We start from the raw sequence: 104,680 nt of genomic DNA on the forward strand, positions 1-104,680 counted from the left end.
GACTTCCACGTGCCTTTCGGCGGGCGCAAGGGATCGAGCTACGGCCCGCGCGAGCAGGGCCGCTATGCCGCAGAGTTCTACACCACGGTGAAGACCGCTTACACGTTTGCCGGCTAAGAAAAGGCGGCAGACCAGCCAGGCAGCGAGCAAGTCGATGGCATCTGAGAATACGGACCTGACCTGGCTCAATCCGCCGCCGCACCACGCCTTCGGCAACAATACGGTGCATGTACGGACCGGTGAGGAGACCGACTTCTGGCGCGAGACGTTCTACGGCTTCTGGCGCGACAATGGCCATTTCCTCTATCGTGAGGTCGAGGGCGATTTCAGCGCCGAAGTCACGGTCAAGGGGCACTATGAGGTGCTTTACGATCAGGCCGGGCTTATGGTCCGCCTGAGCGAGACGCACTGGATCAAGGCCGGCATCGAATACACCGACGGGCTGATGTATTTTTCCGTCGTCGTCACCAACGATGCCTCCGACTGGTCGCTGGCCAGCATTCCGGCCGATCCGGACGGGGTCAGGATCCGCATGACCCGCCATGCCGAGACGATCCGCGTCCAGTATCGCGACGCATCTGACAAGCACTGGAAACCGGTGCGGCTTGCCTATTTCCCGCCGTCGAAAACGGTCGATGTCGGCATGATGTGCTGTTCGCCGCAGCGCGAGGGCTTCGAAGTGACATTCAGCGATTTTTCGATCGGCCCGCCGATCTCGCGGGAGCTTCACGACTGAGGCGCCGCGATCCGGTCGGGCGGTTTGCGTCCGGCCCCGCCTCAGTAGGTCGCCCGGCCGCCGGAGACGTCGAAGACGGCCGCCGTCGTGAACGAGCATTCCTCGGACGCGATCCAGCAAATCAGCGCCGCCACCTCCTCGACCTCGCCGAACCGCGCCATCGGTATTTTGGACAGCATGAAGTCGATGTGTTGCTGGCTCATCTGCTGGAAGATCGCGGTGCGCACGGCCGCCGGCGTGACGCAGTTCACCGTTACTTTGGTCTTGGCCAGTTCCTTGCCGAGCGATTTGGTCATGCCGATCACCGCCGCCTTGGAGGTGCTGTAGGCCGAGGCGTTCGGGTTACCTTCCTTGCCGGCAATCGAGGCGATGTTGATGATCCTGCCGTAATTGCGTTCGAGCATATGCGGGACCAGCGCCTTGTTGCAGAAGAAGACGCCGTTGATGTTGATGTCGGTGACCCGGCGCCAATCCTCCACCGAATACTCCCAGGTCGTCATGTTCGGCCCGGTGATGGCAGCACTGGTGACAAGGACATCGACCGCGCCAAGCGCTTCGATCGTCTCTCCGGCGGCGGCTTCGACCGCTATGGGGTCGGCGACGTCTAAGGTGACGCTGTGCAGGCCTGGAACAATGGCCTTGGCCTGCTCGATCTGGGCGGCATCGCGATCCCAGACCGAAACACGCCCGCCTTCGTCAGTGATCCTTTGCGCGACGGCCAGGCCGATGCCTGAGGCGCCGCCGGTGATAACAGCAGATCGTCCGGCAAATCGTCCCGCGAAACTCATCGGCATGTGGTCTTCCTCCCAATGGGCGGCGAATGTGAAGTCAACGGCGGACAAGTTCAAGCGCGGACTTGCAACCTCAGAACAGCTTATGATGGGCCAGCACCGGTCAATTGTACGGCACTGCCTTCTGGCCAAATCGTCTCGCCCGGTATGGAGAGAACGGCTGGAACGACGCGCCCGGTTGGCATCCGGGTGACAGGCGGCGCCGGATGGGTTATATTGCACTGCACAATGCGAGCGCCTGCAGGCGAGGCTCCCATCGATCCGACGAATCGGCCCACGAGCGGCCCATGAAATCGGCATTGAGCTGCAAGGACGGAAAACCGCTATCGAGATGAAGATTCCAAAATCTCTGTTGATCGATCCGGACAAGAACACGGTCTATGGCAGCTTTGCCGTTGCCGTCTCGATCTGGGCGTTCTCCTACTCGACCATTTTCGGCCAGGCCATGATCCTGGCTTATTATGCGGTCTGGCTACCGCTCATCCTGGTCGACTACCGCAAGATATTAAGGCACGCTTCCAGCGCCTGGCTTCCGCTGGCCTTTGCAACCTATGTCTGCTTCTCGGTGTTCTGGTCGGCGGCTCCCGGCACCACGGCAAGAACGGCCGTCCAATATTGCTCCCATATCGCCTGCGCCTACATTGCCGCGCGCACCGTCAGCGTCCGGACCTTGACCATAGGCGCCCTGATCGGGATTTTCGTCGTTCTGCTCTACTCGCTCAAGGTCGCAAGTTATTCCTACGACGTTCTCGACGGGACATACAATTTCGTCGGCGCTTTCAGCTCCAAGAACCAGATCGGCTTTGTCGCATCGCTCGGCATTTATTTCTGCGTTGTCTACCTCGCCTTTCTCAGGCGCGGACGCATAAGCTTTTTGTTGATTGTACCGATCGTCCTTCTGTCGGGCTATCTGCTGGTCGTGTCGCATTCGGCCACTTCGATGGCGTCGACCCCGGCGGTTCTCGCTCTGGTCGCCCTGCTTTCCATCGGCAAGCTGCTTTCGCTCCGCCATCGCCGGGTGATTTTCATAATCGGTGCGGGCGGGCTGGTCGCCTGCACCGTGATTGCGCTGAATCTCGGGCTGATGGACTTTGTCCTTGGCCTTTTCGGCAAGGATTCGACGCTCACCGGACGAACCTACCTCTGGCAACAGGGCTGGAATGCCGCGCAGCAATCGCCCATCCTCGGCGTCGGCTACGCGGCTTATTGGGTGCAGGGCTTCTCCGAGGCCGAGCGGCTGTGGAACGAATTCTATATCGCCGCGCGAAGCGGCTTCCACTTCCACAACACCTACATCGAGACCTTGGTGGAACTCGGCTTCGTCGGCGCGACACTGCTTTCGCTGATCATCCTGCGCACGCTCTGGGGTCACGTCTCGGCGCTGATATTCAGGACATGGCAAGCCGACTCCGTGATTCTTGCCGGCGTCATGGTGCTTCTGTTCATCCGATCCTTCGTCGAGGTCGAGACCCTCAATCCCTACATCATGGGATCGTTCCTGCTGTACTACAGCTACTTCAAGCTGGTGAGGGTGCCGGCCGTCGCTCCTTCCCGGTGGAGCGCCGTGAACCATCTCGAGGAACCGGACGCCGTGCGAGGCTAGAGCGGGCGGCAGGCGGTTCGTTGCCCGAAGGCCGCCTTGTTTTCTGACCCATAAGATCCCAAACGCAAAAACCCCCCGCAGACCGCTGCCTGCGGGGTTGGTGCTTTGCTCCGGTGGAAAGAAGCTACTGGATGGCCATGGGCGCCGGTTTGACCTTGATCACGTCCCCTGGCAGCACCGGCGTGTCTTCATCGGCGGTGATTTCGCTGGTCTTGCCGTCGACCACCCGCACCAGGGAAAATGACAAGGCCGCTGGTTCGTTGTTGCCGTAGAATTGCGGCATGGGGCTGCCCGACAAGGCTTCGGACATCAAGGCCTTTTCCATATTCAGCTTCAGCGTCACCTCGTTGAGATCGGCTTCCGTCTGTTGCCGGTCGGTCGCGAGGCTGGAGTTCTGGGTGTTCTCGAGATCGATGGCGTCCTGGGTGGCCTTGCTGATCGACTGCTTGGCCGTGAGAATCGCCGTTTCGTAATCCAGGATCTGGCCCTCGAGGTCGGCGATGGTTTGCTGCGAGTTCAAAACCCGCGTGTTGACGACCAGCCCCTTTTGCGCCAGCGAGCCGATGCCGTTGAGCTGCTCCTTCGCCAGATCAACCTGCTTCTGCTGGTTGACGATCTTTTTCTGCAGCGAATCGATCTCGCTTTGCAGCAGTGCCTTCAAATCGTCGAGCGCCTGCAAGCGCAGCTTGAGTTTCTTCTGGTCGGCCGCCAGGATCGCCGTCTCATCGGCAACGATGCTGGGCAGCTTCGGATCGTCGGCCACCTCTTTCGGCACCGCGAATGTCGGCTTGTCCGCTAGTTCCGCTTCGATGCGGGCGCGCTTGACGGTCAGCCTGACCAATTGGTCTTGTAGTACGTCGAAATTGCCCTTGGCATTGATCAGGTCGCGGTCGTAGCGCTGTCCGCTCTCCGGGTTCCGCCGGGCTCCGCCGGCAATGCTCATCGCTTTCAGCACGGACAACCCAGGCACACAAGGATACTGGCCGGGCGATTGCACCTCGCCAGAGATGTAGAATGGCCGGTACTGCGCCATTTCGACGGAAGCCTCCGGCTTGTCGGCCAGAGCGAGCTTGCGCTGCAGCGCCTCACCGAGCGATGCCGCGATCTCCGAAGTCGTCTTGCCGGATGCGGGCATCTCGCCGACGAAGGGAACCGACAAGGTTCCAGCGGGGCCGACCGTGTATTCTCCATTGATGGCCGACCAGTCACGGAACGTGCCTTCGACGGTCTGCCATTCCGCCACGCGGATGGTCAGCTTGTCCTGTGCTCCTAGGCGATAGTCGTCGGCGAAGGCAAACTGTGGCAGGGCTAGCGACAGCGTCAGGCCGGTCGCCATTGTAAGGCAAGTCGTCAAAAGCCGTACTCGCCGCATGCGTCTGGAGAGAATGCCGGTGCAAAAGATATCGATTATATCTGCTTTCAACTGAGCGTTTCCGATCTGGTTTGCCCCGCCCGATGAGCTGCCGATGCCTGAGTTAGGGGCCTGAGTTCTGGGCCCGAATTCTGGACAGTCGCTCCTCGATGCACGGCCAGCAAGCGGCCGTCAGTAGCAGCCTCGCGACATCCAGACCGCAGGTACGGTCTTGATGATGATGCGAATGTCTTCGAACATCGACCAGTTCTCGACATAGTGCCTGTCGAATGCGACGCGGCTGTCATACGAAACATCGTTGCGTCCGCTGACCTGCCAAAGCCCGGTGAGGCCGGGGCGCGATTTCAGGTAATAGACGGCCGAATTGCCATATATCTCCAGCTCATCGCGCACCACGGGACGAGGCCCGACCAGGCTCATATCCCCCTGCAGGATGTTGATGATCTGCGGCAACTCATCGAGGCTGAGCTTCCTCAGCACCGCTCCGACGCGCGTGATCCGCGGGTCGTTCTTCAACTTGCGGGTCGCTATCCATTCGGCGTTGGCCTCCGGATTCGCGGCGAGATAGGCAGCAAGCACCCGCTCGCCGTCTGGAACCATGGTGCGGAACTTGAGGCACGGAAAAATCCGTCCTCCGCGGCCGATTCGGCTGTGACCATAGAAAATCGGCCCGCCATCGGAAAACCTGACAAGCAGCGCTATCATTACGAACAGCGGGCTGAGAGCGACCAGGCCGATCAGCGAACCGACAATATCGAAGCTGCGTTTGAGCAGGCCGCCAATCGGTGGCGGAAAATCGACGCCGGCCTGCGAAAAATCCGCATCGGCCGGCTTGGCTACGTCCCTCATGCGTAAACTCCATACGTTGAACGGATGGTTTACCGCACGATACCAAAAAAATGTTGCAGCGCAACACACAATTTCTCAGACGGCTGTAATAGTCGCGTCATGAACTGACTAAATAATAAACTCGTCCTGCACAAAATTTCCCATTTATGTCGCAAAAGAGACAGATTATGGGCAATTTTGGAAAAGCTAGTCCAATTTTTGGGCTGATTTTAGGCGAATCGCTCTTTATACCCTCCTGTGGAGCTTTGCCGTCATTTAGAATTTCAAGATAATGACTGATGTTATGATAAAATACTATTCAATATTATGAATCATACTGGAGCGAGTCGATATCCGGCAATCAGTGGTGATGCCGACGTGTGCGTTGCACCATGGCAGAGTCGATCCCGAGGATTCGTTTAAAATTTATTCCGCAGCTGCCCTTGCCGCCTATTGCGCGGCTCAATAGAGTTGTAAATTGTTTCTGTCGGACTATGGACAGATTGGGCTAGGCCGGAAGCAACCGGCCAGACGCGGGCAACCTAAATAAGCTCGCAGAGTTTAAGGGAGGTGCTCGGGGTGGGCTTGTCGACATTTTTTCCCGAGCCGGTTGATGGGCTATCGGGTATGTCACTGCCAAAGTTCATTATCGGAATGTGTTTTGCGCTGGCGATCGTGATCGTCTGGTCCTATTTGGGCGGCGCCTCGCTCGGTACGACGCTGTTTCGCGTCATCGGCTGTGCCATAGTCATCCAACTGGGTTATTTTCTGCTGGTCTTTGCCATGGTCGCCAGAAATGCCCCGACCCCGGCCGACAAAATTCGCGACGCTGAACGAAAGCTGAGTTCGAACGAAGCGGCCGAAGGCGAGAAACTCAGCGCCAGGAGAGGCCTTCACTGATTTCGGGCCTGGCCGCGGTCTGCGATGTCCATATGACCTGTGGTTAAGCTCGCCGGTCCTCTGACGAATTGCTCGCCTCAACAACACCGGCAGTCGGCATTCCTGTTCTTTCAATTCCTTGACACTGCGGGCCTCGACGCGCTCGCTCCGCCCCGCCGCCGTCCGGTCGGCGAGGATCAGCAACTGGTTTCTGCCAGTCGAGCGCTCTATAGAGCGTGTAGGAACGGCTCTGCCAAAGCGGCGCATTTCTGGAGCCATCCCGATTGAGGCTCGCCGCCTGCCCAACCGGGCCATGACACCCAGCAAAATGAAAAACTGGACGGCGCCGATGATTTTGGCGATGCTTGCTTCGCACTTGCAGCATAGGCGTTTGGGCCGATGCATTTCAGAATGGGCGGTGGGGCATTGAGCGGACGGGGCGAGGAAATCCGCAACGACTTCTGCAATCGAGAGGCATGTCCATGACATCATTCCAGGTCTGCGTGATCATCGCCGCCCGCAATGCGGCGCGGACAATCCCGGCTGCCATTGCATCGGCATTACGCGAGCCTGAGGTTGCGGAAGTTGTCGTCGTCGACGACGCGTCCACCGACGATACCGCGAAAGTCGCCCACGCGGCCGGCGACGGCACGGGCCGCCTTTCCGTCATCCGCTTCGACGTCAATCGCGGCCCATCCTTTGCACGCAACGCCGCGATAGCCGGTTCCAGGTCGCCGTTCATCAGCATTCTGGACGCTGATGATTTCTTTTTCGAAGGCAGGTTTCACAGACTGTTCGCCAGCACCGATTGGGATTTCGCCGCAGACAATATCATGCTTGTCAGGGATGACGCGGCAACCGACGTTTCGAAAATCGTTGCTCCACCGTTCTCGCCCGAGCCGGAATTCCTCGATTTCGAGGGTTTCATCGACGCCAACATCTCCAGGCGCCGTGTGCAACGCGGGGAACTGGGCTTCCTCAAGCCAGTGATCAGCCGCGCCTTTCTCGATCGGCATGGGCTGCGCTACGACGAGAAGCTGCGCCTGGGTGAAGACTATGAACTCTATGCGCGCGCGGTTGCCCATGGCGCGCGCTTCAAGGTCATCAAATCCTGTGGCTACGGCGCGATCGTGCGCGCCGATTCGCTGAGCGGACGGCACAAGACCCAGGACCTGAAGCATCTGGCCGATGCCGACCTGGCACTGCTTGCGATCGACAGTTTGCCGGAGGCATCGAAGGCTGCGCTGAGAAGGCACGAGCGGCACATCCGCGACAAATACCGGTTGCGGAAGTTTTTAGACGTGAAGGCTGAGCGCGGGCTGGCGCCGGCCGCGGCCTACGCCTTGGCCGGCTCGTCCAACCTCACAGCCGTCGTCCGCGGCGTCGCCTCCGATAAGCTGGATGCGCTGTTTCGCCGCGCCGGCCTCGCCGCGAAGCGTCAGCATGTGCCGCCGCTGCGCTTCCTCATGGCCGGAACCAGCACGGCCAGCGAAAGCTAGGCCCGTCAACGTGCGACGGCGGTAGCTACTCCCTTACCCTTCGGTCGGCTCGGACGGTTTCAACGAGATTCATGAGTTTACGATCTAGGTGGTTGCCTATCCGCGCAGGGAATGGCAATCTATGTTGCGGTGCAGCAATTTTGGACGGCCAACCGAACTGGCCCAAGATATCCCCCTGTCAGAGGAGCTGGACGATGCAAGAAATGTCTTTTGAACGCGGACGGGCGCCAAGGCCGGTCACCAGCTCGACGATGATGGGGCGCTGACTGCATGGCCTCGATCTTTCGCTTCCGATCGAGAGATCCGGCGCGCGACACGCAGACCGACACCTCGCGCCTCGATCGCTTGGCAAAGCTGCTGGACCAGATCTCGGCCGAGGTCGAGGCAGAGAAGAACGGGCTTGAGAACCGCTACAGGACAACGGCTACCAATGCCGCCTTCCTGGTCGAGGCCATGGAGAACGGAGCGGTCTCCTCCCGCAAGTCCTCCGAAGTCGGCGAACTGACCAGGTCGATCCTGAATTGCGAGCGACGCATCGCGGCGCTCTCGCGCCAGAAGCAGATGATGAAGGATCTCCGTCATTCGCTGGATGAAATCTTCGATGAGAATCGGCAGAACGGCCCCGACATAAGGACCGATTTTGTGAAGCCCGCCGATTCCGGCACAGGCTGAGCGAACACCCCGAGTCGGCGCAATGGTTTTAGGCACAACACGGAGCTTGGGAGCGACAGAGGTCAAGATCAGGTTGTTTCGTCACGGTTCGAACGATCGCTTTGGGGGCGCACAGCACAAGGTGAGTTTGATATGAACGCAGATCCTAAAAGCACGCCCGCCCCGGCAACCCGAGGCACCCCGTTCACGCGCCCGATCCCAGGCAAGCTGCGGCGGCTCCGTTCAGACGGCGCGTTTCTGCTGGTCGTTCTCGGCAGCATGGTTGCGGGCCTGGTCCCCGTGCGCGCCCAGGATCTCCCAACCGCGCCGTCCTTTGTCGATGATTTCACCAGCCTCAGTCGCGCGCGCTGGTACATTTCCGACGGCTGGACGAACGGCAAGCATCAGAACTGCACCTGGTCCAAAAGCCTGATCGGGCTTTCCGACGGCATGCTGACGCTCGGTTTCGAGAAGCGCAAGCTGAAGGATCGCGAATTCGCCTGCGCCGAGATCCAGACCAAGCAGCGCTTCGGCTACGGCACTTACGAGGCGCGGATGAAGACCGACACGGGCTCCGGCGTCAACGCGGCATTCTTCAGCTTCGTCGGCGATGCCGACAAGCAGCCGCATGATGAAATCGACTTCGAGGTGCTGACCAAGGACACGTCCAAGGTTCAGGTCAACGCCTACATAGCCGGCAAAGGCAAGAACGAGAAACTGGTCGACGTCGCTGGCGGCACCGACAAGGCCTTCAACGACTACGCCTTCGTCTGGGAAAAGGACCGGCTGCGCTGGTACGTCAACGGCAAGCTTGTCCACGAGATCACCGATCCGGCGAAGCTGCCCACCCATTCGCAAAGGATCTATTTCAGCCTTTGGGGCAGCGATACAATGAAGGGCTGGATGGGGCCGTTCTCCGATCCCGGCCGCAAGCTCACCATGCAGGTGGATCGCGTTGCATTCACCGCACTTGGCCAGCCCTGCCAATTCCCCGAATCGCTGGCATGCAACACAAACTAGAAGCGCATCTGAACCGGCCGGGCCGAAGGTGGTCGGAAAACCGAAGCTCGAACAGGCCCGAAACACTGAACAGGAATGAAACCGAATGAATTTGACTGTCTTTGGAATCGGCTATGTCGGTCTTGTACAGGCGGCGGTGCTTGCCGAAGTCGGCCATCAGGTGGTCTGCGTCGACATCGATGCAAAAAAGGTCGAGCGGCTCAACCAGGGTCATGTCCCGATCTTCGAGCCTGGGCTCGAAAGCATGGTCAAGGAGAACCATGCCGCCGGCCGCATCAAGTTCACCACCGACGCCGCCGCGGCGATCAAGCATGGCCAGATCCAGATGATCGCCGTCGGCACGCCGCCGGGCGAGGATGGTTCGGCCGACCTCAAATATGTGCTGGCCGTCGCCGAGGCCATCGGTCGTGAGATGGACGAGCCCAAGATCGTCGTCGGCAAGTCGACCGTGCCCGTCGGCACCTGCGAAAGGATAAAGGCCAGGATCGCCGCAACGCTGAAGGCGCGCGGGCGCGAGGATCTGGCTTTCGACGTCGCCTCCAATCCGGAATTCCTCAAGGAAGGGTCCGCTGTGAGCGACTGCATGAAGCCCGACCGGATCATCGTCGGCACCAGCAACGAGGACACCGAGGCGGTGATGCGCGAGCTCTACGCGCCGTTCAACCGCAACCACGAAAAGATGATCGTGATGGATGTGCGCAGTGCCGAGTTCACCAAATACGCGGCCAATTGCATGCTGGCGACCAAGATCAGCTTCATGAATGAAATGGCCAACCTGGCCGAGCAACTGGGCGCCGACATCGAGGAGGTCCGCAAGGGCATCGGCAGCGACCCGCGGATCGGCTACCACTTCATCTATCCGGGCCTCGGCTATGGCGGCTCGTGCTTCCCGAAGGATGTGCGTGCCCTGATCAAGACTGCCGAGGCCGTCAAGTTCGACGCCAAGCTGCTGCGTGCCGTCGAGGAGCGCAACAACCAGCAGAAGTCGGTCCTGTTCGAGAAGGTGGACCGCTATTTCAAGGGCAATCTCAAAGGCAAGACATTTGCGCTGTGGGGCTTGGCCTTCAAACCCAATACCGACGACATGCGCGAGGCCCCGGCCCGCACGCTGATGGAAGCGCTCTGGGCCGCTGGTGCCAATGTGCAGGCCTATGATCCGGAGGCGATGCAGGAATGCCAGGCGATCTACGGGCTGCGCGACGACCTGCAACTGTGCGGCACCAAGGAGGCCGCGCTGCGAGGCGCCGATGCGCTCTTGATCGTGACCGAGTGGAAAAGCTTCAGCGCGCCGTCTTTCGATGCGCTGAAGAACGCGCTGACCACGCCCGTCATCTTCGACGGACGCAATCTCTACGACCCCAAGGTCATCGCCCGCCACGGCATCGAATACCACAGCATCGGCAGAATGGCGGCGTGACGCTAGGGCGGTCCAGCAAGGAGCCAGGTCCATGAAAGTTCTGTTTGCGGGCGGCAACGGCTACACGCCGCAGTTCAGCGGTGGCGTTCAGTCGAGCACGCATCATCTGGTCGAGCAGCTGCGCGAGCACGGTCATGACGCCTCGGTTCTGGCGGCGCTGTTCGGTGACGGCATGTTCGGCTTCAAGGCGCGCGCCAAGATGAAGCTGCTTCGCCAGCGAGCGGTCATCGACAGCTATCCCGGCTATCCGGTCGTGCGGGCATGGTTTCCCTGGGAGGCGGCGCGCTTCGCGGTCGAACGGCTCGATCCCGATGTCGCCGTCGTGCAGTGCCACAAATCGGTGCCGATCGGAAAGGCGCTGCAGGCGCTCGGCGTGCCGCTGGTGGTCTATCTGCGGAACGTCGAATTCCACGAACTGGCCGGCGACCTGCGCGAATTGCATTCGGCGCTTTATATCGCCAACTCCGAATTCACTGCGCGCACCTATAAGGAAAGGTTCGGCATCGATTCGACCGTGATCCCGCCGACCATCAATCCCGGGCTCTACAGCACGCCGACCACCGGTGAATTCGTCACGCTGATCAATCCTTACAATGAAAAAGGGTTCGAACTCGCCGTGCGCATCGCCGGCCAATGCCCCGAAATTCCGTTCCTGTTCGTCGAAAGCTGGAAGCTCGACGACGACCACCGGGCGCAGATCGAACGGATCATCGCGCCGCTGCGCAACGTCAGGCTGGAAAGCCGCACCAGCGACATGAAGACCGTCTATGGCCGCACCAAGATCCTGCTGGCGCCCAGCAAATGGGAAGAAGCTTGGGGGCGGGTGGCATCCGAGGCCCATTGCAGCGGCATTCCAGTCGTCGGGTCCCGTCGCGGCGGCCTGCCGGAAGCGATTGGCGCCGGCGGCGTGGTGCTCGACTATGACGCACCGCTCGACGACTGGGTCGCCGCGGTCAGGCGACTATGGAGCGACAAGGCCGAGTACGATCGGCTGTCGGCGGCGGCGCAGCTGTTTTCGGAGCGGCCGCAAATGAACCCCGACAGCCAGTTCGCGACCTTCCTCCGCGTTCTCGACAACGCCAGGCAAGGCGCGCTGGAGCGTGCCGCCTGATGCATTTCGTCCAAAACCATGCACGTTGCCCAAAAGCCGGCTCTCGCGCCTGACCGGGGTGGGAGCTGCCTTGGGACAACGACACGCACAACACCAGACGCTTGAGGCGCCTCGCACGGTAGCGACGGGCGTCAGCCCTCATCCGCGCGAGCAGATCGCCGACCGGCCTCGAAAGATCGTCCATCCGATGAAGATTTGCTTCGTAGTTGATAAGTTCCCCTCTTTGTCGGAGACCTTCGTCCTCGACCAGATAGAAGGGTGCCTCGAGCGCGGCATGCAAGTCGGCGTCGTCTGCAACGAGACGTCCTTCGGCAAGGACCGCAACATCGACGATCGCCGCTGGCAGGCTCTCCCTGGCAAGGTCGTCTGCTGGTGGGGCGGGCTGGGGCGCTTTCGCCCGACGCTCAGGAGATGGTCGGGCAGGTTCTGGGATAAGCTCTCGACCGCTATCGACATCGCTTTTGCGCGCAAATTGCAGGACGCCGATGTGATCGTCGCGCATTTCGGCAATAACGGCATGCGCGTCGCCCGCGCCATGAAACGAGGCCGGATTTCCGCTCCGCTGGTGACCATATTCCACGGCCGCGATGTTGGCGAACCGCTGCATGACAACACGCTCACGCGCTACAAGGTTGTCTTCGACAAGGGCGTTCTCCAGCTCCCGGTGAACGCGTTTTTCCGCGACGCCCTGATCGGCGTCGGCGCACCCCCCGCGCAAGTCATGGTTCACCATATGGGCGTGCGGCCCGGTGAGATCGGCTACCATTGGCGTTCCTGGGACCGGGACACGCTGTCCTTCATCTCGGTCTGCCGGCTGACCGAAAAGAAGGGCATCGAATTCGCCCTTCGGGCGCTCGCCAGCCTGCCGCGGCGCGACTGGGTCTATTCGGTGATTGGCGGCGGCGAATTGCTGGAAGAGTTGAAGAAGCTCGCCGCAAATCTCGGCATTGCCGACCGGGTGACTTTCCTCGGGCCGCGTCCGCACGCCGAGGTCAAGCAGCGCCTGCGCAATGCCCACGTATTCCTGCTGCCTAGCGTTGCCGCGCGAGACGGCGATCTCGAGGGTATTCCGGTGGCGCTGATGGAGGCTATGGCCGCCGGGCTGATCGTCGTCAGCACCTATCACTCGGGCATCCCCGAACTGATCGAGGATCAGGAGACAGGCTTCCTCGCACCGGAGCGAGACGTTGCGGCGTTGGCCCGCAAGCTTGTCTGGGTGGCCGAGAACCCGGACAAATGCGAGCGCATCGCACGTGCGGCGCGCCGCAAGATCGAGCAGGATTTCAACGCGGACGTACTCAACGAACGTTTTGCGCAGATCGTTGCTCAACTGGCCGAAGCCAGGCAGCCGGCATGAACGCCAACCCGCCCCCCCAGTTCGGTCGCGTCGCCCTGCGCGGCGGCGTGGTGACGATCGGCGCGCAAGGCTTTAAGATGGCGATCCAGTTTCTCTCCGTCATCGTGCTTGCGCGTCTGCTCGTGCCCGAGGATTTCGGCCTGGTGGCTTCCGTCGGGCCGATCGTGGCCTTTGTCGGGCTGCTTCAAAATCTTGGCCTGCAACAGGCCGTGGTCCAGCGCAAGGATATCAGCACCGAGCAGCTCAACCAGGTATTCTGGATCAGTGCGCTGGTGGGGATAGGCAGTGCCGTGGTGGTTGCATGCCTGGCGCCCGCCATCGCTGCCTTCTATGGCGATCAACGCATGGTGGGGATCACCATCGGCTCTGCCTTGCCGCTGCTGCTTGGCAGCCTCGCCGCGGTGCCGCTGGCGCTGATGAACCGTCACTTGCGCTTTGGCCAGCTCGCGCTGAACGACGTGATAACCGCTGCTGCCGGACTTGCGACTACCGCAATCGCCGCCTATGCGGGGCTGGGCTACTGGTCGCTGGTCATCGGCCCTGCGGTATCGGCCGTTGTCGCGCTGGCCGCGGCATGGCAGGTGGCGCGCTGGACGCCGTCGCGGCCGGACCTGAAGGTCGATACCGACATATTGTCTTTCGGCGCCAATCTGACCGGCTTCAATCTGGCCAACTTCTTCTCGCGCAATCTCGACAACATCCTGATCGGAAAATATTCGGGCGCGATCGAGCTCGGCTATTATGACCGCGCCTACAAGCTCCTGCTGTTTCCGCTGCAGAACATCAACCAGCCGCTGACACGCGTGATGGTGCCGCTGCTGAGCCGCATCCATGAGGACAAGGCGCGGTTTCGCGACATCTATGTGCGAACCAATTGGATGCTGGCGGCCATCACTATGCCCGGCATCGCGGCGCTGACGCTGACGTCGGACCAGGTCGTCGGGCTTCTCTTCGGCGAGCGCTGGACGGCGGTGGCGCCGATCTTCGCCTGGCTGGGCATCGCCAGCCTGATCCAGTCCGTCTCGAGCACCACCGGCTGGATCTTCATCTGCCAGGGCAAGACCAAGACCATGTTCCACTGGGGCATCTACTCGTCGCTGACGACGGTCGCCGCCTTCATCATCGGCCTGCACTGGGGCGCCGTCGGTGTCGCGGCGGCCTATGCGATCAGCGGCTATGTGCTGCGCGTCCCGGTGCTTGCCGTTCTTGTCCACCGGGTCGGCCCGGTGACCGCAGCCGACTTCCTGGTCATGCAGGGGCTTTTCATCGCGTCATCGCTGCTTGCCTGGTCCGTGTACCGGGAGTTGCCGGCATCGCTGACCAGCCAGTCAGACCTGCTCGCGGTGGTCCTGGCGGTTGCCCTCAATTATTCGATCGGCCTGGTCCTCATGCTTGCCCTTCGCCAGTCGCGCAGCGCCCTGTTCACCACGCTTTCCAGCGCCATGCGCAACGCCCGCTAGGCCGGCAATCACCGGCCTCAAAAGCTCACCTGCCGACATCGCCGACGCATGCTCCTCAAGCACTGCCTGAAGGCTCGTCCTGCGATAGAGGTCGAGATTGGCGGTAAGTCTGCCGAGCTTCTCGCTCGCTTCCTCGGGCGTCACCGTGTCGATGTCGAGCAGCAGGTCGGCGACGCCGATCCGCTTGGCGAGTTCCTTGGTCTTGAATTCATAGGCGATCGGCAGCACCGGCGTGCCGACGCAGAGCGACATGATCATCATGTGCATGCGCGTTGCGACAACGAAGTCGAAGCCTTTCACCAGTGCCATCAGTTGCTCCGGCGTGTGGAACGAAGCGTCCACGCTGACATGCTTGGCGATCTCCGGATCGAGTTCGGCAACGATAGCCCGCGCCGTCTTGGAATCATCATGGGCGTATTCCGGCACGCCCTGGCAGGTGGAGACGAAGGTGACCTCCTTGGCGTGGTCCCTGACCAGGATGGTCGCGATCGCGCGGATCGAGTCGATGTAGCGGCGCATGCCGCCCTCGCCGTCGCTGACATAGTTCCAGTGACGGACGGAAATGGCGACGCGGCCGGTGACGGTCGCCGACTGGCCGGAGGCCAGAATTTTTCCGATCCTGTCGGTGTCGGCCAGGGCAAAGACGGCGTCGGCCACGACGTGGCATTTGCCGGGGTCTTTCACCATGTCCACAATGTGGCCTCGCGAACGTTCGTCGCGCAGCAGGATGAGCGGGCTCCGATCGAAGATTGGGCTCAACTCCTGGCGATTGTAACTTTTGTTGAACGGGCCGAGCGATTGCGTGAAGAAGACGGGGTCCTTGCCCAGAATCGCGTCGATCCGGAATTGATTGAGTCGCCGTTCCAGATTGTAAGTCTCGACAAGATAGGTTCCGCCTGTCGTGACCACGAGGTCGGCGCCTTTGTAGATCTCGAGACCACGGCGATTGCTTGAGCTGAACAAACGCCCGAGAACGCCGCGGATGCCGAACCGCCGCAGGGCATTGAGGACGAGCCGATTGTAGATCGGCTTGAACAGGTTCTTCAGCCCGCTGCCGTATTTGTAGCGGAACAGCGATTCCGACAGCAGCTTGTGGAATTCGAGATCAGGATACTCTTTCTTCGTGTAGAGCCTCGCCGCCACCTCCGGCTGGCTGTCGAAGACGCAGAACTGGATATCGTCTTGCACGATCGTCTTGAAAACATGGCGGATCGCCAGGAGAATCGCTGCATCCCCGGTATTCAGGCAGACGGTGTTTTCAACCGCGATCTTCATGGAATGACCTCATTTCGTGAGTAGTCCCGTGCTTCCATCGACGGGTGCGAAGGGGCGGATTGCAGGCGGGTTGGCCGAAAATGCTGCACGCCAAGGATGGTCCTCGCGTCGTGATTATTGGCGCGCAGCCCGATGGCAGGCCAACGCGCGGTCCATGTGGCCCAAGCAGAGCGAGATTAACCCATCGATTTTGCAGTGCAACAAAAAACGGGGATCTTTGCTACGCTGCAACCAAAAATGTTGCGATGCAGCAAGAGCTGTACTAGCATTGTCGCGGGCGGGCCAACAGCGGTCGAGTTTTCATGCTGCATGTCTTGTACTTGGTACACGACGTCTCCGACCCGGCAGTGCGCCGGCGGATCATAATGCTCAAGGCAGGCGGCGCCCAGGTTACGCTGGCGGGCTTTCGTCGTACGGCAAGCGCAGTTGCTGATGTCGAGGGCTTGCAGCCGATCGATCTCGGCCCGACTCGTGNCGACTCGTGATGGCCGATTCGCCCAACGTCTGGCCGCGATCATGAAGGCAGTCGTCTCGACCGGCTCGAAGCTGGGCTCAATGCCACGGCCCGACCTCATTATCGCGCGCAATCTGGAAATGCTGGCGCTTGCCCGCCGCGCCAGGTCGGCTTTCCAGGCAACGGTGCCGATCGTCTACGAGTGCCTGGATATCCATCGCCTGCTGCTTCGCGACGATCCGCTGGGCTGGGCGATGCGCGGCGCAGAACGCTTCCTGGCCAGGGATGTGAAGCTTCTGGTGACCAGCTCTCCGGCCTTCATCGCCAACTATTTCAAGCCGTTCGGACAGATTGCCGCCCCGGTCGAACTGCTCGAAAACAAGTATTTCGAGCCAGCCGCGGCCTCGCTGGATGACCGCGCGGCGCCGGAGAACCCCGTAGCGCCGCCTTGGCGGATCGGCTGGTTCGGGGCGCTCCGCTGCCGCCGTTCCCTGGAGCTTCTGGCCGAATTTTCGCGCCGCCTCGACGGCCGCTTTGAAATCGTCCTCAGGGGCCGCCCGGCGCTGTCCGAATTTCCCGATTTCCACGGTTTTGTCGAATCGGAACCCTGGCTCTCGTTTGGCGGGCCCTACCGCAATCCCGAGGACATGGCGGCGATCTACCGCGAGGTTCACTTTTCCTGGGCCATCGACTTTTTTGAGCAGGGCCTGAACTCCGAATGGCTGCTGCCCAACCGGCTCTATGAGGGCTGCCGCTTCGGAGCCGTGCCGATTTCGATGGGAGCCACCGAAACCGGCCGGTTCCTCGACCGGCAAGGCATAGGGGTTCTTTTGCCAGAAGCCACGCCCGAGGCGCTCGAAGCCGCCGTCGGCACGATGGAGCAGCATCGGTTCGAGACATTGAGGGCGCGTGTTCTCGCCCGCAATCCGCGCACCTGGAGCTACGACCGCGCCGATTGCCGGGCGCTCGTCGAAAAGCTCCGCGGGCTGACTGCGGCTCCCGGTCCATATGCTGCCGAAGCATTGGCATAGAAGGACTGCCGATGACGCAAACCGAAATTCCATCCTGCATGATCGTGGTTCCGTGCCTGAACGAAGCGGCCCATATCGGCGCGTTGCTTCGAGAGCTCCGCCCTGCGGCCGAGAGGCTGGACGCCGTGATCATCGTTGCCGATGGCGGCAGCACGGACGGCACCAGGACGATCGTCGCGGACATCGCCGCAAAAGATCAGCGGGTGATCCTGCTGCACAATGAAAAGCGCTTGCAGAGCGCGGCAATCAATCTCGCCGTCGCCAGGTTCGGGGAAGGCGTCGACTATCTCATTCGCATCGACGCGCATGGCGGCTATCCTGCGGATTATTGCGACCGGCTGGTCGAAGAAGCGCAGGCCACCGGTGCGGATTCGGTCGTCGTCTCGATGCTGACCAGTGGCAGCGGCATGGTTCAGAAAGCAGCGGCAGCGGCGCAGAACTCCAGGCTCGGCACCGGCGGCTCCAAGCACCGGCATCTTTCGGCGGGAGAATGGGTCGATCATGGCCACCACGCACTGATACGGATATCGGCCTTCACCGCGGTCGGCGGCTATGACGAAACCTTCAGCCACAATGAGGATGCCGAACTCGACTATCGGCTCCGCCAGGCCGGCTACCGTATCTGGATGACCGGCAAGACGCAAATGGTCTACTACCCGCGCTCCTCGCTGAAGGGCCTCTATTTTCAATATCTCGGCTATGGCCGTGGCCGGGCGAAGAACGTTCTCAAGCACCGCATGATCCCGAAGATCCGGCAGATGGTGCCGCTTCTGGTGTTCCCCGTGGTTCTTCTCGCCGCCTTTTCCTTCGTCCACTGGCTGGCGGCCGTGCCGCTTTTGCTATGGGCGTCGGTCTGCCTCGGCTACGGCTTTTGGACCGCCGTCAGCCAGCGCAAAGCCGACATTGCGCTTGCCGGGGTCTCGGCAATGATCATGCATTTCGGCTGGTCGGTCGGTTTCTGGCTGCAACTGCTCGCACCGCGACCGCAGCGCGGGGTAGCGTGATGGACCCGGTCAGGAAAAATCGAAGCATCGATATCTGCGTCTGCACATTCCGCCGGCCGGAGCTTGCCGACACGCTTCGCTCCATAGCGGCCATGGACATGCCTGCGGGGTTCGACGTCGGTATCGTCATCGCCGACAACGACGATACGCCGACGGCCGAAACGCTGGTCGCCAAGCTGGCGGGGGAGTTGAAGCTGCCGGTGACCTACCGGCACGCCCCGGCCCGCAACATCTCGATCGCGCGCAACGCTTGCCTCGATACCAGTGCGGCGGATTTCGTCGCCTTTATCGACGACGACGAGACGGCCACCGCTGGCTGGCTTGCCGAACTGGTGGCGACGGCAGAAGCAACAGGTGCTGCGACGGTGCTTGGGCCGGTGCAAGCCCGTTACCTGCCGGATGCGCCCGCCTGGATGCGCAAAGGCGATTTCCACTCGACCTTGCCGGTCTGGGTGAGCGGCGAAATCCGCACCGGCTACACCTGCAACGTCCTGCTCAGGATTGGCGCTGAGAGCCTGCGCGGCCGGCGCTTCAGCCTGGCACGTGGCCAGACCGGCGGCGAAGATACGGAATTCTTCGACCAGATGGTCAAGGCCGGCGGCCGCATCGCCTTTTCGCCGGAGGCTTGGGTCGACGAAGCGGTGCCACCTGCCAGGGCGGCATTCGACTGGCTCGGCCGCCGCCGGTTCCGCGTTGGGCAGACGCATGGTCATCTTCTGGGGCGCAACGCACACGGCCTTGCCCGGCTCAAGCAGGTCGGCATTGCCGCGGCAAAGGCCGCCTACAGTTTCCTGTCGGCAATTCCGGTCGCCATCGACCCCGTACGCCGGAACCGCAGCGTGCTTCGCGGCATTATGCATGTCGGCGTCGTCAGCGGCCTCGTCGGGGTTCGTGAAATCCGCCAATACGGCCTGTCTTCGCCGCAGCAAGGGGGCAAGCGTGCAGCCTGACGTGAGCTTCGTGATTGCCGCCTACAATGCCGAGGCGACCATCGATCGGGCGATTGCCAGCGCCGTCGCCCAGCGCAATATCAGCGTCGAGGTCATCGTCGTCGACGACAAGTCGCGCGACCGGACGCTCGACCTGGCGAGATCCTACCCCGAAGACATCGTACGCGTTGTCGCGCTTGAGCAAAACCGTGGCCCCGGCGGCGCCAGGAATGCCGGCCTTGAGCTTGCACGCGGCAGGTGGGTCGCGGTCCTCGATTCCGACGACGCGGTCTATCCCGGGCGACTCTGCACCATGATCGAACGCGCGGAGAAAGCGGGCGCCGAAATCGCGGTCGATAATCTGCAGGTCGTTCGCGAGGATGGCGTTGCCGAAGAGACGATGTTCCCGGCCGACTATCTGGAAGGCCTCGGTGAAATCTCGCTGGCGGATTTCATCGGCGGCAACGTCCTCTTCGAATCGAGGTTCAATCTCGGCTACCTCAAGCCGATCTTCCAGCGCCGGTTCCTGAACGAGAACGGGCTGCGTTACGATGAAAGCCTGATCATTGGCGAAGACTATATCCTCCTGGCCAGTGCTCTGGCCAAGGGGGGCAAATGCGTGGTCGAGCCGACGACGGGCTATATCTACCACATTCGCACCGGCTCCATCTCCCGGGTGCTCGAACTTCATCACGTCGAGGCGATGCGCAGGGCCGATGCCACCTTCGCCGCGACCCATTCCATGGATGCTGCGGCCGAGGCGGCGTTCGCCAGGCGCGCTCGCAGCCTGCGCCGGGCGGCATCATTCCTGTCGCTGGTCCAGCACATCAAGGCGCGGTCCCCGCTCAAGGCGATATGGACGGCGCTCAGCGATCCGGCGGCGGTTCGGCATATGAGCATGCCGATCGCCGTCCGGCTGCGAAGGGTAGCGGCACAGTTTGCCGTGGTGGCGGGGAGGTGAAGGGCTGCAGGTGAATGAAGACAGTTTCGCCGCCTGCGACAGGGTTGAAATCGATCTCCTCAGAAGGAACATGCAATGAAAAAAGTCAGGAAGGCAGTCATACCGGTGGCGGGGCTCGGAACGCGGTTCCTGCCGGCGACCAAGTCCATGCCGAAGGAAATGCTGCCGGTGGTCGACAGGCCTGTCGTGCAATATGCGGTTGACGAGGCGTTCGAGGCCGGCATCGAGCACATCGTCTTCGTCACCGGCCGCAACAAGGCGGTGATCGAGGACTATTTCGACCTGCATCCTGAACTGATCGGAACCCTGGAGCAGAGCGGCAAGAAGGCGCAACTCGAATCCCTTGAAAGCCTGCTTCCCGTCGCCGGCGCGACGAGCTTCATCCGCCAGCAGTCGCCGCAAGGCCTCGGCCATGCCGTCTGGTGCGCGCGCGAAGTCATCGGTGACGAGCCCTTCGCATTGCTTTTGCCGGACATGGTGTCCTTCGGCGGGCGCGGGTGTCTCGCCGAGGTCGCCGATCTTTATGCGCAGACTGGCGCAAACGTTATCGCCGTCGAGCGTTGCGATCCGACCGAGACCAGCAAATACGGCATTGTCGGGCGCGGCGCTGATGTCGGCACGGGCTTCGAGGTGACGGCCATGGTCGAAAAGCCGGCTCCTGCCAACGCGCCATCGAACTTCTACATCAACGGCCGCTACATCCTGCAGCCCGAGATATTCTCGTTGCTGGCCAGCCAGCAGCGCGGCGCCGGCAACGAGATACAACTGACCGACGCAATGGTGCGTCTCGCACAGACCCAGGCCTTCTTCGCCCAGCCTTTCGACGGCCGCATGTTCGACTGCGGTTCGAAGGAGGGTTTCATCCAGGCCAATGTCGCTTTCGCGCTGGCGCGGGAGGACATGAAGGGCCCGATCTTCGAGATGCTGCAGGAATTCGTCCGGTCGCATCAGCGTCGGGAAGAAGCCGCATAATGTCCATTTTTTCGAGGCATTGTGGGTGCGGCTGATGACGCAGGACAGGCCGTTGCGCCGCGCGTAACGCGCACTGTCCGGCGCAAGGTTTGCACCCTATGTCCCGACCTTCGAGGCGGTAGCGCCTGCAAACTAGAATTGGACCGAAGATGAACTATGCCAATTTTCCTGTCGACAAGAGGACGCCATTGCCGGCTTCAAATGCGGCAAACGCCGAAGACTTCATCGACATCGAGCGCCTGCTTGGCATGGCCGCGCGGCAGGCGAAAGTGGTTGCCGCCTGCGCCGTCATCGGTCTCTTTCTCGGCGTGCTCTACTTGCAGACAACGCCTCCTACCTATGTGGCGACGAGCAGCGTGCTGATCGACGAAGGATTGAACAAGGTCGTCGACGACATTTCGGCGGCGTCGGTCAGCATGCAGACCGACTCCGCCGTTCTGAGCCAGATCGAAATACTACAGTCGGCCAGGCTGGCTGGGGTGGTCGTCGACAAGCTGAAGCTCGATCAGAACGACGCTTTCATGAACCCTCCGACATCGGCCCTGTCGAAGGTTGCTGGCTTTGTTCGCGGTATCATCCAGTCTGTCCGCCCCAAGCGCGCCGCGAGCACAACCGATGTCGCTCAGCTTGATGCTGCGACGCGTGACGCGATCACCGCATCGTCGTCGCCCCGCGACTATGCAATCTTCAAACTGCAGACCCAACTCGATGCCGAGCGGATCGGCCGAAGCTTTGTCATCAGCATCTCCTTCCAGGCGACGGATCCGGCGCTTGCGACCGCCATCACCAAGGCCTATGCCGACGCCTATCTCGCCGATCAGCTCGATGCCAGCTTCGACGCGACCGAGCGGGCGGCGGTCTGGCTGCAAGGCCGGCTGACCGAGCTTCGTGAGAGCTCCCAGGCGGCTGCACTAGCGGTCGAAAAGTTCAGGGCCGAACACGGATTGGCCGTCAATGACGGCCAGCTGATCAGCGACAAGCAATTGTCCGATCTCAACACCCAGCTGATCGTCGCGCAGGCCGATACCGCACGTGCCGGCGCCCGCTATCAGCAGTACAAGTCGATCGTCGAAAGCGGCTCGGACAATGCATTCAAGGACGCCGCGATATCGAACGACCAGCCGAGCAGCTCCGTCATCACGACGCTGAAGAACCGCTATCTCACCGTCGCCAAGCGGCAGCAGGACGTCGAAGCCAATTTCGGCCCGCAACATCCGCAGGCCGTCGCGCTCGCCAAGGAGAAGGCCGACATATCGGCGCAGATTTTCGGCGAGCTGAAGCAACTGACCGAAAGCTACCGCAACGAATACGAGGTCGCTCTGGCGCGCGAAACCGCGCTCCGCGCAAATGTCGCCTTGGCGGCTGGCAAGAGCTCCATCGACAACCAGTCGCAGGTCAAGCTGCGTGAGCTGGACCAAAAGGCGACGGCGCTGTCGACGCTCTACCAGACGTTCCTGAACCGCTATGAGGAGGCCGCCCAGCAGCAATCCTTCCCGGTCGGCAAGATCCGGGTCATCTCGGACGCGACGATGCCGCAGTCGGCCGCAACCCCGCGCACGGCCATCGTGCTGGGGCTTTCGCTGGCGCTTGGCATAATGATGGGGGCAGGGGTTGGTGGCCTGAATGAATTCAGAGAACGCTTCTTCAGGACCGGCGAGGATGTGCGCGACCGGGTCGGCCTCAAATTCCTCGGCTATCTGCCGGTCATCGGCAAGGCTGGCAAGGATGACCAGCGCAATGGCGGTCAGCCTGACGTCAAGGTCGTTGAATCCAAGACCGCCAAGTCCTCTAAATCCCAGCCCTCCAAAACATTGTCGGCAGCCGAAAAACGTGCGCGGATGCGGGTAACCGTCGATGCACCGGCATCGATGTTCTCCGAGACGCTGCGCAACGCAAAGATCGCCTTCGACGTCGTCATGGAGGGCCAGGGCAGCCGGGTCATCGGCGTGGTCTCGGTGCTTCCCGGCGAAGGCAAGTCGACGGTGGCGGCCAATCTTGCCGGGTTGCTTGCCGTCAACGGATCGAAAACGCTGCTGATCGACGGCGACCTGCGCAATCCCGGCCTCAGCCGCAGCCTCGGTATGGAGGCCGAGCAGGGCCTGATGGAAGCTGTGGTGAGCGGGCAGACATGGCAGTCGGTCGGCAAGATCGACCGGCAGACCAAGCTGGCTATCATCCCGGCTGTCCTGCGTGGCCAGTTTTCGCATACCAGCGAGCTTCTGTCTTCAGCCGGCATGCGGCGTTTCATCGATAACGCCAAGGAAACCTTCGAATACATCATCGTCGATCTGCCGCCGCTCGGGCCTGTCGTCGACGCCAAGGCCTTCGCTCCGCTTGTCGACGGCTTCGTGCTGGTCACCGAGTGGGGACGCACGCCGCGTGCGATGGTGCAATCCATGCTCAGCTCGGAGCCCTACATCGCCAAGAAAATCATTGGCGCGGTGCTGAACAAGGTCGAACTGAAGAAGCTGGCCAAATATGGCGCGATCGGCGGCTCGGAAAAATTCTTCGACAAATATTCGAGCTACTATCTGGAAAAATCGGAAGCGCGCACCAAGGCAGCCGCCTGAGCGACGACATCGCGCTCAGGAAAATATCAACCTGGCGCGGTTGTCGATGATCCTGAGGGCGGTCAGCTGGCCGGTTTGGAAGGCGCCGGTGTCTATGCCAAGCCGGCGTCCCTCGAGCTTCGGAGTGTCGACCGGCGTATGTCCGTGCACGACATAGCGGTCGAGAAGATGCGCAGCGTCGAAAAAGTCCGAACGGATATTCAGCAGGTCGTCCTCGTCCTGCGCGGCGAGGTCGATGCCGGGCCTGATGCCGGCATGGACGAACACGAATTTCGCCGAACAGACCATGACCGGCAGCGCGCGCATGAAGCTAATGTGGTCGGCTGGAATGACGTCCCGAATGCGCTTGTCGACCTCCTCGCTTGACCCATAGAGATCGGCCATGCGCGACGGGTCGACGCCGTAGGAAAACAGCGTTTGCAGGCCGCCTATCGCCAGCCACGACTCTCTCGAAATGATCCCGTCGACGTAGTTCAGCATCACAACTTCGTGGTTGCCGGCAAGGCAGATGCGCTGGAAATCATGGAGCGGTGGCGCCAGCAGATGATCGAGCACACGCGCCGACTGGGGTCCACGATCGACGTAGTCGCCAAGCATGATGATGAGCTTGCGCCCTTCGAAGGGCGCCGAATCGAGCAGGATCTTCTGCTCCAGGGCGCGGAGTTCCTTGTAGCAGCCATGCACGTCGCCGATCGCATAGACGACTGCGCCCCGCATATCGATCTCCAGCCGCTGGCGTGCCGCGGCCTGGGGCTTTCTCGATCGCTGGAACAGGGTCACGTATGGCATCTCGCATGGCTGTGGGTGCGTCTCGATTCCGAAACAACATGACGACACCGCGCGTGGATACCACGTCCGGCGCCGGTCGTTCCATACCGGAGCTTCGGACGCAACTCGGCTTCGGCGCCCCTTACAGGCCGATGCCGCGGCGGTTCAGCGCGGCGGTGATCTCGTCGAGGATGGCCGGGTCGTCGATCGTTGCCGGCATGGCCCATTCCTCCTTGTCGGCGATCTTCTGCATGGTGCCGCGCAGGATCTTGCCGGAGCGCGTCTTCGGCAGGCGCTTGATCGTCACCACCGTCTTGAAGGCAGCGACCGGGCCGATCCGTTCGCGCACCAGGGTGACAACCTCGTTTTCGATGATGCCGGCGTCGCGGTCGACGCCGGCATTCAGCACGACGAAGCCGAGTGGAACCTGGCCTTTCATAGCATCGGCAATACCGACGACGGCGCATTCGGCGACGTCGGGATGCGCGGCCAGAACCTCCTCCATGGCGCCGGTCGATAGCCGGTGGCCGGCGACATTGATGATGTCGTCGGTGCGAGCCATGACATAGAGATAGCCGTCCTCGTCCATCATGCCGGCATCCGCGGTTTTGTAGAAGCCGGGGAACTCGTCGAGATAGGCTTGGCGAAACCGCTCGTCGGCATTCCACAGCGTCGGCAGGCAGCCGGGGGGCAACGGCAATCTCACCACGACATTTCCAAGCGTACCACGCTTGACCTCATGCCCGGCATCGTCGAGCACGCGGATGTCATAACCGGGCATCGGCACGCCGGGCGAGCCGTATTTGACCGGCAGCAGGCCCAGTCCGGCGGGGTTGATGGTCATCGGCGAGCCGGTCTCGGTCTGCCACCAATGGTCGATCACCGGCACGGTCAATTTCTGCTCCGCCCATTTGATGGTTTCCGGATCGGCGCGCTCGCCGGCGAGGAACAGCGTCCGGAATTTGGACAGGTCGTATTTCGGGACGAATTCGCCCTTCGGGTCCTGTCCTTTGATGGCGCGAAAGGCGGTTGGCGCGGTGAACAGCGCGACGACGCCATGCTCGGCGATCACACGCCAATAGGTGCCGGCATCGGGCGTGCCGACCGGCTTGCCCTCGAACAGGATCGTTGTGCAGCCATGCAGCAGCGGGCCGTAGACGATATAGGAATGGCCGACCACCCAGCCGACATCGGAAGCCGCCCAGAACACTTCGCCCGGCTTGACGCCGAACTCGTTTTCCATCGACCATTTCAGCGCGACCATATGGCCGCCATTGTCGCGCACGATTCCCTTCGGCTGGCCGGTCGTGCCCGACGTGTAGATGATGTAGAGCGGATCGGTGGCAAGCACCGGAACACAGTCGACATTGGCACCCGCGGCCCGCTCCCGCGCCACGGCGTCGGCATAGTCGATATCGTGGTTTTCCCTGAGTTCGCAGCGCAGTTGGTCGCGCTGCAGGATAAGGCAGCTTTCCGGCTTGTGCCGCGACATCTCGATCGCCTTGTCGAGCAGCGGCTTATAGGCAACGACGCGCCCTGGCTCCAGGCCGCAGGAAGCGGAGATGATCAGCTTCGGCTTGGCGTCGTCGATGCGGGTGGCGAGCTCATGCGAGGCAAAGCCGCCGAAGACCACCGAATGCACGGCGCCGATCCGCGCACAGGCAAGCATTGCGAAGGCTGCTTCCGGTACCATCGGCATGTAGATGATGACGCGATCGCCTTTTTGGATGCCACGATTCTTGAGCACCGAGGTCAGCGCGACCACCTCGCGCTTCAACTCGGCATACGTGAATTTCCTGATTGTGCCCGAAATCGCGCTGTCATGGATCAACGCGATCTGGTCGGCACGGCCGCCCGCCACATGACGATCGACGGCATTGAAGCAGGTGTTGCACGAGGCGCCAACGAACCACCTGCCATAGACGCCGGCATTGGCGTCGAACACCGTCTCGAAGGGCGAGAACCAGTCGATTGCGCCGGCGGCATCGGCCCAGAATTTTTCCGGGTCGCGTTTCCAGCCGTCATAGACCTCGTGGTAGCGTGACGCCATCCAGCTTCCTCCCCAGGAATGTTTGCTGTCCTTGAAATAGCGTATGCTGGTTTGTGTAACCATGTATTTGTGCGTTTCGTTTGCTGTCGTTCTAACTTGGCCGCAAGTGCGGGTCATGGTGGTCTGGGGGCCGGTATCGTTCGAATTTTCGGCATTAGGGGCAGGGCGCGATGAAATTGCGATATGAGCTTGGGTTTGCCGCGGTTGCGACGCTGGCGGTGGTGCTCGCTTCAGCTGCTCAGGCAGGCGACGCGGCGGCCCGGCGCGTCATCGGCTTTTCGCCAGACGGCAACTACTTCGCCTTCGAACAGTACGGCACGCTCGATGCCGGTGCTTCGGATTCGGGCTGGTCGGAGATCGAGATCATCGACACGCGGACCGATGAGTTCGTCGGCGGCAAGCCGATCGTCATCGCCGACGAGACGGAGGATTCGACATTGACGCTTGCGCAGGCGAGGGCACAGGCCGCCGAACTGGCGGCGCCCTTGCTGGCCAAATATGCCATCGCGCCGCGCGGCGAGCGGACTGCCTTGGACAGGTTCACCTTTCCCGACGACATGGTCGCCTACAATGACATTGCGCGCCTCGAGCAGGTTTCGCAAAAATGGCTTTCGCCGGCCTATGACGAGCTTGGCACCATCCAGCTCGAGCAGATCCGTGCCGACAGCACGGCGGATTGTTCAGCGAGTTTCGACGCGACGCAGCAAGGCGAAACGACCGGCAAGGCGCTCGGCTTTCGCCTGACGCTGCAGGGTCAGGACGGCAAGCCGATCAAGCTGCTGCATGAGGACAAGGCGGTGCCCGGTTCGAGGAATTGCCCGACTTCCTACAGCCTGTCGGAATCTTACGCATTCACCCCGGATGGAAAACCGGGCGTGCTTGCGGTGCTCGTGCAGCGCTTCAGCCAGGGATTTGAAGGGCGCGACCGCCGTTTCATCGCCGTGACTGGCCAGGCGCACTGAGGCAACGCGCTGAGACGTAGTCCGCTACCCGAGTTTGTTGTCCCTAAAGCGGGAGGGCAGCGAGCATAAGTCCGACCCCGCCGACGATCAGCAAGGCGGCTGCCAGCACCTTTCCATGGCGCTCGAAACCCGTCGGCGCCCGATCCCAATTGTAACGCATGCTCGAACTCCCCAAACCCGCAGATTCTTTATCTTACGCAGGGTGAGGAGGGCAACTGTCTGGCGATGCGCGGCGTTGCCGATACCGGTCTTGTCACCGACTATTTCTGGGGCATTCTCCGCCGCTACATGCCCCAGCGCAGCGCGGCCGTATGTACCGGTGCATCCCACCAAACAGCCGCCTCGTCGTCGAGCATGCTCAGCGTGATCGAACAGCCGGCCATGTCGAGCGAGGTCACATAGGACCCGACCAGCGACCGGGTCACCGTCACGCCGTGCTTCTCGAAGATTTTGCGGGCGCTGTTGTACATCAGATAAAGCTCCATCAACGGTGTGCCGCCAAAGCCGTTGACGAAGAGTAGCGCCTGGCCTCTGGCACCGTCGCCCAGGTCACCCAGGATTGCGGTACAGATCTCCTCGGCGATAGCATCGGCGCTTTTCAATGTGTCGCGCCGCCTCCCAGGCTCGCCGTGGATGCCGACCCCGAACTCCATCTCGCCATCGCCGATATTGAAGGTCGGCTTGCCCGCCGCCGGCACGGTGCAACTGGTCAGCGCCACGCCCATCGAGCGCGTCGCGCCGTTGACGCGCTCGCCGAGCGCCTTCAACGGCTCCAGTGCCATGCCTTGTTCGGCCGCCGCGCCGACGATTTTCTCGACCACCAGCGTGCCGGCGACGCCGCGCCGGCCGGTGGTGTAGGACGAGTTTTCGACCGCAACGTCGTCATTGGTCACGATTTGCATCACGCCTTCCGACATTTCAGCGGCCATGTCGAAATTCATCACGTCGCCCTCGTAGTTCTTGACGATGAACAGGCAGCCGGCGCCCGTATTGACGACTTCGGCCGCCGCCATCATCTGGTCAGGCGTTGGCGAGGTGAATACCTGGCCGGGGCAGGCCGCATCCAGCATGCCGTGCCCGACGAACCCGCCATGTAGCGGCTCGTGACCCGAGCCGCCGCCGGAGATCAGCGCCACCTTGCCCGGTGTGAGCAGCTTGCGGCGGACAAATTTGTGTTCCTCGCCAAGCGCCAGGATATCGGCATGCGCGGCAACGAAGCCGTCGAGGCTCTCGGTCAGCACCGTATCGACCGAATTCAAAAATTTCTTCATGGCCGTCCTCCCGAAATAGCCCAGCGTCAGCTGCCCTTGCCGGCGATGCTGGTGATCTTCTGGATGAAATCGTTGACCGCCCGGTCGAGCGCCGCGTTCTGCTTGTCGTCGCCGAAATCGGGAACGATCAGCGAGACATGGCGTGTCTTGCGCAAGCCTGCGGCCAGCGACATCTTTCCCGGATGCGCCCGATGGTAGGCCTCAAGGAAATGATCGCGTTCGGCCGGGCTGAAATGGCAGACGGAGAAGATAGCCGGCAAATGCTTCGACGGGATCGGCGTCGAATAGGCCGGGCTGGAAATCTGCGTGACGAAGCTGCGATGCTTGCCCAGCGCATCAGCGAGGCGCTGGCGCATGCCGGACGGGCGCTGGTCGATCACCTGCGACAGGATCGTCTTGTAGGCGCGGATCGCCTCTTCGGGGCCGGATTGCGACGCCTTGTCTGCCATACCGGGGCCTAGATCGAAACGTCCGCGATGGCCGCCTTGGCCATCGCGAGTTGGGCGGGAGCGACGGAGAGGTCACGCAGGCCGGTTTCGAGCAGCGCCGGGATCGAGGCGGGGTCGCCGCCGGCATCGCCACACAGGCTGACCGGGATATTATGCTCGCGGCCGAAGGCGGCAACCGAGGCGATCAGCCGGAGCACGGCTGGGTGCCTGACGGAATTCAGATGTGCGACCGACGCATTGTCGCGCGCGGCGGCCATCACGTATTGGGTCAAATCATTCGAGCCGATCGAGAAGAAGGCGGCCTTGGCGAATGCCTCCGGTGCGATGGCCACCGACGGCACCTCGACCATGATGCCAAGCGGCGGCATTTTGTGCGCGATGCCGCGCGCCAAAAGGTCAGCCTGCTCCTCAGCGAACAGCGCGGTGGCGTGTTCATACTCTTCCGGAACGGCGATCATCGGGAACATCACCTTCAGATTGCCGTGCATGGCAGCACGTAGCAAAGCGCGGATCTGCACACGAAAGACCGCCGGACGCATCAGTGACAGCCTGATCCCGCGCAGGCCAAGGAATGGATTACCTTCCTCGACGGTCAGGCCCGGCACAGGTTTATCGCCGCCCGCATCGACAGTACGGATCGTCACCGGCCTGTCGCCTGCCCATTCCAGCACTCTACGGTAGGCGCGATATTGCGTCTCCTCGTCCGGCAGCGTCTTGCCGAACAGGAATTCGGTCCGCATCAGCCCGACACCGTCGCACGCCGCAGCATCGATGCGGTCGACATCGGACGGATCGGCAATATTCACCTGCACGTGGACCGCTATGCCGGTCTTCGTTGCTGCCGGCCTTGTCAAATAGGCTACCGCATTGTCGCGATGCGCCGCGAAAGACGACGACGATCGCCGGAATGCCTCGATCTCCGCTTTCGAAGGCGCCAACACGATGCCGCCATGTTCGGCATCGAGCAGTGCGATTCCGACAAGCTGAGCCGGCGAAGCACCGGGCCCGGCTACCCCACGCGCTACGAGCCCCAACCCCACCACCATTGGCACGCCGCGTGAGCGTGCCAGCATTGCGACATGACTTGCGGCACTTCCGGCCGTAAGTGCTATGCCGCCGCCGGCACTCCAGTCGGTTTCGAGGAAGCGCGTCGGTGCGATATCCTCGCCGTAGAAGATCGCACCTGCCGGCGCGGCAATGTCGCCGCCCCCGGCAAGCGCGCGTAGCACCTGGTCGCGTATGTCGCGCATGTCGGCCGCGCGCGCCCGGAAATAGTCCTGCTCGGATGTTTCATAGCCGGCTATCTCGGCGTCGAGCGCTTTTCGCCAAGCCACATCAGCAGCCATGCCCTCGGCAATTCGCGCAAAGGCCGGGCCGGTCAGCGCGTCGTCCTCCAGCATGGCGAGCTGGAATTCGAGGATCCCGGCCGCCTCGCTGTCGCTGGTTTCGATCAATGTCGCGAGCCGGCCTGCGGCAATGGAGATGGCGGCCTCAAGCGCCGCCTTCTCGTCCGCGGCAGTCGCCTTGCGGACATAACGCACAGCAGCCTGGCCCAGATCGAACAGCGGCCCCTCGGCATAGCCGGCCGATGCCGAAATGCCCTGCAGCCTAAGCGGTTCGGGCATGGTCCTTGCCTTCGTCGAAATCGCGCCGCACCAGCTCGACCAGTGCGCCGACCGCCTCGCCGGCGCCGTCCCCTTTGGCTCTGATATGCAGGACAGTGCCTTTCGGCGCTTTCGCCGCCATCACCTTGACGATGCTCTTGGCGTCGAACCATGGCCCGTTGGCGGCGAGCGCAATCTCGACGTCGGCCGAAAACGTCTTGGCAAGCTTGGTGAACTTCACCGAAGGACGCGCATGCAGTCCCACCTCATGGGTGATCAGGACGCTGGCTTCGGCTGCTGCGGACATGCTTGTCAAAATTCCCGTTCGTTCACGACGGCGACAATTCGTGCGCCGTCGCCACCACTTCCCTGAGCGAGGCGCCGCCGGAAGCCTCGGTCGCCGCCATCACCGCGCCTTCGACGATCGGCGCATTGCAGACGATGATCTTCTGGGCGCGTGGTTCGCCGATCATCTCGACCGCCATCTCGCTANCATCTCGCTATTGGTCTCGGCACCGCCGAGATCGACGAGGATCGCGACCCCCGCCTCCGACCAGGCCTTGTCGATGGCGCCCATGATCGCCTCGACATTGGTTCCCAGCCCGCCATGGCCGTTTCCGCCGCACCATGCAAGCGGCACTTCGTTGCCGACCATCTGCCGCACCATGTCGGCGGTGCCTTCGGCGACCAGCGGCGAATGCGATACGATGACGATGCCGACATTGCTCATGCGCGCCTCTCGATTGCCTCGGCTACGGCTCGCACCAGAAGCGCAGTCGAGCGTGCGCCGGCATCCATATGACCGATCGAACGGTCGCCAAGGAATGAGGCGCGCCCACGCAGCGCCTTCATCGGCACGGTCGCGTCGGCCGCGTTGTCGGCGATCTCGACGATGTCCGCTGCCGTCTTTCCCTGCAGCAGGGCCTCATGCACCGGCTGCAGCACGTCGAGCATGGTTTTTTGCCCGGCCTGCGACTTGCCTCTGGCGGCAACCGCTTCGATCGCCTTGCCGAAGGCCGCCGCCAGGTCGGCGCGACCCGGCGCGGCGGAAATCTCCTTGCCGAGCGCCATGAACAGCGTGCCGAACAAGGGACCGGAAGCTCCGCCGACGGTCATCACCAGTTTGGTGCCGATCGCCTTCAGCGCCTCGGGCAACGGCTTTGCCGCAAACGCGCCGGCCTCGGCCCGCACTGCCTCGAAGCCGCGTTTCATGTTGAGCCCATGGTCGCCGTCGCCGATGGCCTGGTCGAGACTGGTCAGCTCTTCGGCATGTGCGGCGATCGTGTTTGCCGCCGCCTCGATCAGCCTGGAAATATCCGCTGCCGCCATATCACCCATGCTCCTGGCCCCTGCGCTGCCGGCAGTACGAGAAAATTGCATATCCGGCAATTGAAGCATTCTTTTCCCCAGTCAAGCGGGTTCGAGCAACGCAGCGAGGGCAGTGAAGACCTCGGCGACGGCAAAGGCGCCGGGGTCGACCACGCCGTCGAGCTGGCTGCCAATATAGGCGGACCGCCCGGCCTTGGCCCTGCGCATGGCAGCGGTGGCCTCGGCTCCGCGTTGCGCCGCGACCGCCGCATCTTCCAGACTCCCCCTATCCAGCGCCCTCAAGGCGGGTTCCAGGGCATCGATCATCGTGCGATCGCCGACCCTCGCTCCACCATAGAAGGACATCCGATCGAGGCCGGCGAGAAGCGCCTTGGGAAGCGTTTCGCCAGACTCCAGCGCCAGCGCGGCGGCGGTGAAGAAGATCGACAACAGCACGCCGCTAGAGCCGCCCATGCTGGCGCTCAGGATATCGCCGACGGCGGCGAGCGTTGCGGCAGGGTCAGCGAGCGGCAGTGTCGCAATGCGGCCAAGCACGCTGCGCGCACCGGCCGCCACAGTCGATCCGGTGTCACCGTCTCCCGCCTTGGCATCCAGTCCGTTCAACGCGCCTTCAAGCGAGATCAGCCGGTCGCAGACCGCGACAACCAACCGGTCGGTGCGTGCGTCCTGGCTGGCTTTCGACGCGTTGTTCGGGCCGGCGGCTTTGGCCATCGGCACGACGCTGGCTTGGCGAACGGCTCTTGCCGGCAGCCAGGCGTGAGGGCCTACCGGCGCCCGCAACGCCGCTTCGCGCGATGCATCGAGCCGGATCAGCGACAGGGAAAAGCCGTTCATGTTGAGCGCGGTCATAAGCTGCCCGGGCCCGATTGTCAGCGTCACCTTTTGTGCCAGCGGTGAAGCCAGTACCGCATTGGCGACAAGCAACATTTCCAGCGGTGGCACCGAACCGAGATTATTGATCAGCAAGGCGTAGTCGCTGACCGGATCGAGCCGCGCGGCAAGGCGCTCCGACATGATCGCAACCAGCCTTTCGGCACTTTGCACCGCAATCCGCTCAACGCCCGGTTCGCCATGGATGCCGAGGCCGAGTTCGGCATCGTCCGCCCCGAATCTTTCTTCATGGCTCTGACCGGGGATCGAGCAGGATGACAGCGATATGCCGAGCGAAACGATATCCGCCGCCGCTGCCCGCGCCGCCGCGGCAACCGCCGCCAGGTCAATGCCGGCTTCCGACAGGTGGCCGGCGATCTTGTGCACGAACAAGGTGCCGGCCACGCCACGCGGCTGGGCAATATCAGGCAGGGCAATGTCGTCCGCGACGATCACCATCTCGACGCGGAAGCCTTCGGCGCGCGCCTTCTCGACGGCCAAGCCGAAGTTGAGGCGATCGCCGGTATAGTTCTTGACGATCAGCAGGCACCCGGCGGGACCGGTCACCGCACGGATGGCGGCCAATACCGCTTCCACGCTCGGCGAAGCAAAGATCTCGCCCGAAACCGCCGCCGTCAGCATGCCAATGCCGACAAAGCCGGCATGGGCAGGTTCGTGCCCGGCCCCGCCGCCGGAAATGACCGCGACCTTGGTCTTATCCCAGTTCGCGCGGAGAATGACCTTGATCTCGGGATAGCCGTCGAGGCGAGCGAGATCGCCGGCGCCGGTCGTACCGAGGAAGCCGTCCAGGGCCTCAGTTACGATCGTATCCCTGCGATTGAAAAAATGCTTCATCGAATTGGTCCAGTCCGGTGCCCGAAATTGCCGGTTGAAAGGTGCCAGGAAAACACTCGCGCAGCGCTCACATCAGCCGTCGCCCATCGGGGCCGAAATACAGCGGCGAGCGATAGCGGATCATGATCTTGTCGCCCTGCGCCAGGTCGGTGTCGGGGTCGGTTAGCGTCACCAGCTTCCTGGTCCCCACCGTCACATGCAGATGGTTCTGGTCGCCGAGATGCTCGACCCAATCGACGACGCCGTCGGCATGGCCGTTCGCCGCCTTCTCGATCGAAAGATGTTCGGTACGAGCACCGATCGTCTTTGTTCCCGCCGGCGCGCCGCCATCCGGCAGCAGTCCGACCGGCAACAAATTGATTGCCGGTTGGCCGAGCCTTGCGGCGACGTGAAGGTTTGCCGGCTCAGAATAGATCGTGCGCGGGGAACCGATCTGCACCAGCACGCCGTCGGCGAGAATGCCGATGCGGTCGGCCATGGTCATCGCTTCGATCTGGTCGTGCGTGACGTAGAGCATTGTGGCGCCGAGTTCCGCCTGGATGCGCTTCAGCTCGAGCCTGAGATCGGCGCGCAGCTTGGCGTCGAGCGACGACAGCGGCTCGTCCATCAGGTAGATCGACGGCTTGCGCACCAAAGCGCGGCCGATGGCGACGCGCTGCATCTCGCCGCCAGAGAGTTTGGTCGAGCGATTATTCAGCTTGTGGTGGATGCGCACCATCTTGGCCACGTCCTCGACGCGGCGGCGGATCTGATCCTCCGGCATTTTCCGTGCTGGCGAGCGCAGCGGAAAGGCGAGGTTGTCGTAAACCGACAGATGCGGATAGAGCGAATATTGCTGGAACACGAAAGCGGTGTCGCGCTCGGCCGGCGACAGCGTCGTCGTGTCGTGGCCGGCAATATGGATCGAGCCCGCTTCCGGACGCTCCAGCCCGGCGATCAGCCTGAGCGTCGTCGTCTTGCCGGCGCCGGTCGGCCCGAGCAGCACGACGAATTCCCCGTCGGCGATATGCAGGTCGAGATTGTCGACGGCGACATGCTCGCCAAAAGCCTTGGTCACGCTTTTGATGTGAACGTCAGCCATGATGTGCTCTCCCCTGGGAGGCCGAGTCATGGATTTCGGTGCGCACCGCACGGCCGGATCCTTTTGCGAACAGCGACAGCCGCGCGCTGCTCAGCGCCAGGCCCACATGATCGCCCGGATTGAGCCGGATTTCGGCCGGCACCCTGGCCTTGATGATGCCGTCTGCTGTCTCCACCGCCACGATCTGAGTGGTGCCGAGATATTCCGTGCCGTAAATAGCACCGCGCAGCTTCGAAGCGTCGTCGAAGCGGATGTGCTCCGGTCGGATGCCAAGCGCCATCTCGGCCGGCGCGACGTCCTCGCGGATCTCCGGCACGGCCACCTTCGCGCCTTGCACAACAATTTCCCTGGCGCCCTTTGAAAGCCCGCCGCCGAAGCCGAGGAAATTCATCGGCGGCGAGCCGATGAAGTCGGCGACGAACATCGTCGCCGGCCGGTCGTAGATCTCGCGCGGCGTGCCGAACTGCTCGATGACGCCGTGGTTCATCACCGCGATCTTGTCGGCCATCGACATCGCTTCCATCTGGTCATGCGTGACATAGACGGTGGTGGCGTGGATGCGGTTGTGCAGTTCTCGCAATTCATGGACCATCAGGTCGCGGAATTCGGTGTCGAGCGTGCCGAGCGGCTCATCCATCAGGAAACATTTTGGCCGCCGTACGATGGCGCGGCCGAGCGCCACGCGCTGGCGATCGCCGCCGGCAAGCCCGGAGACCGATTTGTTGAGCAGATGGTCGATCCGCAAAAGCTTCGCCGTCTCCTCCACTCGGCTCCGGATTTCAGCGCCTGGCATGCCTTGCGCCAGCAGTGGAAAGCCGATGTTCTTCCGCACATTCATGTGCGGATAGAGCGCGAACAGCTGGAAGACGAAGGCGATGTCGCGCTCGCGGGCACGCCGCATGGTGACGTCCTCGCCGCCAAGCAGGATCTTGCCGCCGGTCGGCAGTTCGAGCCCGGCGATCATGCGCAACGTCGTCGTCTTGCCGCAGCCGGACGGCCCCAGCATGACGAAGAATTCGCCGTCCTCGACGACGAAGTTGGAATCCTGCACGGCGACGAAATCGCCGAATGCCTTTCTCAGATGTTCGACCCTGATCTCGGCCATCGTCTACTCCGGAAATTTCGAGACGATGATGAACATCGCCGTGCCCGCAAGCATGGTGATGAAGGAATAGGTGTAGAGCACCAGTGCGAAGGGCTGGAACAGCATCAGGAAGCCGATAGCGATGATCGCGGTGGCGACGTTTTCCATCAGCCCGCGCCTGGCCCAGACGGGCCAGCGCGATTTGCGTTTTGCGGTCATGCTCATTTACGCACCGCGCCAAAGGTGATGCCGCGCAGCAATTGCTTGCGAAGCAGGATGGTGAAGACCAGGATCGGCACCAGGAAGATCGTCGTGCCGGCCGCGACCGCCGGCCAGTCCTGACCGCCTTCGCCGATGATGGTCGGGATGAAGGGCGGCGCGGTCTGCGCCGTGCCCGAGGTCAGTAGCGCAGCGAAGGCATATTCGTTCCAGGCAAAGATCAGGCAGAAGATGGCGGTTGCGGCAATACCGGTGGTCGCCTGCGGCAGTACCGTGCGCCAGAACGCCTGCAGCCTGGTGTAGCCGTCGATCATCGCCGCTTCTTCATATTCGCGCGGGATCTCGTCGATGAAGCCTTTCAGCAGCCACACCGCCAAGGACACGTTGACCGCCGTATAAAGCAGGATCATGCCGAGAGCCGTGTCCGACAGGCCAAGCTCCCGGTACATCAGGTAGATCGGGATGGCGACGGCGATCGGTGGCATCATCCGCGTCGACAGGATGAAGAACAGAAGGTCGTCGGCGAGCGGCACCTTGAAGCGCGAAAAACCATAGGCCGACAGCGTGCCGAGGAACACCGCGCAAAACGTCGAGCCGAACGCGATGATCAGCGAATTGACGAAGCGCGGCATGAAGTTGGACGGGCCGGCGATCACCATGTTGCGCTTGCGCACCGTCTCGTCGCACAGGCCCGTCGCCGGTCCCAGCGAGTTGATGTATTCCGGTGTTTGCCGAGTCCGGGTCGAGAACAGGTTGCAGTAGCCCTCGAGGCTGGGCTGGAACAGGATCTTCGGCGGATAGGCGATCGAATCCGGCGGCGTCTTGAAGCTGGTGGCGAAGATCCACAGCAGCGGCACGATCGAGATCAGCGCGTAGGCGACGATGATGGTGCCGGCGACGCGCTTCGACGTGGCCGACGGCGCGACAACGGAATGGGCTGACGTCAGGCTCATCTCTGCTTCACCTTGTTGAGCGCCTTGACGTAGATGTTTGCGAGGCCAAACACTGCGACGAACAGGATGATGGCGAAGGCCGAGGAATAGCCCGTCCGCCAGCTTTCGAAGGCCTGCCGCTTCAGTGTGATCGAGGCCACTTCGGTGGTCGATCCCGGCCCGCCGCCGGTGAGCAAATTGACCATGTCGAACATCTTGAAGTTCTCGATGCCGCGAAACAGCACCGCCAGCATGATGAAGGGCAGCGCCATCGGCAGCGTGATCGACCAGAACTGCCGCCAGTTGGAGGCGCGGTCGACCTCGGCCGCTTCGTAGATGTATTCGGGGATCGAGCGCAGGCCGGCGAGGCAGATCAGCATCACGTAAGGCGTCCACATCCAGGTGTCGACGATGATGATCGACCATGGCGCCAGTGACACGTTGGAGAGCATGCTGATTTCGGTTGCCGGAATGCCGGTGACGAACGAAACGGCGTAGGCGAACAGCCCGATCTGCGGCTCGTAGAGGAAGCGCCAGAAATTACCGACGACCGCCGGCGACAGCATCATCGGCACCAGGATGATTGTCGTCCAGAAGGCGTGGCCGCGAAACTTGCGGTCGATCAGCCAAGCCAGCGTGAAGCCGATCAGCGTCTGCAGCAGGATGGTCCAGAACACGAAATGCGCCGTCGTCTGCATGGCGATCCAGATGTCCTGGTCGGCGAGGATGCGCTTGTAGTTTGCCAGCCCAAGGTTCTTCACAACCTCGTTGGGCCGATTGGCGCGAAAATTGGTGAAGGACAGATAGATTGCCCAGAACAGCGGAAAGATGTTGATAGCTAAAAGCAACAGGATCGTCGGCGAGATGAACAGCCAGGCGAGGCCCTTGTCGCTGATGCCCCGGACCTTGCGGGCCAACGGCTCGGGCGTAGCCCGGGCAACGCTGTCCGCCGTCCGATTGAGCATGGTCAGTCCTGCTTCGGTCACTTGGCTCGTCTCGACAATGGAATTTATCTGAACTGTGTCCCGTGCCAAGTGGCACGGGACGGTTCGGTCACGGGCTCGGGAGGAGCCGGTTACATCTTGCCCCGGCTACATCTTTCCATCGTCCTGGAAGACCTCGGTCCAGTCCTTGACGAGGCCGTCGAGCGCATCCTTGGCCGAGCCTTGCCCGGCAACGACGTAGTCGTGGAAGCGCTTCTGCGATGCCTGCAACAGCGGGGCATAGCTCGGCTCGGCCCAGAAGTCCTTCACGATGGCCATCGAGTCGAGGAAGGTCTGCGCGTAGGGCTGGCTGGCCGGGAAGGCCGGGTCCTTGACGACCGCGTTGAGGCAGGAATAGCCGCCGAGCGACCACCATTTGGACTGAACGTCCTTGTTGGCGAACCATTTGATGTATTTGAGCGCGGCTTCCTGCTTGTCGGAATAGGAGACCACCGAGATGCCCTGGCCGCCGAGCTGGGCGAACTGGTCCCCGTCCGAACCTTTGGGATTGACGAAATAGCCGATCTTGTCGCCGCCGACATTCTCGTCCTTCTGCAGGCCTGGCCAGGTGAAGGCGAAGTTCATGTGCATCGCCACCTGGCCGGATTTGAAGGCATCGACGCCTTCGCCCATGTAGCTGTTCGAGGCGCCGGGAGGGGTGCAGCAATCGTAAAGGGCTTTGTAGAACTCCAGGCCCTTCACCGATTTATCGGAGTTGACGAAGCCTTCCATCTCGTAGGGCTTTTTCGGGTTTTCGTACTGGAAGCCGAAGCTGTAGAGCACGTCCATGGCGCCCATGGTGATGCCTTCCGAGCCGCGCTCGGTGTAGATCGACGCGCCATAGACGGTCTTGCCGTCGATGTCGCGCTTCTGGAAGAATTCGGCGATCTGCTTCAATTGGTCGAAGGTCGTCGGCGGGCCGAGATCCCAGCCGTACTTTTCCTTGAATTCCTTCTGCAGCTCCGGCTTGGAGAACCAGTCCTTGCGGTAAGTCCAACCGACGACGTCACCCATGGCCGGCAGCGCCCAGTAATTCGGCGAGTTCTTCGGCCATTCCGAATAGCCGACGACGGTCGCCGGCACGAAATCGTCCATGCTGATCTTCTCCTTGTCGAAGAAGTCGTTCAGCTTGACGTAATGGCCGTTCTCGGCGGCACCGCCGATCCACTGGCTGTCGCCGATGATGAGGTCGCACAGCTTGCCGTGCGAATTCAGCTCGTTGAGAAAGCGATCGGCATAGTTGGTCCACGGCACGAATTCGAATTTCATGCCGATGCCGGTTTCCTTGGTGAAGTCCTTGGACAATTCCACAAGCGCGTTGGCCGGGTCCCAGGCTGCCCAGCAAAGCGTCAGATCTTCTGCCTGCGCGACATTCGAAACGGCTGTCGACGCAAAGAGTGTCGATGCCAGTCCCAACGCCAATTTCAAGGTCGATTTCATGCCTTCCTCCCATTTGCGAAACGCGTCCGGATGACGGTTTCAAGAGCCCGCTAAACCCCTCCTCGGGGGCCCAAACACAACGACGCGGCGGCGCACCGGATGTTTAGTAATTTGTTTAGTGATGCAATTTTTACTAAACAAGGCAAGCGAATTCGTTGCTGCATCGCAGCATGCTGGATACGAAAGCAACGTGAGAAGTTGCGGCGACCTGCCTAGGTCACCGTCTTGTTGCTGACGGCCACCGGACGGATCACTGGGGCCGGCGGCAGCAGCGCGCGGATATCGGCGAAGGGGAAGACTGGCTCGAAGCGGAAGGCCTCGGCGAACGATCCGGCTGGGCCGTTGCACTGGCCGGCGCGAAAGGCGTTCTGGGTGCGCGCCGCGTCGACGAAACGCTCGGGATCCTGCGACTGGTGCGCCCGGATCGCCTCCGCCTTGAGATCGAAATGCCTGGAGGTATCGACGTAGTGCGTTGGCGAAAACCCGGTGCCGCCGAACGTGTCGGCATGTAGCACCGGCACCGAGAATGACGCTGCGATGCGCACGCCATCCGACAGCGCGCGGTGGTCGCCATGATAGTCGTTCGGCGCATGCGTTATCACCAGATCCGGCCCTATCTCGCCGATCAGTGCTTTGAGCGCCCCGATCAGCGCGGCATCCGCGACCAGCCCGCCATCGGGAAAGTCGAGGAAGCGCGGCGTCAAGCCAAGCAGGCCGGCCGCCGCCGTCGCCTCCTTGCGGCGCCTGCGGGCCAGCGCTGACGGATCGCCGTAGCCGCCCCTGGTGCCATCCGTGGCTATGGCAAAAAAGAGTTCTGCGCCTTGCGCGGCATAGGCCGCCATCGTACCGAACATGAAGATCTCGATGTCGTCCGAATGCGCGCCAAGCGCCAATATCTTCACTCTCATCTCTCCCGGAAATGGAAAAACGTGCCCAACGGAATTCTGCTCGCGCTCATCGCCTATGCAAGCTATTCGTGCAGCGACGCGGTTGTCAAAAGCCTGGGCGGGCAGTTCAACGTCTTCGAGATCGGCTTCTTCTCGACATTGTTTGCCGGCTGCTTTCTGCTCTTTGCCAGGCCGGCAGGCGAGCGCTGGCTCGATTTCTGGCGCACCAACCGGCCCTGGGCGGTACAGGCCCGGGCCTGGGCCGGCATCGCCTCGGGCGTGCTCAGCGTCTATGCCTTCACCACCATCCCGCTGGCGGAAGTCTATGCGCTCATCTTTCTGGCGCCGCTGTTCGTCACTATCCTGGCCACGCTGGTCCTCAAGGAAAAGGTCGGCCCATGGCGATGGCTGGCGGTCGCCGCCGGCTTTGCCGGGGTCATGCTGGTCGTCAGGCCTGGTTTTCGCGAGTTGCAGCTCGGCCATCTGGCGGCGTTCATCATCGCCTTCCTGGCCGCCACCAATGTCATCCTGATGCGTTCACTCGCCGCGCAGGAAAAGCGCACGACGATGCTCGGCGTGCTGATCGGCTACGGCCTGCTCTTCAACGGCGTCGGTGCGGCGGCTACCTCGTTCTCGCTGCCGGATGGCAGGCAATGGGCCTGGCTGGTGCTGGCCGGCGCCTTTACCGCCGGCGGCCAGCTGCTGCATCTGCTGGCGGTCAAATACGCGCCGGCCAACCGCATCGCGCCGACGCATTACTCGCAGATCGTCTGGGCGGTGGTTCTAGGTGCGCTGTTCTTCAGGGAATATCCGGATTTTCTGTCGCTGGTCGGCTTGGCCGTGGTCGGCGGTTCCGGCCTGCTGACGATGGTGCGCGAGGAGGTGCGGCTCGGCACGGTGCGCTGGAACCCGTTTTCGCGGACCAGGCTTTGAGTCGGCGCCGAGGTTGCGTCGCGACCGCCACCGCTGATATGCGGTCGCTGCCAACTGGCTGCACAGCATAGCACAATGACGACAAAACCCTTGCCGGACCTGCCGGTCTCCGTTGTCTTGCCGGCGCTCAATGAAACGCTGAGCCATGGTAACAGCGCCGTGCTGGTGGCGCCGCCCGGTGCCGGCAAGACGACGCTGGTTCCACTGGCGCTGCTCGACGCTGAATGGCTCGGCGCCGGAAAGATCATCCTGCTCGAGCCGCGCCGCCTCGCCGCCCGCGCTGCCGCCCGCCGCATGGCCGAATTGCTCGGCCAAGAGCCCGGCGAAACCGTCGGCTATGCCATGCGCATGGAAAACCGCAGTTCCGCAAAGACCAGGATTCTCGTCGTCACCGAAGGCGTGCTGTCCCGCATGATCCTCGACGACCCGGAACTGCCTGGTGTCGCGGCGGTGCTATTCGACGAGTTCCACGAACGCTCGCTCGACGGCGATTTCGGGTTGGCGCTGGCGCTCGACGTGCAGGGTGCGCTGAGGCCCGAACTCAGATTGCTGGTGATGTCGGCAACGCTCGACGGCGCGCGTGTCGCAAAATTGCTGTCCGGCGCGCCAGTGATCGAGAGCGCAGGCCGCGCCTTCCCGGTTGACATCCGCTATGACGAGCGGCCGGCCGGCGTCACCATCGAGGACGCCATGGCCAAGGCGATCCGCTCGGCGCTTGCCGGGGAGGAGGGCAGCGTGCTCGCTTTCCTGCCCGGCCAGCGCGAGATCGAGCGCACCGCCGAGCGGCTGGCGGGCAAGGTCGGCGCCGATACCGACATCGTGCCGCTCTATGGTATGCTCGACAACAAGGCGCAGGACGCGGCGATTAAGCCGGCGCCGCTCGGCCGCCGCAAGGTCGTGCTGGCGACGTCGATCGCCGAAACCTCCATCACCATCGACGGTGTGCGCGTCGTCATCGATTCCGGCCTGTCGCGGCTGCCGCGCTATGAGCCGGCGAGCGGCCTGACGCGGCTGGAGACGGTACGTGCTTCCCGCGCTTCCGCCGACCAGCGCGCCGGCCGTGCCGGGCGCACGCAGCCGGGCGTCGCCATCCGGTTGTGGCGGGCCGAGCAGACAGCGGCCCTGCCGGCCTTCACGCCGCCGGAAATCCTCGAGGCCGATCTTTCCGGCCTGTTGCTCGATAGCGCGGCGTTCGGCGTCGCCGATCCGACCAGCCTGTCCTTCCTCGACCCCCCGCCGGCTCCGGCGCTCACCGAGGCGAGGGTACTGCTACGTGCGCTCGATGCTGTCGATGCGGCAGGACGCCTGACGGATGCCGGTGCCGCGATGCGCAGGCTGGCGCTACCGGTGCGGCTCGCCCACATGGTCGCCGAGGCGGCAAGAACCGGAGAGGCGCTCGAGGCGGCGATGCTCGCCGTATTGTTGACCGAGCGTGGCCTTGGCGGCGATGGTGCCGATCTCGAACGGCGGCTGCTGCGCTTTCGCGCCGAAAGATCGCCGCGCGCCACCGCCGCCCGGCAGCTGGCTGAGAGGCTGGCAAAGCAGGCTTCACCCTCCCCCTCGAGGGGAGGGTCGGCGAGCGAGCCGAGCGCAGCGAGACGAGGGAGACGGGGCGGGGTCGTCGATGGCGTGCCCGAACCGACCCCACCCCGATCCGCTACGCGGATCGACGCGCCGGGGCGAGCCACGGGGCTCGCTCGTCCTTCCGACCCCCTCAAGAGGGAGGGCAGCACAGCCGGCGCTCTCCTCATCCATGCCTGGCCGGATCGGGTCGCCAAAGCGCGCGGCGAGCGTGGCCGCTTCGTGCTTGCCAACGGCTCGGGCGCCATGCTCGACGCCTCCGATCCGCTGGCCGGCGAGACCTGGCTCGTCGTCGCCGACCTGCAGGGCAAGGCGCAGAACGCCCGCATCACCGCAGCAGCAGCCATCGATGAGGCCGACATCCGCACTGCGCTGGCGGAAAAGACCGAGACCCGCCGCGAGGTGAGCTTCGACCGCGACAGGCGCGCGGTGCGGGTGCGCGAAACGGTTCGCCTCGGCGCCATCACGCTGTCCGAACGCATGCTGCCGGCGCCGACCGGTGCCGACGCGGATCGCGCCATCCTCGACGCCTTGCGCGAACACGGCCTGTCCCTGTTGCCGTGGAACAGGGAGGCGGAGACGTTGCGGCAGCGGCTCGGCTGGCTGCATCGCGGCCTCGGCGCGCCATGGCCCGATGTCTCCGATGCCGCGCTCGTCGAGCGCCTCGACGACTGGCTGCTGCCGTTCCTTTCCGGCGCGGCATCCTTTGCGGCAATCGATCCCAGCGTGCTTTCGCAAGGCCTGATGACGCTGGTGCCGCACGAATTGCAGCGCAAGATCGACACATTGGCGCCGACCCATTTCGACGCGCCGTCGGGCAGCCGGCTGCCGATCCGCTATGGCGGCGAATGGCCGGTGCTGGCGATCCGCGTGCAGGAACTGTTCGGCTTCGACCGGCATCCGGCGATCGCCAACGGCACTGTGCCGCTGACGCTCGAATTGCTGTCGCCGGCTCACCGGCCGATCCAGACGACGCGCGACCTACCCGGCTTCTGGCGCGGCTCCTGGGCCGATGTGCGGGCAGAGATGCGCGGCCGCTATCCCAGGCATGTCTGGCCGGAGAACCCGCTTCTCGCCGCCGCCACCAGCCGCGCCAAGCCGCGCGGTACCTGATGCTTCCAGATTGTCATCCCGAACCGAGGGCCGGCTTCGGCGGTTTTTCGGAAAAGACCTCCGGCTGTTTCCCCTCTATAATCACTGGCCATGATAAACATCCTGCACGCACCCGACTTCCAGCAAAGTCAGCGGCTGCGCCTCAACACGCTGATCAGGTTGCGCTGGCTTGCCATCGTCGGCCAGAGCCTGACCGTGCTTGTCGTCGCTTACGGGCTGAAATTTCCGCTGCCGGTCAGCATGTGTTTTGCGCTGATCGCCTGTTCGGCCTGGATGAACCTTTTGCTGACCTTCCGCTATCCGGCGGCGCATCGGCTTACCCCGTTCTCGGCCTTCGCCATCCTGACCTTCGACAGCCTGCAGCTTGCCGGCCTGCTCTACATGACCGGCGGACTCACCAATCCGTTTTCGCTGTTGATGACCGTGCCCGTCGTCGTCTCGGCGACGTCGCTGCCGCTGCGGCTGACCGCCATGCTCGGCGCGCTGGTGATCGTGGCGGCGACGCTGCTGGTCTTTTACCACCTGCCGCTGCCATGGCATGAGGGCGCGCCATTGGCGATGCCGGTCATCTATGTCGCAGGCATGTGGATGGCGGTGTTCTGCTCCATCGCCTTTACCGCGATCTATGCCTTCCGGGTGGCCGAGGAGGCGCGGCTGCTTGCCAACGCGCTTGCCGCCACGGAATTGGTGTTGCAGCGAGAGCAGCATCTCTCTGCCCTCGACGGCCTCGCCGCGGCCGCCGCGCACGAGCTCGGCACACCGCTCGCCACCATCACGCTTGTCGCCAAGGAAATGGAGAAGGCGCTTGGCGAAGATCCGAAATACGGCGAGGACGTGAGGCTGCTGCGTTCGCAGAGCGAGCGCTGCCGCGAAATCCTGAAGCGCCTGACCAGCCTGTCCTCCGAGAGCGAGGTGCACCTCTCGCGCCTGCCGCTGACCTCGCTGGTCGAGGAGGTGACGGCGCCGCACCGCGATTTCGGCATTTCGATCAAGCTTCGGCCGGGCGAGCGCATCGGCCCGGAACCGGTGGGCCGGCGCAATCCCGGCGTCATTTACGGCCTCGGCAATCTGGTCGAGAACGCGGTCGACTTCGCCCGCAACAGCGTGACAGTGCGCTGGAACTGGAATGAAGCCGCCGTCAGCTTCTCGATCATCGACGACGGGCCGGGCTTTCCACCGGAGATCATCGACCGTATCGGCGAACCCTATATGTCGACACGACAAGGCACCGAAGCCGGCGGCGGCCTCGGCCTCGGCCTATTCATCGCCAAGACCTTGCTCGAACGCTCCGGCGCGACGCTCGATTTCCGCAATTCAAGCGAGCCCGGCGAGGGCGCTATCGTGCAGATATCGTGGCCGCGCAGCGTCTTCCTCAATCCCGAGCAGGCTTCGGCCACCATGTTCGACACGGCCTAAATTGGACAATAGCGTTGCGAAACTATATTTGCGTAAAAATCAGGCAGCAGGATTTTCAGCACGATGAGTACTGACGAAACGATTGGCGCAATGGTCGAAGGCGAGGATACCTCGCTGCTGATCGTAGACGACGACAAGCCGTTCCTGACGCGGCTTGCCCGCGCCATGGAAACCAGGGGTTTCGTGGTCGAGACGGCGGAGAGCGTCGAGGAGGCGGTTGCCAAAGCGCGCGCCAATCCGCCGGCCTATGCGGTGGTCGACATGCGGCTGGCCGACGGCAACGGCCTCGACGTCGTCGCCGCGATTCGCGAGAAGCGCGACGATGCCCGCGCCATCATCCTCACCGGCTACGGCAACATCGCCACTGCGGTGACGGCGGTAAAGCTCGGCGCCATCGACTATCTGTCGAAGCCGGCCGATGCCGACGATATTTTTGCCGCCCTGACCCGCACCGCGGGCGAACGCGCAGCGCCGCCAGAAAATCCGATGTCGGCCGATCGCGTGCGCTGGGAACACATCCAGCGCGTCTACGAAATGTGCGACCGCAACGTCTCGGAAACCGCACGCCGCCTGAACATGCATCGCCGCACGCTGCAACGCATCCTCGCCAAGCGCGCGCCGCGCTAAAGGGCTCTCATTACAGGCTTGCCCGGCCAGCGCTGTTTGCGCATCATCGCTTGGCGGTGTCGGACCTTGCTACTGATACGACGGAGGCGACATGCAGGACGAAAAGCGGCTGGTCTCCATGCTGCGCGAATTCCTCGACAGCGAGGCGGCCGGCGGCCTCGTCCTGATGGCTGCGGCGGCCTTGGCCCTGATCGTCGCCAATTCGCCGCTGGGCGAGGCTTATTTCTCCGCCCTCCATGCCTATCTCGGACCGCTCAGCGTCTCGCACTGGATCAATGACGGCCTGATGGCGGTGTTCTTCCTGCTGGTCGGCCTCGAGATCAAGCGCGAAATGCTTGACGGCCAGCTGTCGACCTGGCCGCGCCGCGTGCTGCCCGGCATCGCCGCCGCCGGCGGCATGGCAGCGCCGGCACTGGTCTACGTCGCCATCAACCACAACAATCCAGCCGCTCTGTCTGGCTGGGCGATCCCGACCGCCACCGATATCGCCTTTGCGCTCGGCGTGCTGTCGCTGCTCGGCAGGCGCGTCCCGGGCTCGCTGAAGATATTCCTCACCGCGCTCGCCATCATCGACGATCTCGGCGCGGTGCTCATCATCGCGGTGTTCTATACCAGCGGCCTCTCGCTCGCCTATCTCGGCGCCGCCTTCGCCGTGATCGCGCTGCTGGTGGTGCTCAACCGCATGCGGGTGCTGACGCTGCTGCCGTACATCTTGCTCGGCATCGTTCTGTGGGTTTTGGTGCTCAAATCGGGCGTCCATGCGACGCTCGCCGGGGTCGCGCTGGCTCTCACCATACCGCTGAAGATCTCACCGGGCAGCGGCCATGATCTCGACCATTCGCCGCTGCACCGGCTCGAACACGGCCTGCACAAGATCGTCGCCTTTTTCGTCATCCCGATTTTCGGCTTTGCCAACGCCGGCGTCTCGCTCGGCGGTCTCAGCGCTGCCGCCTTGATCGAGCCGCTGACGCTCGGCGTCGCCGCAGGCCTCGTCGCCGGCAAGCTGGTCGGCGTGTTCGGGTCTTCCGCGCTTGCCATCCGGCTTGGCTTCGCCGATCTGCCGGTCAATGCCGGCTGGCTGCACATGGTCGGCATTTCGCTGCTCTGTGGCATCGGTTTTACCATGAGCCTGTTCATCGGCCTGCTCGCCTTCGCCAGCGACGCCGCCCTGCAGGACGCGGTCAAGGTCGGCATCCTCGCTGGCTCCTTTATCGCCGCGCTCCTAGGCGCCGCTGTGCTGCTGGTGGCGCCGGCCGGAGGCGAGGCGGAGGAGGCGGAAGAATAGGCGTCTCCTCGCGGGCGCTACCCGTGAGCGACCATGACGTGGCGGACGGCCGTATAGTCCTCCAGCGCGTAGAGCGACATGTCCTTGCCGTAGCCGGATTGTTTCAACCCGCCATGCGGCATCTCGTTGGTCAGCATGAAATGGGTATTGATCCAGGTGCAGCCATATTGCAGCCGGGCCGCCGTCGCCATGGCGCGCGAAACATCCTTGGTCCACACCGACGACGCCAGGCCATAGTCAGAGTCATTGGCCCAGTCCACCGCTTCGTCGACTTCGGAAAAGCGGGTGACCGAGACCACCGGACCGAACACTTCGCGGCGCACGATCTCGTCCTCCTGCAGCGCGCCGGCGACGACGGTCGGCTGGTAGAAGAAGCCGGAGCCCTCGCCCGGCTTGCCGCCCGTGGTGATCTCGATGTGCTTGAGCTCAGAGGCGCGCTCGACGAAGCTCGAGACGCGGTCGCGCTGGCGACGCGAGATCAGCGGGCCGATCTCGTTTTCGGTATCGTCAGGACGATCATACTTGATGGTCGAGACGGCAGCGGAGAGGTCGGCGACGAGCTTGTCGTAGATCTTCTTGCCAGCGTAGATGCGGCAGGCGGCGGTGCAATCCTGGCCGGCATTGTAATAGCCGAAGGCGCGCAGGCCGTTGACCACCGCGCCGAGATCGGCGTCGTCGAAGACGATGACCGGCGCCTTGCCGCCGAGCTCGAGATGCGTGCGCTTGACCGATTTGGCGGCAGCCTGCAGCACCTTCTTGCCGGTGGCGACGTCGCCGGTGATCGAGATCATGTTGACCTTCGGGTGGTTGATCAGCGTGTTGCCGACGCTGTCGCCGCGACCGAGCACGACGTTGACGACGCCTTCCGGCAGGATCTCGGCAAGGATTTTCGCCAGCTTCAGCGCGGTCAGCGGCGTCTGTTCCGACGGCTTGAAGACGACGGTGTTGCCGCCGGCAATCGCCGGCGCCAGCTTCCAGGCCATCATCATCAGCGGATAGTTCCACGGCGCGATCGACGCGACAACGCCGATGGCGTCGCGGCGGACCATCGAGGTGTGGCCGGGAATGTATTCGCCTGCGACCTGGCCGGGCATCGAGCGGACCGCGCCGGCAAAGAAGCGGTAGCAGTCGACGATCGCCGGGATCTCGTCATTGAGCACGGCATTGATCGGCTTGCCACAGTTCAGCGCCTCGAGCGCCGCGAAATCCTGTGCAGCAGCCTCGATGCGATCGGCGATCTTCAGGAGATAGCCGGCGCGCTGCGCCGGTGTTGTGCGGGACCAGGTGACGAAGGCTTTTTCGGCAGCAAGCACGGCCGCCTCGATCTGCGCTGGGCTGGCCTCGGACAGATTGAGGATGGTCGCCCCGGTCTTCGGGTTGAGGATCGGTTCCTCGGTCTCGGTGCCTTTTTCGAATTTCGAGCCGATCAGCATCTGCGTGTCCATGGAAGTCTCTCCCTTATGAACGAGATCATTTGCCCGAACCGGCGATCTGGTCGCCGTCGCGGGTCAGGTAATAGGCAGCGAGGATGGGGAGCAGCGTCACCAGCACTACCACCATCGCCACGACATTGGTGACCGGACGCTGGCGCGGACGGATCAATTCTTCGAGCATCCAGATCGGCACCGTCTGCTGCTGGCCGGCGGTGAAGGTGGTGACGATGACCTCGTCGAAGGACAGCGCAAAGGCAAGCATGCCGCCGGCCAGCAGCGCGGTTGCGATGTTGGGCAGCACGACATGCCGAAAGGTCTGGAAACCATCGGCGCCGAGATCCATCGACGCCTCGATCATCGAGCCGGACGTGCGGCGGAAACGGGCGACCGCATTGTTGTAGACGACGACCACGCAGAAAGTGGCGTGGCCGAGCACGATCGTCCAGAACGAGAACGGGATTTCGGCCAGCGCGAAGGCCGAGCGCAGCGCGATGCCGGTGATGATGCCGGGCAGCGCGATCGGCAGGATGACCAGCAGCGAGATGGTTTCGCGGCCGAAGAATTTTGTGCGGGACACGGCGGCTGCGCATAGCGTGCCGAGGATCAGAGCGATGGCAGTCGAGATCGCCGCGACCCGCACAGACAATGACAGCGCCTGCCAGACGTCGGGGCGGTTCCAGGTGACGGCGAACCATTGCGTGGTCAAGCCCGGCGGCGGCCAGACGAAGCTCTTCTCCTCGGTGGTGAAGGCATAGACGAAGATCAGCAGGATCGGCAGGTGCAGAAAGAGCAGGCCGCCGGTGGCAGCGAGCTTCAGGCCGATCGGCGCGGATGGGCCACGGTCAGAGCGCATCGAAAGCCCCCATGCGCTTGGCGCCCCAGAGATAGAAGCCCATGATAACGATGGGCACCACGGTAAAGGCGGCGGCGAGCGGGATGTTGCCGGCGGTGCCTTGCTGCGAATAGACGGCCTGGCCGATGAACAGCCGCGAGGTGCCGATGATCTGAGGAATGATGTAGTCGCCGAGCGTCAGCGAGAAGGTGAAGATCGAGCCGGCAACGATGCCGGGCAGCGCCAGTGGGAACAGCACGTTGCCGAAGGTCTGGCCGGGCGAGGCGCCGAGATCGGACGAAGCCTCGACCAAATTGCCCGGCACGCGCTCGAGTGCGGCCTGCACCGGCAGGATCATGAATGGCAGCCAGACATAGACGAAGACGATGAAGGTGCCGGTTGAGGAGACCGACAATGAGTTGCCGCCGACGATCGGCAGCGATAGCCAGGCATCAAGCAGCCAGAGAAGATGCAATTTGGCCAGCAGCCATGTCAGGATGCCTTCCTTGGCCAGGATCAGCTTCCAGGCATAGATCTTGACCAGGTAGCTCGACCACAGCGGCAGCATGACGCCGAGATAAAACAGCGCCTTCCAACGGCCGCGCGCATAGCGCGCCGCGTAATAGGCGATGGGAAAGGCGATGATCGCCGCAGCCAGCGTCACCAGCGCCGCCATCGTCACCGTGCGCAGGATGATGTCGAGATTGGCGGCCTGCAGCAGGTCGCCATAAGTCTTCAGCGTGAACTCGCGGTTAATGAGGCCGGAGAACTCATCGATCGAAAAGAAGCTCTGCAAAAGCAGCGCAAACAGCGAGCCGATATAGACGATGCCGAGCCAAAGAACCGGGGGTAGCAGCATCAGGAGCAGCAAGAATTGCGGCCGGCGCCAGAAGAGATCGGAGAGCCCGCCGCGTACGCCGCCACTACCCGGCAGGATGGCGGGGGCCGTGGCCCGCGGCATGGCAGCGTCCAGGCTCATCCTAGCTCGTCCATCAGATGCAAATGCTCGCGGTTGAAGGTGAGCACCACCGCCTCGCCTTCCCGGGGCAAGGCAGCACCCGCCGGCACGATGGCATGCAGCCGCAAGCCCTCTGCATCGAGCGCCAGTCTTGTCGTGGCGCCGAGATAGTTGGTCGAGACCAGGCGGGCGGCAACCCCTTGGCCGTTGGCCCGGCCAATACGGATGGATTCGGGCCGCAGGCTGCCCCAGCGATGCTGGCCGGCATAGCGCTGGACGAAATCCGGCGGCAGCACGTTGGACGAGCCGACGAAATCGGCGACGAAGCGGGTCTTGGGACGCTGGTAGATGTCTTCCGGCGTGCCGATCTGCATAATCTTGCCGTCATTGAAGACGGCCACGCGGTCGGCCATCGACAGCGCTTCGCCCTGGTCGTGGGTGACGAACACGAAGGTGATGCCGAGCGCCTTCTGCAGCGATTTCAACTCCTCCTGCATGTTTTCGCGAAGCTTGAGGTCGAGGGCGCCGAGCGGCTCGTCGAGCAACAGCACCTTGGGCTGGTTGACCAGCGCACGGGCGAGCGCGACGCGCTGGCGCTGGCCGCCGGAAAGCTGGCCAGGGCGACGGGCGCCGTAGCCGGGAAGCCGCACCAGCGCCAGCGCTTCTTCCGCCGCCTTTTGCCGCTCCGGTCTGCCGACGCCCTTGACCATCAGCCCATAGGCGACGTTGTCGAGCACGTTGAGATGCGGGAACAGCGCATAATCCTGGAACACGGTGTTGACGTTGCGGCGATAGGGCGGCACGCCCTCGGCGCGTTCGCCGAAGATCGCGATCGAGCCCGCCGTCGGCTGCTCGAAACCGGCGATGAGGCGCAGGCACGTCGTCTTGCCCGAGCCGGAAGGCCCGAGCATAGCGAAGAACTCGCCCGGCACGATGTCGAGATCGACCGCGTCGACGGCACGCACGCTGCCGAAATGGCGAGAGACGTTTTGGAAGGAAACGGCGGAGGTCATGGGGCTGTCCTGATCTGTCAGGCTCATCAAATTTCAGGCGGTAGCGCTGCCTCTCATCCGCCTGCCGGCACCTTCTCCTCGTATAGTGGACGGGGAGAAGGGAGGCGCTCCAACGCTGGCGACCCCCGTTCTTCACGGGGAGAGGGTAAGGGTGAGGGGCAGCGCCGAGCTTCGTAGGTGAGGCGAACTCACCGCCCGCCGATGACGCCGATATAGTCCGACACCCAGCGGTAATAGGGCACGCACTGGTCGTTCTGGGTGGCGCATTTCGAGACCGGCGTCTTCCAGAACTTGATCTTGTCGAAATTGTCGTACCCGTTGGTCTTGCAGCCTTCTTCGCCGAGCAGTTCGTTGCCCTTGCAGGCGGCGGGCACCACCGGCAGCGAGCCGAACCAGGCGGAGACGTCGCCCTGCACTTTTGGCGACAGCGAATGCTCCATCCACATGTAGGCGCAGTTCGGGTGGGCAGCATCGGCCTCCATCATCGTGGTATCGGCCCAGCCGGTGACGCCCTCCTCGGGGATAGTCGAGGCGACCGGCTTCTTGGCCGCGATCAGCGTGTTGACCTGGTAGGGCCAAGAACCGGAGGCGACGACGCCTTCGTTCTGGAAATCGTCGACCTGGATGGCGGCGTCGTGCCAATAGCGTCCGACCAGCGTACGCTGGACCCGCAACAGGTCGAGCGCCGCCTTGTACTGATCCTCGGTCAGTTCGTACGGATCCTTGATGCCGAGCTCCGGCTTGTGAGCCATCAGGTAATTGGCGGCGTCGGCGATGTGGATCGGCCCGTCATAGGCCTGGACGCGGCCCTTGTTCGACTTGCCGTCGGGAAGCTTCAATTCCTCGAAGACCACGTTCCAGCTCTTCGGCGCCTCCTTGAACACTTCGGTGTTGTACATCAGCACGTTCGGCCCCCACTGATAGGGGACGCCGTAATGGACTCCGCCGACGGTGAACCAGGGCGCATCCTTCAGCCGGTCGTCGACCGTCTTCCAGCTCGGGATGAGGTCGGTGTTGATCGGCTGGACGCGCTTGCCGGCGACCAGACGCAGCGAGGCATCGCCCGAGGCGGTGACCAGGTCGAAACCGCCCTCGTTCATCAGCGAGACCATCTCGTCGGAGGTGTTGGCGGTCTTGACGTTGACCTTGCAGCCGGTTTCCTTCTCGAAGGACGTGACCCAATCATAGCCCTTGTCGGTTTCGCCGCGCTCGATATAGCCCGGCCAGGCGACGATAGTGACCTCGCCTTCGCCTTTGCCGAGCTCCTTGACCTGGGCGATGGCCTGGCCGGAGAAGCTCAGCGCGACCGTCAAGGCAGTGCATGATTTCAGCAATGAATTCATCGTCGATCTCCCATTTTTGCATGACCTCGAAACCGGTTTCGGGTTTCGGAAGAAGATCATGCGCCCGTTCCAAAACGTTGGATGCGCGGCTCTGAAGGGCCGTGCTCCTCGCATCGGCCCGAAAATCGGAATCGATTTTCGGAAAGTCCGATGCGAAAACTAAAAGTCTTAGAGCGTACTATGTGCGTCCAATTGGACGCACGTCGCTCTAACGGCAGCTTTGTTCCCTGACCGAAAAGTGCTGCGAAATTTCCGGTTTCGCAAATTCATTTATCAGAAAGCCGATATCGGTTTTTCCGATATATCAGCGGCCGATCTTCTCAGGCCGTTGGCGCACCATGCGCTGCGACTGGGCAAGTCCGATGAAGTCACGAGCCGCCTGCGGCAGGCCGGAGCCGCGCCGCCAGACCATGCCGACCTGGACGACTGGTAACGACCCCGAAATATCGCGAGATTCGATGCGGTCGCCTTCCAGCGACCATGGCCGGTAGACGAGGTCGGGCAGCAGCGCCACGCCGGCGCCGGTAGCGACGAGGCTGCGCACCGCTTCGACCGAGCGGGTGCGGAAGGCGACATGCGGCTTGGCGCCGATTGCCGTCAGCAGCTTTCCGGTATTCTCCTCGATCTCGTCGACGGTCAGCATGATCAGCGGTTCCGAGGCGATGTCGCCGATGCCGATGATGTCGGCACCGGCCAAGGGATGGCCGAGCGGCAGCCATAGCCGGTAGGCCGAGACTTCGAGGATTTCGGACTGCAGTGCCGTGCGGTCGCGCAGGTTCGAGGTGACCATGACGGCAATGTCGAGCTTGCCGCCAATTAACAGGTGCTCGAGATAGTCGCCATTGTCCTCGATCGCCGAGACCTCGACACCCGGATAGGCGCGGCGGTAGCGGGCAAGAAGATCGGAAAGCACATAGCCGGCGACCAGCGAGGTGACGCCAAGTTGCAGCCGCCCGCTTGCCGCGGCCTGTTCGCCGAAGAAGGCGCGGCGCGCATCGGAAACGTCGGCCAGGATCTTTCTCGCATGGCGCAGGAACTGGTGGCCTTTGTGGGTGATGTTCAAGCCGCGCGGGTGGCGCTCGAACAGCTCGACGCCGAGATCGTGCTCCAGCTCCTTGATCGCCTCGGTGACCGAGGATTGCGAGATCGACAGGTTCTGGGCGGCGCCCGACACTGTGCCCTGCTCGGCGACGGCGATGAAGAACTGCAATTGGCGGATGGTGAAAGCCATGGCCGGACTAAACACGGCAGAGGCGGCGCTGGGAAGTGGGTGCTGGCGCAGATCTCCCGATAGAGCTCACGATAGAGCTCAGCCCTCGCTTCCGCCATCGGCAATGCTGAGCCGTACGCCGGCCTGGGCAAGGGCGGCGGCGATGTCGTGCGGCGGCGGACGGTCGGTCGCGAGTTCGGAAAAGCCGCCGAAGCCGCAGACCTGAACAAGGCCCTGGCGGCCGAATTTGCTATGGTCGGTGACGACAAGCGAACGCTGGCCGCGCGACAGCACCATGCGGGCGAATTCGGCCTCTTCCAGATCATAGTCCATGACGCCGGTGACGGCATCGACCGCACCGGTCGATATCACTGCATGGCTGACGGAAAAGCGGCTGACGAATTCGATGGCCGAGACGCCAAAGGCAGCACCGGAATCGCTGCGCAGCTCGCCGCCGGCCATGTAGACCTTATTGCCGTTGACGGTGGCCAATGTGCGGGCGATGTCGGAGGAGTTGGTGACGACCGTCAGCCGCCGGTGGCCGAGCAGTTCCCGGGCCAGGAAAGACGTGGTGGTGCCGGTGTCGAGCATGATCGATTCGCCGTCGCGGATGGTGGCGGCGACCATGCGCGCTATTGCCCGCTTGGCATCGGCGTTCTCGCGCATGCGCCGCTCGAACGGCGCTTCGCCGGCAATCGACGGCAGGCCGACGGCGCCGTGCATCTTGAGGATGGAACCGTCGCTGGTCAGTGGCTTGACGTCGCGGCGTACTGTCTCCAGCGAGACGCCCAGCCGGTCGGCCAGGCTCGCAATGGTCACGGTGCCTTCCTCCTTGAGGAGGCGCAGGATTTCGCCATGCCGCTTCGAGTGGACCATCGGTTCCATCCGGTCGGATTGTTGCACCGCTGACCGCTTCTACGGCATAAATGCCACTAACTCCAAGGAATTTAGCAAAATTCGGGCAAAAAACCAGAAAATACCACAATTTCGCGTTGACAACGCCTCCAGCGTGGCGCGACATTATCGCTGTGACAGGCTCGGAACGGAGGACGACGGCTGAGCCGCACGAAAAATCGCTTGCCCGAACGCCCGGGAGATCGTCGGGTGCAAGGGTACCGAAATTCAGGATCCGCGGGGGCGGATGCCGGCGTCGAAGAACCCGGCACAAAGGGGCTCGTCGGTGCGGTGCGGGATACCGATCCCGAGATCTGCACCGACGAGATCTTCGCGTTGCCTCCATTCCTCCGTCCGATTGTCATCGCTGGCCAGCCGTGACATGCNGTGCGGGATACCGATCCCGAATCTGCACCGACGAGATCTTCGCGTTGCCTCCATTCCTCCGTCCGATTGTCATCGCTGGCCAGCCGTGACATGCGTGGAAAATTGACCCAATGTTGGACGAGATCGTGACTGTCGAAGACCGCATCCGTGCGCTGCCTTGCTGGACCGGCAGCATCGACATCGCGCCGCTGCCGGGCGGGCTGAGCAATGCCAATTATCTGGTCAAGGACGCGGCCGGGCGGCACGTCGTGCGGCTCGGCCAGGACTATCCGTTCCACCATGTCTTTCGCGAGCGCGAGATGATGACGGCACGGGCAGCGCACGCGGCAGGCTTCGCTCCGGCCGTCCACTACACTGGACCCGGCGTCATGGTGACGGAGTATCTCGGCGCCAAGGCCTATGTCGCGCAGGACGTGCGCGCCGATCTCGGCCGCGTTGCCGCGTTGCTGCGCGGTTTCCACCGGGAGATGCCCGGTCATGTCTCCGGCGCCGGCTTCATGTTCTGGGTATTCCATGTCATTCGCGACTATGCGCGCACGCTGGAGGAAGGCCGTAGCCGCAAGCTGGGCGAACTGCCGCGCCTGCTGACGCTGGCGGACGAGCTCGAGCGCGCGCAAAAGCTGCTGCCGATCGTCTTCGGCCATAATGACCTCTTGCCGGCTAACATAATCGACGACGGTCACAGGCTGTGGCTCATCGATTTCGAATATGCAGGCTTCAACACCGCGATGTTCGACCTTGCCGGCGCGGCGTCGAATGCAGGCATGAGCGACGAGGAGTCCTTCGCCTTCCTGACCGCCTATTTCATGAAGGAGCCGGACCCGGCGATACGGCGCTCGCACGCCGCCATGCAATGCGCGTCGCTGCTGCGTGAGGCGATGTGGGGCATGGTTTCCGAGCTTTACCTCGACGCGCCTGGTGTCGACTACGCCGCCTACGCCGACGAAAACCTGGCGCGGCTCGAAGCCGCCCTGGAAAACTACAGGACAAAATACGGGACGCGGACATGACCTTGCCCGCCCAGGCCGGGATCGTCGTCATCGGCGGTGGCATCATCGGCTGTTCGACGGCCTATCATCTGGCGCGCGACCACAAGGCCGAAATCGTGCTGCTCGAACAGGGCAAACTGACCTCGGGTTCGACCTGGCATGCTGCCGGGCTGGTCGGCCAGCTACGCTCGTCGGCGTCGATCACGCGCGTGCTCAAATATTCGGTCGATCTCTACAAGGGGCTGGAAGCCGAAACCGGCCTCGCCACCGGCTGGAAGATGACTGGCTGCCTGCGCCTCGCCACCAATGCCGACCGCTGGACCGAGTATAAGCGGCTGGCAACGACGGCTAAGAGCTTCGGCATGGACATGCATCTGCTGTCGCCGGCCGAGGTCAAGGAAATGTGGCCGCTGCTGGAAACCGGCGACCTCGTCGGCGCGTCCTGGCTGCCGACCGACGGTCAGGCAAGCCCTTCCGACATCACCCAGTCGCTGGCCAAGGGCGCGCGCATGCATGGCGCAAAATTGTTCGAGGAGGTGCGGGTCACCGGCTTTGAAATGACCAACGGCCGGATCGTCAAGGTTAGGACGAACAGGGGCGATATCGCCTGCGACAAGGTGGTGAACTGCGCCGGGCAATGGGCGCGGCAGGTGGGTGCGCTCGCCGGCATAAACGTGCCGCTGCAGCCGGTGAAGCACCAGTACATCATCACCGAAAAGATCGATGGCCTGCCGACCGACGCGCCGACAATTCGCGACCCCGATCGCCGCACCTATTTCAAGGAGGAGGTCGGCGGGTTGGTGATGGGCGGCTACGAGCCGAACCCGCAGGCGTGGACGACCGGTCTGCCGGGCGGCGATGTGCCGGACGATTGGGAGTTCCGGCTGTTCGACGATGATTACGATCATTTCGAGCAGCATATGAGCCAGGCGATCGAGCGTGTCCCGGCGCTCGCCAATGCCGGCGTCAAGCAGATGATCAACGGGCCGGAGAGCTTTACGCCGGATGGCAATTTCATCCTCGGTGTGGCGCCGGAATGCGCCAATATGTTCGTCGGCGTCGGCTTCAATGCCTTCGGCATCGCGTCCGGCGGCGGCGCCGGCTGGGTGCTGGCGCAATGGGTCGTCGACGGCGAGGCGCCGCTCGATCTGTGGGTGGTCGACATCCGCCGCTTCTCCGATCTCCACCGCGACCGGCAATGGGTCCGCGACCGCACGCTGGAAGCCTATGGCAAGCACTACACGATCGGCTTCCCGCATGAGGAATATGTCAGCGGCCGGCCGCGCATCGTCTCGCCTTTGTACGAGCGGCTGCAAAAACATCGCGCCGTGTTCGGCTCGAAACTTGGCTGGGAGCGGCCGAACTGGTTCGCGCCGGAAGGCATCGAGCCGAAGGACGTCTATTCGATGGGCCGGCAGAACTGGTTCCCGGCGGTTGGCGACGAGCACCGCCACGTGCGCGAAAAGATCGGTATTTTCGACCAGTCGTCTTTCGCCAAATACGAAATGACCGGAGCCGACGCGCTGAAGGCGCTGGACTGGATCTGCGCCAACGACGTCGCCAAGCCGGTCGGCCGGCTGACCTACACGCAGCTCCTCAATACGCGCGGCGGCATCGAGGCCGATTTGACCGTGGCGAGGCTCGGTGAGGAAAAATTCTACGTGGTCACCGGCACCGGTTTCCGCACGCATGATTTCTCCTGGATTGCCGATCATATCGGCAGGGAGTTCGACGTGATGCTGACCGACGTCACGGAGGATTTCGGCACATTGTCGCTGATGGGGCCGCGCGCCCGTGACGTGCTGTCAGCGGTGACCGATGCCGACGTCTCGAATGCCGCCTTTCCATTCGGCCATGTTCGCGAGATCGCCATTGCCGGCCACGCCATCCGGGCACTGCGCGTCACCTATGTCGGCGAACTCGGCTGGGAACTGCATGTGCCGATCGCGGCGACCGGCGAGGTCTTCGATGCGCTGATGGCGGCGGGCGAAATATTCGACATTCGGCCGGTCGGCTACCGGGCGCTGGAATCGCTGCGGCTGGAAAAAGGCTACCGCGCCTGGGGCGCCGACATCACGCCCAACGACACGCCGCAGGAGGCCGGCCTCGGCTGGGCGGTGAAGCTCAGGAAGAACACCGATTTCCTCGGCCGGCGGGCTCTGGAAAAGCTCAACGGCGCGGCGCTCGGGAAACGCTTTGCCGGCTTCACTGTCGATGATCCGGACGTCGTGCTGCTCGGGCGCGAGACCATCCTGCGCAACGGCGAGGCGGTCGGTTATCTCACCAGCGGCGGCTATGGCTACACCATCGGCAAGAACATCGGCTACGGCTATGTGCGCAATGCCGATGGCGTCAACGATGATTTCCTCACTTCCGGCAACTACGAGCTGGTGGTGGCAATGGAACGGACGCCGGCTAAGATACACCTCGAGCCGCTTTACGATCCGGCAGGAGCAAAGGTGAAGGCGTAGAGCCTTCCGGTTTCAGCCTCAGTTCACGATGAGCACCAGCCCCCGGCTCGGCACGGTATCGGCCTCGCCTGGCATCGAAACATAGGGCGGCGTCTCTTCGGCGCGCGTGACGGTGCCTTGCGCCTCGAGCTCGGCGATCCGCGCGGCAAACCCGGCATCCCACAGCGTGTTCTTCACTGTCAGCACGATCACCCCGCCCGGCCGGCAGATGCGGATCAGCTCGTCCAGACCCTCGGCCCCGACATGGCCGGACGTGAAGACGCCGGCTGAGATGATCCCGGCATAGGCGTCGTCCACGAAGGGCAGCGGTCCGCCAAGCGCCAGGCAGTGAAGCGCCGAATAGACGCCCTTGCGCGCGGCTTGCGCCAGCATGCCTTCCGAGATGTCGAGCGCCTCGACCTGCGGATAACCGGTAATGGCAAGCCATTCGCCGATGAGCCCGGTGCCCGCGCCGGCATCGAGCAGAGGAGCGGCGCCGCGCGGCAGATGGCGGGCCAGCAAGGCAAGGCAGATGGTGGGATGGCGATAGCCAGCCGCCGACATGTCGGCGTCATAGGTGCCTGCCCAACTGTCGTAGAGCGCCGCGACGTCTTCCGGCCGCTTCGCCGCATAGGCTGCGGCGAGTGCGCTCTGCTGATTGCTGTCCGTCATCGCTTTCCGTCGCCTGGTATCGATCCGCAACGCGATCATAGCCAAACGGCGAAAACTGTGGAACCGTCGTCGTCCCAATAACACGGGGAAAGGAGCGAAATCCATGGCGGACGACCGGGCGCGCGCCGCACTTGCGGCCATTCCGATGCTGGCCGGCTATGACGGCCCTCTGGAACGGCTCGGCGGTCTCACCAACCTCGTCTTCAGGGGTAAGGATTTCTGCCTGCGTATCCCCGGCAAGGGCACCGAGGAATACATCAACCGCGCCAACGAGGCAGTGGCGGCGCGGGAAGCGGCGAAGGCCGGCGTCAGTCCCGAAGTGCTGCATGTCGATGCCGAGACCGGCGTGTTGGTGACCCGCTTCGTTGCCGGTGCCGAGACGATGTCACCGGAAAAGTTCAAGACTCGGCCGGGCAGCCCGGCACGCGCCGGCAAGGCCTTTCGCAAACTGCACACATCCGGCGCGGTGTTCCCCTTCCGCTTCGAGCTGTTTGCGATGATCGACGATTATCTGAAAGTGCTGTCAACCAAGGACGTCGCCCTGCCTGCCGGCTACCACGATGTGGTCCGCGAGGCGGAGGCAGTGCGCTCAGCACTTGCGGCTCAACCTCTGCCGATCGTCGCCTGCCACTGCGACCCGCTCTGCGAAAACTTTCTCGATACGGGCGACAGGATGTGGATCGTCGACTGGGAATATTCCGGCATGAACGATCCGCTCTGGGATCTCGGCGACCTCAGCGTCGAAGGGCAATTCGACGCCGCGCAGGACGAGGAGATGACGCTGGCCTATTTCGGCGGCGAGCCGAGACCGGCGGAGCGCGCCCGCATCGTCATCTACAAGGCGATGTGCGACCTGCTGTGGACGCTGTGGGGACTGATCCAGCTTGCCAACAAAAATCCGGCCGACGACTTTCGCGCCTATGCCGACGGCCGGTTTGCGCGCTGCAAGGCACTGATGGAGACGCCGGAATTTTCGCGGCATCTTGCGGCGATGCGAACGGGTTAGAGCAATTCCACATCAGAGCGGTGCCAGAGTTCCAGCGATCCAGCAAAAAGCTTGAATGCTCTAAAAGCGCTTTGCGATTGAGCGGGTCAGGCGACATGACTTGGAGCAAAGCGCTGGACGTCGGCCTCTATTTGAAAACCCTCTCTAATTCACTCATTGTCACTGTATCGTCAGACCTTTTGCAATACCAGACGATCAGCGCGATGGTGCCGATGGGAAATAATCCCGCAAGGAGCTGATGCCAACCGCTTCTGTTGATGTCATGCAGCCGGCGAGTGGTCATGGCAAGTGTCGGCAGAAGGACGGCAAGATTCCAAAGGGACGAGATAATTTCATTATTTAAAACAGCATCAGCTATTATCGCAACGACAGAGATAATGAAAATGAAGAGATAGGAATACCAGAACTCGGAGCGGCCGGCTCTGCCCGAAAAAGTCACATAATTTCCGAAAAAGCTTGAAATAGCTTCAGTAAAATTCATCTGATGCGGTATGTCCCCAAAACGATTGCTACCAGCTGGCGGTGCTCTTAAAACGAGCACCAATGGCAAGCCGATAAGGACCAAAACTATCAGCCAATGCCATATAGAAAAACTCCCCATCTTTCCCCCCTCTACCGCAGTTTCGCGGAAATATTGATCTTGCTTACCCTACCAAGAATCAATTTCGGATTACGCCCGACAGGCAACTTACACCTCAAAATATCGATGTAAACATCGGATTTTTTGACCGAACTCTCCTGCTATTCAGAGCGATAATCAGGCGCCGCTAAAACGCGCCGCTTCGAAACGGCACCATGTGACGCGTTCTATGCTTTGTTTTGATGCAGTCGTGGACGGAAAGCCTTTTCACACCGTCCTGGAATTGCTTTAGTTCACGCCCTTTGGCACGTTTTCGGGCGGTACCGTGTCGACCACCTTCTGGCGGTGGAAGATGAACAGGCCGGCCAGCACGACGATGGCCGAGCCGACCAGGATGCGCGGCCCAGGCACATCGCCGAAGAAGGCCAGGCCGAAGACCACTGCCCACAATAGCAGGCTGTAATGCAGCGGCGCCAAGGTCGAGGCAGGGGCAAGCTTCAACGCCCGGGTGATCATCAGGTGCGCGCCGCAGGAGACGACGCCGAGAAGCAGCATGGCGCCGAAATCGAGCGATGACGGCGTCTTCCAACTGCCTATGGTCAACGCAGCGCCGACCAGCAGCGTGCCGATGGTCTGCCAGGTGACCAGCGAAGTGTCGCTGGTGCCGCGCAGCCGCCGATTGAGGATGATGGCGAAGGCAAAGGAAATGCTGCCGGCGAGCGCGAACATCGACGACAGGGAGAACGCGGCCGACGACGGCTTCAGCATGATCAGCACGCCGCAGAAACCGACCAGGATAGCCGCCCAGCGGCGCCAGCCGACCCTTTCGCCGAGCAGGAAGTGCGACAGCGCCGCGACATAGATCGGCCCGGCCATGTAAAAACTCATCACATCGGCGAGCGGCAGATAGACGACCGCCGCGTAGAACAGCGCCGTGTCGAGCGTCGTCATCACCACGCGCAGCAGCTGCAGCTCCGGCCGCTCCATGCGAAACAGCTTGGCCGCACCCTGATGTGCAATCATCGGCCCGAGTATGAAAAACGCGCCGATCGAGCGGATCAGCACGACCTGGCCGACGGAAAAACTGGCGACCAGCCACTTGCCCATCGCGTCGTTCAGCGCAAACAGGAAGTCGCCGGCGAGCATCAGCAGGATGCCGGCCAGCAGCACGTTCATGATCGTTGAGTACTGGGCTGCGGGCCGCGCCATTCCGTTACCGGTTCCTCGCCGTGGGGTACGGTGACCCGCGTCGTAGTCGCAAGCTGCGGCCATGACGAGGCGAAAATCGAGAATTCGGTAAGACCAGCGCCGGAAATCGGCTGGACTGATGCATGTCGCGCAAAAGTGTGCAGCGGTTTTGCGATAACGACACGCTTAAAAACAAGACCTTAAAGCGCGTCGCGTGGGTCCGTTCAAACGCGACGCGCTTTAAGCGTGGCGCCGGTTCACCGTGCCCGGCCTTCCGGCGATCGAAAGCCGCGTGTCCTGCCGGCTGCGCTCGGCCACCACCTTGCCCCTGGCGATGACGCAGAGACGCTCTGGGCGCAGCCGCAGCGCCTCGACTGGGTTGCCGGCATCGAGAACGACCAGGCTGGCGCGCTTGCCGACCGCCAGGCCAAGGTGGTCGAGGCCCATGATGGCGGCATTGACGTTGGTGACCATGTCGAAGCAGCGCGCCATCTCGGCCGGGCTCGACATCTGCGCGACATGCAGGCCCATGAAGGCGACGTCGAGCATGTCTGCGGTGCCCAGCGAATACCAGGGGTCGAGCACGCAATCCTGGCCCCAGCCGACGCGGATGCCTTGCGCCAGCATCTCCTTGACCCGCGTCAGTCCGCGGCGCTTGGGAAAGGTGTCGTGGCGGCCCTGCAGCATGATGTTGATCAGCGGATTGGGGATCGCCGAAACGCCGGCCTCGGCAATCAGCGGCAATAGCTTCGAAACGTAGTAATTATCCATCGAATGCATCGATGTCAGGTGCGAGCCGGCCACTCTGCCCTGCAACCCGAGCCGCTGCGTCTCATAGGCAAGCTGCTCGATGTGGCGCGACAGCGGATCGTCGGTCTCGTCGCAATGCAAGTCGACCATCAGGCCGCGCTTCGCCGCGATTTCGCAGAGCTCGGTGACGGAGCGGGTGCCGTCGGCCATTGTGCGCTCGAAATGCGGAATGCCGCCGACGACATCGACGCCTGTGTCGAGCGCCCGGATGGTGTTGTCGCGCGCCGTCGGCGAGCGGTAAAACCCGTCCTGCGGGAAGGCGACCAGCTGCAGGTCGATATAGGGGCCAACCGTCTTCTTCACGTCGAGCAGCGCCTCGACCGCCAGCAGGCGGTCGTCGCAAACATCGACATGGGTGCGGATGGCGAGCAGGCCCATCGACACCGCCCAGTCGCAATAGGCGAGCGCACGGTCGCGCACCGCTTCGTGGGTCAGAAGCGGCTTCAACTCGCCCCAAAGCGAGATGCCTTCGAGCAGCGTGCCCGAGACATTGTTGCGCGGAATGCCGAGCGAAAGCGTGGCGTCCATATGGAAATGCGGATCGACGAAGGGCGGCGAGACCAGATTGCCATGGGCATCGATCGCCGTGCCGGCGCTGACGTTCAGCTCGGGCTCTATCGCTGCGATCGTTTCGCCGACGATGCCGATATCCGCGATCCTGCCGTCGGGCAGCGTCCCGCCGCGCACCACAAGGTCAAAATCCATCTAGCGCCACCTCGTTCAAAAAAGCCGTTTCTTTCCATGCAGCGTGCTGCCGCAAGGCGGAACCTTCAGGCGCGCCCCTTCCCTTCTCCCTTGTGGGAGAAGGTAGCCGCGAAGCGGCCGGATGAGGGGTGTTCCAGCTTGGCGCCGACGACACTCCGTCCAGCACCCCTCAACCGTCCTGGCGCTGCGCCAATCCACCTTCTCCCACAAGGGGAGAAGGAAAAGCCTCTATTCCGGCACGTACCGCACCGCCCCCTTGGCGGCACTTGTCGCCATCGCCGCATAGGCGCGCAAGGCCGTCGTCACCTTGCGCTTGCGCTTTTCTTCGGGCTTCCAGGCAGCCGTTCCCCTGGCCTCCATCGCGGCGCGACGGGCGATGAGTTCGGCGTCGTCGACAGCAAGCCTGATGGTGCGGTTGGGGATATCGATCTCGATCGTGTCGCCTTCCCTGACCAGCCCGATCAGACCGCCTTCCGCGGCTTCCGGCGAGACATGGCCGATCGACATGCCGGAGGTGCCGCCGGAAAAACGACCGTCGGTGATCAGTGCGCAGGCTTTGCCGAGGCCTTTCGATTTCAAATAGCTGGTCGGGTAGAGCATTTCCTGCATGCCGGGTCCGCCGCGTGGCCCTTCATAGCGGATGACGACGACATCGCCGGCCTTGATCTCGTTCGACAGGATCGCCTTGACGCTGGCGTCCTGGCTTTCGAACACTCTTGCCGGACCGGTGAATTTCAGGATCGATTCATCGACGCCCGCCGTCTTCACGATGCAGCCATCGAGTGCCAGATTGCCTTTCAGCACGGCAAGGCCGCCATCCCTGGAGAAAGGATGTTCGGCCGAGCGGATGACGCCCTTCTCGCGGTCGAGATCGAGATCGTCCCAGCGGCGGTCCTGGCTGAACGCGACTTGCGTCGGCACGCCGCCGGGTGCCGCCAGGAAGAAATCGCGGACATTCTGGCTGGTGGTGCGCGAAATATCCCAATAATCGAGCGCTTCGCCGAGGCTTGCGGTGTGCACCGTCGGCAGGTCGCGGTTGATCAGCCCGGCGCTATCCAACTGGCCGAGGATGGCCATGATGCCGCCGGCGCGGTGGACATCCTCCATATGGACGTCTGCCTTGGCCGGGGCCACCTTGCACAGCACTGGCACCCGCCGCGACAGCCGGTCGATGTCCTCCATGGTGAAGTCGACCTCGCCCTCATGTGCCGCGGCAAGGATGTGCAGCACGGTGTTGGTCGAACCGCCCATGGCGATGTCGAGTGTCATGGAGTTCTCGAAGGCGCCCTTCGAGGCGATGCTGCGCGGCAGCGCGGTGTCGTCGTCCTGCTCGTAATAGCGCTGGGCAAGATCGACGATCAGGTGGCCGGCCTCGACGAACAGGCGCTTGCGGTCGGCATGCGTCGCCAGCGTCGAACCATTGCCGGGCAAGGACAGGCCGAGCGCCTCGGTCAGGCAGTTCATCGAATTGGCGGTGAACATGCCGGAGCAGGAACCGCAGGTCGGACAGGCCGAGCGTTCGATGGTCCTGACGTCCTCGTCGGACACCTTGTCGTCGGCGGCCGCGACCATAGCGTCGACCAGATCAAGCGCCTGGCTCTTGTCGGCGAGCACCACCTTGCCGGCCTCCATCGGCCCGCCGGAGACGAAGACGGTCGGGATGTTGAGGCGCAGCGACGCCATCAGCATGCCGGGCGTGATCTTGTCGCAATTCGAGATGCAGACCATCGCGTCGGCGCAGTGCGCGTTGACCATGTATTCGACCGAGTCGGCGATCAATTCGCGCGACGGCAGCGAATAGAGCATGCCGTCATGGCCCATGGCGATGCCGTCATCGACGGCAATGGTGTTGAACTCCTTGGCGACGCCGCCGGCTTTTTCGATCTCGCGGGCAACCAGCTGGCCGAGATCCTTCAAATGGACATGGCCCGGCACGAATTGGGTGAAGGAATTGACCACGGCAATGATCGGCTTGCCGAAATCCGAATCCTTCATGCCGGTAGCGCGCCACAGGCCGCGGGCGCCGGCCATGTTGCGGCCATGGGTGGTGGTGCGGGAACGGTAGGCGGGCATTGAACTGTCCTTGCTGTCTGCGTCGCGCCCAAAGGTGCGGAAAACCGGAATTGAGCCGCAGGCCTTATAGACGGCACACTCTGGTCTGGCCACAATTTTGCGCTGCGCCAGGGTGCGGAACGAGCGGCCAGCCAAAGACGCAGCCGGCCCAGGCCGTAAAAAAGTCAGAAGTGCTGTCGGATCGTGTTTTGCTCGAGCGTCCTTGAGCAGACGGCGGGACCGGGCATCAATTGCCAGCCGGCCGTTTTGCGAGTGAAACAAGCCAAAACCAGCCCGAGGAGCAAGAGAATGCAAAAGATCACCCCCTGCCTGTGGTTCGACGACCAGGCCGAGGAGGCCATGAACCATTACATCTCCATCTTCAAGAATTCGAAGGTGCTGAGCGTGATGCGCTGGCCCAAGGGCAGCGGCGATAATGAGGGCAAGGTGCTGATGGTCTCATTCGAGCTCGACGGCGTTCAGTTCCAGGCACTCAACGGCGGCCCGCAATTCAAGTTCACCCAGGCAGTCTCGCTCTCCATCGACTGCAAGACGCAGGAAGAGGTCGACTATTTCTGGGACAGGCTCATCGCGGGCGGTGGCCAGCCCAGCCAGTGCAGCTGGCTGAAGGACAAATTCGGCCTCTCCTGGCAGGTCGTTCCCGAGCAGCTGCCCAGGCTGCTGCTGGACCCCGATACGGAAAAGGCCGGCCGCGTGATGCAGGCGATGATGCAGATGAGCAAGATCGACATCGCCAAGATCGAAGAGGCAGCGAAAGGGTGAACGAACGCGATCTTCCCTTCTCCCCCTGTGGGAGAAGGTGGATCGGCGCGAAGCGCCGAGACGGTTGAGGGGTGCTGGACGGAATGAGACGTTGGTGTTTCCTGGAACACCCCTCATCCGTCGCCTTCGGCGACACCTTCTCCCACAAAGGGAGAAGGGAAGGGGCGCGTCAAGCCGCTCTGTCGCGGACCTGATAATCCTTGACCGCCGTGAAGCGGATCGCCTTCCAGCGCTCGGCCTCGTAGTTGAGCGAGAAGGCGTGCTGGGCGAGGAACACCGGATCGTTGTCGAGATCGCGCGCGATGTCGCCGCGATGCGCCTCGATGAAGCGCTGGAGTTCGGCCCTGTCGTCGGCCGATATCCAGCGGCAGACGGAAAAGCGCGACATCTCGAAATCGACCGGCAGTGTGTATTCGAAGTTTAGCCGCTCCTTCAAGACGTCGAGCTGCAGGGCGCCGACGACGCCGACGATGGCTGGCGAGCCGTCCTCCGGCGAGAACAATTGCACGACGCCTTCCTCGGCCATCTGGTGCAGCGCTTCCTTGAGCTTCTTGGCTTTCATGGCATCGCCGAGGCGAACGCGGCGCAGGATTTCAGGCGCGAAATTCGGCACGCCGCGAAACAGGATCTCCTCGCCTTCGGTCAGCGTGTCGCCGATGCGCAGCGTGCCGTGGTTGGGGATGCCGACGACATCGCCGGCGAACGCCTCGTCGGCCGTGACGCGGGTGCGGGCGAAGAAGAATTGCGGTGCCGACAGGCTCATCGGTTTTCCCGTGCGCACCAGCTTGGCCTTCATGCCGCGCTCGAGCTTGCCGGAGCAGACGCGGACGAAAGCGATGCGGTCGCGATGGTTGGGGTCCATATTGGCCTGGATCTTGAAGACGAAGGAGGTCATCTTGTCCTCGGTCGCCTCGACCTTGCGGCTGTCGGCCTCCTGCGCGCGCGGCGGCGGCCCGTAGGCGCCGAGCGCCTCGATCAGGTCGCGCACGCCGTAATTGCGCAGCGCCGAACCGAAATAGACCGGCGTCAAATGGCCCTCGCGGAAGGCATCGAGGTCGAGCGGGCGACAGGCCGCGCGCGCCAGCTCCAGCTCCTCGATGAAGGCCTCCCGCTCGTTCTCCGGCAACAGGCCGGCAACGCGGTTGGAATCGGGTCCATTGACCGGCGTGCGCTCCTTTTCGGCGTCGCCCTTGCGCACCGCGTTCAGCGCCAGATGGTAGGTCCCGGAAAAGGTCTTGCCGCGGCCGATCGGCCAGGTGATCGGCGCTGTATCCAGTGCCAGCTTCTGCTCGATCTCGTCGAGGATGTCGAATGGGTCTCGGCTTTCGCGGTCCATTTTGTTGACGAAGGTGATGATCGGGATGTCGCGCAGCCGGCAGACCTCGAACAGTTTCAGCGTGCGCGGCTCGATGCCCTTGGCGGCGTCGATCACCATGACCGCGCTGTCGACCGCCGACAGCGTGCGATAGGTGTCGTCGGCGAAATCCTCGTGGCCGGGCGTGTCGAGCAGGTTGAAGACGGTGTCCTCGTATTCAAAGGTCATCACCGAGGTGACCACCGAAATGCCGCGCTCGCGTTCGATCTTCATCCAGTCCGAGCGGGTCTGGATGCGGTCCTTCTTGGCCTTGACCTCGCCGGCAAGCTGGATGGCGCCGCCGAACAAAAGCAGTTTTTCGGTGAGCGTCGTCTTGCCGGCGTCGGGGTGGGCAATGATCGCGAAAGTGCGGCGGCGCGATACCGCTTGTTCGATGTCTTCAGCCAATTTCATGGAATCCTGTCTGTGGCGCGGGCTTCTAGCAGCGCTTTTCCGGCCTGTCGAACGGAAACACCGCTGATACCCCGGCAGCAGGTTCAGTCTCTGACGATAGCCGCCTGCGTGACCGAGCCAGCGTCATCCAGGCGTATAACCAGCCATTCAGAGTCGATCGAAAAAAATCCTCTTTCCGAACCAAGAATATAAACCAGACTCCAGTCTTCGAAATAGTCCGTCTTCGGCGGCTCGCCGAGCATGGCAACAACTTCTGCCCGCGATTTCCCAACCAACGCCCCGGTCAGCACCAAACCGTCAGCAATGCGATGGCGCTTATGCAAAGGATCCAGCCAGTTGTCGTCCTGCCACCAAGATCGAACGATCGGCAGCGGGCCGAAGAAGACGGCATAGACAATGGCGGCTCCGGCTGCAGCAAAAACCAGCCCTTTTATCCAGCGGCGCAAATGACCCTCATGTGATTGAGCTGAACGTTTCCAGTGAGGCGATCGTCATCGACCCGCTTCGAGAGCGGTCCCGGCAACGCTCTTGGCAAGTCTGTAGCATGGTGGCAATGAGGGCAAAAAGTCCTGGGCGTTTGAAGGTACACGGCCGCGAGCAAGAACATCATCGTCATTGGATACGGCATCATTGGCGCCTCCATCGCTTGGCACCGGCAGAGCTAAGCTGTCGACCTCTCCGGCTGCCGCAGCCGCCGGTTCACGTCCCGACGTCAGGCCGATTCGGTCGCTCGGCTCTCGAAGGCCACCTCCGGAATCCACTCGGCAATTGCGGCGCCGATCCTGTCGGCATGGTCCTCCTGCAGATAATGCGAGCCGGGTCCGAGATCGATCAACCGGCAGTTCTTCAGGCCGGCCGCGAATTCCCGTGCCGCCTGCGGCGAGACGAGGGCGCCCGGGTCACCGCAGAAAAGCAGCTTCGGGTAGGAGGAAGCCCGGAGCGCCCGATGGTCGTGCTCGCTGATGGCAGCGACATCGGCGGGCTGGCCTTCAATCGGCAGGTCGCGCGGCAGCCGCAGGATCGGCTTGCGCGATTGCGGCGTCGGGAATGGTGCCCGGTAGGAGGCCATTTCCTCATCGCTCATCGTGCGCAGCACCGCAGCCGGCAGTACCTTTTCGACGAAGACGTTGTCTTCCAGGACAAGCTTCTCACCGACGCCAGGCGTGCGCATTGCCTTGAACAATTCGCGCGCCTGCGGACGCTGGTGAAAATCGTCCCAACTCTCGAAGGGGCGGATGAATTCCATGAAGGCGAGGCCGAGGATCCGCTGCGGCCGCCGTGCGGCGAGATGGAAGGCGAGTGCGGTGCCCCAGTCCTGCGCGACGACCACCACGTCGGTGATGCCAAGCGTCTCGATGAAGGCGTCGAGATAGCGGACGTGGTCGAAGAAGCGATAGTCGATGTCCGGCTTGCCGGATTGGCCATAGCCGATCAGGTCGGGCGCAATGCAGCGGCCGAACGGCGCCACATGCGGGATGATGTCGCGCCAGATGTAGGACGACGTCGGGTTGCCGTGCAGGAAGAGTACCGTCGGGCCAGCCGTGCCTGCCTCGACATAGGAGATGGTGGAATCGAGCACCGCGACTTGCGAGCGTGGCAACATTGTGCGGGATTGCTGCTTTTCGAGTTTCGGGTTCATCGGATCAGCTCCTTTTTGCGAAGACTGTTTTGAAGACGATATTCTTGAAACGCTCGAGCGGTTCGGGACTGCGCTCCACCTTCATGCGCAGCATCGCGCCTTGCCAGGAACTCAACAGGAAATCGGCGAGGTCCTCGGCATCGAACGCGTCGGTGATGTCGCCAGCCGCCTGGCCCTCGGCGATGCATTCGGCAAAGGGCTTACGCCAGCGTTCGAAAATGGCGACGAGTTGCAGCCTCAGCGCCTCGCTGTGAGCCGCCGTCTCGAGGCTGAGATTGCCGATCATGCAGCCCCGTGCCCAATCATGCGCCTCCAGCTTCGACGTGATGATTTCGAGATAGCGGCGCAAGCGCCCGACCGGCGTGCCGTCCCGAGCAAGGGCCTGCTCCGCCAAACCGCTCACATAGGCGAAATAGCGGTCCAGCACCTCGCCGGTGAACGCCTCCTTGGATGCAAAATGATTGGTGAAGGACCCCGGACGGGCATCGGCCGCGGCGACGATGTCGCGTACGCCAGCGGCCGAATAGCCGGAACTCCAGATGGTTTTGAAACCGGCGTCGAGAAGTTTTTCGCGAAGTGAATGTCTAGGCATGCCGGTACAATACGTACGTACGTATTAAAGTCAAGAGGCACATTTGATACGGCGCGCTCTTGGCAGAACCCACGGGCAATGGCATCGCAGTGGTGGCGTTGGAACGAGGAGTGAAGCATGACAGCGGCGAAACAAGTCATCGTCATCGGCGCCGGCATCATCGGCGCCTCCATCGCCTGGCACCTGACCAGGGCCGGAGCAAAGGTGACGGTCATTGCCGGCTGCGGCGTCGGCGGCGTCGCGACACCGAATTCCTTTGCCTGGATCAATGCCAGCTGGGGTAATCCGCAGCCTTACTTCCGACTACGGACTCGATCGATGGCCGAATGGACGCGATTGGCGAACGAGGTGCCCGGCATCCCGTTGCAATGGTGCGGTGGCTTATGCTGGGACCTGCCACGTCCCGAACTTGAGGCCTATGCGGCCGAGCACTCCGCATGGGGCTACGGCATCGAGCGTGTCGACCGTGCCGGAGCGGCGCGCATCGAGCCAAATCTGACCGAGCTTCCCGATTTCGCCCTTTATGTCGCCGAGGAAGGCGTTGCCGAGCCGGTCGCCGCCACGCAAGCACTGCTGGCCGACGCCGAACGGCGCGGCGCGCGAATTGTAGCCGGGACGACCGTCACCGCTCTGGTGCAAGCCAACGGCAGGATTGCCGGCGTCGATACATCCGGCGGGCGGATTGCTGCCGACGAGGTGGTGATCGTGGCCGGAGCCGGCTCTCCGGCACTAGCGGCAACAGCCGGGATAGAACTGCCGATCGAGACGCCGCCCGGCCTGATCGTGCATTCGCGCCCCTACGAAAAGCTGCTCAACGGCCTGGTGATCGGCGACCGACTGCATATGCGCCAGACGGCGGAAGGCCGCGTCGTCGCCGGCTCGGATTTCGGCGGCGCCGATCCCGGCGTGGATGCCGCGGCCACCGCCCGCGACCTGTTTGCGGCGATGAAGGCGATGCTGCGCGGCGCGGATGGGCTGGAACTCGATTTCCACACCATTGGCTACCGGCCGACCCCGGTCGATGGCTTTCCGATCATAGGCCGCGCCGAAGGCACGAGCGACGTCTACGTCGCGGTCATGCATTCCGGCATCACGCTGGCGCCGGCCGTCGGCCTGTTCGCCGCCCGCGAAATCCTCGACGGCGAGCGCGATCCGCTGCTTGATCCCTACGGGCTGGCGCGGTTTACTCAATAACCGGGCGGGCGGCGAAAGCCGCCGGCCAGCGGGTCGATTGCCCTGGCGATCCCGAGCAGGCGCGACTCCGACCAGCGTTTGCCAACAAGCTGTAGTCCGATGGGCAGGCCATTGCTGTCCTGTCCGCAGGGCAGCGACAGTGCCGGATGGCCGCTGTAGTTGAACACCGCGCCATAGGCCGGCAGCATCCAGTAGCTTTGCTTCTCGCCGTCGACCTCGATCGGCGTTCCCGGCTCGCAATGCGGGAAGGCGGTGACCATGGCGACCGGGCACAGCAAGGCGTCGCAGCCGTCGAAGAACCGTTCCCATGCCAGGATGGAGCGGTCGCGGCGGGCGAGCACCTCGAACCAGCGCGAGACCGGCGTCGGCTTCTCCGGTGGTTCGGGCTGCGCCGCCTCCAGCATCATGCCGATCAGCGCACCGCCTTGCTCCAGGTCGTCGTGCAGGTCGAGCTTCGGCAATTCGGCCTCGACGATGGCGCCCGCAGCCTGAAGCTCTTTTGCCAGACTTTCGACCGCCGCGCTGATCTCGCCGGCCACCGGAAAGCCCGGAAAGGACGGCGCGACGGCAATCCGCAAATTTCTGAGATCCAGCTCCGGCATGGTTTCGACCGGTACCGGCGCAAGGTCGGTATCGCTTCCATCCGGCCCGGCAATGAGGCCGTAGATCAGTGCCAGGTCCTCGACGCTGCGCGCCATCGGTCCGAGGCAGGAGATCAGCCTCACGCTGCGCGGCGCCCCGCCTGGATCGGGGAAGGCGCCGGCGAGCGAGACGCGGTGCTCGGTCGGCTTGAGGCCGTAGACGCCGCAAAAGAATGCGGGCAGCCGGATCGAATCCTGCATGTCGGTGCCGACCTCGAACGGCGTCATTCCGGTGCCGAGCGCCGCCGCCGCACCGCCACTGGAGCCGCCGGCGGTGCGCTGGAGATTCCAGGGATTGCCGGTGCGGCCAAACAGCGGATTGCTCGACTGCCAGTCACCGAGCATTGTCGCCACGTTCGTCTTGCCCACCAGTATGCCGCCTGCCGCCTTCAGCCAGGCAACGACCGGACTGTCTGCCCTCGGGGCATAGTCGGCGAAAGCCGGGAAGCCGACAGTGGTTCTCATGCCCGCGGTTTCATGCGTGTCCTTCAATGTGAACGGCACGCCGTGTAGCGGCCCAAGGGCCTCGCCGCGCGCCTGGGCTTCGTCGGCCTTGCCAGCGCGTTGCCGCGCACCGTCCCGATCGAGGGTTACGACTGCGTTGACCGCCTCATTGTGCCTGTCAATTTGCGTCAGATGCGCGTCCAGCGCTTCCACAGCGGAAATCTTGCGGTCGCGAATGGCGGCAGCCAGTTCTGTCGTCGGGGAAAAGACGATATCCATCGTGGATGCTCCGGGCTATCGCGCCGCGCTCCTCAAAATGGCGGATTGCGGCGCGGCTTCAAGCCTGGCTCGACATTTCGACGATGGCGGCGCTTGATCGGGATTGCGCTGCCGGGATCCGTTGAGCGTTGGCGCCGTCCAGCGGCCTCGCCGCGCTCGGTACCTCTACGGCCTACCGTCCTCTGTTATGCGTCCGCTCATAGAGCTCACGGATGATGCCGCTTGCCGTGGTCTCGAACAGAAACGGCAAGAAAGCATGAATGAGCGCGGCAAAGGCCGCCATGAACAATCTCGACGAGAACCATGCGGCGAAAGCCATATGGCCGAAATAGCTCTCGCCGACCGTGGCCGGATGAGAGGTGAAAAGTCTTGCGAGCCGTGCCGTCATGTCGATCCCTCCTGCCGGCATGAAGAGCCGGCGATGAGTATACTGGCATGGGTGTTCGGTTCATCGGTCTCAAATTGTCCTTGTGAAAGGCTGAATTTTGGGACAAACATCCCACATGGCGCCGGAAATCGACGAAATAGACCGGAGATTGCTGGCCGAGCTGCAACGCGACGGCACGCTGTCCGTCGACCAGCTCTCGGCAAGAATATCGCTGTCGCGCAATGCTTGCTGGCGCCGGGTCAAGCGGCTGGAGGAAGACGGCGTCATCACCGGCCGGGTGGCGCTGGTCGACGCCGACAAGCTTGGGCTCGGCCTTTCGGTGTTCATCCTGATCCGCACCTCCAACCACGATCCGGACTGGCTGCAAAGATTCCGAGCGGCGGTGACCGGCTTTGCCGAGATCACCGGCGCTTACCGCATGTCCGGCGATCTCGACTATGTCCTGCGCGCCCGCGTCGCCGATGTGAAGGCCTATGACCGGCTCTATCAACGGCTGATCGCCAAGGTGGCACTATCGGACGTTTCGGCCTCCTTCGTCATGGAGGAGATCAAGGAGACCACGGTCGTTCCGATGGAACTGCGCTGAAGCGGAACTGTGCTGAAAGAAAGCCGTTGATAGCATTGCCGCCGAGTTGACTGAACCGGCGTTCGCGACGATAGGATCAGCCTCATGCGCGCAGCACTTTATCCCACCTCCGTCATCGGTCCGGCTGTCGGCTTCGTCAGGCTGCCGCATGGCGAGGGATTGCCGCTTCCTGCCTATGAGAGCTCGGGCGCCGCCGGCATGGACCTGCGCGCCGCCGTCCCGGACGACAGGCCGCTCTTGATTCTGCCGGGAAAGCGCGCGCTGGTGCCGACCGGGCTGATCCTGGAAATTCCGGAGGGCGTCGAGGGCCAGGTCCGGCCGCGTTCCGGCCTCGCCTTCAAGCACGGGCTCACCTGCCTCAACACGCCGGGCACCATCGACAGCGACTATCGCGGCGAGGTCAAGGTGCTGCTGATCAATCTCGGCGACGAGGATTTCGCGGTGACGCGCGGCATGCGGATCGCCCAGATCGTCTTCGCCCCGGTGACGCAGGCGACCGTCGAGGAGCGCACATTGGCTGGCGGCACAACGCGCGGCTCGGGCGGCTTCGGATCGACCGGCACGGCCTGATGAAAATACCCAAGCTCGTCATCTTCGATTGCGACGGGGTTCTGGTCGACACCGAGAACTTGGCCAATCGGCGCCTCGCCGAGTGGCTGACCGCGGCCGGCTTTCCGGCCAGCTTCGAATATTGCCGCAAGAATTTCTCCGGCCGCAGCATGGTCTCGGTGCAGAAGGAAGTCGAGGCGACCGGCGTCAGCCTCGGCGCCGATTTCGTCGAGCGTTGGAACGCCGGCCTGCCGGACCTGTTCGCGCATGGCGTCGAGGCCATCCCCTACGTTCGCGAGTTCATCGAAACCGTGCACGCCGCCGGCATCGCCACCTGTGTCGCCTCGTCGGCACGGGTGTCCAAAATGCACATCACGCTCGGCCAGACCGGACTGCTGCCGCTGTTCGAGCATGCGCTGTTCAGCTCGACCATGGTCGCGCACGGCAAGCCGTTCCCCGACCTCTTCCTGCATGCGGCAGCGACGATGGGCTTCGCGCCCGCCGACTGCATCGTCATTGAGGACAGCGTCGCCGGCACGGCAGCCGGCATCGCCGCTGGCATGCGCGTCTATTCCTACCACGGCGACCCGCTTTCCGACCGCGACGGGCTGATCGAAGCCGGCGGCATCCTGTTCGACGACATGCGTAAACTGGCCGGGCTGGTGCCAATCCACTGATCGCCTTTGCGCAAGCTGCATGCGCGCCCGATCTCAGACCGGGCGCGGCGCCCCAAGTAGTCGGTCGACCGTGTCGCGTATCAGACTGCGCAGATTGGCCGGCCTGTCGAGATGACTGACGACAAGCAGGCCGTCGGCCGCCACTGTTAGCGCGTCTGCGGTGCGGTCCGGATCGGGATTTGCGTCAGCGATCAGCAGATCCCTGAGGATGCCCCACTTCCAGTGACGATGCTTATCGATTGCCTGGCGAACCGGGCTCCTCGCGTCGGGGTATTCGGCAGCGGCGTTCTGGAACGGGCAGCCGCGGTAGCCCGGCTGATCCGCCGCGTCGGCAATGAGATCGAATATGGCAAGGATCATCTGGCGAGGTGGCCGCCGGCCAAGGCTCGCTATTGCCGCCCGTCTTTCCTTGCTGAGCTCCTCGATGTAGGCGCGGACGAGATCGTCCTTGGCCGCGAAGTGATGATAGAACGTCGCCTTGGCAACGCCGGCCTCGGCGATGATGCGGTCGATGCCGACTGTGCGCACCCCCTCCAGAGAAAACAGCGCGGTCGCCGTATCGAGGATGCGGCGGCGCGCAAGACTTTCGGGACGATCGTTGATTCGGGCTGCGGACATGCCTTGACCGTATAGCAGACAGGTCTGTATACATCCACATGTAGACAGACAGGTCTACCTGTTAACGAAGGGAAGGCGAAACATGGCTTCGATAGTCAGGGAAATCATCGTAGATGCTTCACCGGAAAGCGTATAGGCGACGGTGGGCGACTTCGCCGGCGGCGCCCAACGGATAGCCCCAGGCGTTTTCGTCGACTGCCGGGTGGATGAGGGCGACGTACGGGTCCTTACTTTCGCCGACGGCAAGATCGTGCGAGAGCGGCTCATCGCCCGCGACGAGCAGGGCCGGCGGATCGTGTGGGGATGGCTCGGCGACGAGGTCACTCACGATAACACCTCCATGCAGGTCTTTGCCGAGGGCGAGGGCCGGAGCCGCCTGGTCTGGATTCACGATACTCTGCCCGACGAACTCGGCACGTGGCTCGCAGCCGCCATGGATCAGCTGGTGGCGGTTTTCCAGCAGACCCTGGCGAGCCAAGCCAAACCAACATAGTGAGGCAACGCCAGGTGTTTCCTCTTGGCCGCAAAATGCTATAGCTTGCGCGCGCCCGACATAACGAGCGCGCGCGCATGACCTTCTCCCTGCTTCGTTTCATCGTTGCTTGCCTGCTGCTGCCCTGTCTTTGGACGACGGCCGGCGCGGAGGCCGTCAGCTTCCCGGAGCTCGGCAGCGCCGTCCCCGGCCACGGCGATGTCACCTATCTCGATCTCGCCAGGATGGTCATTCCCGATCTGGCCGCGGACAAGGATGGCTTTTTCCGGGGTTCGATTCCGATCGAGATGCGCCACATCGCTGGACCGGACTACGACGGCTCGCCGCCGGCGACCTCGGGTCTTTCCAGCGGCGACGTGCTCGACATCAAGGCCGGCGGCAAGGACCGGCTGGCGATGCTGCTCGACCTCGGCGACTCGCCTGACAGCGCCGAGGGTTATGCCGTGCTGGCACTCTACGACATCACCGGCAAGCCGGCCTTGCTCGACGCGGTCAACGTTGCCGTCGACCGCAGCACCTACTTTCGCGATCCGGGCAAGCTGTCGATCGGGCCCGGCGATGACGTCATCATCACCACGAGCACGCATTTCAATTCGAGCCAGGGCTATGTGATCGCGCCGCTGGTCATGGTCCGCAACGACAGGTTCGAGCTGATCGACATGATCTATGCGTTCGACGAAAACCTCTGCACCAACCGAAGGACGCAGAATGCGGCCTTCCAGGCGATTGCCGACGGCCAGCCCTATGCAGCCATCAAGGTTACGGTGACCGACGCGACAGTGCCGGGCGATGAAAGCTGCGACGGCCAGCCGCCGCCAGAGGCGTCTTCGCGCGACATTTCCGTCACCTATCATTGGGACAAAAACGCTTCGCGTTACGTCAAGGATTCCGATGCGCTGGACCGATTGGCAGGAGAGAACGCCAAACGCTTCTGAGCCAACCGCATTTGTTTGCCCGGCGCGTTCCGCCGGGCTAGAATTTCCTTCATAGTCCGCACCGGAGGGGAGCATCCATGGATAAGGGCAAGATTTTTCGCGACCTGCATACATCGATCTTCGTCATGGCCAATTCATGGGACGTCGGCACGACCAAGCTCTTGGCCTCATTCGGCTTCAAGGCGCTGGCCACGACCAGCGCCGGCTTTGCCTTTTCGCGCGGCCTGCCCGACGGCGCGGTGACGTTCGAGGCGATGATCCATCATTGCCGTGAAGTGTCAGCGGCGACCGGGCTGCCGGTTTCGGCCGATCTCGAAAAGGGCAAGGGCGACAGCGCGACAAGTGCCGGCGAGACCATCTTCGCCGCCGAGGCGGCTGGCCTCGCCGGCTGCTCGATCGAGGACCATACCGGCGAGCCCGCCAAGCCGATCTATGATTTTTCGCATGCCGTCGATCGCGTCGCGGCGGCGGCGGAAGCGGCACGGGCACTGAAACGCGATTTCGTCTTCACCGCGCGGGCCGAGAATTTCCTGTGGGGCAAGCCCGACCTCGACGACACGATCAAGCGGCTGCAGGCCTTCGAGAAAGCCGGTGCCGACGTGCTCTATGCACCGGGCCTGGGCGACATCGAGATGGTGCGAACCGTCTGCTCGGCGCTGACCAAGCCCGTGAACGTCATGGCCAGGCCCGGCTTCACCATCGCCGATCTTGCCATGGCGGGGGTGAAGCGCATCTCGCTCGGCCCATGGCTGACCAATTTCGCCTTCGGCATGCTGGAGACCGCGGCGCGCGAGATCCAGCAGGATGGCACCTTCGGCTTCACCCGCGCCGCCATGCCGTTCGGCAAGCTGCAGGCGCTGTTTGCCAAATCTTCCGCCTAGACGGGGCCCGGCGAATGACGCTCACCGTCGTCGACATGCACACCGGCGGCGAGCCGCTGCGGATCGTCACCGGCGGCTACCCCGACATTCCCAAGGGCACGATCCTCGAAAAGCGTGCCTATGTGCGCGACCATCTCGATCATCTCAGAAAGATCCTGATGTTCGAGCCGCGCGGACATTACGACATGTATGGCGCGCTGCTGGTGGAGCCCGACCTGCCGGGCGCCGACCTCGCGGTGCTGTTCATGCACAATGAGGGCTATTCGACGATGTGCGGCCACGCCATCGTCGCGCTCGGCCGCTACTCCGTCGACGAGCGGCTGGTGGCGCCACGCGAGCCGATGACGACCGTCAGTATCGAGGCGCCATGCGGGCTGATTTCGGCTGCGGTCGAGGTAAAGGATGGCAAGGCCGGCGCGGTGTCCTTCGAAAGCGTGCCGGCGTTTCTGTTCGCCGGCGACCAGCGGATCGAGCTGCCGGGCTATGGTCCGGTCGGCTTCGACATCGCCTATGGCGGGGCCTTCTATGCACTGGCCGACTGCCGCCAGTTCGGGCTGGAATTCGGCAGGAACCGCGTCCGCGATTTCGTCGATGCAGCGACCGCGCTGACTGATAAGCTGAAGGCCGAATTGCCGCTGTCGCATCCCGACCATGCCGATCTCGCCTTTCTCTACGGCACCATCCTGACCGACGGACAGGATGCGTTCTCCGATACGCCGACCAAAAACATCTGCGTTTTCGCCGAGGCCGAGGTCGACCGTTCGCCGACCGGCTCCGGCGTCACCGCGCGGCTGGCGGCCATGCACGCCAAGGGCCAGATCGAGATTGGCCGAACGCGGCTGTTCGAGAGCATCGCCGGCTCGCGCTTTTCCGGCGCCGTCGTACGCACGGCCACAGCCGGGCCGCATGACGCCATCATCGCCCGCGTCGGCGGCCGCGCCTATTACTCAGGGCGGGCCGAATTCATCGTCGAGGACGATGATGAACTGGGGCGCGGCTTTCTGCTGCGCTAGCTCCCTTCCCGTGCCGAGATCGCCTTGTGCAGATGCACCATCATGGCGGCGGCGAACAGCGGCGTCAGAAGGTTGAGCAGCGGCACGGCGAGGAAAGCGGCGACCACCAGCCCGGCCAGGAACACGGTGATGGAGTGCTTTCTGCGCAGCGCCTTGGCCTCGGCCTCCGGGCGAAAGCGCATGGCGGCGAACTCGAAGAACTCGCGCCCGAGCAGATAGCCGTTGACGACGAAGAAAGCGGCAATGTTGATGCCCGGCACCAAGAGCAGCAGCAGGGCGACGATGTTGCCGAGGATGACGACGCCGAAAAACCGGATCGCCAGCACCAGGGAGCGCAACGCCGGCACGGCGCGGCCGGGCGGGTCGTTTGGATAATCCGTGCGCTCGACCACTTCGGCGACGTCGTCGAGGAACAGGCCGGCGATGATCGCCGTCACCGGCGCGATGAGCAGCGCCAAGCCCAGCGCAAGGCCGATGCCGGCGACGACGGCGCCCAGCCATCCGACCCAGGAGGGTAGGGCGGGCAGCCATGCATCGATCCACGGCCAGGCCAGCCATTCGAACAGGCTCTTGATCCCGAACCAAAGCGCCGCCAGCGCCAGCAAGGTCAGCGCAAACGTCTTCAGGAACACGGAACGGAATTCGGGCGAGAACAGCCGGCTCAAGGCGGCACGGGCGGCGTCGAGGATCACGGCGTTTCCAATTCCATGTCAAACGAGGCCCATCGGCGATATTTCGGGATAGGCGGAGACAGGTCGCGAGACAAGCGCAAACCGCGCGATACGAAGCATCTGCGTTCTGCCCGGATTTATAACTCGCGGCCTAGGCAAAGCCGCATCAAACCGCTAGACCCGCCCGCGCCCGGCGTGGCAGAAAGCCGGTGGGTTTTTGGCGGAGACATGAATTGATGCCGGACTATGACGTGCTTTGTATCGGAAATGCCATCGTCGACATCATCGCCCAGTGCGACGAGGCGTTCCTGGAGACCAACGGCATCATCAAGGGCGCGATGAATTTGATCGACACGAGGCGCGCCGAACTGCTCTACAGCCGCATGGGCCCGGCCATCGAAGCCTCCGGCGGCAGTGCCGGCAACACGGCGGCGGGCGTCGCCTCCTTCGGCGGCCGCGCCGCCTTCTTCGGCAAGGTCTCCAACGACGCACTCGGCGAAATCTATGCGCATGACATCCATGCCCAGGGCGTCGCCTTCGACACAAAGCCGCTCAACGGCGAACCACCGACGGCGCGCTCGATGATCTTCGTCACACCGGACGGCGAGCGCTCGATGAACACCTATCTCGGCGCCTGCGTCGAGCTCGGCCCGGAGGACGTCGAGGCCGACAAGGCCTCGGGCGCGGCGGTCACCTATTTCGAGGGCTATCTGTGGGACCCGCCGCGCGCCAAGGAGGCGATCCGGCAGACGGCGAAGCTCGCCCATGCCGCCGGGCGCGAAGTGTCGATGACATTGTCGGACTCGTTCTGCGTCGACCGCTACCGCGACGAGTTCCTCGACCTGATGCGCTTCGGCACCGTCGACATCGTCTTTGCCAACAGCCACGAGATCAAATCGCTCTACCAGACCGCGTCCTTCGACGAGGCGCTGGCCCAGATCCGCAAGGATTGCAAGATCGCCGCCGTCACCCGCTCGGAAAAGGGCTCGGTCATCGTGCGCGGCGACGAGACCGTCATCATCGAGGCGACCAGGATCCGCGAGCTGGTCGACACCACTGGCGCCGGCGACCTCTACGCCGCCGGCTTCCTCTACGGCTACACGCAAGGCCGCAGCCTGAAGCAGTGCGGCGATCTCGGCTCGCTGGCAGCCGGGCTGGTCATCCAGCAAATCGGCCCAAGGCCACGCCAGAATTTGCGCAGAGAGGCCGAGCAGGCCGGGCTGCTGTAGAGCGGCGCCTCTTTCCTTCTCCCCCTGTGGGAGAAGGTGGATCGGCGCGCAGCGCCGAGACGGTTGAGGGGTGCTGGACGGAGTGCTGCCGGTGCCAAGCTGGAACACCCCTCATCCGACCGAGCTTCGCTCGGCCACCTTCTCCCACAGGGGGAGAAGGGGAGAGGCGCTGCTGCTGCCCCCGCTCCTCAAGCCCCAGCGCTATAAGCCGCAATCGCCGCCATATTGACGATGTCCGAGTCCTTCGCATTCAGCGAGACGATCTGAACCGGCTTGTTGAGGCCGACCAGCAGCGGGCCGATGACGGTCGAGCCGCCGAGCTCCTGCAGCATCTTGGTCGAGATCGAGGCCGAGTGGAAGGCCGGCATGACCAGCACATTGGCCGGGCCGGTCAGCCTGATGAACGGGTACTGCGCCATGGCGCGGGCGTTGAGCGCCACGTCGGCGGCCATCTCGCCGTCATACTCGAAATCGACGCGGCGCTTGTCGAGGATGCGCACCGCTTCCTGGACGCGCTCGGAGCGCTCGCCCTGCGGATGGCCGAAGGTTGAATAGGCGAGCATGGCGAGCCTCGGCTCGTAGCCCATGCGGCGGGCGAAGCCGGCGGCCTCCTCGGCGATGTCGGCGATCTCGACGGCATCCGGCATGTCGTGCACCGCGGTGTCGGCAACGAGGACGGTGCGACCGCGCGCCAGCACGATCGACACGCCGATGACGCAATGGCCGGGCCTTGCGTCGATGACGCGGCGGATATCGTCGAGCGCCGTCGAATAGTTACGGGTAACGCCGGTGACGATGCCGTCGGCATCGCCCAGCGCCACCATGCAGGCGGCGAAATGGTTGCGGTCGTTGTTGATCAGCCGCTGGCAGTCGCGGAACAGAAAGCCTTTGCGCTGCATGCGCTCGTAGAGATAATCGGTGTAGACCGAGTTGCGCCGCGACAGCCGCGCATTGATGATCTCGATGCCTTGCTTGCCGAGATCGATGCCGGCATTCCTGGCGTTTTCCTTGATGATGTCGTCGCGGCCGAGCAGGATGGCGGTGCCGAGCCGCTGGTTCACATAGGAGACGGCGGCGCGCATCACCTGCTCCTCCTCGCCCTCGGCAAAGACGATGCGCTTGGGCTGGCGGCGCACCCGGTCGTAGATGCGCTGCAGCGTCGAGGCGATCGGGTCGCGGCGGGCGGAAAGCTCCTGCGCGTAGCGGTCGAGATCGAGGATCGGCTTGCGCGCGACGCCGGAGTCCATCGCCGCTTTGGCCACCGCAATCGGAATGGCCGAGATCAGGCGCGGGTCGAACGGCACCGGGATGATGTAGTTGGGGCCGAATTTCGGCCGCATGCCCTGATAGGCGGCGGCGACGTCGTCGGGCACGTCCTGGCGCGCCAGTTCGGCGAGCGCTTTGGCCGCGGCGATCTTCATGTCGTCGTTGATGGTGGTCGCCCGCACATCCAGCGCGCCGCGGAAGATGTAGGGGAAGCCAAGCACGTTGTTGACCTGGTTGGGATAGTCGGACCGTCCCGTCGCCATGATGGCGTCGGTGCGGATCTCGGCGACTTCCTCCGGCGTGATCTCGGGGTCGGGATTGGCCATGGCGAAGATGATCGGGTTCTTGGCCATCGACTGCACCATTTTGGTGGTCAGCGTGCCTTTGGCCGAGAGGCCGAGGAACACGTCGGCGCCGTCCAGCGCCTCGGCCAGCGAGCGCGCGCCGGTTTTCACGGCGTGCGCCGATTTCCACTGGTTCATGCCTTCGGTGCGACCCTGGAAGACGACGCCCTTGGTGTCGCAAAGGATGATATTCTCAGGCGCAAAGCCCATCGCCTTCATCAATTCGATGCAGGCGATGCCGGCAGCACCGGCGCCGTTGCAGACCATTTTCGTGGTCTTCATGTCGCGGCCGGTGATTTCCAGCGCGTTGATCAGGCCGGCGGCCGAGATGATGGCGGTGCCGTGCTGGTCGTCATGGAAGACCGGGATGTCCATCAGCTCGCGCAGCCGCTGCTCGATGATGAAGCACTCCGGCGCCTTGATGTCCTCGAGGTTGATGCCGCCGAAGGAGGGGCCGAGAAAGCGCACGCAGTTGATGAATTCGTCGGCATCCTCGGTATCGACCTCGAGGTCGATGGAATCGACATCGGCGAAGCGCTTGAACAGCACCGCCTTGCCTTCCATCACCGGCTTGGAGGCCAGCGCGCCGAGATTGCCGAGGCCGAGGATAGCGGTGCCGTTGGAGATGACGGCGACCATGTTGCCGCGAACCGTGTAGTCGAAGGCGCGGCTCGGGTCCTCGGCGATGGCGAGAACCGGCACGGCGACGCCCGGCGAATAGGCGAGGCTGAGATCGCGCTGCGTCGCCATCGGTTTTGTGGCGACGATCTCCAGCTTGCCCGGACGGCCCATGGCGTGGAATTCCAATGCCTCCTGGGCGCTGACGGAGGGCCCGTTGCTTTCGGTTTTCTTGGCCATGGTACTTTTGGTTTCCTCGCCCGTACGGCACCGCTTGAGATGGGTGCGCATGCTTTCTTTTGTGGAAGGTTCGGGATTAAGGCTACACTTCGCCGCTGTAAACCGCCAAGCATGGCTTGGAAAATTTTGGAAGCAGCTTCTTGAACGACGAGACGCCCATTCGAAGCGACAACGCCACGCCAGCCTTCGCGCCGGCGACGCCGATGATGGAGCAGTATATCGAGATCAAGGCGGCGAACCCGGATTCGCTGCTGTTCTACCGCATGGGCGATTTCTACGAGCTGTTCTTCGACGATGCCGAGAAGGCGAGCCGGGCACTCGGCATCGTGCTGACCAAGCGCGGCAAGCACCAGGGGCTCGACATCCCGATGTGCGGCGTACCGGTGCATGCCGCCGACGATTATCTGCAGAAGCTGATCGGCCAGGGGTTCCGCGTCGCTGTCTGCGAGCAGATCGAGGATCCGGCGGAGGCCAGGAAGCGCGGCGGCAAATCGGTGGTGCGCCGCGACGTGGTGCGGCTTGTAACGCCCGGCACCATCACCGAAGACAAATTGCTGGCGCCGTCGGAATCGAGTTTTCTGATGGCGCTGGGACGGGTCAAGGGCGGCAGCAGCGATACAAGAGGCGGGGAGCGCGGCAGCGCGACAGGGAACCAAGGAAGTTTCGCCCTAGCCTGGATCGAGATCTCGACCGGTGTCTTCCGCGTCGCCGAGACAACCGCCGACCGGCTGCTCGCCGATGTCTTCCGCGTCGATCCGCGCGAGCTGATCGTCGCCGAACCGGTGTTTTACGACCGGGAGCTGAAACCGGTCTTCGACGTGCTCGGCCGCGTCGCCAGCCCGCAGCCGCCGTCGCTGTTCGATTCGGCTTCGGCCGCCGGCCGCATCGCCCGCTTCTTCGACGTGGCAACGCCGGATAGTTTCGGCGCGTTTTCGCGCGCCGAACTGTCGGCGATCTCAGGCGTCATCGCCTATGTCGAGAAGACGCAGAAGGCCGAACGGCCACCGCTGTCGCGGCCGGAACGCGAGGAGCAGGGTTCGACGCTGTTCATCGACCCGGCGACGCGCGCCAATCTGGAGCTGCTGCGCACGCTGTCCGGGAGCCGCGACGGGTCGCTGTTCAAGGCGATCGACCGCACGGTGACCGGTGGCGGCGCAAGGCTGCTCGCCGACCGCTTGATGGCGCCGCTGACCGACCCGGCGGCAATCGCTGCAAGGCTGGACTCGGTGTCGTTCTTCCGCTCCGAGACGCGCCTTTGCCAGGCGGTGCGGGCAAGCCTGAAGAGCGTCGCCGACATGCCGCGGGCGCTGTCCAGGCTGGCGCTCAACCGCGGCGGCCCGCGCGACCTCGGCGCGCTGCGCGCCGGTTTCGAAGCGGCCGGCGCCATCGCCGAACTGTTCGGCCAAACCGCCTTGCCGGGCGAACTGACCACGGCGTTGGGAGCTATCAAGGCACTGCCTAATGAACTGGCGACCCATCTGGCACAGGCGCTCAGCGACGAGCTGCCGTTGCTCAAGCGCGACGGCGGCTTCGTCCGCGGCGGCTACCACGCCGAACTCGACGGGATGCGGGCACTGCGCGACGAGTCGCGAAAGGTGATCGCCGGGCTGGAGCGTTCGCTGATCGACGAGACCGGCATCCGCTCGCTGAAGATCAGGCACAACAATGTGCTGGGCTATTATATCGAAGTCACCGCTAACCACCATGCGCTGATGACCGGCAGCGACGGCGCCAAGGCGCGCTTCATCCATCGCCAGACCATGGCCAACGCCATGCGCTTCACCACCACGGAACTCGCCGAACTGGAAACCAAGATCGCCAACGCCGCCGACCGGGCTCTGGCGATCGAGCTTGCCGCTTTCGAGGCGCTGACGGCGGAAGTGGTCGGCCAGGCCGACACGATCCGTGCCGGCGCCGAAGCGCTCGCCGCGCTCGACGTTTCGGCCGCACTTGCCTTGCTTTCCGAGAGCGAGGCCTGGTGCCGGCCGCTGGTCGATGCGAGCCTTGCCTTCGAGATTTCGGGTGGACGTCATCCGGTGGTCGAACAGGCGCTGCGGCGTTCCGGCGAAGGCCCGTTCGTCGCCAATGATTGCGATCTGTCGCCGCAAGGCGATGCCAAGGCCGGCGCGATCTGGCTGCTGACCGGCCCCAATATGGGCGGCAAATCGACCTTCCTCAGGCAAAACGCGCTGATCGCCATCCTCGCCCAGACCGGCTCCTTCGTGCCGGCGGCATCAGCCCATATCGGCGTCGTCGACCGGCTGTTTTCGCGGGTCGGCGCCTCCGACGATCTGGCGCGCGGCCGCTCCACCTTCATGGTCGAGATGGTCGAGACGGCGGCGATCCTCAACCAGGCAGGCGAACGCGCACTGGTCATCCTCGACGAGATCGGCCGCGGCACCGCCACCTTCGACGGCCTGTCGATCGCCTGGGCGGCGGTCGAATATTTGCACGAGAAAAACCGCTGCCGGGCGATCTTCGCCACGCATTTCCACGAAATGACGGCGCTGGCCGGAAAACTGCCGCGGCTCTCCAACGTCACCATGCGGGTCAAGGAATGGGAGGGCGACGTGGTCTTCCTGCACGAGGTCGGCAAGGGTGCGGCCGACCGTTCCTACGGCGTCCAGGTAGCGCGGCTGGCCGGCCTGCCGGAAGCGGTGGTCGGCCGGGCCAAGGAAGTGCTGCACCAACTCGAGGCCGGCGAGGTCTCGGGCAAGGCCAACCGTCTGGTCGACGACCTGCCGCTGTTTTCCGTGGCGGCGCAGCGGGAAGCGTCGAAGCCGGCGAAGAGTGATGGGCTGGGTTTGGCGCTAGCGGAGATCAATCCCGACGAGATGACGCCAAGGGAGGCGCTGGAGGCGCTGTACCGGCTGAAGGGGATGGTGGGGAAGTAGTGCTCGTCCGATAGCGCTCTACGGCACCCCCCTCTGTCCTGCCGGACATCTCCCCCTCAAGGGGGGAGATTGGCAGTTTCGCTGACAGCGCTTTTCCTTCGACGTTCGAAGTTGGCGAAAGCCGATGCGAAATCCAATCTCCCCCCTTTGAGGGGGAGATGTCCGGCAGGACAGAGGGGGGTGTGACGGAACGCTGCTTTGGCTTGCCTTCCGCCCCACCCCTCAAATCATCGCCAGGCCCGACTTCCGCCTCGGCGGCGGAAAAGCGCGATCAATTTCGGCGAAATCTTCGCTCGTGAGCGCGATCTCCAACGCCGCGACATTCTGCCGGACATGGTCCGGGCGACTGGCCTTCGGAATGGCAATCACCCCGTCCTGCGCCATCACCCAGGCAAGCGCGATCTGCGCCGGCGTCGCACCGTGGCGGGCGGCGATGGCATCTAACCTGGCGTTGCGCGCCAATACCCCCTGATCGACCGGCGAATAGGCCATCAGCGGCATGCCGCGTTGCCGGCTCCACGGGGCGAGGTCGAACTCGACGCCGCGCTGCGACAGATTGTAGAGCACCTGGTTGGTTCGGACGTTGCCGCCGGCCGGCAACCGGACCAGCTCCTCCATCTCGCCGGTATCGAAATTGCTGACGCCCCAGTGGCGGATCTTGCCGGCCGCCTTCAACGCTTCGAACGCCTCTACCGTTTCCATCAAAGGAACGCTGCCCGGCCAATGCAAGAGATAGAGATCGATGCGGTCGGTGGCGAGATGCCTCAGGCTGTTCTCGCATGCCCGTTTCACGCCGGCGCGCGAGGCATTGGACGGCAGTACTTTGGAGACCAGGAAAACCTCGTCGCGGCGACCGGCGATGGCCTCCGCCACCACCTCCTCGGCGCCGCCGCTGGCATACATTTCGGCGGTGTCGATCAGCGTCATGCCGAGATCCAGCCCGAGCTTCAGGGCATTGGCCTCGTCGCCACGGCGGCGGCCGTCTTCGCCCATCTTCCAGGTGCCCTGGCCGAGCACCGGCACGGCTTCGCCGCAGGGCAGGGTGGTCGTTCTTATCGTCGATGGCATGGCATGCTCCAGTCCGAGGCCCGGATAGCACCATAGTCGCCAAGGCAAATCCAGGTGAAGCAGAAATCCAGGTGAGGCCTCTCGCCCGGATTCCCCGGCAGCGTGACGCCTACTTCACCGGATGGGCGGCGAGCCAGTCCTGCATCTGCTTGATCTCGGCTTGCTGCGCGGCGATCACTGCTTCCGCCAGCTTGCGGATTTCCGGGTCCTTGCCATTGGCGAGCTCGACCTTGGCCATGTCGATGGCAGCCTGGTGATGCGGGATCATGCCGCGGGCGAAATCGACATCGGCATTGCCGGAATATTCGATTGCCATCATGTCGGTATGCATCTTGTCCATCGCCGCCTTGTAGCCCTCGGTCGAGGGACTCTGCGCACCCATTGCGCCCATGTCGTGCTTCATCTCCTCGGCCTGCGCCGGAACGCTTTCGAGGAAAACGGCAAGCAGCATTCCCGCCGCCATCATCAGCAGCACGATCTTCTTGGCCAACGTCATTCGTCGTCTCCTTTTTTGAACAGGGTCTATCTGGAAGTTTTACTCAGAGTTTCAACGTCCTGAGCCGCAATGCGTTGGCGATCACCGAAACCGAAGACAGGCTCATCGCCGCCGCCGCAATCATCGGCGACAGCAGCGTGCCGGTGAGCGGATAAAGCACGCCGGCAGCAACCGGCACACCAAGCACATTGTAGAGGAAAGCGAAAAACAGGTTCTGGCGGATGTTGCGGATCGTCGCGCGGGCCAGCGTCCTCGCCCTGACGATGCCGTTGAGATCGCCCTTGACCAGCGTAATTCCCGCACTTTCGACCGCAACATCGGCGCCTGTGCCCATGGCGATGCCGACATCGGCGGCGGCCAGCGCTGGCGCATCGTTGACGCCGTCGCCGGCCATGGCGACGCCGGCGCCGTTTGCACGCAATTCCTCGACCAGCGCACCCTTCTGCTCGGGCAAAAGCCCGGCACGCACCTCGTCGATGCCGAGCTTGGCTGCGATGGCCTTGGCGGTGCGCTCATTGTCGCCCGTCGCCATGACGATCTTCAGCCCGCTGTCATGCAGCGCCTTGATCGCCTCGGCGGTGGTCGCCTTGATCGGGTCGGCAACGGCGACGAGACCGGCGAGCTTGCCTGCGACAGCGACGAACATCACGGTCTTGCCATCGGCCTGCAGCGCCTCGGCGCTGGCCAGGACCGAAGCCGTCTCGATGCCGAGATCGACCATCATCGCGGCATTGCCGAGCGCTACCTTCTGCCCCGAGACCGTGCCGGAAACGCCCTTGCCGGTGACGGCCTCGAAACCGCCGGCGTCGGGGACCTTCACGCCGCGTTCGCGGGCGCCTTCGACGATCGCCTCGGCCAGCGGATGCTCCGAGCCTTTTTCGAGACCGGCGGCGAGCGCCAGCAGCTCGTCCTGTGCCATGCCTTCGACCGCGATGACGTCGGTCAGTTTGGGCCGGCCTTCGGTCAGCGTTCCCGTCTTGTCGACGATCAGCGTATCGACCGAGGCAAAGCGCTCGAGCGCCGCCGCTTCCTTGATCAGCACGCCGGCATGCGCGCCGCGCCCGGTGGCGGTCATGATCGACATGGGCGTGGCAAGGCCGAGCGCGCACGGGCAGGCGATGATCAGCACCGAGACCGCCGAGACGATGGCAAACACCAGGCTGGGTTCCGGTCCGACGATCGCCCAGGCGACAAACGCAATGATCGCGACCAGCACGACGGCCGGGACGAAGTAGAACGAGACGCGGTCGGCCAGCCCCTGGATCGGCGCGCGTGAACGCTGCGCCTTGGCGACCAGCTCGACGATGCGCGCCAGCGTCGTCTCGGCGCCGATCTTTTCGGCGCGCATGATCAGCGAACCGTTCTTGTTCAGCGTGCCGCCGGTGAGGTTGTCGCCTTCGGTCTTCTCGACCGGCAGCGGCTCGCCTGTGATCATCGATTCATCGATGGAAGAGCGTCCTTCGAGCACAATGCCGTCGACCGGCACGGCGTCACCGGGGCGGATGCGCAGGCGGTCGCCGGCCTTGACCGTATCGAGCGGCACGTCGTTTTCGGAACCGTCCGCGCCGATCAGCCGCGCCGTCTTCGGCGCCAGGTCGAGCAGCGCACGGATCGCCGAGCCGGTTTTCTCGCGGGCGCGCAATTCCAGCACCTGGCCGAGGAACACCAGCGCAACGATCACCGCCGCCGCCTCGAAATAGACCGGCACGGTGCCGTCATGGCCGCGGAACTGGTGCGGAAAGAGGCCTGGAAACAGCGTGGCGACGACGCTGTAGAGATAGGCGGCACCGACGCCGAGCGAAATCAGCGTCCACATATTGGGGCTGCGGTTGAGGACCGAGTTCCAGCCGCGATGGAAGAACGGGAATGCCGCCCACAGCACCACCGGGCTGGCCAGCGCCAGCTCCAGCCAGACCTTCGCGCGGTCGTCGATGAAGGCCTGAAACGTCAGGCCGAGCATCGGCGCCATGGCGATGAGCAGCAACGGCACGGACAGCACCGCGCTCACCCAAAAGCGCCTGGTGAAGTCGACCAGTTCGGGGTTAGGTCCCTCGTCGCCGGTCGGCACGCCCATCGGTTCGAGCGCCATGCCGCAGATCGGGCAGGAGCCGGGCTTGTCGCGGATGATTTCCGGATGCATCGGGCAGGTGTATTGCGTGCCCTTGGGCATCGGCTGCGGCGCCGGCCTGTCGCCGAGATATTTTGCCGGCCCGGCTTCGAACTTCGCCTTGCAGCCGGCCGAGCAGAAATAGAAGCCCCGGCCCTCGTGCCGCAAAAAGTGCTTGGCCGTGGCGCGATCGACGCTCATGCCGCAGACGGGATCGGTTGCGGTCAGGTATTTTTCCGGCTCGGCGACGAATTTCGCGCGGCAGCTCTCGCTGCAGAAATGATAGCGATGGCCGTCATGCTCGGCCGTTGGCTTGCCGGCAGCCGGATCGACGGTCATGCCGCAGACCGGATCGCGGACGACGGCGTCCGCAGCAGAGGAGACGCCTTTTGGCGAGCAGCAGCTGCCATGGGCGTGATGATGGTGATCGGAATGCGTCATGCCGAAAGCCCCTGTATTTCGATGTTGCGGCGGAGGTAGTGCTTCCAGTAACTGGAAGGTCAAGGGCTGATTTCGATTTTTCGTGGCCAGGCCCCAAACTGCACCGGCCGCGGGCATGAGTCGTCCCGTTCCACGGCTGCGGAGAACGCGTCCGTCCGCCCCATACCCAGCGCCGCGAAAACGCGCTATAGACGCCGCCGAAACGGCGAGGCCGAACGGCATCTATGGCAAGAATATCCCTGAAGCTCGAGGAACTGATCGACAGCGAAGCCTTGCGCCGCGAGATGATCGAACTGACCGCGGCCACGGCAGGCGACGGCTCGGGCAAGGCCGCGCGCAGCGGCGTTCTCAAGCTTCTCAAAAGCCGGCTCGCCGACGGCCGCACGGTCGCCGAACGCATGCTGATGGACGATGGCAGCGGTACCGCCTGTGCCGCCCGGCTGTCGCATCTGATGGATGAGATCATCCGCGCGCTCTACGACTTCGCCGCCACCCATGTCTATCGCGTCAAAAACCCGTCATCGGCCGAGCGCATGGCGGTCGTGGCCGTCGGCGGCTATGGCCGTGGTACGCTGGCGCCCGGGTCCGACATCGACCTGCTGTTCCTGCTGCCCTACAAGCAGACGCCATGGGGCGAGCAGATCGTCGAATACATGCTCTACATGCTGTGGGACCTCGGGCTGAAGGTCGGCCACGCCACCCGCAACATCGACGAATGCCTCAGGCTGTCGCGCACCGACATCACCATCCGCACCTCGATCCTGGAGGCGCGCTTCCTGTGGGGCGAGCAAAAGCTCTATGACGAGCTTTTGCAGCGCTTCGACCACGAGGTGGTGCGCACCACCGGCCCCGAATATGTCCAGGCCAAGCTCGCCGAACGCGACGAGCGCCACGCCAAGGCCGGCGAGAGCCGTTACCTGGTCGAACCCAACGTCAAGGACGGCAAGGGCGGCCTGCGCGACCTGCAGACGCTGTTCTGGATCGCCAAATATTTCTACCGCGTGCGCACCGGCGAGGAACTGGTCGACAAGGGCGTCTTTACCGACGCCGAATACAGGGAATTCCAGAAGGCCGAGGATTTCCTATGGGCGGTGCGCTGCCACATGCATTTCCTCACCGGCAAGGCCGAGGAGCGGCTGCATTTCGACATCCAGCGCGACATTGCCGAGCGGCTGGGCTACACCACCCATCCCGGCCTGTCGGCGGTCGAACGCTTCATGAAGCACTACTTCCTCGTCGCCAAGGATGTCGGCGACCTGACCCGCATTTTCTGCGCCGCGCTGGAAGAAGAGCAGGCCAAGCATGTGCCGGGCTTCAACCGCATCTTCCTCACCTTTTCGCGCCGCAAGCGCAAGCTCGCCGGCACGGCCGATTTCATCGTCGACAACCACCGCATCAACATTGCCGACGACGAGGTGTTCGAGCGCGATCCGGTTAACCTGCTCAGGCTGTTCTGGTTTGCCGACAAGCATGGCCTGGAATTTCACCCCGATGCGCTGAAGCTGTTGACCCGTTCGCTCGGCCTCGTCGGCAAGGCACTGCGGCGCGACGAGGAAGCCAACCGGCTGTTCCTCGATATCTTGACCTCGGACCGCAATGCCGAGCTAAACCTGCGGCGCATGAACGAGGCCGGACTGCTTGCCAAGCTGATCCCGGACTTCGGCAAGATCGTCGCCATGATGCAGTTCTCGATGTATCACCACTATACGGTGGACGAGCATTTGATCCGCTGCATCGGCGTGCTGGCCGAGATCGAGCGCGGCGACGGGGAAAAGATCCATCCACTCGCCCACTCGCTGATGCCGGGGCTGAAGAAGAGCCGCGAGGCGCTCTATGTCGCCGTGCTGCTGCACGACATCGCCAAGGGCAGGCCGGAGGACCATTCGCAAGCCGGCGCCAGGATCGCCCGGCGCATCTGCCCGCATATGGGGCTCTCGCCGGCCGACACCGAAACGGTCGCCTGGCTGGTCGAGAACCACCTCGTCATGTCGATGACGGCGCAGACCCGCGATCTCAACGACCGCAAGACGATCGAGGATTTTGCCGCCATCGTGCAGTCGGTCGAACGGCTGAAGATGCTGCTTGTGCTTACCGTCTGCGATATCCGCGGCGTCGGGCCTGGGGTCTGGAACGGCTGGAAGGGCCAGTTGCTGCGTACGCTCTATTACGAGACCGAGCTTTTGTTGACCGGCGGGTTTTCGGAGGTGTCGCGCGCCAAGCGGACGGCGGCGGCGCGCGAGCAACTGGCCGAGGCGCTTGCCGACTGGCCGGAAAAGGCACGCAAGCGTTATGTCGGCCAGCACTACGAGAACTATCTGCTGGCGGTCGATCTGCCCGACCAGCTCCGCCATGCCGAATTCATCCGCGAGGCCGATCACGCCGGCAAGAAGCTCGCCACCATGGTGAAAACCCACCAGTTCGAGGCGGTAACCGAGATCACCGTGCTGGCGCAGGACCATCCGCGCCTGCTCTCGGTGATTGCCGGCGCCTGTGCCGCGGCCGGCGGCAACATCGTCGACGCGCAGATCTTCACCACCTCGGATGGTCGGGCGCTCGACACCATCCTGATCTCGAGGGAGTTCGACCTCGACGAGGACGAGCGCCGCCGCGCCGAGCGCGTCGGCCGGCTGATCGAGGACGTGCTATCGGGCAAGAGCTGGCTGCCCGAAATGATCGAGAAGCGCACCAAGCCGCGGCGCGGCGCCAAGGTTTTCCGCATCCCGCCGCGCGCCGAGATCCGCAACACGCTGTCGAACCGGTTCTCGGTGATCGAGGTCGAGGGGCTGGACAGGCCGGGCCTTCTGTCGGAGATCACCGGCATGTTGTCGGACCTGTCGCTCNGATCGAGGTCGAGGGGCTGGACAGGCCGGGCCTTCTGTCGGAGATCACCGGCATGTTGTCGGACCTGTCGCTCGACATCGCCTCGGCCCACATCACCACCTTCGGCGAAAAAGTCATCGACACGTTCTACGTCACCGATCTCACTGGCCAGAAGATCGACAGCCCGTCGCGCACCGCGACTATCCGCAACAGGCTGATCGCGGTGCTCGAGGGCACGGCGTCCGAGCGCGGCAAGACCAAAACGGCCGCCGAGTGACGGTTACCTTCCATTTGCCCCAATCGCACAGGCAGTCTTCAAGCGCATGAGCCTTGTCAAGAAATTCGCCACGGTCGCTTCCGGCACGCTGATGAGCCGCGCCCTCGGTTTCGGCCGCGAGATGCTGATGGCTGCCGCACTCGGCACCGGGCCGATCGCCGACGCCTTCAACGCCGCCTTCCAGTTTCCCAACACCTTTCGCCGGCTGTTCGCCGAAGGCGCCTTCAATGCCGCCTTCGTGCCGCTGTTCGCCAAGGAGATCGAGACACACGGCACCGACGGCGCCAAGCGCTTTTCCGAAGAGGTGTTCGGCGTCTTGTTCACGGCGCTTCTGGCGCTGACCATCGCCATGGAACTGGCGATGCCGCTGATCGTGCGCTACCTGGTGGCGCCGGGCTTTGCCGACACGCCGGGAAAATTCGAGATGACGGTGGCGCTGGCGACCGTCATGTTCCCCTACCTGATCTGCATGTCGCTCGGCGCCATGATGGCCGGCATGCTGAATTCGCTGCGCCGCTATTTCGCCGCTGCGGTGGCGCCGGTGTTCCTCAACGTCATCCTCATCGCCGTGCTCGCCTATGCCTGGTACAAGGGTTCGGACGCCCGCACCGTTGGTTTCGGCCTGGCCTGGGGCGTGCTGGCGGCCGGCCTGGTGCAACTGGCGATCGTCTGGGCGGCGGTGCGCCATGCCGGCATTTCGATCGGCTTCCGGCGGCCGAAGATGACGCCGAACGTCAAGCGGCTGCTGATCCTGGCACTGCCGGCGGCGATCACCGGCGGCATCACCCAGATCAACCAGCTGATCGGCACGGCGATCGCGTCGGCGCAGGACAGCGCGGTGTCGTCGCTGGCCTATGCCGACCGCGTCTACCAGCTGCCGCTGGGCGTCGTCGGCGTCGCCGTCGCCATCGTGCTTTTGCCGGAACTGTCGCGGGCGCTGAAATCAGGCAATCTGGTCGAGGCCGCCAATCTGCAGAACCGCTCGGTCGAGTTTACCCTTTTCATGACCTTGCCGGCGGCGGCCGCGCTGCTGGTCATGTCCGAGCCGATCGTGCGGCTGGTCTATGAGCGCGGCGCCTTTGCCGCCAACAATTCGACGCCGACGGTCGCGGCAATCCTGGCGATCTTCGGCCTCGGCCTGCCGGCCTTCGTGCTGATCAAGGCGTTCACCCCAGGCTATTTCGCCCGCGAGGACACACGCACGCCAATGATTTTTGCCGCCATCTCGGTGGCGGTTAACATTACGACGGCGCTGACGCTGTTTCCGACCATGGGCGCGCCCGGCATTGCCGTTGCCTCCGCTGTCGCAGGCTGGGTCAATGCGGCGATGCTGCTCGCCGTGCTGATCCGGCGCGGCCATTGGGGCCGCGACGTGCCGCTCATGAAACGCATCCCGCGGCTGGTGCTGTCGGCGGCGGTGATGGCCGCGGCGCTCTATTTTGCCGAACACTGGTTCGCCGCAAGTCTCGGCTCCGGCTCGCCGCTGGTGATCAAGGCGGTAACCCTGCTTGCGCTCGTCGCCGGCGGGGCGCTGCTTTACTTCGTCACCGCCTTCGCCACCGGCGGCGCCGATTTCGGCATGATCCGCCGCAATATCGGGCGCAAGGGCTCCCAGCCGGTCAAGCAACAGTCTCCAGATCCGTGAAGCGGAATTCGTCCGCCGTCGAAAGCATCGGAACGGCGTAGTAGCGCGCACAGGCGTAGTGGAAACAGTCGGCCATGTTGAGGCGGCCAGCGTTGTTGCGAAACCGCGACGCAGCCTCGACTGACAGAGATGCTGCGTCAGAGGGAGGCGGAAGCTCCCGCAAGGTGATTCCACGCTCTTCGAGAAAGCGGCTGACTATCTTGAAGCTTGTGGCGATCGGTACGGCCAGCTTTTCCGATCGCGAAAGCGCCATCGCGGCTTCCCAAACCGCGATAGCCGACGTGAACGGAGCCGACGCTTTCATGACCGCCTGCGCGCAGCGCTGGGCTTCGGCCTCCTGGCTCAGCATCGCGACGATAGCGGCTGCATCGATGAACATCAGTCTTCGCCGGACAATTCGTCGTAGACCGAGCGCGGCAGCGGCTTGCGCGCCTGCTCGCTCAGCTCAATCCCGAACTCGGCCCGGAGCCGTGCCGCCGTCTCCAGCGGCGTCTCGCGATTGCGTCGGCGCTCCAGAGCTTCGCGCATGGCGATCACGATTGCCTCGGTGATCCCGACACCTTCAAGCCTGGCAAAAGCCCGCGTCAGGCTGTCCGCTTCCTTGTTGTTGATGTTGATCGTCATTGTTTTGCTTCCGCTGTGTAGCAAATACTATGTAGCTATCTACATCAGTCCGTCAATGTGGCCCTAAGCCAAATCGAAGCGACTGCCGAGGCGAGCTATTTTGTTCTTGCTTTGTGCCGGCAGCTATGCTACTAATTTCTGTATGGTGCTCATTGGCGCCGAGGAACGCGCCGCAAGGCGGGTTTTTGTTTCTGGTCGGCGTCATCCCCTTCAATCAGCCTCCTGCGGCGTCTTGCTCGGCCGACGCCAAAGCCTGCGCGCCCAGTCAATACCCCTCTTGATCGCCTCCTCGCTCTCGTCCATAAGCGCGCCGTCGCAAGACTTTCGCCGCGCGCGAAACGGCCCTCCACAAGCCAGGGAAACACTATGACCGACCTCAACCAGCCCGCCTTCAAGCCGCTCGTCTTTTCCGGCGTCCAGCCAACCGGCAATCTGCATCTCGGCAATTATCTCGGCGCCATCAAGAAATTCGTCGCCCTGCAGGACACTTCCGACTGCATCTATTGCGTCGTCGACCTGCATTCGCTGACCGCGCAGCTCGTCTATGAGGACCTTCAGGACCAGACGCGTTCGATCACCGCGGCGTTTCTCGCCTCCGGCATCGACCCGACCAAGCACATCGTCTTCAACCAGTCGCGGGTGATGCAGCACGCCGAGCTTGCCTGGATCTTCAACTGCGTGGCGCGCATCGGCTGGATGAACCGCATGACGCAGTTCAAGGACAAGGCCGGCAAGGACCGCGAGAACGCCTCGCTCGGCCTGCTCGCCTATCCCTCCCTGATGGCCGCCGACATCCTCGTCTACCGCGCCACCCACGTGCCGGTCGGCGACGACCAGAAGCAGCATCTGGAGCTGACCCGCGACATCGCGCAGAAATTCAACAACGACTTTTCGGACCGCATCGCAGCGCTTGGCGTCGGCGTCGAGATGCAGGTCGGCGAAGAGACAGTGAACGGCTATTTCCCGCTGACCGAGCCGGTCATCGGCGGCCCGGCAGCGCGCATCATGTCGCTGCGCGACGGTTCGAAGAAGATGTCGAAATCCGATCCGTCGGACCTGTCGCGCATCAACCTGACCGACGATGCCGACGCCATCTCGAAGAAGATCCGCAAGGCCAAGACCGACCCGGAGGCTTTGCCCGGCGAACTGGACGGCCTTGCCGGCCGGCCGGAAGCGGAAAACCTCGTCGGCATCTATGCCGGCCTCGCCGAAATCTCGAAAGAGGCCGTGCTGAAAGAGTTCGGCGGCCAGCAGTTTTCGGTGTTCAAGCCGGCGCTGGCCGATCTTGCCGTGGAAAAGCTGGCGCCGATCGCCGGCGAGATGCGCCGCATCTCCGCTGACCGCGCCTATGTCGACGCGGTGCTGCGGGATGGCGGCGAGCGTGCCGGCACATTGGCCGAAGCGACCATGAAGACCGTGCGCGACATTATCGGCCTGCTGCAAGGCTAATGCATGTCGCGCAAAAGTGTGCAGCGGTTTTGCGATAACGACATGCATAAAACAAGAACCTGAAGCGCGTCGCTGGTCGAACGCGACGCGCTTTAAGCTGCACCAGCATTGCCACAGCCGCCGGTCGCTTGCGGGCGGGCTGTGGCGGTGGCAGATTGCGGCCGAAACCATCGAACAGGGTGAATATGGTCTCCAAACGCCTCAGCCGCGAAGTCGGTCATCGCCGCAAGTTCCTGGCGATCATCGACGACACGCCCGAATGCGAGCGCGCCGTCGCCTACGCCTCGAAGCGGGCGCAGAGCACGGGCGGCGTACTGGTGCTGCTCTATGTCATCGAGCCGGATGATTTCCAGCACTGGCTGGGCGTCGAGAAGATCATGCGCGAGGAGGCGACCGCCACGGCGCGTGCCGCACTCGACAGCTACGCCAACAAGGTGCGTCAGAAGCTCGGCATCGAGCCGGAACTGGTGGTGCGCGAGGGCAAGCCGACCGAAGAGATCCACAAGCTGATCGAGGAAGACCAGGACATCGCCATCCTGGTGCTGGCGGCAGGCGCCGGCAAGGAAGGGCCTGGGCCGCTGGTCGGCGCGGTCGCCGGCAAGGGCGCCGCCTTTCCGATTCCCGTCACGGTGGTGCCGCAGAACCTGTCGGACGAAGAGATCGACAGCCTCGCCTGAGCGCGCCTCGCTCAAGGCAGGGTAAAACATTCCGCCTGCCGCTACCGCCGACGATGCCTTTCGCTTGAATGTCGGGCGGATAAAGCCTAATTAGAATTATTCCAAACTAGCTGCCCGAAACGGGCACGGAGACGGCCATGTTCATCCAGACCGAGTCGACGCCAAACCCGGCGACGCTGAAATTCCTGCCCGGCAAGGAAGTGCTGCAAGAAGGCACCGCCGATTTCCGCGATGCCGACAGCGCCGCGACGGCTTCGCCGCTCGCCGGCCGGCTGTTCGAAATCCCCGGTGTCACCGGCGTCTTCTTCGGCTATGATTTCATCACCGTGACCAAGGACGGCCCCGACTGGCAGCATCTGAAGCCGGCTATCCTCGGCGCCATCATGGAGCATTTCATGTCCGGCGCCCCGGTGATGGCCAAGGCCGGCCCCGCCGCCGAGACCAGCCAGACCGGCGAATTCTACGACAAGGCCGACGAGGAGCTGGTCGTCACCATCAAGGAGCTGCTCGACACCCGGGTGCGCCCGGCGGTGGCCCAGGACGGCGGCGACATCACCTTCCGCGGCTTCGAGAACGGCACCGTGTTCCTGCACATGAAGGGCGCCTGCGCCGGCTGCCCGTCGTCGACGGCGACGCTGAAGCACGGCATCCAGAACCTGCTCCGGCACTTTGTGCCGGAAGTGCAGCATGTCGAACAGGTCTCCTGACGCGACGTTCCATCGTCAACATCGATAGACAACAAAAAACCGGGCCAAAGTGCCCGGTTTTCTGTTTGCGACGTCTGTGTTGTTGCCTAGACGGTCCGCGTATAAGGGTTTTATATCACAATGACCTTGGCGCCGACCGAGGTGCGGTCGTAGAGGTCGATAATGTCCTGGTTCATCAGCCGGATGCAGCCCGACGACATCGCCTTGCCGATCGAATTCCATTCCGGGCTGCCATGCAGGCGATAACCCATGTCGCCACCCTTGTTGAACAGGTACATAGCGCGCGCGCCGAGCGGGTTCTTCAACCCCGGCTCCATGCCACCGGCAAACTTGGCCAGCTCCGGCTGCCGCTTGATCATCTGCGAAGGCGGCGTCCAGGTCGGCCATTCGCGCTTCAGCGCGATATGGGCGGTGCCGTGCCATTCGAAACCCTCACGGCCGACGCCGATGCCGTAGCGCATCGCCTCGCCGTCGCCCATGACGAAGTAGAGGAACTTGTTCTGCGTATCGACGATAATGGTGCCCGGCTTTTCCTTGGTGTCGTAGTCGACGATCTGCCGGCGGTATTTGAACGGCACCTTTTCGATCGGAACGCGCGGCAGGTGATAGCCGGCGTCGGTCACCGCGCCGTAGTTGTTGGTGAAGATCTGCGACCCGATGGTGCTGCAACCAGCGACAGCCGTCGACAGCGCCAGGGCAGCGACGATTGCAAGTGACTTCATGCGCATGAAAAGGTCCGATGCCTGCCCAAACAACAGCGGCTCGAGTCGGCCGCTTTTTTCATCTTCATTCATGCTGGCATTTGCTTTGCTTGCCAAGCGGGCGATGCCTATATCCTTGGACTTGCGTGCTGGTAAACCTGCGACTATGGCATTTCGGCAACAGCCCCCGCAGGATTATGTTGCAAAATCAATGGGCCAAGAACAAGAACCAGGAGACGAAGAAATCACCCGTGAATGTCGGTTACGCTGCCCGGCGCTCTGGCCTGCGGCCAAGACCATCCGTTGCTGCGAGGAGATCGGACTGAGACGCGGCCGCTGCAGGAGAAAGTCCAGACGGGCCGGGTTTAATAAAGGACGCCGCGAAGCACGGTCCAAGCCAGAAGCCCGAACGTGCCGATCACCACCAATGCACCCAGGACCGTGCCGATCGTTTCAGGCAGTCCATCGGGGCGACCAGGACCGTCGGCCATTCAACTATCGATCATGACGTAGGCCGCACCAAACACGGCAACGATAATTGCCCCAAGCACCGCCCATCCTCTGATGGCCGGGCGGATTTCCTCCGGCGTCGCTGATTTCCGGTCGTCATCTTCCGTCATCTAATGCTCCTCGTAAAACACCGTAGCCGACATTGAAAGCGCAAGCTGCCGGCGCTGCCAAGAGCCGCAGTGGACTCTTTTGCGCCAAAGTTTAGGAACGTGCGCAGTTCGCGAGCAAGCGTTACCAGCCTTCGACACTCCGCAAAGCGCGGGCGGCGGTCACGATCCCGGTGGGCGATACCGGATCGACTTGGCTTTCCCAAGAGCGTCCATCGTCTCTTCGACACTTAACAGCACGGTGGTCTGGTACGAGCTGAGCGCGCCTCCCGCACCGATGGCGAGCATGACGGATGCCATCGACACGTTGTCCGGCGCCTCCCATAGGTTCCAGCCGTCGTACTCTCCGAAGGCATACCAGAACCCGTGCAGCTTTCCGCCGACCGACTCGATATAGGAACGGGCAGCCTCGCGTCTATCCTCGGGATTATCCATCAAGCGCGCCCAGGTTTCGGGCCTGTAGCTGAATCGCGTGAGATACATCGGCATGGTTCGTCTCCTCCCAGAGCTGCCCCCACCAAGACAGTTAAGCGCCCCAATCCGGGAGAACGCGAGTCGTTTCCGAGGCGTAGTACCGCTGGCTTAGTTGCGGGGCCGCTAATAGACCTGTTTCAATGTTTTTTTCAGGGAGTAAGGTCAATGGCCGCATATCTCATTGCTGATGTCGACATAACCGACGCCGCCGTTTTCGAGGAATACCGCCGGGACGTGCCGGCAACCGAAGCCCGCTATGGGGGGAGGTATATCGCTCGCGGCGGAGCCACCAAAGTTCTGGAGGGCGATTGGGAACCTCATCGCCTCGTCATTGTCGAATTCCCGGACATGGCGTCCCTCCTGGCATGGTACGACTCTCCAGAATACGGCCGCCTCAAAACCATCCGCGAACGCTGCGCAAAGACGAGAATTATTGCTCTGGAAGGGATGATGCCGGTTAGCTGAAGGTCGGGTCGATGACAATGGCAAGTCTGAGTTGCCATATCAGGTGCGGCCCGGCGACGGGACAGGAGCATTCTGATATGAATCAGCAAGCTTTAAACTTGCGGGCGGGAAACGGCCAATGATGGGAGGATGACGCCGGAAACACTCATTGAACGGGACCTACAAATCAATATGACCCAACACCAGATCGGCAGGCGGTGTTGCAGCGTGACCTAGGGTTGTGTCATGGCATTGAAAATGCCGGCGCCAACTATCGCACATAAGGCTGCGGCCCCAAGCCCTCCCACAATGATGCACCACCAGGCGCGGCCATTTCCCCGAAGCACGGGATTCATTTTTATCATCCGTCGCGCCAGAAGCCCCTGGTAGAGTGCATAAGAAGACCCGAAACCGGCGAGCCAAATGACGGAAAATACGACGCCCCGCGTGAGCATCCTATTGAGCCTAGTCTGCTCGACCGTCAAACTTGCATTCTCAGTAACCATGCTTCGCCACCTTTTTGATTATGCTGCGACCACTATCGGGCCTGCAGCGGTGAATATTAGATCAACCGCGACGCCTCGCGAAAACATAGCTCCCCTCACCAGTAGGAAACGCATTCATAACGCGAGCGGCCCGCCTTGTGGAAGGGCGGGCCTTGTAGCGCCCGCTCCACAGTATTTTGCAGATTAGGTTTGTCAGCCAGATAATCGCCGCGACCGGGTTCAAACCGTGAACAAAATCTGGCATGGTGCGGTAATGCCGATCATCTCACCTCTACCCCTCAATCCGCTCATCGACGGCCGCCAGTCGGAGCGCGCCATGCTGGTCAGGCGCGGCGTGCAGCGGCTGCTCAGGCAGATGGGCGCGCATGTCTTGCCCGAACTGTCGCTGGCCACCGGCCGGCGGGCCGACCTGGTTGCGCTGACCCGCCAGGGCGACATCTGGATCATCGAGATCAAATCCTCGATCGAGGATTTCAGGGTCGACCGCAAATGGCCGGACTACCGGCTGCATTCCGACCGGTTCTTCTTCGCCACCCATCCCGGCGTACCCCAGGAAATTTTTCCGCAGGAGTGCGGCTTCATTCTCTCCGACGGTTACGGCGCCGAGATTTTGCGCGATGCGCCCGAGCACCGCATGGCGGCGGCAACGCGCAAGGCGCTGATGCTGAGGATCGCACGCGCCGGTGCGTCGCGGCTGCTGGCGGCGGAGCTTGCCGGCGTGTCGGTGCCCGCGCTGGACGGCGAGAGCGAATAGAGGTTTGCGCTCTCCGTAATTATAGACGTCGCGCTGCCCCTCATCCGGCTGCCGCCACCTTCTCCCCGTAAGTGACGGGGAGAAGGGAGTAAGCCGGACTGCTATTCCACGATGCGGTAGATGTTCCACAGGCTGGTGCCCGACACGACATAGGGCTCCATCTCCTTGCCCCATTTGGCGTGCGCGTCGATCTTGCCGATCCTGGCGAAGAACGCCTCCAATTGGGCGAGGCTTTCGACCTGGTGATGTGACCCGACCGTCGCTTCCCGCGCGCCGTTCGATTCGGTCATGATCTGGAACTTGAGGTCGTCGAGGCCGACCTGCGAGCCGATCTCGCGTTCTCATTCTTTAATAGTTCGAGCACGGTCTGCTTGTGGCCGAACTTGGCGTCGATCTGCCACCTGGCACTGAACATCGCCGCCGCCTCACTCGTCCCATGCCTGCACGACGGTCTGCCGCACGATCAGGCCGTTCTTCAGCTCCAGCATCGCCGCGCAGAACACCTTGGTCCCGTCCGGATAGGCGCAGGCCTGGGTGAAGGCGAGATTGTTGCCGTCGGCGATGGTGGTGTCGACCTTGTGGGTCATCGCCCGGCTGCAGATGTCGTCCCAGAACGTGGTGATCGCAGCGCGCCCGCGGATTTCGCGCGGCTTGCTCGGCGGGTTGTTGCGGTCGATCACCCGCACCAATGCGTCGTCGGCATAGAAGCTCGCCAGCAATTTTCCATCACGGCCCTCAATCGCCTTCTTGATCGCAGCGCCGTCTATCGTCTGTGTCTTGGTCGGCAATTTTTCCTCCATAGGCCCGTCTTCTCGGATCGGGTGGTTGCTTGATCAGGCACTGCCCGGCGCTCGCCGGCCGGGCAGTGGCTTCTTCACTGCGACTTCGCCTTGACGGCCGCGAACACCTCGTCGGACTGCTTCTTGAAAGTGGCGAGATCGACCTGGCTGCCGTTGAGCATCGTCGACCAGTGGCGCACGATCGCCGCCATCGCCACCGCCTCCTTGATCTCCTCGTCGCTGGCGCCATTGAGCTTGGCCGCCTGCGTGTGGAAATAGATGCAGTACTGGCAGGGGATCTGCGAGGCCCGGCAAGACCAAGGAATTGATGGGCCTCGCCGTCGAGCGCGGTGTTTGGGTTGAGCTGCACGCCCTTGATCTCGGCCCAGGCGCCGGCAACGGCGACGTCCGGCAGCGTCTTGAACATGTCCGGTACCGAGCCGAGCGTTGCCTGGATGTCCTTGTAGGCAGCCGTCGCCGAGGCGTCTTCGGCCCTTGGCAGGAACGATCGCCAACAGCGCGCCAACGCCTGCCGCCAGCACCAGTGATTTGAGTGTCGACTTCAGCATTTTATTCCTCCCTTCGCAGCGCCTTTCCCGGCGACATCCGCCTGGCCTGCATGGGACGAAGTGATAGCGCTTACGCATGCCCGGCCGCTTCGCCCGAAAGCGCCATGGCTCCTATGGCCCGTGCGGGCCAGCGTGCCGGGCCGAGAACGCCGCCGCCGCCGCCCGCGACGGCAGGTCCAGCTTGAGCAGAATATTGGCTACGTGGCGCTTGACGGTGTGTTCGCTCAGCCCGAGTTCGGCGGCGATCGCGGCATTGCTCTTGCCATCGGCGATGAGGTTCACCACCTCGCTTTCGCGTGCCGTCAGTGCGGCCGGCTCGGCAGCCTTGGCCTTCGGCCGGCAGGCCGGCTCCAGATGCTGTTCCGAGGTCGCCTGCACCAGCGCCAGCGGCTCATCCAGCTCGTCAAGCGCGATGCGCCCGGCGTCATTGAAATGAAGGCCTGAACCGGCGGCGAGGTCGGCGACCAGCCGCGAAGCGAGGATGTCGCCGCGCCCGGCATGCGCGGCAAGCTGCATCGTCACGCGCGCCGTCAACCCCGTCGGCGGCCCACGCAACTCGACCTCGCCGACATGCACGCCCTGCGCGCTGGCGACGCCGATCA

Annotated in this window: 94 protein-coding genes and 4 pseudogenes (1 of these 98 only partly in view); 44 read left to right on the forward strand and 54 right to left on the reverse strand. The window is 63.2% G+C overall.

Annotated features, from left to right (window positions below):
* Window positions 1–117, forward strand: partial view of an aldehyde dehydrogenase family protein gene (locus tag X773_RS51940; RefSeq protein WP_031211677.1) — the 3' portion only. The gene continues 1,320 nt to the left of window position 1, outside the view; 117 of the gene's 1,437 nt are visible here — the last part of the coding sequence; its start codon lies off the left edge, out of view; its stop codon occupies window positions 115–117.
* Window positions 118–154: 37 nt separating this feature from the next.
* Window positions 155–736 (forward strand): DUF1349 domain-containing protein, encoded by a 582-nt coding sequence (locus X773_RS51945; protein WP_023676303.1) that lies wholly within the window; start codon window positions 155–157, stop codon window positions 734–736.
* Between the two features lie 41 nt (window positions 737–777).
* Here the strand turns inward: X773_RS51945 and X773_RS51950 are convergent, their stop codons facing one another.
* Window positions 778–1,530 carry an SDR family NAD(P)-dependent oxidoreductase gene (locus X773_RS51950; RefSeq protein WP_023676304.1) on the reverse strand — a complete coding sequence of 251 codons (753 nt, stop codon included), beginning with the start codon at window positions 1,528–1,530 and terminating at the stop codon, window positions 778–780.
* Between the two features lie 328 nt (window positions 1,531–1,858).
* On the opposite strand from X773_RS51950, the gene X773_RS51955 reads away from it, so the two are divergent.
* Window positions 1,859–3,130: an O-antigen ligase gene (locus X773_RS51955; RefSeq protein WP_023676305.1), complete on the forward strand. Its 1,272-nt coding sequence runs from the start codon at window positions 1,859–1,861 to the stop codon at window positions 3,128–3,130.
* Window positions 3,131–3,254: 124 nt separating this feature from the next.
* Here X773_RS51955 and X773_RS51960 read toward each other — a convergent pair whose 3' ends face one another.
* Both X773_RS51960 and X773_RS51965 read right to left on the reverse strand, forming a co-directional pair.
* Complete coding sequence (locus X773_RS51960; protein ID WP_084641075.1) at window positions 3,255–4,466, reverse strand: polysaccharide biosynthesis/export family protein; 1,212 nt, start codon at window positions 4,464–4,466, stop codon at window positions 3,255–3,257.
* 207 nt (window positions 4,467–4,673) lie between these two features.
* Entirely contained in the window at window positions 4,674–5,351 is a 678-nt protein-coding gene (locus X773_RS51965) for a sugar transferase (protein ID WP_023676307.1), read from the reverse strand.
* 549 nt (window positions 5,352–5,900) lie between these two features.
* Here X773_RS51965 and X773_RS51970 point away from each other — a divergent pair.
* The 8 genes from X773_RS51970 (at window position 5,901) to X773_RS52005 (ending at window position 14,724) form a co-directional block, all read left to right on the forward strand.
* The gene (locus X773_RS51970) at window positions 5,901–6,230 is read left to right on the forward strand and encodes an exopolysaccharide production repressor exox (protein WP_245274682.1); all 330 of its coding nucleotides are present in this window, start codon (window positions 5,901–5,903) and stop codon (window positions 6,228–6,230) included.
* 455 nt (window positions 6,231–6,685) lie between these two features.
* The gene (locus tag X773_RS51975) at window positions 6,686–7,708 is read left to right on the forward strand and encodes a glycosyltransferase family 2 protein (protein WP_023676309.1); all 1,023 of its coding nucleotides are present in this window, start codon (window positions 6,686–6,688) and stop codon (window positions 7,706–7,708) included.
* Window positions 7,709–7,978: 270 nt separating this feature from the next.
* The gene (locus tag X773_RS51980) at window positions 7,979–8,380 is read left to right on the forward strand and encodes a hypothetical protein (RefSeq protein ID WP_023676310.1); all 402 of its coding nucleotides are present in this window, start codon (window positions 7,979–7,981) and stop codon (window positions 8,378–8,380) included.
* Between the two features lie 258 nt (window positions 8,381–8,638).
* Entirely contained in the window at window positions 8,639–9,379 is a 741-nt protein-coding gene (locus tag X773_RS51985) for a family 16 glycosylhydrolase (protein ID WP_051406119.1), read from the forward strand.
* Window positions 9,380–9,464: 85 nt separating this feature from the next.
* A complete protein-coding gene (locus tag X773_RS51990; RefSeq protein WP_023676312.1) occupies window positions 9,465–10,796 on the forward strand; it encodes a UDP-glucose/GDP-mannose dehydrogenase family protein in 1,332 nt (443 codons plus the stop codon).
* A gap of 31 nt (window positions 10,797–10,827) precedes the next feature.
* Window positions 10,828–11,907 (forward strand): glycosyltransferase, encoded by a 1,080-nt coding sequence (locus tag X773_RS51995; RefSeq protein WP_023676313.1) that lies wholly within the window; start codon window positions 10,828–10,830, stop codon window positions 11,905–11,907.
* A 70-nt stretch (window positions 11,908–11,977) separates the two neighbouring features.
* The gene (locus X773_RS52000; protein ID WP_245274683.1) at window positions 11,978–13,264 is read left to right on the forward strand and encodes a glycosyltransferase; all 1,287 of its coding nucleotides are present in this window, start codon (window positions 11,978–11,980) and stop codon (window positions 13,262–13,264) included.
* On the forward strand, window positions 13,261–14,724 hold the full coding sequence (locus tag X773_RS52005) for a lipopolysaccharide biosynthesis protein (RefSeq protein WP_023676315.1): 1,464 nt from the start codon (window positions 13,261–13,263) through the stop codon (window positions 14,722–14,724). Before X773_RS52000 ends, X773_RS52005 begins: the two co-directional genes overlap by 4 nt.
* A gap of 222 nt (window positions 14,725–14,946) precedes the next feature.
* Here the strand turns inward: X773_RS52005 and X773_RS78075 are convergent.
* Window positions 14,947–15,999, reverse strand: a pseudogene (locus X773_RS78075) (polysaccharide pyruvyl transferase family protein); the annotation flags it as partial.
* A gap of 302 nt (window positions 16,000–16,301) precedes the next feature.
* Between X773_RS78075 and X773_RS52015 the strand changes: the two are divergent.
* The 6 genes and pseudogenes from X773_RS52015 to X773_RS52040 all read left to right on the forward strand — a co-directional run bounded on the left by X773_RS52015 (window position 16,302) and on the right by X773_RS52040 (window position 23,920).
* Window positions 16,302–17,484: pseudogene (locus tag X773_RS52015) on the forward strand (glycosyl transferase family 1).
* Window positions 17,485–17,495: 11 nt separating this feature from the next.
* A complete protein-coding gene (locus X773_RS52020) occupies window positions 17,496–18,488 on the forward strand; it encodes a glycosyltransferase family 2 protein (protein ID WP_023676317.1) in 993 nt (330 codons plus the stop codon).
* A complete protein-coding gene (locus tag X773_RS52025) occupies window positions 18,488–19,438 on the forward strand; it encodes a glycosyltransferase (protein ID WP_023676318.1) in 951 nt (316 codons plus the stop codon). The genes X773_RS52020 and X773_RS52025 overlap by 1 nt, the downstream gene beginning before the upstream one ends.
* Window positions 19,428–20,378, forward strand: coding sequence for a glycosyltransferase family 2 protein (locus X773_RS52030; protein WP_023676319.1), 951 nt, complete (start codon window positions 19,428–19,430; stop codon window positions 20,376–20,378). The genes X773_RS52025 and X773_RS52030 overlap by 11 nt, the downstream gene beginning before the upstream one ends.
* Window positions 20,379–20,453: 75 nt before the next feature.
* Window positions 20,454–21,350 (forward strand): UTP--glucose-1-phosphate uridylyltransferase, encoded by an 897-nt coding sequence (locus X773_RS52035; RefSeq protein WP_023676320.1) that lies wholly within the window; start codon window positions 20,454–20,456, stop codon window positions 21,348–21,350.
* A 149-nt stretch (window positions 21,351–21,499) separates the two neighbouring features.
* On the forward strand, window positions 21,500–23,920 hold the full coding sequence (locus X773_RS52040) for a polysaccharide biosynthesis tyrosine autokinase (protein ID WP_023676321.1): 2,421 nt from the start codon (window positions 21,500–21,502) through the stop codon (window positions 23,918–23,920).
* Between the two features lie 15 nt (window positions 23,921–23,935).
* Here X773_RS52040 and X773_RS52045 read toward each other — a convergent pair whose 3' ends face one another.
* Window positions 23,936–24,700: a metallophosphoesterase family protein gene (locus tag X773_RS52045; protein WP_023676322.1), complete on the reverse strand. Its 765-nt coding sequence runs from the start codon at window positions 24,698–24,700 to the stop codon at window positions 23,936–23,938.
* Between the two features lie 130 nt (window positions 24,701–24,830).
* Window positions 24,831–26,738, reverse strand: coding sequence for a propionyl-CoA synthetase (locus X773_RS52050; RefSeq protein ID WP_023676323.1), 1,908 nt, complete (start codon window positions 26,736–26,738; stop codon window positions 24,831–24,833).
* Between the two features lie 170 nt (window positions 26,739–26,908).
* Between X773_RS52050 and X773_RS52055 the strand changes: the two genes are divergently transcribed.
* Complete coding sequence (locus tag X773_RS52055; protein WP_023676324.1) at window positions 26,909–27,700, forward strand: DUF2259 domain-containing protein; 792 nt, start codon at window positions 26,909–26,911, stop codon at window positions 27,698–27,700.
* A 284-nt stretch (window positions 27,701–27,984) separates the two neighbouring features.
* Here X773_RS52055 and dhaK read toward each other — a convergent pair whose 3' ends face one another.
* The 14 genes and pseudogenes from dhaK to X773_RS52125 form a co-directional block, all read right to left on the reverse strand.
* A complete protein-coding gene (gene dhaK, locus X773_RS52060; RefSeq protein WP_023676326.1) occupies window positions 27,985–28,971 on the reverse strand; it encodes a dihydroxyacetone kinase subunit DhaK in 987 nt (328 codons plus the stop codon).
* Window positions 28,972–28,997: 26 nt separating this feature from the next.
* Entirely contained in the window at window positions 28,998–29,420 is a 423-nt protein-coding gene (locus tag X773_RS52065; protein ID WP_023676327.1) for a hypothetical protein, read from the reverse strand.
* 8 nt (window positions 29,421–29,428) lie between these two features.
* Window positions 29,429–31,045, reverse strand: coding sequence for a phosphoenolpyruvate--protein phosphotransferase (gene ptsP / locus X773_RS52070; protein WP_023676328.1), 1,617 nt, complete (start codon window positions 31,043–31,045; stop codon window positions 29,429–29,431).
* Complete coding sequence (locus X773_RS52075) at window positions 31,029–31,331, reverse strand: HPr family phosphocarrier protein (RefSeq protein ID WP_023676329.1); 303 nt, start codon at window positions 31,329–31,331, stop codon at window positions 31,029–31,031. Before X773_RS52075 ends, ptsP begins: the two co-directional genes overlap by 17 nt.
* Window positions 31,332–31,353: 22 nt before the next feature.
* Window positions 31,354–31,754, reverse strand: a pseudogene (gene dhaM / locus X773_RS52080) (dihydroxyacetone kinase phosphoryl donor subunit DhaM).
* The gene (dhaL, locus tag X773_RS52085; RefSeq protein ID WP_023676330.1) at window positions 31,751–32,353 is read right to left on the reverse strand and encodes a dihydroxyacetone kinase subunit DhaL; all 603 of its coding nucleotides are present in this window, start codon (window positions 32,351–32,353) and stop codon (window positions 31,751–31,753) included. Before dhaL ends, dhaM begins: the two are co-directional and overlap by 4 nt.
* Window positions 32,354–32,434: 81 nt before the next feature.
* Window positions 32,435–34,078 (reverse strand): dihydroxyacetone kinase subunit DhaK, encoded by a 1,644-nt coding sequence (locus X773_RS52090; protein ID WP_023676331.1) that lies wholly within the window; start codon window positions 34,076–34,078, stop codon window positions 32,435–32,437.
* 67 nt (window positions 34,079–34,145) lie between these two features.
* Window positions 34,146–35,159 (reverse strand): ABC transporter ATP-binding protein, encoded by a 1,014-nt coding sequence (locus tag X773_RS52095; protein ID WP_023676332.1) that lies wholly within the window; start codon window positions 35,157–35,159, stop codon window positions 34,146–34,148.
* On the reverse strand, window positions 35,152–36,264 hold the full coding sequence (locus X773_RS52100; protein WP_023676333.1) for an ABC transporter ATP-binding protein: 1,113 nt from the start codon (window positions 36,262–36,264) through the stop codon (window positions 35,152–35,154). Before X773_RS52100 ends, X773_RS52095 begins: the two co-directional genes overlap by 8 nt.
* Window positions 36,265–36,267: 3 nt before the next feature.
* Window positions 36,268–36,468: a hypothetical protein gene (locus X773_RS52105; RefSeq protein WP_023676334.1), complete on the reverse strand. Its 201-nt coding sequence runs from the start codon at window positions 36,466–36,468 to the stop codon at window positions 36,268–36,270.
* On the reverse strand, window positions 36,465–37,415 hold the full coding sequence (locus X773_RS52110; RefSeq protein WP_023676335.1) for a carbohydrate ABC transporter permease: 951 nt from the start codon (window positions 37,413–37,415) through the stop codon (window positions 36,465–36,467). Before X773_RS52110 ends, X773_RS52105 begins: the two co-directional genes overlap by 4 nt.
* Window positions 37,412–38,359 (reverse strand): sugar ABC transporter permease, encoded by a 948-nt coding sequence (locus X773_RS52115; protein ID WP_031211681.1) that lies wholly within the window; start codon window positions 38,357–38,359, stop codon window positions 37,412–37,414. The genes X773_RS52110 and X773_RS52115 overlap by 4 nt, the downstream gene beginning before the upstream one ends.
* A 126-nt stretch (window positions 38,360–38,485) precedes the next feature.
* On the reverse strand, window positions 38,486–39,817 hold the full coding sequence (locus X773_RS52120; protein WP_023676337.1) for an ABC transporter substrate-binding protein: 1,332 nt from the start codon (window positions 39,815–39,817) through the stop codon (window positions 38,486–38,488).
* Between the two features lie 212 nt (window positions 39,818–40,029).
* Entirely contained in the window at window positions 40,030–40,719 is a 690-nt protein-coding gene (locus X773_RS52125; RefSeq protein ID WP_023676338.1) for a PIG-L deacetylase family protein, read from the reverse strand.
* Between the two features lie 27 nt (window positions 40,720–40,746).
* Here X773_RS52125 and X773_RS52130 point away from each other — a divergent pair, with 27 nt between their 5' ends.
* The 5 genes from X773_RS52130 (at window position 40,747) to nhaA (ending at window position 47,659) form a co-directional block, all read left to right on the forward strand.
* Entirely contained in the window at window positions 40,747–41,637 is an 891-nt protein-coding gene (locus X773_RS52130; protein WP_023676339.1) for a DMT family transporter, read from the forward strand.
* A 75-nt stretch (window positions 41,638–41,712) separates the two neighbouring features.
* A complete protein-coding gene (gene hrpB / locus X773_RS52135; protein ID WP_023676340.1) occupies window positions 41,713–44,331 on the forward strand; it encodes an ATP-dependent helicase HrpB in 2,619 nt (872 codons plus the stop codon).
* 90 nt (window positions 44,332–44,421) lie between these two features.
* Window positions 44,422–45,747, forward strand: a complete 1,326-nt coding sequence (locus tag X773_RS52140) for an ActS/PrrB/RegB family redox-sensitive histidine kinase (protein WP_023676341.1) — start codon at window positions 44,422–44,424, stop codon at window positions 45,745–45,747.
* Window positions 45,748–45,810: 63 nt separating this feature from the next.
* Window positions 45,811–46,374, forward strand: a complete 564-nt coding sequence (locus X773_RS52145; protein WP_023676342.1) for an ActR/PrrA/RegA family redox response regulator transcription factor — start codon at window positions 45,811–45,813, stop codon at window positions 46,372–46,374.
* Window positions 46,375–46,465: 91 nt separating this feature from the next.
* Window positions 46,466–47,659, forward strand: coding sequence for a Na+/H+ antiporter NhaA (gene nhaA, locus X773_RS52150; RefSeq protein ID WP_023676343.1), 1,194 nt, complete (start codon window positions 46,466–46,468; stop codon window positions 47,657–47,659).
* A 17-nt stretch (window positions 47,660–47,676) separates the two neighbouring features.
* Here nhaA and X773_RS52155 read toward each other — a convergent pair whose 3' ends face one another.
* The 7 genes from X773_RS52155 to X773_RS52185 form a co-directional block, all read right to left on the reverse strand.
* Window positions 47,677–49,104 (reverse strand): gamma-aminobutyraldehyde dehydrogenase, encoded by a 1,428-nt coding sequence (locus X773_RS52155; protein ID WP_023676344.1) that lies wholly within the window; start codon window positions 49,102–49,104, stop codon window positions 47,677–47,679.
* Window positions 49,105–49,129: 25 nt separating this feature from the next.
* Complete coding sequence (locus X773_RS52160; RefSeq protein WP_023676345.1) at window positions 49,130–49,945, reverse strand: ABC transporter permease; 816 nt, start codon at window positions 49,943–49,945, stop codon at window positions 49,130–49,132.
* The gene (locus tag X773_RS52165) at window positions 49,935–50,885 is read right to left on the reverse strand and encodes an ABC transporter permease (RefSeq protein WP_023676346.1); all 951 of its coding nucleotides are present in this window, start codon (window positions 50,883–50,885) and stop codon (window positions 49,935–49,937) included. Before X773_RS52165 ends, X773_RS52160 begins: the two co-directional genes overlap by 11 nt.
* Before the next feature lie 14 nt (window positions 50,886–50,899).
* On the reverse strand, window positions 50,900–51,895 hold the full coding sequence (locus X773_RS52170; RefSeq protein ID WP_023676347.1) for an ABC transporter ATP-binding protein: 996 nt from the start codon (window positions 51,893–51,895) through the stop codon (window positions 50,900–50,902).
* A gap of 188 nt (window positions 51,896–52,083) precedes the next feature.
* On the reverse strand, window positions 52,084–53,238 hold the full coding sequence (locus tag X773_RS52175; protein ID WP_023676348.1) for an ABC transporter substrate-binding protein: 1,155 nt from the start codon (window positions 53,236–53,238) through the stop codon (window positions 52,084–52,086).
* Window positions 53,239–53,542: 304 nt separating this feature from the next.
* On the reverse strand, window positions 53,543–54,469 hold the full coding sequence (locus X773_RS52180) for a LysR substrate-binding domain-containing protein (RefSeq protein WP_023676350.1): 927 nt from the start codon (window positions 54,467–54,469) through the stop codon (window positions 53,543–53,545).
* A 78-nt stretch (window positions 54,470–54,547) separates the two neighbouring features.
* Window positions 54,548–55,324, reverse strand: a complete 777-nt coding sequence (locus tag X773_RS52185; RefSeq protein ID WP_023676351.1) for a DeoR/GlpR family DNA-binding transcription regulator — start codon at window positions 55,322–55,324, stop codon at window positions 54,548–54,550.
* Between the two features lie 530 nt (window positions 55,325–55,854).
* On the opposite strand from X773_RS52185, the gene X773_RS52190 reads away from it, so the two are divergent.
* On the forward strand, window positions 55,855–56,739 hold the full coding sequence (locus tag X773_RS52190; RefSeq protein WP_023676353.1) for a phosphotransferase family protein: 885 nt from the start codon (window positions 55,855–55,857) through the stop codon (window positions 56,737–56,739).
* A complete protein-coding gene (locus X773_RS52195) occupies window positions 56,736–59,189 on the forward strand; it encodes an FAD-dependent oxidoreductase (protein ID WP_023676354.1) in 2,454 nt (817 codons plus the stop codon). The genes X773_RS52190 and X773_RS52195 overlap by 4 nt, the downstream gene beginning before the upstream one ends.
* 18 nt (window positions 59,190–59,207) lie before the next feature.
* Here X773_RS52195 and X773_RS52200 read toward each other — a convergent pair whose 3' ends face one another.
* Entirely contained in the window at window positions 59,208–59,840 is a 633-nt protein-coding gene (locus tag X773_RS52200; RefSeq protein ID WP_023676355.1) for a class I SAM-dependent methyltransferase, read from the reverse strand.
* Between the two features lie 103 nt (window positions 59,841–59,943).
* Here X773_RS52200 and X773_RS52205 point away from each other — a divergent pair, with 103 nt between their 5' ends.
* Entirely contained in the window at window positions 59,944–60,846 is a 903-nt protein-coding gene (locus X773_RS52205; RefSeq protein WP_023676356.1) for a phosphotransferase family protein, read from the forward strand.
* A gap of 127 nt (window positions 60,847–60,973) precedes the next feature.
* On the opposite strand, the gene X773_RS52210 is transcribed toward X773_RS52205, so the two are convergent.
* The 4 genes from X773_RS52210 to ilvD form a co-directional block, all read right to left on the reverse strand.
* On the reverse strand, window positions 60,974–61,447 hold the full coding sequence (locus X773_RS52210; protein ID WP_023676357.1) for a DUF805 domain-containing protein: 474 nt from the start codon (window positions 61,445–61,447) through the stop codon (window positions 60,974–60,976).
* A gap of 267 nt (window positions 61,448–61,714) precedes the next feature.
* A complete protein-coding gene (locus X773_RS52215; RefSeq protein ID WP_023676358.1) occupies window positions 61,715–62,635 on the reverse strand; it encodes a DMT family transporter in 921 nt (306 codons plus the stop codon).
* Window positions 62,636–62,854: 219 nt separating this feature from the next.
* Window positions 62,855–64,129, reverse strand: a complete 1,275-nt coding sequence (locus X773_RS0137755) for an amidohydrolase family protein (protein WP_031211684.1) — start codon at window positions 64,127–64,129, stop codon at window positions 62,855–62,857.
* A 228-nt stretch (window positions 64,130–64,357) separates the two neighbouring features.
* Window positions 64,358–66,202 (reverse strand): dihydroxy-acid dehydratase, encoded by a 1,845-nt coding sequence (gene ilvD / locus X773_RS52220; RefSeq protein WP_023676359.1) that lies wholly within the window; start codon window positions 66,200–66,202, stop codon window positions 64,358–64,360.
* Between the two features lie 288 nt (window positions 66,203–66,490).
* Between ilvD and X773_RS52225 the strand changes: the two genes are divergently transcribed.
* Window positions 66,491–66,964, forward strand: coding sequence for a VOC family protein (locus tag X773_RS52225; protein ID WP_023676360.1), 474 nt, complete (start codon window positions 66,491–66,493; stop codon window positions 66,962–66,964).
* Between the two features lie 169 nt (window positions 66,965–67,133).
* On the opposite strand, the gene X773_RS52230 is transcribed toward X773_RS52225, so the two are convergent.
* The 4 genes from X773_RS52230 to X773_RS52240 all read right to left on the reverse strand — a co-directional run bounded on the left by X773_RS52230 (window position 67,134) and on the right by X773_RS52240 (window position 70,963).
* Window positions 67,134–68,726 carry a peptide chain release factor 3 gene (locus X773_RS52230; RefSeq protein WP_023676361.1) on the reverse strand — a complete coding sequence of 531 codons (1,593 nt, stop codon included), beginning with the start codon at window positions 68,724–68,726 and terminating at the stop codon, window positions 67,134–67,136.
* An 89-nt stretch (window positions 68,727–68,815) separates the two neighbouring features.
* Window positions 68,816–69,178 (reverse strand): hypothetical protein, encoded by a 363-nt coding sequence (locus X773_RS0137760; protein WP_023676362.1) that lies wholly within the window; start codon window positions 69,176–69,178, stop codon window positions 68,816–68,818.
* Window positions 69,179–69,444: 266 nt separating this feature from the next.
* Window positions 69,445–70,371, reverse strand: coding sequence for a haloalkane dehalogenase (locus tag X773_RS52235; RefSeq protein ID WP_023676363.1), 927 nt, complete (start codon window positions 70,369–70,371; stop codon window positions 69,445–69,447).
* Window positions 70,372–70,375: 4 nt separating this feature from the next.
* Window positions 70,376–70,963, reverse strand: coding sequence for a TetR/AcrR family transcriptional regulator (locus tag X773_RS52240; protein ID WP_023676364.1), 588 nt, complete (start codon window positions 70,961–70,963; stop codon window positions 70,376–70,378).
* Window positions 70,964–71,080: 117 nt separating this feature from the next.
* Here X773_RS52240 and X773_RS52245 point away from each other — a divergent pair, with 117 nt between their 5' ends.
* Complete coding sequence (locus X773_RS52245; protein WP_023676365.1) at window positions 71,081–72,157, forward strand: FAD-binding oxidoreductase; 1,077 nt, start codon at window positions 71,081–71,083, stop codon at window positions 72,155–72,157.
* On the opposite strand, the gene X773_RS52250 is transcribed toward X773_RS52245, so the two are convergent.
* On the reverse strand, window positions 72,151–73,521 hold the full coding sequence (locus X773_RS52250) for an amidase (protein WP_023676366.1): 1,371 nt from the start codon (window positions 73,519–73,521) through the stop codon (window positions 72,151–72,153). The two genes, X773_RS52245 and X773_RS52250, sit on opposite strands and share 7 nt — an antisense overlap.
* A gap of 172 nt (window positions 73,522–73,693) precedes the next feature.
* The gene (locus tag X773_RS52255) at window positions 73,694–73,909 is read right to left on the reverse strand and encodes a DUF6356 family protein (protein WP_023676367.1); all 216 of its coding nucleotides are present in this window, start codon (window positions 73,907–73,909) and stop codon (window positions 73,694–73,696) included.
* Between the two features lie 115 nt (window positions 73,910–74,024).
* Here X773_RS52255 and X773_RS52260 point away from each other — a divergent pair, with 115 nt between their 5' ends.
* The 3 genes from X773_RS52260 (at window position 74,025) to X773_RS52270 (ending at window position 75,721) form a co-directional block, all read left to right on the forward strand.
* Window positions 74,025–74,495, forward strand: coding sequence for an Lrp/AsnC family transcriptional regulator (locus tag X773_RS52260; protein ID WP_023676368.1), 471 nt, complete (start codon window positions 74,025–74,027; stop codon window positions 74,493–74,495).
* Between the two features lie 84 nt (window positions 74,496–74,579).
* Window positions 74,580–75,065 carry a dUTP diphosphatase gene (gene dut / locus X773_RS52265; protein WP_023676369.1) on the forward strand — a complete coding sequence of 162 codons (486 nt, stop codon included), beginning with the start codon at window positions 74,580–74,582 and terminating at the stop codon, window positions 75,063–75,065.
* A complete protein-coding gene (locus tag X773_RS52270) occupies window positions 75,065–75,721 on the forward strand; it encodes an HAD family phosphatase (protein ID WP_023676370.1) in 657 nt (218 codons plus the stop codon). The genes dut and X773_RS52270 overlap by 1 nt, the downstream gene beginning before the upstream one ends.
* A 33-nt stretch (window positions 75,722–75,754) precedes the next feature.
* On the opposite strand, the gene X773_RS52275 is transcribed toward X773_RS52270, so the two are convergent.
* Window positions 75,755–76,339: a TetR/AcrR family transcriptional regulator gene (locus tag X773_RS52275; protein WP_023676371.1), complete on the reverse strand. Its 585-nt coding sequence runs from the start codon at window positions 76,337–76,339 to the stop codon at window positions 75,755–75,757.
* Between the two features lie 142 nt (window positions 76,340–76,481).
* Here X773_RS52275 and X773_RS52280 point away from each other — a divergent pair, with 142 nt between their 5' ends.
* The 4 genes from X773_RS52280 (at window position 76,482) to X773_RS52295 (ending at window position 79,661) form a co-directional block, all read left to right on the forward strand.
* Window positions 76,482–76,832, forward strand: coding sequence for an SRPBCC family protein (locus X773_RS52280; protein ID WP_198023552.1), 351 nt, complete (start codon window positions 76,482–76,484; stop codon window positions 76,830–76,832).
* A 77-nt stretch (window positions 76,833–76,909) separates the two neighbouring features.
* Entirely contained in the window at window positions 76,910–77,767 is an 858-nt protein-coding gene (locus X773_RS52285) for a hypothetical protein (protein WP_023676372.1), read from the forward strand.
* A gap of 77 nt (window positions 77,768–77,844) precedes the next feature.
* Complete coding sequence (locus X773_RS52290) at window positions 77,845–78,648, forward strand: oxaloacetate decarboxylase (RefSeq protein WP_023676373.1); 804 nt, start codon at window positions 77,845–77,847, stop codon at window positions 78,646–78,648.
* A 14-nt stretch (window positions 78,649–78,662) separates the two neighbouring features.
* Complete coding sequence (locus X773_RS52295) at window positions 78,663–79,661, forward strand: proline racemase family protein (protein WP_023676374.1); 999 nt, start codon at window positions 78,663–78,665, stop codon at window positions 79,659–79,661.
* Here X773_RS52295 and X773_RS0137770 read toward each other — a convergent pair.
* Window positions 79,658–80,353 carry a sulfate transporter family protein gene (locus tag X773_RS0137770; protein WP_031211686.1) on the reverse strand — a complete coding sequence of 232 codons (696 nt, stop codon included), beginning with the start codon at window positions 80,351–80,353 and terminating at the stop codon, window positions 79,658–79,660. The genes X773_RS52295 and X773_RS0137770 overlap by 4 nt on opposite strands.
* A 215-nt stretch (window positions 80,354–80,568) precedes the next feature.
* Here X773_RS0137770 and X773_RS52300 point away from each other — a divergent pair, with 215 nt between their 5' ends.
* The gene (locus tag X773_RS52300) at window positions 80,569–81,561 is read left to right on the forward strand and encodes an adenosine kinase (RefSeq protein WP_023676375.1); all 993 of its coding nucleotides are present in this window, start codon (window positions 80,569–80,571) and stop codon (window positions 81,559–81,561) included.
* A 188-nt stretch (window positions 81,562–81,749) separates the two neighbouring features.
* Here X773_RS52300 and X773_RS52305 read toward each other — a convergent pair whose 3' ends face one another.
* Window positions 81,750–84,029, reverse strand: a complete 2,280-nt coding sequence (locus X773_RS52305; protein WP_023676376.1) for an NADP-dependent malic enzyme — start codon at window positions 84,027–84,029, stop codon at window positions 81,750–81,752.
* A 203-nt stretch (window positions 84,030–84,232) separates the two neighbouring features.
* Here X773_RS52305 and mutS point away from each other — a divergent pair, with 203 nt between their 5' ends.
* Window positions 84,233–86,923: a DNA mismatch repair protein MutS gene (gene mutS, locus X773_RS52310; protein ID WP_036238417.1), complete on the forward strand. Its 2,691-nt coding sequence runs from the start codon at window positions 84,233–84,235 to the stop codon at window positions 86,921–86,923.
* Window positions 86,924–87,145: 222 nt separating this feature from the next.
* On the opposite strand, the gene X773_RS52315 is transcribed toward mutS, so the two are convergent.
* The 3 genes from X773_RS52315 to X773_RS52325 all read right to left on the reverse strand — a co-directional run bounded on the left by X773_RS52315 (window position 87,146) and on the right by X773_RS52325 (window position 91,035).
* Window positions 87,146–87,991, reverse strand: coding sequence for an aldo/keto reductase (locus X773_RS52315; RefSeq protein ID WP_023676378.1), 846 nt, complete (start codon window positions 87,989–87,991; stop codon window positions 87,146–87,148).
* Window positions 87,992–88,100: 109 nt separating this feature from the next.
* Window positions 88,101–88,487 carry a DUF305 domain-containing protein gene (locus tag X773_RS52320; RefSeq protein WP_023676379.1) on the reverse strand — a complete coding sequence of 129 codons (387 nt, stop codon included), beginning with the start codon at window positions 88,485–88,487 and terminating at the stop codon, window positions 88,101–88,103.
* Window positions 88,488–88,530: 43 nt separating this feature from the next.
* Window positions 88,531–91,035: a heavy metal translocating P-type ATPase gene (locus X773_RS52325; protein ID WP_023676380.1), complete on the reverse strand. Its 2,505-nt coding sequence runs from the start codon at window positions 91,033–91,035 to the stop codon at window positions 88,531–88,533.
* Window positions 91,036–91,259: 224 nt separating this feature from the next.
* Between X773_RS52325 and X773_RS52330 the strand changes: the two are divergent.
* Both X773_RS52330 and murJ read left to right on the forward strand, forming a co-directional pair.
* Window positions 91,260–94,132, forward strand: a pseudogene (locus X773_RS52330) ([protein-PII] uridylyltransferase).
* 46 nt (window positions 94,133–94,178) lie between these two features.
* Window positions 94,179–95,777 (forward strand): murein biosynthesis integral membrane protein MurJ, encoded by a 1,599-nt coding sequence (murJ, locus tag X773_RS52335; RefSeq protein ID WP_023676381.1) that lies wholly within the window; start codon window positions 94,179–94,181, stop codon window positions 95,775–95,777.
* Here the strand turns inward: murJ and X773_RS52340 are convergent.
* Window positions 95,752–96,156: a type II toxin-antitoxin system VapC family toxin gene (locus X773_RS52340; protein ID WP_023676382.1), complete on the reverse strand. Its 405-nt coding sequence runs from the start codon at window positions 96,154–96,156 to the stop codon at window positions 95,752–95,754. The two genes, murJ and X773_RS52340, sit on opposite strands and share 26 nt — an antisense overlap.
* Window positions 96,156–96,401, reverse strand: a complete 246-nt coding sequence (locus X773_RS52345) for a type II toxin-antitoxin system VapB family antitoxin (RefSeq protein ID WP_023676383.1) — start codon at window positions 96,399–96,401, stop codon at window positions 96,156–96,158. Before X773_RS52345 ends, X773_RS52340 begins: the two co-directional genes overlap by 1 nt.
* Before the next feature lie 366 nt (window positions 96,402–96,767).
* On the opposite strand from X773_RS52345, the gene trpS reads away from it, so the two are divergent.
* The 3 genes from trpS (at window position 96,768) to X773_RS52360 (ending at window position 99,234) form a co-directional block, all read left to right on the forward strand.
* Window positions 96,768–97,850 carry a tryptophan--tRNA ligase gene (gene trpS, locus X773_RS52350; RefSeq protein WP_023676384.1) on the forward strand — a complete coding sequence of 361 codons (1,083 nt, stop codon included), beginning with the start codon at window positions 96,768–96,770 and terminating at the stop codon, window positions 97,848–97,850.
* A gap of 185 nt (window positions 97,851–98,035) precedes the next feature.
* Complete coding sequence (locus X773_RS52355) at window positions 98,036–98,527, forward strand: universal stress protein (RefSeq protein WP_023676385.1); 492 nt, start codon at window positions 98,036–98,038, stop codon at window positions 98,525–98,527.
* Between the two features lie 137 nt (window positions 98,528–98,664).
* Window positions 98,665–99,234, forward strand: coding sequence for a NifU family protein (locus X773_RS52360; protein ID WP_023676386.1), 570 nt, complete (start codon window positions 98,665–98,667; stop codon window positions 99,232–99,234).
* A gap of 110 nt (window positions 99,235–99,344) precedes the next feature.
* Here the strand turns inward: X773_RS52360 and X773_RS52365 are convergent, their stop codons facing one another.
* The 4 genes from X773_RS52365 to X773_RS52370 all read right to left on the reverse strand — a co-directional run bounded on the left by X773_RS52365 (window position 99,345) and on the right by X773_RS52370 (window position 101,041).
* Entirely contained in the window at window positions 99,345–99,962 is a 618-nt protein-coding gene (locus X773_RS52365; protein ID WP_023676387.1) for a L,D-transpeptidase, read from the reverse strand.
* A gap of 338 nt (window positions 99,963–100,300) precedes the next feature.
* On the reverse strand, window positions 100,301–100,426 hold the full coding sequence (locus tag X773_RS79020) for a hypothetical protein (protein ID WP_023676388.1): 126 nt from the start codon (window positions 100,424–100,426) through the stop codon (window positions 100,301–100,303).
* A complete protein-coding gene (locus X773_RS79025; protein ID WP_023676389.1) occupies window positions 100,427–100,555 on the reverse strand; it encodes a hypothetical protein in 129 nt (42 codons plus the stop codon).
* 159 nt (window positions 100,556–100,714) lie between these two features.
* Window positions 100,715–101,041 carry a GYD domain-containing protein gene (locus tag X773_RS52370; protein ID WP_023676390.1) on the reverse strand — a complete coding sequence of 109 codons (327 nt, stop codon included), beginning with the start codon at window positions 101,039–101,041 and terminating at the stop codon, window positions 100,715–100,717.
* A gap of 150 nt (window positions 101,042–101,191) precedes the next feature.
* Here X773_RS52370 and X773_RS52375 point away from each other — a divergent pair, with 150 nt between their 5' ends.
* Window positions 101,192–101,491 carry a DUF1330 domain-containing protein gene (locus X773_RS52375; protein WP_023676391.1) on the forward strand — a complete coding sequence of 100 codons (300 nt, stop codon included), beginning with the start codon at window positions 101,192–101,194 and terminating at the stop codon, window positions 101,489–101,491.
* A 738-nt stretch (window positions 101,492–102,229) separates the two neighbouring features.
* A complete protein-coding gene (locus X773_RS52385) occupies window positions 102,230–102,730 on the forward strand; it encodes an MmcB family DNA repair protein (RefSeq protein ID WP_023676393.1) in 501 nt (166 codons plus the stop codon).
* 101 nt (window positions 102,731–102,831) lie between these two features.
* Here X773_RS52385 and X773_RS78080 read toward each other — a convergent pair whose 3' ends face one another.
* The 4 genes from X773_RS78080 to X773_RS73625 form a co-directional block, all read right to left on the reverse strand.
* Window positions 102,832–103,020 (reverse strand): hypothetical protein, encoded by a 189-nt coding sequence (locus X773_RS78080; RefSeq protein WP_245274684.1) that lies wholly within the window; start codon window positions 103,018–103,020, stop codon window positions 102,832–102,834.
* A gap of 135 nt (window positions 103,021–103,155) precedes the next feature.
* Complete coding sequence (locus tag X773_RS52395) at window positions 103,156–103,518, reverse strand: nuclear transport factor 2 family protein (protein WP_023676394.1); 363 nt, start codon at window positions 103,516–103,518, stop codon at window positions 103,156–103,158.
* 86 nt (window positions 103,519–103,604) lie between these two features.
* A complete protein-coding gene (locus X773_RS52400) occupies window positions 103,605–104,078 on the reverse strand; it encodes a carboxymuconolactone decarboxylase family protein (protein WP_245274685.1) in 474 nt (157 codons plus the stop codon).
* A gap of 111 nt (window positions 104,079–104,189) precedes the next feature.
* On the reverse strand, window positions 104,190–104,680 hold a 491-nt coding region (locus X773_RS73625; protein WP_023676396.1), incomplete at its 5' end, for a helix-turn-helix transcriptional regulator.

The sequence above is a fragment of the Mesorhizobium sp. LSJC280B00 genome (assembly GCF_000502835.1).
Lineage (GTDB): Bacteria > Pseudomonadota > Alphaproteobacteria > Rhizobiales > Rhizobiaceae > Mesorhizobium.

What these genes read in the sequence shown, in the direction of transcription:
- ptsP (WP_023676328.1), bottom strand. Translation starts at nt 31,045, where the DNA reads ATGCCCGAACCGCTTAGGCTGCAGGGCATTTCGGCATCGGCCGGCTAT.
- X773_RS52365 (WP_023676387.1), bottom strand. Translation starts at nt 99,962, where the DNA reads ATGCGCATGAAGTCACTTGCAATCGTCGCTGCCCTGGCGCTGTCGACG.
- X773_RS52255 (WP_023676367.1), bottom strand. Translation starts at nt 73,909, where the DNA reads ATGACGGCACGGCTCGCAAGACTTTTCACCTCTCATCCGGCCACGGTC.
- dut (WP_023676369.1), top strand. Translation starts at nt 74,580, where the DNA reads ATGCGCGCAGCACTTTATCCCACCTCCGTCATCGGTCCGGCTGTCGGC.
- X773_RS51945 (WP_023676303.1), top strand. Translation starts at nt 155, where the DNA reads ATGGCATCTGAGAATACGGACCTGACCTGGCTCAATCCGCCGCCGCAC.
- X773_RS52035 (WP_023676320.1), top strand. Translation starts at nt 20,454, where the DNA reads ATGAAAAAAGTCAGGAAGGCAGTCATACCGGTGGCGGGGCTCGGAACG.
- X773_RS52105 (WP_023676334.1), bottom strand. Translation starts at nt 36,468, where the DNA reads ATGAGCATGACCGCAAAACGCAAATCGCGCTGGCCCGTCTGGGCCAGG.
- X773_RS52055 (WP_023676324.1), top strand. Translation starts at nt 26,909, where the DNA reads ATGAAATTGCGATATGAGCTTGGGTTTGCCGCGGTTGCGACGCTGGCG.
- X773_RS52140 (WP_023676341.1), top strand. Translation starts at nt 44,422, where the DNA reads ATGATAAACATCCTGCACGCACCCGACTTCCAGCAAAGTCAGCGGCTG.
- X773_RS52245 (WP_023676365.1), top strand. Translation starts at nt 71,081, where the DNA reads ATGACAGCGGCGAAACAAGTCATCGTCATCGGCGCCGGCATCATCGGC.
- X773_RS52110 (WP_023676335.1), bottom strand. Translation starts at nt 37,415, where the DNA reads ATGAGCCTGACGTCAGCCCATTCCGTTGTCGCGCCGTCGGCCACGTCG.
- X773_RS52180 (WP_023676350.1), bottom strand. Translation starts at nt 54,469, where the DNA reads ATGGCTTTCACCATCCGCCAATTGCAGTTCTTCATCGCCGTCGCCGAG.
- X773_RS52175 (WP_023676348.1), bottom strand. Translation starts at nt 53,238, where the DNA reads ATGAATTCATTGCTGAAATCATGCACTGCCTTGACGGTCGCGCTGAGC.
- dhaL (WP_023676330.1), bottom strand. Translation starts at nt 32,353, where the DNA reads ATGGCGGCAGCGGATATTTCCAGGCTGATCGAGGCGGCGGCAAACACG.
- X773_RS52145 (WP_023676342.1), top strand. Translation starts at nt 45,811, where the DNA reads ATGAGTACTGACGAAACGATTGGCGCAATGGTCGAAGGCGAGGATACC.
- X773_RS52345 (WP_023676383.1), bottom strand. Translation starts at nt 96,401, where the DNA reads ATGACGATCAACATCAACAACAAGGAAGCGGACAGCCTGACGCGGGCT.
- X773_RS52200 (WP_023676355.1), bottom strand. Translation starts at nt 59,840, where the DNA reads ATGACGGACAGCAATCAGCAGAGCGCACTCGCCGCAGCCTATGCGGCG.
- X773_RS52025 (WP_023676318.1), top strand. Translation starts at nt 18,488, where the DNA reads ATGGACCCGGTCAGGAAAAATCGAAGCATCGATATCTGCGTCTGCACA.
- X773_RS52005 (WP_023676315.1), top strand. Translation starts at nt 13,261, where the DNA reads ATGAACGCCAACCCGCCCCCCCAGTTCGGTCGCGTCGCCCTGCGCGGC.
- X773_RS52210 (WP_023676357.1), bottom strand. Translation starts at nt 61,447, where the DNA reads ATGGGGAGTTTTTCTATATGGCATTGGCTGATAGTTTTGGTCCTTATC.
- X773_RS51965 (WP_023676307.1), bottom strand. Translation starts at nt 5,351, where the DNA reads ATGAGGGACGTAGCCAAGCCGGCCGATGCGGATTTTTCGCAGGCCGGC.
- X773_RS52195 (WP_023676354.1), top strand. Translation starts at nt 56,736, where the DNA reads ATGACCTTGCCCGCCCAGGCCGGGATCGTCGTCATCGGCGGTGGCATC.
- trpS (WP_023676384.1), top strand. Translation starts at nt 96,768, where the DNA reads ATGACCGACCTCAACCAGCCCGCCTTCAAGCCGCTCGTCTTTTCCGGC.
- X773_RS52290 (WP_023676373.1), top strand. Translation starts at nt 77,845, where the DNA reads ATGGATAAGGGCAAGATTTTTCGCGACCTGCATACATCGATCTTCGTC.
- X773_RS52235 (WP_023676363.1), bottom strand. Translation starts at nt 70,371, where the DNA reads ATGAACCCGAAACTCGAAAAGCAGCAATCCCGCACAATGTTGCCACGC.
- X773_RS52270 (WP_023676370.1), top strand. Translation starts at nt 75,065, where the DNA reads ATGAAAATACCCAAGCTCGTCATCTTCGATTGCGACGGGGTTCTGGTC.
- X773_RS52355 (WP_023676385.1), top strand. Translation starts at nt 98,036, where the DNA reads ATGGTCTCCAAACGCCTCAGCCGCGAAGTCGGTCATCGCCGCAAGTTC.
- X773_RS51985 (WP_051406119.1), top strand. Translation starts at nt 8,639, where the DNA reads ATGGTTGCGGGCCTGGTCCCCGTGCGCGCCCAGGATCTCCCAACCGCG.
- X773_RS52370 (WP_023676390.1), bottom strand. Translation starts at nt 101,041, where the DNA reads ATGCCGATGTATCTCACGCGATTCAGCTACAGGCCCGAAACCTGGGCG.
- murJ (WP_023676381.1), top strand. Translation starts at nt 94,179, where the DNA reads ATGAGCCTTGTCAAGAAATTCGCCACGGTCGCTTCCGGCACGCTGATG.
- X773_RS52155 (WP_023676344.1), bottom strand. Translation starts at nt 49,104, where the DNA reads ATGGACACGCAGATGCTGATCGGCTCGAAATTCGAAAAAGGCACCGAG.
- X773_RS52260 (WP_023676368.1), top strand. Translation starts at nt 74,025, where the DNA reads ATGGCGCCGGAAATCGACGAAATAGACCGGAGATTGCTGGCCGAGCTG.
- X773_RS51995 (WP_023676313.1), top strand. Translation starts at nt 10,828, where the DNA reads ATGAAAGTTCTGTTTGCGGGCGGCAACGGCTACACGCCGCAGTTCAGC.
- X773_RS78080 (WP_245274684.1), bottom strand. Translation starts at nt 103,020, where the DNA reads ATGACCGAATCGAACGGCGCGCGGGAAGCGACGGTCGGGTCACATCAC.
- X773_RS52205 (WP_023676356.1), top strand. Translation starts at nt 59,944, where the DNA reads ATGGCGGACGACCGGGCGCGCGCCGCACTTGCGGCCATTCCGATGCTG.
- hrpB (WP_023676340.1), top strand. Translation starts at nt 41,713, where the DNA reads ATGACGACAAAACCCTTGCCGGACCTGCCGGTCTCCGTTGTCTTGCCG.
- X773_RS52295 (WP_023676374.1), top strand. Translation starts at nt 78,663, where the DNA reads ATGACGCTCACCGTCGTCGACATGCACACCGGCGGCGAGCCGCTGCGG.
- X773_RS52160 (WP_023676345.1), bottom strand. Translation starts at nt 49,945, where the DNA reads ATGCGCTCTGACCGTGGCCCATCCGCGCCGATCGGCCTGAAGCTCGCT.
- X773_RS52240 (WP_023676364.1), bottom strand. Translation starts at nt 70,963, where the DNA reads ATGCCTAGACATTCACTTCGCGAAAAACTTCTCGACGCCGGTTTCAAA.
- X773_RS52215 (WP_023676358.1), bottom strand. Translation starts at nt 62,635, where the DNA reads ATGGCGCGGCCCGCAGCCCAGTACTCAACGATCATGAACGTGCTGCTG.
- X773_RS52315 (WP_023676378.1), bottom strand. Translation starts at nt 87,991, where the DNA reads ATGCCATCGACGATAAGAACGACCACCCTGCCCTGCGGCGAAGCCGTG.
- X773_RS52375 (WP_023676391.1), top strand. Translation starts at nt 101,192, where the DNA reads ATGGCCGCATATCTCATTGCTGATGTCGACATAACCGACGCCGCCGTT.
- X773_RS52050 (WP_023676323.1), bottom strand. Translation starts at nt 26,738, where the DNA reads ATGGCGTCACGCTACCACGAGGTCTATGACGGCTGGAAACGCGACCCG.
- X773_RS52090 (WP_023676331.1), bottom strand. Translation starts at nt 34,078, where the DNA reads ATGAAGCATTTTTTCAATCGCAGGGATACGATCGTAACTGAGGCCCTG.
- X773_RS52120 (WP_023676337.1), bottom strand. Translation starts at nt 39,817, where the DNA reads ATGAAATCGACCTTGAAATTGGCGTTGGGACTGGCATCGACACTCTTT.
- X773_RS52185 (WP_023676351.1), bottom strand. Translation starts at nt 55,324, where the DNA reads ATGGTCCACTCGAAGCGGCATGGCGAAATCCTGCGCCTCCTCAAGGAG.
- X773_RS51980 (WP_023676310.1), top strand. Translation starts at nt 7,979, where the DNA reads ATGGCCTCGATCTTTCGCTTCCGATCGAGAGATCCGGCGCGCGACACG.
- X773_RS52305 (WP_023676376.1), bottom strand. Translation starts at nt 84,029, where the DNA reads ATGGCCAAGAAAACCGAAAGCAACGGGCCCTCCGTCAGCGCCCAGGAG.
- X773_RS52250 (WP_023676366.1), bottom strand. Translation starts at nt 73,521, where the DNA reads ATGGATATCGTCTTTTCCCCGACGACAGAACTGGCTGCCGCCATTCGC.
- X773_RS52225 (WP_023676360.1), top strand. Translation starts at nt 66,491, where the DNA reads ATGCAAAAGATCACCCCCTGCCTGTGGTTCGACGACCAGGCCGAGGAG.
- X773_RS52340 (WP_023676382.1), bottom strand. Translation starts at nt 96,156, where the DNA reads ATGTTCATCGATGCAGCCGCTATCGTCGCGATGCTGAGCCAGGAGGCC.
- X773_RS52115 (WP_031211681.1), bottom strand. Translation starts at nt 38,359, where the DNA reads ATGCTCAATCGGACGGCGGACAGCGTTGCCCGGGCTACGCCCGAGCCG.
- X773_RS79020 (WP_023676388.1), bottom strand. Translation starts at nt 100,426, where the DNA reads ATGGCCGACGGTCCTGGTCGCCCCGATGGACTGCCTGAAACGATCGGC.
- X773_RS51990 (WP_023676312.1), top strand. Translation starts at nt 9,465, where the DNA reads ATGAATTTGACTGTCTTTGGAATCGGCTATGTCGGTCTTGTACAGGCG.
- mutS (WP_036238417.1), top strand. Translation starts at nt 84,233, where the DNA reads ATGATGGAGCAGTATATCGAGATCAAGGCGGCGAACCCGGATTCGCTG.
- X773_RS52170 (WP_023676347.1), bottom strand. Translation starts at nt 51,895, where the DNA reads ATGACCTCCGCCGTTTCCTTCCAAAACGTCTCTCGCCATTTCGGCAGC.
- X773_RS52320 (WP_023676379.1), bottom strand. Translation starts at nt 88,487, where the DNA reads ATGACGTTGGCCAAGAAGATCGTGCTGCTGATGATGGCGGCGGGAATG.
- X773_RS52040 (WP_023676321.1), top strand. Translation starts at nt 21,500, where the DNA reads ATGAACTATGCCAATTTTCCTGTCGACAAGAGGACGCCATTGCCGGCT.
- X773_RS52360 (WP_023676386.1), top strand. Translation starts at nt 98,665, where the DNA reads ATGTTCATCCAGACCGAGTCGACGCCAAACCCGGCGACGCTGAAATTC.
- X773_RS52325 (WP_023676380.1), bottom strand. Translation starts at nt 91,035, where the DNA reads ATGACGCATTCCGATCACCATCATCACGCCCATGGCAGCTGCTGCTCG.
- X773_RS52300 (WP_023676375.1), top strand. Translation starts at nt 80,569, where the DNA reads ATGCCGGACTATGACGTGCTTTGTATCGGAAATGCCATCGTCGACATC.
- X773_RS52095 (WP_023676332.1), bottom strand. Translation starts at nt 35,159, where the DNA reads ATGGCTGACGTTCACATCAAAAGCGTGACCAAGGCTTTTGGCGAGCAT.
- X773_RS52285 (WP_023676372.1), top strand. Translation starts at nt 76,910, where the DNA reads ATGACCTTCTCCCTGCTTCGTTTCATCGTTGCTTGCCTGCTGCTGCCC.
- X773_RS52020 (WP_023676317.1), top strand. Translation starts at nt 17,496, where the DNA reads ATGACGCAAACCGAAATTCCATCCTGCATGATCGTGGTTCCGTGCCTG.
- X773_RS79025 (WP_023676389.1), bottom strand. Translation starts at nt 100,555, where the DNA reads ATGACGGAAGATGACGACCGGAAATCAGCGACGCCGGAGGAAATCCGC.
- X773_RS52100 (WP_023676333.1), bottom strand. Translation starts at nt 36,264, where the DNA reads ATGGCCGAGATCAGGGTCGAACATCTGAGAAAGGCATTCGGCGATTTC.
- X773_RS52385 (WP_023676393.1), top strand. Translation starts at nt 102,230, where the DNA reads ATGCCGATCATCTCACCTCTACCCCTCAATCCGCTCATCGACGGCCGC.
- X773_RS51955 (WP_023676305.1), top strand. Translation starts at nt 1,859, where the DNA reads ATGAAGATTCCAAAATCTCTGTTGATCGATCCGGACAAGAACACGGTC.
- X773_RS51950 (WP_023676304.1), bottom strand. Translation starts at nt 1,530, where the DNA reads ATGCCGATGAGTTTCGCGGGACGATTTGCCGGACGATCTGCTGTTATC.
- X773_RS52165 (WP_023676346.1), bottom strand. Translation starts at nt 50,885, where the DNA reads ATGCCGCGGGCCACGGCCCCCGCCATCCTGCCGGGTAGTGGCGGCGTA.
- X773_RS52065 (WP_023676327.1), bottom strand. Translation starts at nt 29,420, where the DNA reads ATGGCAGACAAGGCGTCGCAATCCGGCCCCGAAGAGGCGATCCGCGCC.
- X773_RS51975 (WP_023676309.1), top strand. Translation starts at nt 6,686, where the DNA reads ATGTCCATGACATCATTCCAGGTCTGCGTGATCATCGCCGCCCGCAAT.
- nhaA (WP_023676343.1), top strand. Translation starts at nt 46,466, where the DNA reads ATGCAGGACGAAAAGCGGCTGGTCTCCATGCTGCGCGAATTCCTCGAC.
- dhaK (WP_023676326.1), bottom strand. Translation starts at nt 28,971, where the DNA reads ATGAAGAAATTTTTGAATTCGGTCGATACGGTGCTGACCGAGAGCCTC.
- ilvD (WP_023676359.1), bottom strand. Translation starts at nt 66,202, where the DNA reads ATGCCCGCCTACCGTTCCCGCACCACCACCCATGGCCGCAACATGGCC.
- X773_RS52275 (WP_023676371.1), bottom strand. Translation starts at nt 76,339, where the DNA reads ATGTCCGCAGCCCGAATCAACGATCGTCCCGAAAGTCTTGCGCGCCGC.
- X773_RS51960 (WP_084641075.1), bottom strand. Translation starts at nt 4,466, where the DNA reads ATGGCGACCGGCCTGACGCTGTCGCTAGCCCTGCCACAGTTTGCCTTC.
- X773_RS52400 (WP_245274685.1), bottom strand. Translation starts at nt 104,078, where the DNA reads ATGCTGAAGTCGACACTCAAATCACTGGTGCTGGCGGCAGGCGTTGGC.
- X773_RS52075 (WP_023676329.1), bottom strand. Translation starts at nt 31,331, where the DNA reads ATGTCCGCAGCAGCCGAAGCCAGCGTCCTGATCACCCATGAGGTGGGA.
- X773_RS0137755 (WP_031211684.1), bottom strand. Translation starts at nt 64,129, where the DNA reads ATGGATTTTGACCTTGTGGTGCGCGGCGGGACGCTGCCCGACGGCAGG.